This is a genomic window from Achromobacter sp. (genome assembly GCF_050285565.1).
Taxonomy (GTDB): Bacteria; Pseudomonadota; Gammaproteobacteria; order Burkholderiales; family Burkholderiaceae_B; genus Achromobacter.
Genome location: NZ_JBLZXG010000011.1, coordinates 1 through 113,828, shown reverse-complemented (window position 1 = coordinate 113,828; position 113,828 = coordinate 1). Strand labels below are relative to the sequence as shown.

The window sequence follows — 113,828 nt, the reverse complement described above, 5'->3', positions numbered from 1 at the left end:
CGGCAAAAGGCCTGCTTCAGCAATGAAGAATGGCACGGGCCGGCGCCAGCCCCGACACTGGCGGCTCATCCATCCGGAACCGCACGCAATGACCGCAACCGACCCACGCGCCACCGAGGGCGCCGAGGCGCAATACCGCCAGGCGCTCGACCAGGGGCGCTTCCAGATCCAGCACTGCGACGCCTGCGACCGCGCCGTGTTCTATCCCCGCATGCTCTGCCCCCATTGCGGTGCGGATCAGTTGTCGTGGCGCACGCCGGACGGCCGCGGCACGGTCTATTCCACCACCATCGTGCGGCGCAAGCCCGAGGCGGGCGGCGACTACAACGTGGCGCTGATCGACCTGGCCGAAGGGGTTCGCCTGATGAGCCGGGTCGAAGGCGTGGCGCCCGAGGCCGTGCGCATCGGCATGGCGGTGCGGGCGCAGGTGGCCGTGAAGGAAGGCCGCGGCCTGCTGGTGTTCGTGCCGAACAAGGAGGCGCAATGATACTGAACGATCTGCGCGGCGCCGTCGCGGTGGCGGGCGTCGGCCATGCCGGCCTGGGCCAGGCCCAAGGCTTCACCGAAATGGAAATCCTGGTGCAGGCGGCGCAGCGCGCCGTGGCCGACGCCGGCCTGTCGATGCGCGACATCGACGGCCTCTGCACCGCCAGCGTGGCCGCGCCCATGTGGGCGATGCCCGTCATCGAGCACCTGGGCATCCGCCCCAGCTTCATCGACAGCACCATGCTGGGCGGCTCCAGCTTCGTGGCGCACCTGCTGCCGGCGCTGCACGCGCTGGCCTCGGGCCAATGCAACGCCGTGCTGGTCTGCTACGGCAGCACGCAGCGCACCTCGACGCTGAGCCGCGCCGAGATCGGCCGCGTGCGCAAGCAGTTCGACCCGCAGCCCTACGAGACGCCGTATGACCCCTTGAGCCCGCTGTCTTCCTATGCGCTGGCCGCGGCGCGCCACATGCACCAGTACGGCACCCGCCGCGAACACCTGGCGCAGGTCGCGCTGGCCGCCAACCAGTGGGCCCAGCTCAACCCCGAGGCCCAACTGCGCGACCCGGCCACGCTGGAACAGATCCTGGCCGCGCGCATGGTGTCCGACCCCCTGAGCGTGCGCGACTGCTGCCTGGTCACCGACGGCGCCGGCGCCTACGTGCTGGTGCGCGCCGACCGCGCCCGCGATCTGCCGCGCCCGCCGGTCTACGTGCTGGGCAACGCCACCGCGGTCTGGAACCGCCAGATCTCGTCGATGGAGGACCTGACCGTGACCGCCGCCAGCGAGTCTGGCCGCCGCGCCTACGCCATGGCCGGCGTGGCGCCCAAGGACATCGACGTGGTCGAGCTGTACGACGCCTTCACCATCAACACCCTGCTGTTCCTGGAGGACCTGGGCTTCTGCGCCAAGGGCGAGAGCAAGGACTTCATCGCCGGCGGCGCCATCGCCCCCGGCGGGCGGCTGCCGGTCAACACCAATGGCGGCGGCCTGTGCTGCGTGCATCCGGGCATGTACGGCGTCTTCATCATGATCGAGGCCGTGCGGCAACTGCGCGGCGAGGCCGGCGCGCGCCAGGTGGCCGGCGCCCAACTGGCGCTGGTGCACGGCAACGGCGGCACGCTGTCCAGCCAGGCCACCGCCATCCTCGGCACCGCCGCCACGCTTTGATTCCGACCGCAGCAACCATGTCGCACGCCGAACCGCTCACCCGCATCCACCAACTGCTGGCCCGCCAGGCCGGCCGCCAGCCCGACGCCATCTGCCTGTACGAGGAAGGCGGCGGCATTCTGACCTATGCGCAACTATGGCAGCGCGCCCAGGCCGCGGCCGACTGGCTGGCGGCCGCGGGGGTAGAACCGGGCCATCGGGTGATGATGGTCGGCGAGAATTGCGCCGCCATGATCGCCACCCTGTTTGGCTGCTCCCTTGTCGGCGCCTGGCCGGTGGGCGTGAACGCGCGCCTGTCGGCGCGCGAGATCGCCGCGATCGGCGCCCACGCGCAGCCCGAGGTCACGCTCTACACCAGCGGCGTCTCATCGGCGGCCGCCGCCCACGCCGAGGCGGCCGGCGCGCAGCCCGCCGATGCCGGCGCCTGGGGCGCGGGCGTGCATGCGCGCCGCGCGGACGCGCCGACGCTCCCCGAGACCGGCGACGAGGTCGCCGAGGTCGCCACCGTGATCTACACCTCCGGCACCACCGGCGCCCCCAAGGGGGTCATGGTGCCGCATCGCGGCCTGCTGCATTTCGCCGGCGTCTCGGCCGCCTCGCGCCGCCTGACGCCGCGCGACATCGGCTACGCCGCGCTGCCGCTGTCGCACATCTTCGGCATCGCCACCGTGCTGATGGCCACGCTGCATGCCGGCGCCAGCCTGGTGCTGCGCAGCCGCTTCGATCCCGAGGACGCCTTCAAGGCGCTGGCCCATCCGGGCATCAGCATCCTGCAGGGCGTGCCGACCATGTTCCACCGCATGCTGGCGGCCGCGCCGCCGCGCGGCGAACTGCGCGCGCCGGCGCTGCGCTACCTCTACACCGGCGGCGCGGCGCTCGACCCCACGCTCAAGCGCGACGCCGAACGCTACTTCGGCGTCGCCATGCACCACGGCTATGGCATCACCGAATACGCGGGCTCCATGTTCATCACCGACATCGATGCGCCGCCGGCCGACTGCAGCGCCGGCTACGCGGTCGATGGGGTCGAACTGCGCATCGGCGGTCCCGACGCCGACACGCCGCGGCCGGGTGAACGCGGCGACATCCTGATCCGCGGCCCCGGGGTGATGCTGGGCTACTACCGCGATCCGGCGCAGACGGCGCAGGCGCTGCTGCCCGGCGGCTGGCTCAACACCGGCGACATCGGCTACCTGGACGACCGCGGCGCGCTGTATATCGCCGGCCGCTCCAAGGATCTGATCATCCGCTCCGGCTTCAACGTCTACCCGATCGAAGTCGAAGCGGTCATCAACGCCTTCCCCGGCGTGCGTCTGTCGGCGGTGGTCGGCCGCCCCACAGAGGACCACAACGAGGAAGTCATCGCCTTCGTCGAGCCCCTGGCCGGCGCGCGCCTGGACACCCGCCTGCTGATGCTGCACCTGCGCGCCCAGCTGGCGCCGTACAAGCGGCCCGCGCAGATCCACTGCATCGACACGATTCCCACCACCGTCAGCGGCAAGATCCTCAAGCAGCCGCTGAAAGAAAGGCTGGCGTAGGCGCGGCCCCGCTGTTCCGCTCCGCGACCGCCTCATTCCACAAGGAGACATGAGCGTGAACATCAAGACCCTGCTCGCCGCGGCCGCCGCCGTGGCGGCCATGGCGGCCGGCGCCAGCGCCGCCGCCGACAGCGCCTACCCCGACCGACCTATCCGCCTGCTGGTGGGCTACGCCCCTGGCGGCCCCGTGGACACCACCGCGCGCGTCTTCGCCAAGTACCTGGGCGACAAGCTGGGCCAGGCGGTCGTGGTGGAGAACCGTGCCGGCGCCAGCGGCATGATCGCCTCCGACGCCACCGCCAAGGCGCCGCCCGACGGCTACCTGCTGGGCTTTGCCGCCAGCCCCACGCTGACCATGTCGCCGCTGGTCCAGCGCAGCACCCTGTTCGACCCGCGCAAGGACTTCTCGCTGATCGGCCTGGTCGTCGACTACGCCAACGTCCTGCTGATCGGCCCGCAGGCCCCCGCCAAGAGCGTGGGCGAGCTGGTCGACTACGCCCGCGCGCACCCCGACGCCGTGTCGTTCGGCTCGGCCGGCATCGGCGCCTCCAACCACCTGTCGGCCGAACTGCTGAAGAAGCAGGCCGGCGTGCCGATGCTGCACGTGCCCTATCGCGGCAATTCGCCGGCGATGATGGACGTGGTCAGCGGCAAGATCACTTTCATGTTCGACATCACCAGCACCGCCATCCCGTTCATCAAGAGCGGCAAGGCGCGCGCGCTGGCGGTCACCTCGCGCACCCGCAACCCCGAGCTGCCCGACGTGCCCACCATGATCGAGGCGGGCATGAAGGACTACGAGGTGGTCGGCTGGTATGCGCTGGTCGGCCCGCGCAAGCTGCCCGACGCGGTGCAGGCGCGCCTGACCCGGGCGCTGTCCGAGGTCTCGCGCGACCCCGCTTTCCGCCGCGCGATGACCGACGGCGGCTACACCATCAACAGCGGCGACGCCGCCGCCCTGCAACAACGCATCGACCGCGAATACGCCTTGTGGGCCGATGTGATCCAAAGCGCCAACATCCAGGCCAACTGACCCCGACCGGAACCCGCCGATGAAGCCATCCGCATTGCGCACGCAGACCCGACTGCCCGTCATCGGCGCCCCCATGTTCCTGGTCTCCGGCCCGGACCTGGTGGCGGCGCAATGCGGCGCCGGCATCATCGGCACCTTCCCGTCGCTGAATGCAAGACCGCAGGAACAGCTACACGAGTGGATCACCCGCATCGAAGGCAGGCTGGCCCGCGCCCGCCAGGCGGCGCCGGACGCCGTTGTGGCGCCCTACGGCATCAATCTGATCGTCCACCCCAGCAACGCCCGCTGGCAGGGCGACCTGGCCATCTGCGCCGAACGCCGCGTGCCGCTGGTGATCACCTCGCTGCACCCGCCCGAAGCCGTGGTGCGCGCGGTCCACGCCTACGGCGGCCAGGTCTACCACGACGTCACCACGGTGCGTCATGCCCGCCGGGCGCTCGATGCCGGCGTCGATGGCCTGATCCTGGTCGCCGCCGGCGCCGGCGGCCATGCCGGCCAGCTCAACCCGATCGCCCTGGTCAACGAGATCCGCGCCTTTCACGACGGCCCGCTGGCCCTGTCCGGCTGTATCAGCCACGGCAAGGACATCCTCGCGGCCCAGGCCCTGGGCTGCGACTTCGCCTACATGGGGACGCGCTTCATCGCGACCCGCGAATCCCTGGCCAACGACGCCTACCGCGAAATGATCCTGCGCGCCCAGGCCGCCGACGTCACCTACACCCCCTGCTTCTCCGGCGTCCCCGCCAACTACCTGGCCGAAAGCATCCGGGCAGCCGGTCTGGACCCGAACCGGCTGCCCGAGTACGACGCGCCCCCGCCCAACCTCGACAAGAACACCCGTCCCCGGGCCTGGAAGGACATCTGGAGCGCGGGCCAGGGCGTGGGCGCGGCGCAGGAAGTGCTGACGGTGCACGAGCTGGTGAACCTGCTCGAAGCGGAATACCAGCAAGCCAAGCAAGCGCTGCTGCGCTGAACGTCAGAAGCGATAGCTCATCCTGACCGTGCCCGCCTGCGAAGACGCGCGGGACGTGTTGACCAGCGCGTCATAGGCAAGAGACACGTCCAGTTGCCGTGTCAGCGGCAAGCCGACGCTCGCGCCAAACGTCAGGAAACCGCGCGACAGATTGGCGCCAGGCGCGGCGAAGCGCGTGCCGTCCTGCGACACCACCGTCACCGCGCGATCGGTATCGAGCAGTTCCCGGGCATAGGCCACCCGGAACTGGAGGTTGACCGGCCGCTGCGCGCCATCGAACGACTTGTCGAAAGTCATGCCGACGTAAGGCTGCAGACTGCGGGCACTGTCCGAGCCGACATGCAGGTTCTGGCCCCTTGCGCCGCCTTCGTCAAAGCTGTTGGCGTGGAAATAGGCATAGCGCAGCCCCAGCCGTGGCGTCATGACCAGCCCGCCAAGCGCCAAGGGCTTGCTGACCTGCGCCGCCGCCGTGAATTCCTGCCCGATATGATCGCCCTTGGCCGTGCCGACATTCTCGAAAGGCCGCTTCTGCGACAGGAAATGCAGACCGTAGCCGATCACGCCCGTCACATCGACGGGCCCCAGGTCGCGGCTCGCGTAGGTGGCCAGGCGTACCGTGTCGCGCGTGCCGGAGCTTCCGGTATGCTCTTCCGACAGATCGGCATGGGAATAGCCCATCGCCAAGCCGAAGGTGTTGCGCTCGATCCGCTTGTCCACGCCGGCGAGAAAGCCGTATTGGTTTTCCTGGAAGCCCGGCTGCCCGCCCGAGCCGGACAGGCGGCCATGGCGCCCCGTGGCGTTCGCCCAGACCGAAACAGTGTCCGGCGCGTCGGCCGCATCCTGCGCGGAGCCGACGGCGCGCCGCGTCGCGCGCTCGAGCACCGCCGCCGTGGCCGACTGCGCGCTCATCAGGGCGGCGCTGCCGAGCGCCGTATAAATGCTGGTGCGGGTGGGCGCGATGACCACGGGCGTGTCGCCCGGGATGCCCGAGGCCGGGTCGCTCAGCAGTAACGCGACATCGTTGGCGCCATAGGCCACCGATGAACGCAGGCCGTTCAGGTCCGCGCCCGAGGCCAGCGAGCCCGTCACCGACGAGAAACGACCGCTGATGCCGTTGGCCGCGCTCACCACGTTGTAGCGCTTGGCCGAATAAGTGCCCGGCGTGTAGGTGATCGCCAGGGTCCCGTTCAATGTGGCGCTGCCCCCGACCTTGAGCAGCGATGCCTCGGTGGGGCTCACTTCAATGGCCAGGGTCGCGTTCGACGCTTGCGTATAGTTGCCGCCGACGCTCAGCGTGCCAATGGACCCGCCGGGCGACACCGTGCCGCCGTTCGTCACATTGCCGAGAATCGTGCCGTGGCCGCCCAGCGTGCCCTGCGCCCCGACCCCCACGTTGCCGCCCAGCACCGCGCCACCGTGGCCGGCATCGCCCACCTGGAGCGTGCCCTGGCCGACTGTCGTCGTTCCCGTGAATCCGCCACTGGAACCATTGAGCACGAGCATGCCGGCCCCTTGTTTGACCAGTGCGCCGCTGCCCGTGAACTCGCCGCCATAGACGCTGTCGGTGGCCGCGTTGAGCGTCAGCGTGCTGGCGCCGGCAAGCACGCGCGAGCCGGGCACCCCGTACACCCCGGCAAGCGTCTGGCCCGACGCCGCCGACAGGTCGAGCGTCGCGCCGCTGCCCATGAGCGAGATGGCCGAGGCCGCAGACAGCCGGCCGGCGCCCGATAGCACCAGCGTGCCGCCGTTGATCGTGGTCGCGCCGGTGTAGGTGCTTACCCCCGCAAGCGTCTGCGTGCCGCTGTTGAGCACCAGTCCGCCGGTGCCGTCGATAACGCCGGAAAAGACGCCCGCGGCGTTCGTCAGGGTCAGCGTGCGCCCGCCAAGGGCGACTCTTCCGCCCCCCGCCAGGCCGGCCACGGAGGCGCCGTTCGTCGTCGCCGAGATGTCCAGCGTACCGTTGCTGGTCACCCCACTGGAGGCCGCCAGGCTGCCGCCGCCACTGAGCGCGAGGGTCGCGCCGCTGTCGATGAGGGTGGCGCCGGAATAGGTGTTGATGCCCGTCAGCGTCTGGGCGCCGGCGCCCACGCGGACCGCGCCACTGCCTTCGATGACGCCATCGAAAACGCCCGAGGCGTTGGTCAGGGCCAGAGAACGCGCGCCGAGCCGCACCGTGCCGGTGCCCGACAGCGCCTGGATCGATGCGCCCGACGTCACGGCCGAGACATCCAGCACCGAGTTCACCACCACGCCCGATGACGCGGCGAGGCTGCCGCCGCCCACGAGCGCAAGCGTGCCCCCGCTGACCGTGGTCGTGCCCGTGAACGTATTGGCGCCCGACAGCGTCAAGGTGTTGGTGCCAACGACGGTCAACGATCCCGCGCCGGAGACGACCCCGGACATGGTCATCCCTGTCGTCATGGTGGAGAAGGTGACGCCCGATGCGGCATCCGTCAGGATCACATCATTGTTCAGGGTCAGTCCCGTGTGTAACGCGGCAATGGTCGCCGTCGCCCCCGCATCGAACAACAGATTGCCGACGATACTGGATCCGGTCAGCAGATTCAGCGCATTGGACGCGCCGCCGAACTGGATGGCCGCCGCCCGGGCGCCGCCCGGGCCCGTCAACGCGCCCACGATGGTGCCCTGGTTGGTGATCGTGTCCATGCCCCGCGTCACAACGCCGACGCCGCCCCCCACGCCGGCGCCGCCCGTGATCGTTCCGGCATTGGCGAGGGTATTGCGCGTACCGGCAAGATTGACACCGCTGCCGCCGGCGCCGGCACTGGCGGAACCGGACGCGCCCGCTCCCGCCACGCCGCCCGCGCCGCCCGTGATGCTGCCGATGTTGAGGATGTCGGCGTTGCCGCCGAGCACAAGCAGCCCGTCGCCACCGGCGCCGCCGCCACCGCTGAAGCCGCCGGCCCCGCCGGCGCCGCCGACGCCGCCGATGATCGTCCCGGCATTGGAGACCCTTACCTGGCTCGCGACCGCCGTCACGCCGCTGCCGCCACCGCCGCCGCCGCCGCCGTTGCCGCTTATCCCGTTGCTGGTACTGCCGCCGTTGCCCCCGGCACCGCCCGCGACTGTCACGGTATCCGAGATCCAGAGCTCCCCGCCGCTGTAATAGACGCCCGTATTGCCGCCGTTGCCACCGCTGCCGAAATTGTTGCCGTCAGGCCCGCTGGCGCCGGCCGCGCCGGTCAACCCGGCATTGATGGTTATGTTCGAGGAGGTGATCACTAGCGCCGGGGGGTTGGCGGGCGCGCTTCCCGCGTCTCCGCTGGCGCCCGTGCCACCCGTGCCGGCCACGCCCCAGCCGCCCGGATCCTGCACCGTGACGCCGTTGGTGTCGATGTGGCTGGAGCCGCCGCCCTGGCCATTGCCGGCGCCACCCGCGCCGCTACGATCCGGAAAGCCGCCGCCGCCCGGCGCCCCGCAACCGCTTGGGTCGCCGATGGAACAGGCCGCCCAGGCGGGCATCGCGGCGCCCGTCAAGGCCAAGGCAATGGCGGCGCCGCCGGCCGCCGCCAGGAATCGCGCCGCTGTTGGCGCCGGGGCCGCTCCGGACGCCGCCACGGGCGCGAAGTGAGTCTGGGAGGGCGTCAACGACGCCGCGGCGGCGCACGCTGCGCCGTGGGCTGCGAGCCTGGGTTTGCCTTGAATCACGAATATCCCTTTGCATCGCGCCGTCCGCGGCGGGCTGGCACCGGAAAAATACGGCCTCCGCCCGTGGTACGGCGATCATATGATCGCCAGCGCTCACCAGGGCCACGGTTGCGGTGGCCGAGCGCTGGAACGTTGCGCCGTCTTGCTGGCGCACTGGCCGCAAATGTAATGCAAAGTAAGAATGTGCGCTATAACGGCGTGAGCGCCGTTCGGCCGGCGGGCAGGCATCCCCCGGTGCGCCGGACTGGGCGGATGCAGGCCCCGCTGCGAGGGGGGTCACTCCAGCTTGATGCCGGCGCGGCCAATCACCTCCCGCCATTTTGCGACTTCCGCCTGCACGAACGCGCCAAACGCCTGCGCGCTGCCGGGTTTGGGCTCCGCCCCCGCCGCCACCATGGCCTTCGCCGTCGCCGGGTCGGACAGGACCTTCACCATATCGGCATTGACCCGCGCCACGATTTCGGCGGGCGTCCCTTTCGGCGCCATCACCCCGCTCCACGAATACGCCTCGTAGCCCGGCAGGCCCGATTCGGCGATCGTCGGCACCTGCGGCAGCATGCTCGATCGCGACGGGTTCCCCACGCCCAGCGCCCGCACCTTGCCGCTCTTCAGGTGCGGCACCGCCGACGGGCCATCCGCGAACATCACCTGCACTTGCCCGCCCAGCAGGTCCTGCATTGCCGGCGCGCTGCCCCGATAGGGGATGTGCTGGATCTTCACGCCCGCCATCGCGTTGAACAGTTCGCCGGCCAGGTGCGTGCCCCCACCGGTGCCTGAAGAGCCGAACGACAGCTTGCCGGGATGCGCCTTCGCGTAGGCGATCAGTTCGCTGACCGATGTCACCGGCAGCGAGGGATTGACCACCAGCACGATCGGGAACACCGCCGCCATGCCCACCGGCACGAAATCTCGGTTGATGTCGTAGGTCAGGTTGTCGCGCAGGCTGGGCAACACGGCATGGTGGATGGAGGCGAAGAAGAAGTTGTAGCCATCGGGCTCGGCCTTGGCGGCGAACTGCGCGCCGACGATGCCACCCGCGCCGGAGCGGTTGTCCACCACCGTCGGCACCGACCACAGGTGGCCCAGCGGCTGCGCGGTGAAGCGCGCGGTGGTGTCGACCGGCCCGCCCGCGGGAAACGGCACGATGAATGTCACGGCGTGGCCGGGCCAGGTGGCGGCGCGGGCGAAGGGGGTCAGCAAAGTCGAGGCGCACGCGGCGCCCAGCCCCGCGATGACGCGGCGGCGTTGATGGTCTGGCATGGCAGTCTCCTGGGTCTCGTTCTTGTCGATGGCGCGCCGGGGTTTTTTTATTATTTGCCGCGTAGCCGCTTTTGCCGCTACACATTTTCAGAAGCCCCTCTTTCGCCGCGACACCGGGTTCGCCGACCAGCCACTCTCTCGCGCCGCCACGGCGTCGCGGCGACCACTGGCGCCGCTATTGTCCGCGCGCGGCGCGCTGCACGTGTTCGATGAAGCACTCGGCGAAACTGGGCAGGTCGCGGCCGCGCTGGCGGCACAGCAGCCGGTCGCGCAGGGCCCAGGGGTCGTCAAGCTTGAGCACGTGCAATGCATCGGGCCGGCTGTAGCGCGCGGCGCAGGCGCGCGGCACCACCGCGATGCCGGCGCCGGCCTCGACCATGCGGCAAACGGCCTCGAAGCTGCCCACGTGCACGCGCTGGCAGATGCGCTTGCCCAGGCCGCTGGCGATGTCTTCCAGGAAGGTCTGGATGGCGCTGTCGGGATGGATGCCGACGAACGGATAAGCGTCGATCAGGTCGGCGAAATGGGCCGACTTCGACGCCGCCAGCGGATGATCCAGCGCCGTGACCACGGTGAGTTCATCGCGGAACAACGGCGTCACGTCCAGCCCCTCGACGTCGATGTTGCCGGCCACCAATCCCAGGTCGCCCGCGCCCGCGCGGATGGCGATGACGATGTCGCCCGAGATCTTCTCTTCGAGTTCGACGTCGACGTCCGGGTTCTCGGCCAGGAAGGTCGACAGCGCGTCGGCCAGGAACGAATTGGTGGCGGTGGTGTTGGCCAGCAGGCGCAGCCGACCCTTGAGGCCGCTGGCATAGGGCTGCAGGTCGGCATTCAGGCATTCGAGCTGGCGGAACACCGCGTTGGCATGCTTGAGCAACACCTCGCCGGCCGGCGTCAGCGCCACGCCCGTGGCCATGCGCACCAGCAACCGCGCCTTGAAGGCTTCTTCCATGTGCTTGACGCGCGCGCTGGCGGCGGGCAGCGACAGGAAAGTGCGCTCGGCCGCGCGGGTCAGGTTGAGCGTCTCTCCCACGTTCACGAAGAGCCGCAGGTCAGTCAGATCATGTCTCATGTTCCACCACACAGAAGGGGGGCATTTCTAATTTTGAATTCTTCGAATGCCGTCACGAACATACCATGGGGCAACCCCGTAAACCATACGGTTTGACGCGGAACTGTTTCCCACGCGGCGCGCGCCGCGGCATCAGGAGTAAGTCCCAATGAGCGGCATTGTTTCCGGCAAGGTAGTGGTCGTTACAGGCGCGGGCGGCGGCATCGGCCGCGGCATCGCGCTGGCCATGGCGCGGGCGGGCGCCAAGGTGGTGGTCAACGACATCGGCGTCTCGCTCTCCGGCGAAGGCGGCGGCGAAGGCCCCGCGCAGGCCGTGGTGCGTGAAATCACCACGGCCGGCGGACTGGCCGTGGCCAACACCGACAGCGTGGCGGCGTACGACAGCGCCAGCCGCGTCATCCAGACCGCCATCGATGCCTTCGGGCGCATCGACGCGGTGGTCAACAACGCCGGCAACCTGCGCGACCGCGTGTTCCACAAGATGAGCGAAGCGGAATGGCGCCAGGTGATCGACGTGCACCTGCACGGTTCGTTCTTCATGAGCCGCGCGGCGGCGCCGTATTTCCGCGAACAGGAATCGGGCGCCCTGGTGCACATGACGTCCACCTCGGGCCTGATCGGCAACTTCGGCCAGGCCAACTACGCCTCCGCCAAGCTCGGCATCGTGGCGCTGTCCAAGTCGATCGCGCTGGACATGGCGCGCTACAACGTGCGCTCGAACTGCATCGCGCCATTCGCCTGGAGCCGCATGACCAGCTCCATTCCCGCCGAGACCGACGAGGAAAAGGCGCGCGTCGAAAAGCTCAAGAAGATGGAAGCCGACAAGGTCGCGCCGCTGGCCGTGTACCTGGCCAGCGATTCGGCCAGCGCCATCACCGCGCAGGTGTTCGCGGTGCGCGCCAACGAGATCATGCTGATGAGCCAGCCGCGGCCGCTGCGCAGCGTGCATTACAGCGAAGGCTGGACGCCCGAACTGATCGGCGAGATCGCCGTGCCCGCCATGCGCAAGCACTTCTACGCGTTGGAGCGCTCGCCCGACGTGATCGACTGGGATCCCATCTGAGGCCGCCATGCCGCTCGACTATGCAACCGTGAAGCACTGGCGTTTCGACGATGTGCGCCAGCACTACGACGACAAGGACACCATGCTGTACGCGCTGGGCATCGGCCTGGGGCAGGACCCCGAGGACACCCGTCAGCTTCGTTACGTGTACGAAAAGGACCTGCGCGCCTTTCCCACCATGAGCGTGGTGCTGGGCTACCCCGGATTCTGGATGAGCGACCCGCGCGCCGGTATCGACTGGGTTCGCCTGGTGCATGGCGAACAGCGGCTGGCGGTGCACGCGCCGCTGCCCACGTCCGGCACCGTGATCGGCAGGAGCCGCGTCACCCACGTCATCGACAAGGGCGCGGACAAGGGCGCCATCGTCATCACCGAACGCACGCTGCACGACAGCGCCGGCGCGCACCTGGCGACCTTGCGGCAAAGCACCTTCTGCCGCGGCGATGGCGGCTTCGGCCGGGGCGACCCCAGTCCCGAGCCGCTGCCCGCCGCGCCGCAGGGCGAACCGGAGCGCCGCTGCGAACTGCGCATTTCGCCGCAGGCGGCGCTGCTGTACCGCCTGAACGCCGACCGCAATCCGCTGCACGCCGACCCCGAAGTCGCCCATCAGGCCGGCTATCCCAAGCCCATCCTGCATGGCCTGTGCTCCTACGGTGTTGTCGCGCACGCGCTGGTGAAGACCTGGTGCGACTACGACGCCTCGCGCCTGACCCGGCTGGATGCCCGATTCTCGGCGCCGGTCTATCCGGGCGAGACCCTGCAGTGCGATATGTGGCGCATGCCGGATGGCCAGATCCGCTTCGTCACCCGCGCGGTTGAACGCGACATCATCGTCATGAGTCACGGCGCCGCCGAGGTGCAACCATGACGCGCCCGCCCGCATTGGACGGCATCCGCGTGCTGGACCTGTCGCGCATCCTGGCCGGCCCCTGGTGCACGCAGAACCTGGCCGACCTGGGCGCCGACGTCATCAAGATCGAACGCCCCGGCGTCGGCGACGACACCCGCGCCTGGGGGCCACCGTTCCTGAAGGACGGCAATGGCATCGACACCAACGAATCCGCCTACTACCTCAGCGCCAACCGCAACAAGCGCTCGGTCGAAGCCGACATGGCCACGCCGCATGGCGCCGCGCTGATCCGCGAGCTGGCGGCGGTCAGCGACATCCTGGTCGAGAACTTCAAGGTCGGCGGACTGGCCAAGTATGGCCTGGACTACGCCAGCCTGAAGGCCATCAACCCGCGCCTGATCTACTGCTCGGTCACCGGCTTCGGCCAGGACGGGCCGTTCGCGCGGCGCCCCGGCTACGACTTCATGATCCAGGGCATGGGCGGCCTGATGAGCATCACCGGCGAACGCGACGACCTGCCCGGCGGCGGACCGCAGAAAGCGGGCGTGGCGGTGACCGACATCGTCACCGGCATGTATGCCACCGTGGCCATCCTGGCGGCCTTGCAGGAACGGCACCGCAGCGGGCTCGGGCAGCACCTGGACATCGCGCTGCTCGACAGCCACGTTGCGCTGCTGGCCAACCAGAATTCCAACTACTTCAATTCCGGCGTGGCGCCGACGCGCGCCGGCAACGCGCACCAGAACGTGGTGCCCTACCAGGTGTTCGCCGCCAGCGACGGTCACCTGATCGTGGCCACCGGCAACGAATCGCAATACCGCGCCTATTGCAAGGCCATCGGCGCGCCGGCGCTGGGCGACGATCCGCGCTTTGCCACCAACCGGCTGCGCGTGACCCACCGCGAGGAACTGGTGGCGATATTGGCCGCCATCATGCGCCAGGGCACACGGGACGACTGGATCGCCAGGCTGGAAGCGGTCGGCGTGCCCTGCGGGCCGATCAACAACATCGCCCAGGCCTTCGCCCATCCGCAGGCACAGGCGCGGCAACTGCGCCGCGACCTGCCGCATGCGGCCGGCGGTGTCGCCCCCGTCACGGCCAGTCCGCTGCGCTTTTCGGAGTCGCCGGTGGTGTACCGGCGCGCCCCGCCGCTGCTGGGCCAGCACACCGAGGAGGTGCTGCGCGAGGTGCTGGGCAAGTCGCCACAGGCCATCGCCGAATGGATGGCAACGCATCGGCGCAGTGCTGATTGACTCACGCACATATCGGACAACATAACGAATGAAGGCTCGCATCCGGCGAGGGTTTTGATTCTATGATTCGGGCCACCGATTCATTCACCGCCCATCGCGCCGAGCGAGCCTCCATGCCAGCGATCCGCCCCCTCAAGCGCCTGTTCCGTCGCGAACGCGACACCCGAAATGCCGACCTGCAAGGGCAGCTCGCAGCCATCCACAAGGCGCAGGCGATCATCGAGTTCGACCTGGACGGCCATGTGCTGACCGCCAACCGCAACTTCCTCGACCTCATGGGCTACGAGCTGGACGAACTGGTGGGCCAGCATCACCGCCTGTTCGTCGCGCCCGACCGCCGCGATTCGCCGCAGTACCAGGCCTTCTGGGACAAGCTCAAGCGCGGCGAATACGACGCCGGGCGCTACCGCCGCATCCACAGGGACGGCAGCGACGTCTGGCTGCAGGCCAGCTACAACCCGATCCTCGACCCGCACGGCCGCCCCTTCAAGGTGGTCAAGTACGCGATGGACGTCACCGAGCAACAGCGCCGCCAGGCCGACACCGAGGGCCAATTGGCGGCCATCTCCAAGGTGCAGGGCATCATCGAGTTCGAACTGGACGGCACCATCATCCGCGCCAACGACCTGTTCCTGGACGCGATGGGCTATCGCGAGGACGAACTGCGCGGCCGCCATCACAGCATGCTGGTGCTGCCCGAGGAAGTGCGCGCCCCGGCCTACCAGGACTTCTGGCGCAAGCTGCGCGGCGGCCAGTACGACACCGGCCAATACCTGCGCATCGGCAAGAACGGCCGGCGCGTCTGGATCGAGGCCAGCTACAACCCCATCTTCGACGCCGAGGGGCGGCCGTTCAAGGTGGTGAAATTCGCCACCGACATCACCAAGCGCTTCACCGCCGCGCAGACGCTGCGGGTGGCGGTGCAGGGCCTGACCGAAAACGCCGAACGCGCCAGCCAGGCCAACACCCTGGCGCGCGATGCCTGCCGCGTTGCCGAAGAGGGCGGCAAGACCGTGACCGGCGTGGTGGCCACGATGGGCGCCATCACCGACAGCTCGCGGCGCATCTCGGAAATCATCGGCGTGATGGACGGCATTGCCTTCCAGACCAACATCCTGGCGTTGAACGCCGCGGTCGAGGCCGCGCGGGCCGGCCCGCACGGCAGGGGCTTCGCGGTGGTGGCCGCGGAAGTGCGCAGCCTGGCGCAGAACAGCGCGGCCGCGGCCAAGGAAATCAAGGATCTGATCACCACCTCGGTCGAGCAGATCGGCAACGGCGCCGAACAGGTGCAGTCCGCCGGCACGACCATGGAGAACATCGTCACCTCGTCGCGCCGCGTCACCGAGATCATGGGCGAAGTGGTGGAGGTGTCGCTGGCGCAGTCGGCCAAGCTGGGCGAGGTCACCGAGGACATCACCCAGATGACGGCCGAAGCGGCCCAGGAACTGCAAAGCGTCTACGACGCGCAGGCCAGTCCCGTGAAGGCCCGGACAACGGCCGGCGCGCGGACGCCCGCGCGGCCAGCGCTGGAATACGTGCGCTACTGACCGGGCGCGATCCGGCGGACGAACCCCATGACGCCCCCACTCGGACGCGCCGGGCATCGCCAAAAAAATCGGGCGCCCTGATCGGCGCCCGATTTGCGTTGCCGCCGCCGGCTTACGCCACGGCGACCGGGATCTTGCCGATCCTGGCCTGCCATTCCTTCGGCCCCGTGGTGTGAACCGAGGTGCCCTGGGCGTCAACCGCCACGGTCACCGGCATGTCCTTCACGTCGAACTCGTAGATGGCTTCCATGCCCAGATCGGCGAAACCCAGCACCTTGGCGCCACGGATCGCCTTGGACACCAGATAGGCCGCGCCGCCCACGGCCATCAGGTAGGCCGAGCCGTGCTTCTTGATCGACTCGATGGCGACCGGGCCGCGCTCGGACTTGCCGATCATGGCGATCAGGCCGGTCTGCTCCAGCATCATGTCGGTGAACTTGTCCATGCGGGTCGCGGTGGTCGGGCCGGCCGGGCCCACCACTTCGTCGCGCACCGGGTCGACCGGACCGACGTAGTAGATGACGCGGTTGGTGAAGTCCACCGGCAGCGGCTCGCCCTTGGCCAGCATGTCCTGGATGCGCTTGTGCGCGGCGTCGCGGCCGGTCAGCATCTTGCCCGACAGCAGCAGGGTCTGGCCCGGCTTCCAGCTGGCGACTTCTTCCTTGGTCAGCGTGTTCAGGTCGACCTGCTTGGACTTGTTGTAGTCCGGCGCCCAGTGCACTTCCGGCCATTCGGACAGCGACGGCGGCTCCAGGCGCGCCGGGCCCGAGCCGTCCAGCTCGAAGTGGGCGTGGCGGGTGGCCGCGCAGTTCGGGATCATGGCCACGGGCTTGGAGGCCGCGTGCGTCGGGAAGGTGTTGATCTTGACGTCCAGCACCGTGGTCAGGCCGCCCAGGCCCTGGGCGCCGATGCCCAGCGCGTTGACCTTTTCGTACAGTTCAATGCGCAGCTCTTCGAGCTTGTTCTGCGGGCCGCGGGCCAGCAGCTCGTACATGTCGATGTCTTCCATCAGCGACTGCTTGGCCATCAGCATGGCCTTTTCGGCGGTGCCGCCGACGCCGATGCCCAGCATGCCCGGCGGGCACCAGCCGGCGCCCATGGTCGGGACGGTCTTGAGCACCCAGTCCACCAGCGAATCGCTGGGGTTGAGCATGGCGAACTTGGACTTGTTTTCCGAACCGCCGCCCTTCGAAGCCAGTTGCACGTCGACCTTGTCACCCGGGACCAGCTCGACGTGCAGGATACAGGGGGTGTTGTCGCGGGTGTTCTTGCGGGCGAACAGCGGATCGTCCAGCACCGAGGCGCGCAGGGGGTTGTCCGGGTTCAGGTAGCCGCGGCGCACGCCTTCGTCGCACAGTTCCTGCAAGGTGCGCTTGGTGTCGAAACGCACGCCCATGCCGACCTTCAGGAACACGTTGACGATGCCGGTGTCCTGGCACAGCGGGCGCTTGCCCTCGGCGCACATGCGCGAGTTGGTCAGGATCTGGGCCATCGCGTCGCGCGCGGCCGGGCTTTCCTCGCGCTCGTAGGCGCGGGCCAGGTGGCGGATGTAGTCGACGGGATGGTAATAGCTGATGAACTGGATGCCATCGGCTATCGACTGGATGAAGTCTTCTTCTTTGATGAGGACGGACATGGCGATATGCGGATTACGAAGGGAAACGTGAAAACGCGGCCGACCTACCGGCCAGCCGCGCGGGTGAAAGGATTACTTTTGCCGCCGGGCCGCCCCAAGGCAAAAAGCCCCTTGGGGGCAGCCAGCTCGCATGGCGAGCGCAGCGAGGGGGGGTATTCCCCCGCCGGGCCGCCCCAAGGCAAAAAGCCCCCTTGGGGGGCAGCTAGCTCGCGCAGCGAGCGCGGCGTGGGGGCATTCATTCATTTGCCTTGCCAGACCGGCTTGCGCTTTTCCGCGAAAGCCGTGGCGCCTTCCTTGGCATCGGCCGACGAGAAGATGTGGGCGATCAGCGGCCGCTGGCGGCTGAACATCTCTTCCTGGGTCCAGTCGCCGGACTGCGCCACGATGCTCTTGGCGGTCTGCACCGACAGCGGGCCGTTCTCGACGATGGCGCGGGCCAGCTCCAGCGCGCCGGCCAGGGCGCCGCCCGGCTCGGTCAGGCGATTCACCAGGCCAAAACCGTAGGCGCGTTCGGCGCCCAGCATGTCGCCGGTCAGGATCACTTCCATGGCGATGTGGTACGGCAGGCGGCGCGGCAGGCGCAGCATGCCGCCGGCGCCGGCCACCAGGCCGCGCTTGACCTCGGGCAGGCCGAACTTGGCGTTGCTGGCGGCCACGATCAGGTCGGAGGCCAGGGCCATCTCGCAGCCGCCGGCCAGCGCATAGCCTTCAACGGCCGCGATCAGCGGCTTTTTCGGCGGCGCTTCGTTCAGGCCGGCGAAACCGCGGCCTTCCACGTATGGGCGCTGGCCCGACTTGGCGAAGGCCTTCAGGTCCATGCCCGACGAGAAGGTGCCGCCCGCGCCCGTCAGGATGCCGATGCGCACGTCGTCGCGGCTGTCCAACTGATCGAGCGCGGCGGCCATGGCCTGGGCGGTTTCCAGGTTGATGGCGTTCTTGGCCTCGGGACGGTTGATGGTGATGATCTGGATGCCGTCGGCGACTTCCACCTTGATCAGGTCAGACATGCGGATGCTCCTTCCGGGGTGTGGGAATATTGGTTTTATATAAGACAGGGTCAACCCGGAATGATACGACCAATGGCAGGCCGCCGCAGGGCGCCGCCGGCGCAATGTCCGCCAGAAGCACGCCGCGCCGGATATGTAACCGCGAGGATGTAACGGCGAATCCCGGGGGGCGGCCCCCAGGGCCGCCCCGGGCCAGTTAAAATGCCCGGTTTCCCACGCCCACGGCAGACGTCGCCCGGCGACCGAATTCCAAGAATCCTATGCTCACCTTTCAGCAAATCATCCTTACGCTCCAGGAATACTGGGACAAGCAGGGTTGCGCCCTGCTGCAGCCCTACGACATGGAAGTCGGCGCCGGCACCTCGCACACCGCCACCTTCCTGCGGGCGATCGGCCCGGAACCCTGGCGCGCGGCCTACGTGCAGCCCTCGCGCCGTCCCAAGGACGGCCGCTACGGCGAAAACCCCAACCGCCTGCAGCACTATTACCAGTACCAGGTGGTGCTGAAACCCGCGCCCCCGGAAATCCTGGACCTGTACATCGGCTCGCTCAAGGCGCTGGGCATCGACCCCACGCAGCACGACATCCGCTTCGTCGAGGACGACTGGGAAAACCCGACGCTGGGCGCCTGGGGCCTGGGCTGGGAAGTCTGGCTCAACGGCATGGAAGTGACCCAGTTCACCTACTTCCAGCAGGTCGGCGGCCTGGATTGCACCCCGACCACGGGCGAAATCACCTACGGCCTGGAACGCCTGGCCATGTACCTGCAGGACGTGCAAAGCGTGTACGACCTGGTCTGGACCGAAGGCGCCAACGGCCGCCGCGTGCTGTACCGCGACGTGTTCCACCAGAACGAAGTGGAGCAGTCCACCTATAACTTCGAGTATTCGTCGGCCGAGATGCTGTTCGCGCACTTCAACGACTACGAGGCCGAGGCCAAGCGCCTGATGGACGTGCCGCTGGCGCTGCCCGCGTACGAAGCCACCCTGAAGGCCGCGCACACCTTCAACATGCTGGACGCGCGCGGCGCGATCAGCGTCACCGAACGCGCCGCCTACATCGGCCGCATCCGCAACCTGTCGCGCGCCGTCGCGCAGGCCTATTACGATTCCCGCGAACGACTGGGCTTTCCCATGCTGGGCCGCGACAAGGCCGCCGGGGAGGCTGCATAAATGACGACGAACATCCGCCCCCTGCTGGTCGAACTGCTGACCGAAGAACTCCCGCCCAAGGCCCTGCAGAAGCTGGGCCAGGCTTTCGCCGAAGGCGTGCGCGCCACGCTGGCGCGCCACGGACTGCTGGCCGCCGACTGCACCGTGCAGCCCTACGCCACGCCGCGCCGCCTGGCGGTGCGCCTGTCGGCCGTGCTGGCCCAAGCGCCCGACCAGGCCTACGCCGAAAAGCTGATGCCGGTGAAGATCGGCCTGACCGAAGACGGCAAGGCCACCCCGGCGCTGCAAAAGAAACTGGCCGCCAAGGGCCTGGAGAGCATCGACCTTTCCACCCTGGAACGGGAATCCGACGGCAAGCAGGACTACCTGGTGGCGCGCGGCACCGCGCCCGGCGCCGCGCTGGCGGCCGGCCTGCAGGAAGGCATCGACGCGGCCATCGACGGTCTGCCGATTCCCAAGGTCATGCGTTATCAATTGGCCGATGGCGTCACCACCGTCAAGTTCGTGCGCCCGGCGCACGGCCTGATTGCGCTGTTCGGCGCCGATGTCGTGCCCGTGACCGCCCTCGGCCTGGCCGCCGGCCGCGAAACCCTGGGCCACCGCTACATGAGCAGCGGCGCCATCGCCATCGCCGATGCCGACGCCTACGCCGCCACCCTGGCCGAGAAGGGCCGCGTGGTGGCCTCGTTCGAAGGCCGCCGCGACGAGATCCAGCGCCAGTTGCTGGAACACGCCGGCCGCCTGTCGGCCACGCTGGGCGACGACCCGGAAGTGGCCGCCCTGCTCGATGAAGTCACCGCCCTGGTCGAACACCCCACCGTCTACGTGGGCCAGTTCGAGGAACAGTTCCTGCAAGTGCCGCAGGAATGCCTGATCCTGACCATGCGCCTGAACCAGAAGTACTTCCCCTTGTTCGACCCGGCCAGCGGCCGCCTGACGCACCGCTTCCTGATCGTGAGCAACATGCACACGGACAACCCGGTCAACATCATCGAAGGCAACCAGCGCGTGGTGCGCCCGCGCCTGGCCGACGCCCAGTTCTTCTTCGAAACCGACCGCAAGACGCCGCTGGCCGCGCGCGTCGAGCAACTGGGCTCGATCGTCTACCACAACAAGTTGGGCACCCAGCTCGAACGCGTCGAACGCGTGCGCGCCATCGCCCGCGATGTGGCCGGCAAGCTGGGCGGCGATGTCGCCGCCGCCGACCGCGCCGCGCTGCTGGCCAAGGCCGACCTGGGCTCGAACATGGTGGGCGAATTCCCTGAGCTGCAAGGCATCATGGGCGCCTACTACGCCGCCGGCGACGGCGAGCCGGACAGCGTGGTGCAGGCGCTGCGCACCCAGTACCGCAACCGCTACGACACGCCGGTCGCGCAGGGCGACCTGACCGCCGCCACCCTGTTCATCGCCGAACGCGCCGAGACCCTGGTCGGGATCTGGGCCATCGGCCTGGCGCCCACCGGCGAACGCGACCCCTTCGGCCTGCGCCGCGCCGCGCTGGGCCTGATCAGCGCCTTCGAGCAACTGGCCGCAGGCGGCTGGCTCAAGCTCAACCAGGACGGCCCGCTGTCGCTGGACGGCCTGCTGGCCGCCACCGCCGCCACCTTCCCGGCTGGCAAGATCCCCGCCGACACGCTGGCGGAAGTGCGCGCCTTCATCTACGAACGCTACCGCAACCAGCTGATCGGCGAGCACGACCGCAACGCGGTCGAGGCTGTCATCGCCCTGGCGCCGCCGCTGCACCAGGTGGCCGAGCGCGTGCGCGCCGCCGCCGCCTTCGCGCAGATGCCCGAGGCGGCCAGCCTGGCCGCCGCCAACAAGCGCATCGGCAACCTGCTCAAGAAGGCCGAAGGCGAGATCGGCGCCGTCAATGCCGACGCGCTGGTCGAGCCCGCCGAAAAGGCGCTGGCCGCCGCCATCGCCGCGCTGCGTCCGCAGGCCGAGGCACAACTGGCCGCCGGCGACTTCGCCGCCAACCTGCGCACGCTGGCGCAGGCGCGCGAGCCGGTGGACGCCTTCTTCGCCGACATCATGGTCATGGCCGAGGACCCGGCGGTGCGCGCCAACCGGCTGGCGCTGCTGGGCCAGTTGCATACCCTGATGAACCAGGTCGCTGACATCTCCAGGCTGGCACAGTGAAACTCATCATCCTCGACCGCGACGGCGTCATCAACCAGGACAGCGACGCATTCGTCAAGACGCCCGACGAATGGATCGCGCTGCCCGGCAGCCTGCAGGCCATCGCCCGCCTGACGCAGGCGGACTGGACGGTGGTGGTCGCCACCAACCAGTCGGGCCTGGCCCGCGGCCTGTTCGACATGGACACGCTGACCGCCATCCACACCAAGATGCGGCGCGAGCTTGCCGCCGTGGGCGGCAGCGTCGACGCCATCTTCATGTGCCCGCACGGCCCGGACGACGACTGTACCTGCCGCAAGCCGCGTCCCGGCCTGTTCGAACAGATCGGCCACCGCTACGACGTCGACTTGGCCGGGGTGCCGGCCGTGGGCGACTCGCTGCGCGACCTGCAGGCCTCCAGCGCCGCCGGCTGCTCGCCGTGGCTGGTGCTGACCGGCAACGGCAAGAAGACGCTGGCCAAGGGCGGCCTGCCGGATAACACCCGGGTCTGCGATGACCTGTCGGCCGTGGTCGACGCCCTGCTGCAGGACAACTGATGGCCCGGCTGCGCTCATTCCTTTACTTCCTGTTCCTGGCCATCACGGTCATTCCGTACGCCTTCGCCTGTGTGCTGTGGGCGCCGCTGCCGCAGCACCTGCGCTACAAGCTCACGGTGGGCTGGCCGCGCCTGGCGATCTGGGGCGCCAAGGTCATCTGCGGCATCCGCTGGCAGGTCAAGGGTTGGGAGAATCTGCCGGACGGCCCGGCGGTGCTGCTGTCCAAGCACCAGTCGGCCTGGGAGACCCTGTTCTTCCCGGCCTACATGCCGCGCGAGGTCTGCTTCGTCTACAAGAAGGAACTGCACCTGGTGCCGTTCTTCGGCTGGGGCCTGGCGCTGCTGCGCATGATCGCCATCGACCGCGCCAGGGGCCGCGACGCCTTCGAACAGGTGGTCACGCAGGGCCAGGCCCGTCTGAACGAAGGCCGCTGGCCGCTGCTGTTTCCCGAGGGCACCCGCGTGGCGCCGGGCAAGAGCGCGCGCTTCAAGATGGGCGGCGCGCTGCTGGCCTCGCGCACCGGCGCGGTGGTGATCCCGGTGGCGCACAACGCTGGCGAATGCTGGCGCCGCAATGCCTTCGTCAAGTACCCGGGCCTGGTTACGCTGTCCATCGGACCCGCGATAGAATCGAAGGGAATCTCCCCCGACGAACTGAACCGCAAAGTCCAGGACTGGATCGAAGGGGAAATGCGGCGTCTCAATCCAGAAAGGTATGCCCAGCACTGACCAGCTCGAACTCCTGTTCGACGTGCAAGACACCGACGCGTCCACGTGCGCGTCGGCGCTGACCGCGTCCCCCGCGCCGTCGCGGCAGGCGCCGCAGGCCACGCCGCCCGCCCCGCTTTTTCCTCCCGCCGCGCCCAAGCCTGCCGGTGAACCGCTGCTGACGCTGTCGCCCAACGCCGCGGCGCGCGTGCCCACCCCCTGCCCCGATCCGCTGCCCCCCGGCGCCCGCTGGCGCGAGGTGGACACCGATCCGCAACCCATCGGCTTCGTGCTGCTGCGCTCGCGCCGCCGCAGCATTGGCTTCGTCATCACCGACGACGGCCTGCGCGTGACCGCGCCCAACTGGGTCACGCTGGCGCAGATCGACGACGCGGTGCGCGAAAAATCCCGCTGGATCGTCGCCAAGCTGCGCGAATGGCACAACCGCAAGCAGCAATTGGCCATGGCGCACACGCGCTGGCAGGCCGGCGGCGAACTGCCCTACCTGGGCAAGCGCATCGTGCTGGGCGTGGGCGGCGACAGCCGCCAGACCCGCCTGTCCGGCGACGCCGAAGCGCCGGCCGACGGCGACACGCTGTGGCTGGCCCTGCCGGCCGATGCCGACCAGGGCCGCATCCGCGACGCCGCCCAGGCCTGGCTGCAACAGCGCGCCGGCGCCTGGTTCGGCGCCCGGCTGGCGCACTTCCTGCGGGTCAGCGGCCTGAAGATCCGCCGCTGGCGCCTGTCGTCGGCGGCCACCCGCTGGGGCTCGTGCACCAGCGACGGCAACATCATGCTGAACTGGCGCCTGATCCATTTCGCGCCGGCCATCATCGACTACGTCATCGCGCACGAACTGGCGCACCTGCGCGAAATGAACCACAGCCAGGACTTCTGGCGCGAAGTCGGCCAGATCCTGCCCGACTTCGAGGAAGCGAAAAACGTGCTGCGACGCCACGATCCGGCCTCGCTGCCCCAGTTCTAGGATCGGCGCGAGACACCCTTGCCCCGCCACCGGCCCCGCCCCCACGGAGACAACCCATGCTTCTGCTGATTCCCGGCCCGGTCACCACCGATGCGCGGGTGAAGGCCGCCATGGCGCAGGACTATGCGCCCTGGGACAATGAATTCCGCGCCTTGTACCGCGAGGTCTGCGCCGGCGTGCTGCGCGCGGCCGAAGCCGACGCGGACACGCACGTGGCGCTGGCGCTGCCGGGCTGCGGCCACTTCGCGGTGGAAGCCGCGATCCGCACCCTGGTGCCAGCCGGCGGCCGCCTGCTGGTGCCGTCCACCGGCGCCTACGCCGGCCGCCTGCAAAAGCTGGCCGCCGAGGCCGGCCGCGTCGCCGTGCCGCTGTACGTGGGCCTGCGCGATCGCGTCGATCCCCAGGCCGTGGCGCAGGCGTTGGAACAGGACCCGACCCTGACGCACGTGGCGCTGGTCTATAGTGAGACCGGCAGCGGCATCTGCCACGACGTGCCCGAACTGGCCCGCATCGCCCACGCGCTGGGCCGCCGCGTCATCGTCGACGCGGTCTCGGCCTTCGGCGCGCTGCCGCTGGAAATGCGCGCCCTGTCGGCCGTGGACGCCGTGGTGCTGACCGCCAACAAGTGCCTCGAAGGCCTGCCCGGCGCCGCCTTCGTGGTGGGCCGCCGCGACAGCCTGGAAGCGGCGCGCGGCAACGCCGGCAGCTGGTCGCTGGACCTGGCGGACATCCACCAGCACACGCTGGCGCCCAATGCCGGTCCGCGCTTCACGCCGCCAGCGCCGACGCTGGCGGCGCTGGCCGTGGCCCTGTCGCTGTATCATCAGGAGGGCCGCGAAGCCCGCCTGGCGCGCTACACCGCCAACATGCGCACCCTCTACGACGGCGTGGCCGGCCTGGGACTGACCCCCTACCTGCCGCCCGCGCTGCAAGGCCCGATCGTCGTCAACGTGCACGCGCCCGACGCGCCGACCTGGAACCTGCAACTATTCGTGGACGCGCTCAAGCGGCGCGGCTTCGTGCTCAGCAATTTCACCAACACCGAACTGCCCACTTTCCGGGTCGGTTGCATCGGCGCCTTCGGGCCCGACCGGATGCGGCTTGCGGTCGACGCCATGGGCGGCGCGCTGCAAGACCTCGGCATAACGCGGGAATCCGCCGGACACGTCCACGGCTTCCCTTCACCTCTCATCGCTTAAGGAATTCCGCCATGCGTATGCTCCACACCATGCTGCGAGTCGGCAACCTCGACAAGTCCATCGACTTCTACACCAACGTGCTCGGCATGCGCGTGCTGCGCCGCAACGACTACCCCGACGGCAAGTTCACACTGGCCTTCGTCGGCTACCAGGATGAATCCGAAGGCGCCGTCATCGAGCTGACCCACAACTGGGACACCGACAAGTACGACCTGGGCAACGGCTACGGCCACATCGCCCTGGAAGTCGACAACGCCTACGAAGCCTGTGACAAGGTCAAGGAACGCGGCGGCAAGGTCACCCGCGAGGCCGGCCCGATGAAGCACGGCACCACCGTGATCGCCTTCGTGGAAGATCCGGACGGCTACAAGATCGAGTTCATCCAGAAGAAAGGACGGGTGGATTGAGGCCCCCACGCCGCGCCCACCACGTGGGCTAGCTGCCCCCCGAGGGGGCGCTTTCCCCTTGGGGCGGCCCGGCGGGGAATTAAGCCCCCACGCCGCGCCCACTACGTGGGCTAGCTGCCCCCCGAGGGGGCGCTTTCCCCTTGGGGCGGCCCGGCGGGGAATTAAGCCCCCACGCCGCGCCCACTACGTGGGCTAGCTGCCCCCCGAGGGGGCGCTTTCCCCTTGGGGCGGCCCGGCGGGGAAAGTCCCCTTCTAACGACAGACCACTTCTTTTTTCACCATTGCCATGATCCACACCATCCTCAAAATGGGCGATCCCCGGCTGCTGCGCGTCGCGCCGCCGGTCGAGCGCTTCGATACCCCCGAGCTGCACGCCCTGATCGAAGACATGTTCGAGACCATGGCGGCGGCGCAAGGGGTGGGCCTGGCCGCGCCGCAGATCGGCGTGGACCTGCAACTGGTCATCTTCGGCTTCGACCGCAACGAGCGCTATCCGGACGCGCCGGCGGTGCCGCAGACGATCCTGTGCAATCCGGTCATCACGCCGCTGTCCGACGACATGGAAGACGGCTGGGAAGGCTGCCTGTCGGTGCCGGGCCTGCGCGGCCTGGTGCCGCGCTACCGCCACATCCGCTACCAGGGCAAGGATCCGTACGGCCGCGACATCGAGCGCGAGGCCGAGGGCTTCCACGCCCGCGTGGTGCAGCACGAATGCGACCACCTGATCGGCCGGCTCTATCCTTCCCGGATCCAGGATTTCTCGAAGTTCGGCTTCACTGAAATCCTGTTCCCCGGCATGGATCCGAATCAGGACGACTGATCGTGCCGCGGCGCCGGGCGCGGCTGGCCCGCGTCCGGCGACAATGCTTCCGGCGCGAAATCATCCACCTGCAACACCCGCGCGACGATGGCCTCGGCCTCTTCGAGCTGCGCGGCTTGCGACGCCGTGATCGCACCGTGCCGGTGCGCCTCGCGCCAGTCGCGCACGCCCGACTGGCGCAGCCGGTCGCGGATCGGCTGCACTGCATCCACCAGCGCGAAGGCCCGGGTCAGCAGCGCCAGCGGATCATCGCCTTGATCGCCATCGGCAGCCGCGCGTTGCAGATCCGCCGCCAGCCGCACATGCGTGGGCGACGGCTTGAGCAGCAATTCCGCGCACTCCCGGCTGAGCGCGTCGTCCGGGCCCTTGGCCAGCCGCAGCGGCAGGATGGCGGCGCGCAATGCCCAGGCCAGCGGCCGGCCGGGCAGGTTCGACAGCACCTGGTCCATGCGCTTTTCGATCTCGGCGTAACCCTGTTCCATGCACCAGCGCACCAGCGGCAGGTCGTCGTGCTTGCGCCCGTCGTCCTCCCAGCGCTTGAGCACCGCCGACAGCAGGTAAAGCTCGGCCAGAATGTCACCCAGCCGCGCCGACAGCATTTCGCGGCGCTTCAGGCCGCCGCCCAGCCGCGCCAGCGCGGCGTCGGCCAACAGGGCGAAGCCGGCCGCATAGCGGCCCAGGCGGCGGTAATGACCGGCGGTAGGGCCGGATACCGGTGACGGCGCCAGCACGCCGCCGGTCCAGGCGCGGCCGATGGCGCGCAGCGTGTTCATGCCGGTGTGGCGCAGGTGGCGCCAGAACACGTCGTGAAACACCTCCATGCCGCGCTCTTCATCGGGATTGCCCAGCGCCAGGATCTCCGGCATCAGGTAGGGATGGGCGCGGATCGCGCCCTGGCCGAAGATGATCAGGTTGCGCGTCAGGATGTTGGCGCCCTCGACCGTGATGGCGATCGGCACCGCGCGGTACAGCGCGCCCAGGTAGTTGCTGGGCCCGTCGATCACCGCGCGGCCGGCATGCACGTCCATGGCGTGGTTGACCGACACCCGCATGCGCTCGGTAGCGTGGTATTTCATGATGCCGGACACCACCACGGGCTTAACCCCCTGGTTCAGCGCCGCGCAGGTCAGGCGCCTGGCGGCCTCCACCAGGTAGGCGTTGCCCGCCAGGCTGGCCAGCTTTTCCTGTACGCCCTCGAACTTGCCGACGGGGATGCCGAACTGTTCCCGCACCCGCGCGTACATGCCGGTGGCGTGCGCGCTCATCACGCACGCCGCCGCCGACAGCGACGGCAATGAAATGCCGCGCCCCGCCGCCAGCGCGCTCATCAGCATCTGCCAGCCATGGCCGGCGTGTTCGACGCCGCCGATCAGCGCGTCCAGCGGCACGAACACGTCGCGGCCGCGGTTGGGGCCATTCTGGAACACCTGCATCGCCGGCAGGTGGCGGCGGCCGATTTCGACGCCGGGCGCGTCGGTCGGCACCAGCGCCACCGAAATGCCGATGTCGCGCGCGCCGCCCAGAATGCCGTCGGGGTCCGACATCTTGAACGCCAGCCCCAGCACCGTGGCCACCGGCCCCAACGTGATGTAGCGCTTGTGCCAGTTCAGGCGCACGCCGATCAGTTCGCGGCCATCCACCACCTGGCGGCAGACCACGCCCGTATCCACCATGGAGGCGGCATCCGAGCCGGCCTCGGGGCTGGTCAGGCCAAAGCACGGCACCTCGCGGCCATCGGCCAGCCGCGGCAGCCAGTAGTCGCGCTGGGCCTGGGTGCCGAACTGCATCAGCAACTCGCCCGGCCCGAGCGAATTCGGCACCATGACCGTGACGCCGGCGGTGATCGAGTAGGCGGAGATGCGACGCACCACCTCGGAATGCGCATAAGGGGAAAAGCCCAGGCCGCCGTGGCGCTTGGGAATGATCATGCCGAAAAAGCGCTGGGTCTTCAGGAAGGCCCAGATTTCAGGCGGCAGGTCGCGCCGGTGCCAGGTGATGTCCCATTCGTCCAGCATGGCGCACAGTTGCGCCACCGGGCCGTCGATGAAGCGCTGTTCATCGGGCGTCAGGGCGGCCGCCGGCACGTCCAGCAGCTTGCGCCAGTCGGGGTTGCCGGTGAACAGGTCGGCTTCCCACCACGTGTCGCCAGCCTCGATGGCTTCGCGTTCGGTGGCCGAGAGCGGCGGCATCGCGTTGCGGGCCCAACGGTACGCGGGTTCGGAGATACGGCGCCGGCGCCATGCGTTGAAATCCATGTGCTCTCTCTCGTTCAATGCCACTAGGCATATCCGGGCAAAGTACCAGAATTGAGCCGCCGGGGCCAAACCGCGCCGGTCCGAGTCTGCGACAATGGGCCTCCCCCGCGCTGGGACGCAATCCAATCGCTATCCGGGCACACACCGCATGCTGAACAAACTCTGGCTGGGCTTTTTCCTGACTGCCGCCGCGGCCGCCCTCTACCGCTGGCTGGCCATCGGCGACCCGGACGTATTCCGCGCCATGGTCGCCAGCCTGTTCGACATGGCGCGGGTGTCGGTGGAGGTGATGGTGCTGCTGTTCGGCACGCTGACGCTGTGGCTGGGGTTCCTGCGCATCGCCGAGGGCGCCGGGCTGGTGGAACGGCTGGCGCGCCTGCTGGGGCCGCTGTTCGCGCGCCTGATGCCGGAGGTGCCGCGCAACCACCCCGCGATCGGCTTGATCACGCTCAACTTCGCCGCCAACGGTTTGGGCCTGGACAACGCCGCCACGCCCATCGGCCTGCGCGCCATGCGCGAACTGCAATCGCTCAATCCCAAACCCGATACCGCCAGCAATGCCCAGATCCTGTTCCTGGTGCTCAACGCCTCGTCGCTGACGCTGCTGCCGGTGACGCTGTTCATGTTCCGCGCCCAGCAGGGCGCGGCCGACCCGACGCTGGTGTTCCTGCCGATCCTGCTGGCCACCAGCGCATCGACGCTGGCGGGCTTGCTGGCGGTGGCGGCGTGCCAGCGCCTGCGCCTGATCGATCCCGTCGTGATGCTGTGGCTGGGCGGCGCGGCGCTGCTGCTGGGCGGCTTCATGGCGCTGCTGGCCGGCATGTCGGCCAGCGCCATCGCCGCGCTGTCGTCGCTGATGGGCAACCTGGCGCTGTTCGGCATCCTGCTGGCCTTCCTCATCGCCGGCGCCTGGAAGAAGGTGCCGGTCTACGAGGCCTTCATCGAGGGCGCCAAGGAGGGCTTCGACATCGCCAAGAGCCTGCTGCCCTACCTGGTGGCGATGCTGTGCGCGGTGGGCGTGCTGCGGGCCTCGGGCGCGCTCGACTTCCTGCTCGACGGCATTCGCTGGGCCGCCTCGCACGCCGGCTGGGATACGCGCTTTGTCGACGCGCTGCCGACCGCGTTGGTCAAGCCGTTCTCGGGCAGCGCGGCGCGCGCCATGATGCTCGAGACCATGACGCATTTTGGGGTGGACAGTTTCCCCGCGCTGCTGGCGGCGGTGGTGCAAGGCAGCACCGAAACCACCTTCTACGTGCTGGCGGTGTATTTCGGTTCGGTCGGCATCCTGCGCGCGCGCCACGCGGTGGGTTGCGCGCTGGCCGCCGACCTGGCCGGCGTGCTGGCGGCCATCGGCGTGTGCTACTGGTTCTTCGGCTGAATCAGTCCACCAGCAGGATCTTCATGCCGTTGGTGCCGCCGCTGTCGCGGTAGAAGTCGCCCTTGGTCAGGATGACCCAGTCGCCTTGATTCACCAGGTTGCGCTTCTTGAGTTCGTCGATGGCCGCGTTGCTGAGGTCGGCCGGTTCATAGTCCGACGGCGCGAACGGAATGGTGTAGACGCCGCGGAACATGGTCACGCGGTTCTGCGTGATGCTGTGCGGGCTGTAGCAGTAGATCGGCACGCCCGAGCGGATGCGCGACATGATCAGCGGCGTGTGGCCGCTTTCGGTCAGGGCGATGATGGCCTTGACGCCCGGGAAATGATTGGCCGCGTACATGGCCGCCAGGGCAATGGTTTCATCGCAGCGCGAGAAGGTCTCGCCCAGACGGTGGTGCGACTGGGTGCTGGTGGGGTGCTTTTCCGCGCCCAGGCAGACACGCGCCATCGCCTGCACCGTCTCGACCGGATACGCGCCCGAGGCGCTCTCGGCCGACAGCATCACGGCATCGGTGTAGTCCAGCACCGCATTGGCCACGTCCGACACTTCGGCGCGCGTCGGCATCGGGCTGGAGATCATCGACTCCATCATCTGGGTCGCGGTGATCACCACCTTGTTGAGCGTGCGGGCGTGCTGGATGATGCGCTTCTGAATGCCGACCAATTCGGCGTCGCCCACTTCCACGCCCAGGTCGCCGCGCGCCACCATCACGCCGTCGCTGGCGCGGATCAGCGCATCCAGCGCCTCGTCGTCGGCCACCGCTTCGGCGCGTTCGATCTTGGCGATGATCCAGGCCTCGCTGCCGGCGGCGCGCAGCAGTTCGCGCGCCTCGTCGATGTCGCTGCCATAGCGCGGGAACGACACCGCCACGTAGTCCAACTGCATTTCGGCGGCCAGCTTGATGTCGACCCGGTCTTTGTCGGTCAGGCTGGGGGCCGACAGGCCGCCGCCGCGCCGGTTGATGCCTTTGTTGTTGGACAGCGGACCGCCCACCGTGACGGTGGTGTGGACCTCGTCGCCCTCGACGCGATCCACCACCAGCACCACGCGGCCGTCATCGAGCAGCAGCTCGTCGCCGACGCGGCAGTCCGTCACCAGCTCGGGATAATCAATGCCGACGATGCTGGCCGTGCCCGCGTCCTTGGGATGCACCCGCGACAACGTGAACGGCTGGCCCACCTGCAACTGCACCTGCTTGTCGGTGAAACGCGCGATGCGGATCTTGGGGCCCTGCAGGTCGCCCATAATGGCCACGAAGCGGCCCTGCCGCGCGGCGCTCTCGCGCACCAGGCGGGCACGCTCGCGGTGGTCGTCGGCGCTGCCGTGCGAGAAGTTCAGCCGCGCCACGTCCAGGCCAGCCTTGATCATGGCGTCGATGCGTTCCGGCGTCGACGTCGAGGGGCCCAGGGTGGCGACAATTTTGGTGCGGCGCAATACAGGCATGGCGATCCACTCTCACATGAACAACGAAAGCGCTATGGTACGACGGCGGCGGACACGCGGGTATCATGATCGACATCCCGTCCCCAACGAACCGTGGCCGACCTCGTGAAAATCGTCATCGCACCCGATTCCTTCAAAGAAAGCGTTTCCGCGCCCGACGCGGCCGCGGCCATCGCGCGCGGCGTCAAGGCCGCCTGTCCCGGCGCGCACACGGTCTGCATCCCGATGGCGGACGGGGGCGAAGGCACGGTCGAGGCAGTGTTGGCGGCGGCGCGGGGCCAGGCGCGCCAACGCACCGTCAACGACGCGCTCGGCCACAAGGTCGATGCCGTGTGGGGCCTGCTCGAAGATGGCACCGCCGTCATTGAAATGGCCGCGGCCGCCGGCCTCGAACTGATCGCGCCGGCCAAGCGCGACCCGATGCGCGCCAGCAGCCACGGCGTAGGCGAACTGATCCTGGCGGCGCTGGATGCCGGCGCCGAACGCATCATCCTCGGCCTGGGCGGCTCGGCCACCAACGACGGCGGCGCCGGCATGCTGACCGCGCTGGGCCTGCGCCTGCTGGACCGCGACGGCCGCAGCCTGCCGCCGGGCGGCGGCGCGCTGGGCCAGCTGGCCAGCATCGACCTGCGCGGATTCGACGCGCGGCTGGCCAATACGCCCATCGTCATTGCGTCCGACGTCGACAATCCGCTGTGCGGCCCGCAAGGCGCCTCGCATATCTTCGGGCCGCAGAAAGGCGCCACGCCCGATCAGGTGCTGACGCTGGACGCCATGCTCGGCCACTTCGCCGATATCTGCGCGCGCCAGCTTGGCGCCGACCGCCGCCACGATGCCGGCGCCGGCGCGGCCGGCGGTTTGGGCTTCGCCGCCAAGACCTTCCTGGACGCGCAATTCCGCCCGGGCGTGGAAATCGTCGCCGAACTCGGTGGGCTGGCGCAGGCAATGGAAGGCGCCGCGCTCGCCTTTACCGGCGAGGGCCGCATGGATGCGCAGACCCTGCGCGGCAAGACACCGGCGGGCGTGGCCCGCCTTGCGCACCAGGCCGGCGTGCCGGTGGTGGCGCTGGCCGGCTCGCTGGGTGAAGGCTACGAGGCCCTGCATGCCGTGGGCATCAGCGCCGCCTTCAGCCTGGCGCCCGGCCCGATCACATTGCAACAGGCCCTGGCCGACGCCGAACGCCTGCTGCATGATCGCGCGCGCGACGTAATGCAGCTGTGGCTGGCGGCGCAGAAACGCATGCTGTAGCGGCGACGCTCCAGGCCGCCACGAAAAAAAGCCCGCTCGCGCGGGCTTTTGTCTGGACGGCGGCGCGCCGTCAGCCGCCCGGCAGCACGCCGGCCTCGACCAACGCGTCCGACAGACGGATGTAGCGATCCACCGAGATATCCTCGGCGCGCGCGGTGGGCGCGATATCCAGCGCTTCCCAGGGCACCTGCGGCGCCCAATCGGCCAGCACCCGGCGCAGCATCTTGCGGCGCTGCGAGAAGGCACGGGCCACCACGGTCTCGAAGGCGCGCGCACTGACCGGACGCAGGCGCTCGGGCGGCAACGGCACCATGCGCACGATGGCCGACACCACCTTCGGCGGCGGGTCGAACGCTTCGGGCGGCACGTCGAACAGCTTGTGCATGCGGTAGCGCGATTGCAGCATCACCGACAGGCGGCTGAAATCACCGCTGCCGGGCTGCGCCACCATGCGGTCGATCACTTCGCGCTGCAGCATGAAATGCTGATCGCGGACGTGGTCGGCCCAGGTCATCAGATGGAACAGCAGCGGGCTGGAGATGTTGTACGGCAGGTTGCCGACCACCCGCAGCCCCGCGCCGAACTGCGAAAAATCCACCGTCAGCGCATCGGCCTCGACCACGGTCAGGCGGCCTTGCTCGAACTGCTTGCGCAGGCGCGCCGCCAGGTCGCGGTCGATCTCGACCGCGGTCAGGTGATCGAGCCGCTCTAGCAGCGGCCGGGTCAGCGCCGACAAGCCGGGCCCGATCTCGACCACGGTATCGCCGCGGGCGGGATTGACCGCCCGCACGATCGACTCGACCACGCTCTCGTCGGTCAGGAAATTCTGGCCAAAGCGCTTGCGCGCCTGGTGTTGAGACATGAAGGACCCGGGCTGCGATCAGCGGTTGTTCTGGTTGATACGGTCCTGCTTTTCCAGCCGGTTGTCGATGTACGCCTGGGCGCGCAACTGATCCAGCCAGTCTTCGAAAGCGGGTTGGGCGCGACGCTCGAACAGGGTCTGGCGCGCCCGCATGCGGGCCAGGTCATCGGTGGCGTCATGTTGGCGGCGCTCTTCGACCTGGATCAGGTGCCAACCGAACGGCGTCTGGATGGGCTGGCTGATCTCGCCGGGCTTGAGCGCATTCATCGCGGCCTCGAAGGGCGGCACGGTCTCGCCCGGGTTGAGCCAACCCAGGTCGCCGCCTTGCGGCGCGGTCGCGTCCTGCGAATACTGGCGCGCCATGTCGGCGAACTTGGCATCGCCGGCCACCAGGCGCTGGCGCACCTGCTCCAGCCGTTGGCGGGCCTGTTCGTCGCTCATCACGGTCGAGGTCTTGATCAGGATGTGCCGCGCATGCGTCTGCATCACTTCCACGGGGCCTTGCGGGGCCTGCGCCTGCGGTTGCGGCCGCGGTTGCGGCGCTTGCGCCGGCGCCGGGGCGCGCGCCGTGCGGCTGGGCGCCGGCGCGGCGGTGCCGCGATCCATCACCTTGAGAATGTGGAAACCGTTGCCGCTCTGCAGCAGGCCGCTGACCTGGCCCTTCTGCAGGTTGGCGATGGCCTTGGCGAACAGGTCGGGCCAGCCGTCCAGCGGGCGCACACCCATGACGCCTCCCTGCAAGGCTTCGGGGCCGTCGGAATTGGCGGCGGCGAGGCTGGCGAAGTCATCGCCACGCTTGACCCGCGCCAGCAGATCCTCGGCTTTCCTGCGCAGCGCGGCCAACTGCTCGGACGACGAGCCTTCCGGCACGCGCACCAGGATCTGGGCCACGGCGTAGAGCATCGGGCCGGCGGGCGCGGCGGCCTGCTCGGGCGCGGCCTCCGGTTGCGGCTGCGGCTGGGCCTGAGGCTGGGTCGCGGCGGCGAATGCGGGGTTGCGGCGCTGGTCCTTGAGGAAAGCGTCGACCTCGGCATCGGAAATGACGATGTTGGCGTCCACCGCGCGCTGGCGCAGGCGATCCGAGCGGATCTCGTCCTTGAGCGACTTGCGGTAGCTGTCCCAGCTGACGCCGGACTTCTCGATTTCCTGGCGCAGTTGCGCCACGCTGATCTTGTTGCGCCCGGCAATGGTGCTGATGGCCTGGTCGACCTGGGCGTCGTCGACGCGGATGCCGAGGCGGTCGGCCTCATGGCGCTGCACGCGCTCCATGATCAGGCGCTGCAGCACCTGGTGCTGCAAGGTCTTGTCATCGGGCACCTGGATACCGCGCGCCTTCAGTTCGCCGGCGATGCGCAGCGACGCGTCGCGCAGTTCGCGCAAGGTGATCACGTCTTTGTCGACCACCGCCGCGATGCCGTCGACGAACTGTTCTCCGGCGGGCGCCGGCGCGTTTTTCTGCGTGGTGGGCGCGTTCTTGGCGCCCTTGCCGTTCGGCTCCGCCGCATGCGCGGTGGAGAACGCGGCGCAAACGGCCAGCAACAGCGCGTTGCCAGTGAAGCGGCGCAAAGAGTGCAACCTACGCATCATTCATACCTTTCAAATGTGGTCCCGGTGGGCGCGGGCGGGGTAATGCGCGAGTAACCGGGGATACTTCTGTTCAGCAGGTTCATCGGATCGGTTCCCAGGGAACCCAGACCGGTCAACTCCAGCTGGAAAAACAAGGCGGTGTTGGCGTCGGTGGCGGACACCGCGTAGCGCTGGAACACCATCCGGCCGACCCAGCAGCAATCGCCCTTGTATTCGAGGCCGGCGATGGCCTGCGTGATACGTGGGGAATCGGTGGTGCCGCTGACCGTGCTGGACGGGCCATTGCGCAGCGAATAATCGACCCGGCCCACGCCATACCAGCGCTTGGTGAAAGGCCATTGCACGGCCAGGCTGATCTGGTTCTGACCCAGCGGCTGGTAGGCCACGCCGGGCTGCGGATCGCGCTGGTAACGATACGCCAGCGCCACTGTCGTCAGGCGCTGGGGCGACCAGCGGCCGCTCAACAGTGCGCGCGACCAGCGGTTGTCGTAAGGGTTGTACTGCGCCGCCACGTCCGTGCTTAACGTATCGGTTAGCGCGGCGCTAGCACCCACCAAGAAGTCGGAACGCACATTTTCGCGCGGCGTCTCTCCAGGCAAGGTCACCTGCTGGTCGGCGAAGTACAAGCGTTGCGCCACACCCAGCGACATGCGTTCGAAGCCGGTGGAAGCATCCAGCCAACGCGTGGTCAGCGCGGCGGTAAGCTGGTTGGCGTTTGAAATGCGATCCCAGCCGCCGACATAAATGTTCTCTTCGAACGCCTGCGAAAAGCTGAAGTCGGACAACGACGTGTCGTAGACCGGGATCTTGGATTGGTCACGATACGGCACGCGCAGGTAGTAAAGGCGCGGCTCCAGGGTCTGGGTCGAAGCCTTGCCGAACAAAGAGGTATCGCGTTCGAAGATCAGGCCAGTGTCCAACGACATGATAGGAACCGTGCGCGATTGCGAGCGCGGGTAGCCGAACGATGTGCCAGCATTGGCGGTCCCCGAATTCAGGTTGAGCCAGTCGCTGTTGTACCAACTGGTCTGGTACTGGGTGTAGTTAACACCCACCTTGGGAATCACAAACCAGCCCGGACGAACGATCGGGTACGACACCGTCGGGTAAGTCTGCAGGCGATCACCATTGGGGCCATTGCGATTGCCCAATAGCAGCGGCTTGCTGAAACGCACTGCGGTCGAAGTCCAGTCCAGATCAAAACCGCCCCAGTCATACCGGGCACCACGCAAATACAGCTCCGGCTCCTTGTCATAGGGCGGCGACAGCAGGGCGTCCGGATCCTGCAGAGTCTGGAACTTGTAGACCTGGGCATACGCGCTCCAGTACGTCGACGACCAGCCCACCCGCGCGCGTTGCGGCAGGTAGGTGGTGGACGCCTGGTTCAGGCCGAGCTGGGAAATATCGCGGAAGTAATCGTCATCCGAAACCTTGGCCACGTCCCAGTCGGCATAGAAGCCATTGCCCAGCAGTTGCTGATGGCGCCACCAGTACATCCAGCGGTCATTGCCGGTGACATTGTCATTAGGCAGGTAGGCGCCATAAATGCTGCCGGCGTAGCTCGCCCCCAGATAGCGGAATTCACCGCCCAGTTGCAGGCCACGCTTGGAAAAGTAGCGCGGCTGCAGCGTGGCATCGTAGTTCGGCGCGATGTTCAGATAGTACGGCAACGAGAAATCGAAACCACCCTTGCTGGTGGTGCCGTAGGTCGGCATCAGGAAACCCGACTTGCGCTCTTTCTTGACCGGAAAGGTCATGTAGGGCGACGCCAGGATCGGCACGTCCTTGAAATACAGCACACCGTTGCGGGCCACGCCTTCGTTCTCATCGAAGTCGACGTCGACCGTATTGGCCTTGATGTACCACGACGGCGTCTCGCACGAGCAGCCGCTATAGGTGACCGTGTGCAACCGCATCTGCGACTTGCTGAAGATGTCGGCCTTGTCGGCCACGGCGAAGCCGCCGGTAGCGCCCAGCCAGAAGCTCGGCTGCTCGACTTCGCCGGAATACTTGTCGACGTTGAACTTGGCGCTGGGGCCGGTGACCAGGGTGCCGTCGCGCATCATGCGCGCATTGCCCTGCACATCGACCTCGCCGGTGTCCTTGCGGTAGTTGATGCGATCGCCCTTGATCACGCCGTCGATGCGGCGCACCTGGGCCGCGCCGGTCAGGGTCAGGTCGGAATCCGGGTCACCCTCGATGGTGTCCGCTTCCATATAGGCGGGGATGTTGCCGTCCGGCAGGCGGTGCACCCGCAGACCCGGAGACGTGCGCAGCTCGGGAGCCGCGGTGATCGACGTCGATGAGGGAGCCGAACCCTGGCTGCCCTGGGCCTGAACGGCCCCGGCGACGCTGATAGCAGATAGGATCAACCACCGAACCTTGCGCACGAGTGAAAACAGCCCTTTTTGACGATGGGGGAACCCGGCAAAGGCGCCCGCAAAGGGCCAATGCTAACGGAAACGAGCCGGTATTATAGAGAAGCCGCGCCAGACGCCCAGCCTTATGTGCGCGCCACCCATTTTTCCGCAATGTTGCCCTTCTGACACGGATCTTCCTTGAAAAACGATCACGACCCCCGCCTGGAGCAGATCCGCGCCTGGCTGCAGGGCCTGCCCGCCGCCCTGGGCCTGGCCGTGGACACGCTGCGTCCCGCCTCCGCCGACGCCAGTTTCCGCCGCTATTTCCGCCTGGACGCCGCCGGACGCACCCTGATTGTGATGGACGCCCCGCCCCAGCACGAGGATTGCCGCCCCTTCCTGCACGTGGATCAACTACTGCGCGACGCCGGCCTGAACGTGCCCGCCGTCATCGCGCAGGACCTGGACCAGGGCATGCTGCTGCTGTCCGACCTGGGCGAACAGACCTATTACCAGCGCATCCAGGACGGCGTGGACGACACCCGCCTGCAAGCCATGTACCGCGACGCGCTGGCGGCGCTGGTGCGCCTGCAACAGGCCAAGACCACCGGCCTGGCCCCCTACGACTGCGCCCGCCTGGCCGACGAACTCAAACTGTTCCCCGAGTGGTATGTGCGCAAGCACCACGGCGCCACGCTCGACGACAAGACCGCGCAGGCGCTGGAAAAGATCTTCGCCCTGCTCTCGACCAGCAACGGCAGCCAGCCCACCGTGCTGGTGCACCGCGACTACCACTCGCCCAACCTGATGGTCTGCGACCAGCCGCAGTACGGCCCCAATCCCGGCGTCATCGATTTCCAGGACGCCCTGGCCGGCCCCATCACCTATGATCTGGCGTCGCTGGTCACCGACGCCCGCACCACCTGGGAAGAACCACAGCAATTGGACTGGGCCATCCGCTACTGGGAAATGGCGCGCGCGGCCGGCCTGCCGGTCGACGCCGATTTCGCCGAATTCCACCGCGCCTATGAATGGATGGGCCTGCAACGCAATCTGCGCATCCTGGGCGTGTTCGCGCGCCTGAACCACCGCGACGGCAAGGCCCACTACCTGGCCCACATGCCCCGGGTGAACGGCTACGTGCGCCAGGTGGCGCAGCGCTACGGCGTCTTCACGCCCCTGCTGCGGCTGCTGGACAAGCTCGACGACCGCCAGGTCAGCGTCGGATACACCTTCTGATGCGCGCCATGATCCTCGCCGCGGGCCGCGGCGAACGCATGCGCCCACTGACCGACCGCCTGCCCAAGCCGCTGCTGCCGGTCGGCGGCAAGCCGCTGATCGTCTGGCATCTCGAACGGCTGGCCGCTGCCGGCTTCCAGGACGTGGTCATCAACCATGCCTGGCTCGGCCACGAGATCGAACGCGCCCTGGGCGACGGCGCCGCCTTCGGCCTGCGAATCCGCTATTCCCCGGAAGGCACGGCGCTGGAGACCGCCGGCGGCATCGCCCAGGCGCTGCCGCTGCTGGGGCCGGATCCGTTCCTGGTGCTCAACGGCGACATCTGGTGCGACTGGCAGCCGGCGGCCGCCCGCGCGCGGGCGGCCGCGCTGCCCGCAGGCGGCGCCTGGCTGCTGCTGGTCGACAACCCGCCGCAGCATCCGGCCGGCGATTTCGCGCTGGACCACGACGGCCGCGTCCACGACCACGGCGACGCCCGTTTGACCTTCTCGGGCATCGGCGTCTACCATCCCATGCTGTTCGCGGACGTGACGCGCGGCACGTCCGCGCGGCTGGCGCCCCTGCTACGGCAGGCCATGGCGCGGGATCGCGTCCAAGGCGCGCGCCACGCCGGTCGCTGGGTCGATGTCGGCACTCCCCAACGGCTCGCCGATCTCGACGCCGAGCTGGGTTTGGGCCGGGTCTGAGACCCGCTCGGCACCCACATATTTCACAATATCAAGGTGCGCAACCAGGCTTGTCCGCGCGCCCATCGCACCCGCTTAACCGGGTATTCTCTGACGCTTTGGCCAGTGCGCGCGGCGCGCGGCCAGGCAACACACAGGACGTTTTCTAGGAATGGGGATGTTTGGAAGATCGCAACGGGCCGTATTCAAGCCCTCCGTTTACCAACCGGGCCAACGCACGCGCCGCATGCCGCGCTGGCTGGTCCTGCTGCTGGTGGGCATCGCCCTGGGCGCGGGCGGCGTGCTCTTCCTGCAGACCAACTATGGCCCGCAACGGCTGACGGTCGAGCAATCCGAACAGTTGCACAGCGAACTGAGCGCCGCCAAACTGGAAAGCCAGCGCCTGCAAAGCCAGCTCGAAGAGGCCACACAGCAACGCGACGCCAACAAGACCGGCCATGAAAAGCTCACCGCCGACCTGGCCGACGCCCGTGCCAGACTGGACACCCTGAACAAGGAACTGGTGCTGTTCCAGGACGCCATGCCGCCCGATCCCCGCGGCGGCAACCTGGGCATCCGCTCGGCCACCTTCAAGCGCCAGCCCGGCCTGCTCGACTACCAGGTGCTGGTGATGCGAGAAGAGCGCACCGGCGCGCCGTTCAAGGGCACCCTGACCTTCTCGATCGACGGCAGCTACCCCAACGGCCGCGCCGCCACCGTCACGCCCGAAGGCCCGTCCCTGAATGTCGACCGCTACGACTACGCCCTCGGCCAACTCAAACTGCCCGATGGCTTCACCCCCAAGGTCGTGGTGCTGCGCGTCATGGACGGCAACCAGAAACAGCAGGCCATGCGCATCTACTACGTGCGCAACTGACCCCGGCCTTGCCCTCCCGACCCGCCCCTGCCGGCGGGTTTTTTTTGCCTGCGCGAAATGGTTGCGCACTCAACCAATCAAACTTATAGTTGCGCAAACAACTATTTTCGGAGACACCATGGCACCGCCTTCCCGCGTGCCCGTCCTGATCGTCGGCGGCGGTCCGGTCGGGCTCACCCTGGCCGCGCTGCTGGCGCATTACGGCATCGCCTCGCTCACGCTCGAGGCCGACGCCAGCTATTGCAGCGGCAGCCGCGCCATCTGCATTTCGCGCCGCTCGCAGGAAATCCTGGGCTGGGCCGGCGCCGACGCCGCCATCACCGCCACCGGGCTGCCCTGGACGGGCGGCCGCAGCTACTACCGCGACCGCGAAGTGCTGCGCTTCGACATGCCGCACGACCCGCAACAGCGATTCGCGCCGATGGTCAACATCCAGCAGTACTTCGTCGAGGAATACGCCCACCAGGCCATGCAGCGCCACCCCGGAAGGGCGGCGCTGCAATGGTCCGCCCGCGCGGTCGCGATCCGGCCGCAGACCGACGGTGTGCGGGTCGAGGCGGACATCGACGGACAACGCCAGGCGATCCAGGCCGACTGGCTGGTGGCCTGCGATGGCGGCCGCAGCAGTGTGCGCGAAGCGCTGGGCCTGAAACTCGAAGGCATGCAGTACGAAGGCCGCTATGTCATCGTCGACATCGAACAGGCCTCCAGCCGGCCGGTCGAACGCCTGGCCTGGTTCGACCCGCCCTCCAACCCGGGCTCCACCCTGCTGATGCACCGCCAGCCCGGCAACGTCTGGCGGGTCGACTACCAGATCCGCGACGACGAGGACGCGGACGAGGCGGTCAAACCCGAGAACGTGTTGCCACGGGTGCAGAGCCACCTGGACATGATCGGCGAGACCGCGCCCTGGAAGCCGCTCTGGATCTCGCTCTACAACGCCAAATGCCTGACGCTGGCGCGTTATCGTCACGGCCGGGTACTGTTCGCCGGCGACGCCGCTCATCTGGTGCCGATCTTCGGCGTGCGCGGCTTGAACTCGGGGCTCGACGACGCCGGCAATCTGGCCTGGAAACTGGCCTGGGTGCTGCGCGGCCAGGCATCCGACAAGCTGCTCGACAGCTACAGCGACGAGCGCGTCCATGCCAGCCGCCAGAACCTGGCCTACGGCGCCAAGAGCACCGAATTCATGGCGCCGCCGGATTCCGGCTTCCGCCTGATGCGCGAGGCCGCCTTGCGGCTGGCGCTGACCGACGAGCGGGTGCGGCCGCTGATCAACCCGCGCCAATCGGCGCCGATCGCCTACCACGGCTCGCCCCTGAACCTGGCCGATGGCGCCCCGTCCCAAGCCAGCAGCGCCGCGCCCGGCCAGCCGGCGCCCGACCTGCTGCTGGCCGATGCCGACGCGGCGCCACACTATCTCAGCGCCTGCTTCGGCCAGGGCTTCGTGCTGCTGGCATGCGACCCAGACGCCGCCGCCGAGGCGCGCCTGCAGGCACTCGCGGCCGCCACCCGGACGGCGCGCGATCCCCTGCGGGTCGTGCCCGTCGGAGGACCGGCGGCGCGCGCCTGGCGCGATCCGCATGGCCATTTGCGCGACCGCTACGGCGCGCAACCCGGCACCGTGCACTTGCTACGGCCCGACGGCTACGTGCTGGGCCGCTGGGACGCCCCCGACGATGCCGCGCTGCGCGCCGCCCTGGCGCCCTATTACCCGATGATCCCCGCCATCCCGCAGGAGCCGCGCGCATGAGCAACGACGAACTGGATCAGGTCTACACCTTGATGGCGCAGGCCTTGACCCGCCTCGGACCGGCGCAGGCGCCGCTGTTCCTGGCGATCCTGGGATTGTCCGCGCTGGCCCGGCTGCCGGATGCCGGCGCCGCCACCGCCCTGCTGGCACAGGCCGAGGCGGCCTGCGTCGAGCCTGTGGCACACTATCTCGCCGCCACCGCCGACCGTCCGACGTGACCACGCCCGCCCTCGAACGATTCCTGACCTACCGCCTGCACGCGATCAACAAGATCACCGACCGGGACACGAATCGCGCCTATCTGGAAGACTGCGGCATTCCGCTGGGCGAGGCGCGCTGCCTCGCGGCCATTGGCCGCTATGCGCCGCTGTCGGTCAACGACTTGGCGCGGGCCGCCAACCTGAACAAAGGCCAGGCGAGCCGCTCGGCGCAGGCGCTGGCCGAGCGTGGCTTGATCGAGAAGAAGGATTCGGCCGCCGACGGCCGCGGCGTCGTGCTGGCGCCGACCGCCGCCGGCCAGGCGCAGTATCGGCGCATCATCGACCTGATCGCGCGCCGCAACGAAGAGATCTTCGGCTGCCTGACCGCCGAGGAGCAGCGCCTGCTGGGCGGCATGCTCGACCGGCTGCTCGCGCACCTGCGCGACCGTCCCGGCGCGCCGCAAGACTGACGCGCCCCCCCGGCCCGCCGCGAGGTGCACGCTATTGCGCTGCCTTCGGCGCGGTCGCGCCCAGTTGCGCGGCGGCTTCATCCATGAACTGCGCCATGCGCACATCCAGCTCGGTGACGCCGCCGGCGTCGTGTGTGGTCAGCATCACATCGACCCGGTTGTAGACGTTGGTCCACTCCGGGTGGTGATTCAGCTTTTCGGCGAACATCGCCACCCGTGCCATGAAGCCGAACGCGGCATTGAAATTGGCGAAACGGAAGCGCTTTTCGATGGCGTCGCGCATCGCGACAGCCTGCCAGCCGGTCAGGGCCGCGACCGCGATGTCGGTACCGATACGGGCAGGGGGAAACATACTCATGGCGAACTCCAGGACGGGCCGAGGGAACAAAGCGCCGCGCGCGCACCGCCCGCCTCGGCGTGGACGGCGCGGCGCCCGGCGCTATGGCTTGACCGCGTACAGGTAGATTTCGACGCGGCGGTTCAAGGCGCGGCCTGCCGCGGTCGCATTGTCGCCGATCGGATCGTTGGGCCCGCGGCCTTCGATCGACAAGCGCGTCGCGGCCACGCCTTGGCGCGCCAGGTAATCGGTCACGCTGCGCGCGCGGTTCACCGACAGGGTCTGGTTGTGCGCCAGCGCCCCCGTGCTGTCGGTATGGCCGACCACCTTGGCGCGCAGCTCGGGATGCTGATTGAGCGAACGTGCCACGCTGTCCAGCACCGGCAGCAGCGCCGGCTTGAGATCGGTCTTGTCGGTATCGAAGGACACATTGCTGGGGATGTTGACCTTCAGGCTGCCATCGGGCATCTCAACCACGTCGATGCCCAGCGAGGTCGCGCCCGAGCGCTGCACGTCCTCCTTCACCACCTTCCAGTTGTAACCAATCAGGCCGCCCGCCACCGCGCCAATACCGGCGCCGACCGCCGCGCCAGTGCCATGGCCGATCAGGGCGCCGAGGCCCGCCCCCACGGCCGCGCCCGCTCCCGTCCCCACGGCGGTATTGGTCTGCTGCTGGGTGGCGCAGCCCACCACCATGGCCCCCGATGCCGCGACTACAGCGATACGCTTGAGTATTGTGCTTGTATCCATGACAACCTCCACGATCCTGTCGGTGCGCCGGCCCAATGCCGGCAGGGTCATGTTAAGCCCAGCCTCGCCCGCCGCGGCAGCCGGCGACGCGCAACAGTTTGTACCGCGGCGCCTACCGCGCGCCCGCGCCGCCTGCCGTGCCGAACCCGGCCAGCCACGGCAACGCCGCCTCCAAGCGCGGCGACTGGATCGCGGGCGCCGGCGCCCCAGCCGGCAACGCCAGGCCCACGCGATTGTGCCAGTAGGTGCGCAGCCCGACGCGGCCGGTGCCGAACAGGTCGTACCCCGACCCCGCCACGAACGCCGCCTGCGAGGCCGGGGTTTCCAGGCGCGCCAACGCCAATTGGTACGGCCGCGGATCGGGCTTGTAGTAACCGGCTTCCTCCGAGGTCACCACCACGTCCCAGTCCACGCCCAGCAAGGCGGCCGCGCGATGCCCCAGGCGCCGCGAACAGTTGGTCACCACGCCCAGCCGGCAATGTGGCCGCAGCGCCCGCAGCAGTTCGCGCGCGCCGTCCCAGGCGGGCAACCCGTCCCAACCGGCCTCCAACGCCGCCGGCGCGCTGGCGGGCAGTCCCACCGCCGCGGCCGCCGCCTCCACCAGTTGCTCATAGGGCTGGTAGGCGCCGCAGCCGTACGTCAGACGCAGGTATTCGGCGCGCCACGCCCGGCCCGGCGCTTCCGATCCCGCCGCGGCATTCCACACCGTCCAGGAATCCAGCAGTGCGGTCAGCAGGTCGAACAGCACGACACGAGGATAAGCGGCGGATGGGGCGGCGGCGGACATGGCGGTACTCCTTGGATTCGATGCCGTCACTATAGAGAGGCCCGGGCCCGCCGTGATTCAGCCTGTGTGCAACCACCATTAAGGCTGACCTTAATCGCGGCGGCGGCGAATCCGCCTTGCCATTGCGTCGCGGCACGATACAATCGCCGCACTAAATAATTGCAATTGCAATCGTTAACGCAACCACGGCGGCGATACGTCTCGAATCGCTCACCGCCTTTTCCGGATCTCGCTCATGCGCATTCTCAACATCGTGTCCTCGCCCCGCGGCGCCCGCTCCGTCTCGAACGCCATCGCCGACACCTTTCTCGCCGCCTGCCGCGCCACGCATCCCACCCTGGAAATCGACACGTTGAACGTCTGGGACGAGCACCTGCCCGACTTCGACAGCCAGGCCATCGGCGCGAAATACAAAGGCGTTGCCGGCGAGCCGATGAACCCCGCCGAAGCCGCCACCTGGGCGCGGATCGCCGCCCTGGCGCAACGCTTCCAGCGCGCGGACCGCATCGTCATCGGTGTGCCGATGTGGAATTTCGGCTATCCCTACAAACTCAAGCAGTTGATCGATCTGGTCAGTCAGCGCAACCTGCTGTTCACCTTCGACGGCCAGGCTTACGGACCGCTGTTGAAGATCGCGCGGGCCCTGGTGATCCACGTGCGCGGACAAAGCCACGACAAGGCGGCGGGCGGCGACAGCCCCGGATTCAGCCATCAGGCGGATTACCTCGATTTCTGGCTGACCTTCATCGGCGTCGGCGAGGTCCGCCGCATCCTGGTGGAACACACCTGGGACGCCCTGGCCCCCGCCACCCTCGAGCAAGGCAAGGCCGAGGCAATCGCGCTGGCGCGCGATTTCTAGCCGGTAACCTGACCGAAGGCCGCCAAGCCGGCGCCGTGATACCGCGCGCCGGTGCAAGTGGCAAGCGGCACCAGCACCGGCACGCCATCCCCGGGCCGCGACCCGCAACGGCGCTTATCAGCGCGCCCCGTTTGCTCATGGCACGCCTTGGCCTGGCGCTTTGGGTCTGGCGCTTTGGGTCTGGCGCTTTGGGTCTCTCGCTTTGGGTCTTTCGCTTTGGGCCTGGCGTTTCGCTTTATTGCCGGCGCATTATCGAGCGCGCAATGAAAAACGCCACCCCAACGAAAAACGCCACCCGTTTGGGTGGCGTCTTTGAAATTCTGGTGGGCTGTGAGTGGCTCGAACACTCGACCTACGGATTAAGAGTCCGCTGCTCTACCAACTGAGCTAACAGCCCTGCATGCTCAATCACAACCGCTTGGCCTGCCGGCCCGATGACGCTGCTTTCGCGTTGCCATCGCTGCGTTTCGTTGTGTTTGATCAGCGAAGAAGCGAGATTATAGAGAGCTTTTTTTAAACGTGCAAGTCGCTCGCGCATCGCTCAACAAAAAATCGCCGAACCCACCGCCGCCGCCCGGCGTCCCGGCTCCTTCAGGCCGCGTAGCCGCCATCCACGGCCAGGCTCGCGCCCGTCACATAGCGGCCATCGGGCCCCGCCAGAAAGGCCACCATGCCGGCGATGTCGCGCACCTCGCCGTAGTGCGGTAGCGACAGCACCGCCACCAGCTCACCCGCGCGCTCGCCTGCGGCCGGGTTCATGTCGGTGTCGATCGGACCGGGGTGCACCACGTTGGCGGTGATGCCGCGCGCGCCCAGGTCGCGCGCCAGACCGCGGGTCATGCCCAGCAGCGCCGACTTGCTGGCCGAGTACAGCGTCACGCCGGCGCGACCCGAGCGTTCGGCCAGGCAACTGCCGATATTGATGATGCGTCCACCCTCGGGCATGGTGGCCTGCGCCGCCTGGATGGCGACGAAAGGCGCGCGCACGTTGATGGCCATGGTGCGTTCGTAGTCCTCCAGCGTGACCTCGTCCAACGAGCCGGCCAGGAAGATGCCGGCGTTATTCACCAGCACGTTCACCGGCCCTAGTTCGGCAATGGTCTGCTCGACGGCACGCCGCAGCTGCGCCGGGTCGGCCGCATCGGCCTGAATGGCTCGCGCGCGGCGGCCGCCGGCTTCGAGCTCACGCGCCAGCGCCGCGGCGGCGTCGCGTGACGACGCGCTGACGTAGGTGAAGGCAACGTCGGCGCCATCGGCCGCCAGGCGCCGCACGATCGCCGCGCCGATGCCACGGCTGCCGCCCGTCACGAAAGCCACTTTTCCATCCAGATTCCGCATGGTCAACCTCTATTTGTAGTGATCAGTACAAATATGATCCAACGCCGCGGCGCGGACGTCAATGATTTTCTTATCGATCAACACAAAATACCCGTCGCGGGTAAAATTGCCGTCTATGGCAGAACGTGGGCGCCCCCGGAACTTCGACCGAGCCCAGGCCTTGCGCAAGGCCATGGAGGTCTTCTGGTCGAAGGGATATGAAGGAGCATCGCTAACCGATCTGACGGCCGCGATGGGCATCAACTCGCCCAGTCTCTATGGCGCATTCGGCTCGAAAGAAGCACTGTTCCGCGAAGCCGTGCAGTTGTACCGCGACACCGACGGCGCCGCCTCGCGCCAAGCGCTGGCCGCCGGCGCCACCGCCCGCGAAGGGGTGTGCGGCATGTTGCTGGCGGCGGCCGAACGCTTCACCACCCCCGGCGCCCCGCCCGGGTGCCTGATCGTGCTGGGCGCCCCCTCGGGCGCCGAGAGCCACGATGGCGTGGGCACCTTCCTGGGCGACAACCGCCGCGAGATGCAAAACCGCATCCTGGCGCGCCTGAGCGCCGCCGCGGCCGCTGGCGAGCTGCCCCCCGGCACCGACCTGAAAGGGCTGGCCGCGTTCTACACCACGATCCTGCACGGAATGTCGATCCAGGCGCGCGATGGCGCCAGCCGCAAGACCCTGCAAGCCGTGGCGCGCCAGGCGATGTGCGCCTGGGACGCGCTCACCGCTGGCACGCCCCCCTCCGGCCAGCCCCCGGACCGCCCGCACGCCTGACGGATCCTGCCATGTTCCGCATCGACCTACGGCGCCTCATCCTCTGGATAAGCCTGCTGTCGATCTTCCTGGTGCTGGCGGCGGGATTGCACGCCAGCTACCTGGTGCAGCGCGACCTGCTGCTGCACAACGCCCTCGAAAGCAACCGCGTCTATGCCGCCAAGCTGGCCGCCACCACGGAATACTTCCTGGCGGATCTGCGGCGCCACCTGGCCTATAGCGCCGACGTGCTGGCCGACATGCAGGCCCAGCCGCAACTGATGGCCTCGGAAGCCCGCCGCCAGGAGGAACAGCTGGGTCACTTCAATTCCAGCTTCGTCGTCTCCGCCCAAGGCAAGGTACTGGCGGTGTCGACCTCGTATCCGCAGTTGCTGGGCCAGCAGATGACCAGCGAGGCCGCCAGGATCGCGCTGACCACTCGGCGTCCCTTCATCAGCGAACCCTTCCGGGCCAGCAACGGCCGCTGGCTGATCCTGTACACCCATCCGATCTTTTCGCGCGACTATCGCTACCTTGGCTACATCGCCGGCACCCTCTACCTGCACGAAGACAACGTGCTCGACCGGCTGCTGGGCAAGCACTTCAACCGCGACGATTCCCTGCTGTACGTGCTGTCCCGAGATGGCACCCTGATCTATCACCCGGACCGCAGCCGGCTCGGACACACCTCCGCCGACAAAGAGGCGCTGGCCGCCGCGCTGCGCGGCGAGACCGGCGAGATCCGCTTCACCGACGCCACGGGCACCGCCCTGCTCGCGGGCTACGCGCCGGTCCCCAGCACCGGCTGGACCCTCATCGCGCAGCGGCCGGTGGCCAGCACGCTGCTGCCGCTGAACGACCTGCTGATGACGACCGCGCGCAATACGCTGCCCTTGCTGCTGATATCGATCGCGCTGATCTGGCTGCTGTCGCGCTGGATCGCGCGTCCGCTGGGCGAATTGGCCGGCATCGCCAAGCGCATGCAAGACCCCGATTCGGCCGAACGCATCCGCAAGGTGCGCTCGTGGTACTTCGAGGCCTCGCAGCTCAAGCGCGCCCTGCTGATGGGGCTGACGTCGATCCAGCACAAGATCCGCGACCTGCGCCGCGCCTCCACCACCGACACGCTCACCGGCCTGCTGAACCGCCGCGGCCTGAACGAGGCGATGGCGTTGCTGGAGACGGCCGGCACGCCGCTGGCCATCGTCGCGCTGGACATCGACCACTTCAAGAACATCAACGACCGCTACGGCCACGCCGCCGGCGACCAGGCCTTGCGGGTGCTGGCGGCGCTGCTGACCGAAGGCTCGCGCCGGGGCGATACCGTGGCCCGCAGTGGCGGCGAGGAATTCGTCATGCTGATGCCAGGCGCGCCGCTGGCGGCGGCGGTGGCCAGCGCCGAACGCCTGCGCCAGAAGCTGGCGCGGCTGGGCGCCGAAGACGGCCTGCCCGCGCCCGTCACGCTGTCGGCCGGCGTGGCCAGCTATCCGGAACACGGCGCAACGCTGGACGAGGTCATCCAGCGCGCCGACCGGGCGCTCTACTACGCCAAGAACCACGGCCGCAACGCCGTCTGCCTCGCCGACAACCACGCCGACGACGGCGTGCGCATGGCGCTGCCGCGCTAAAACGCCCTACTTGGCCTTGGGCGCCGGCGCCTTGGGCGGCGTGCGCATCTGCTTGAGCAGGGTCGCGCAGGAATTGTCGTCGGTGGTGCTGGGCGCGATCAGCGCCAGCAAGCCCGCCGCCGGCGTCAGGATCACGCCCAGCGCCACCATGCCCGCGCCGCGCGCGGCCAGGGGCCCCACGTGCACGCCCACGTCCGGCTTGCCGAAGGTGCCGCGCACGTACAGCGGCGAACGCAGCGAGAAGATGCGGAACCCCTTGCTGTCGGGCGTGATGTCCAGATCGAGCTTCTCGTTCTTGAAGTCGGCGGTGCCGGTGATGTTGATCAGCGCATTCTCGGTATCGAACACGAACACGCGCGGCGTCATCACCCCACTCTTCATTTCCAGGTCGGCGGCGCCGCAGTTGATCTTGACCTCGTCGTCGCCGAACAACTTGGAGACGACGTAGTTGCCGACGTTCAAGCCGGCGATCTCCATCAGGCTGCGGCTGATCACACCATCATTGACCAGCATCTTCACATCGCCGTTGGCCGATCCCAGCAACGCGGCCACGGAATTGCCCGTGCCCGACAGGGCCAGATCGCCGTTCAGCTCGCCGAGCGTCTTTTGCATCGATTCCGCGGCCGGAAAAAGTTGCTTCAAGCGCAGGCGCCGCGCATGCATTTCCGCACGGCCAGTCAGGGGCGCCTTGGAACCGTCCAGCCGCACGGTCGCGGCCATGCTGCCGCCCGCCATGCCGAAGCGCAGCGGATCGAGCGTCAACTGGCCATCCTGCAGCACCAAGTGCACCGACAGGTCGGACAGCGGCAGCTTGGCGTCGTGCACGATACGGCCGGCCTCCAGCGCCACGTCGGCATCCATGTCGCGCCAGCGGTCGGTGCGAAACGCCTGGGTCGGCAACACCTTGCCACCCGCCGGCTTGGCCGGCGCGTCCTTGGACTTGTCCTGGGCAGGCGCCGGCGCGCCCGACTGCACCCCGATCAGCGGCCCCAGGTCGACCATGCGCAATTGCTTGGAAGACAGCTTGCCGGTCAGTCTGGGACGCGGGGCGGCCAGCGAAAACGACACGTCGCCATGCAGGTCGCTGTTGCCGACACGGCCGTTGAAATCGCGATAGTCGAATACCGCGCCGCCGGCGTTGCGCAGCTTGGCCACCAGATGACCGTCGGTGGAATACGGCGGCGTGTCCGGCAGGGTCACGCCGGTCAGCGGATACAACTGCGCCATCGAACCGCCCGACAGTTTCAGGCGCAGATTCAGCGCGCCCAGGTTGGCCGGGTCGGTCAAGGTGCCGGCCACGGCCGCCTTGGTGCCGCCGATCGTCACGTCGGCCTGCACCGGAAAGGGCTGCCTGGGATCCTGCAGCGCCAGCATGCCGCCCACCTTGCCCTCGCCCTTGGTCGGCAGGCCCTTGTACTTGCCGTCGACCTTCCAGCCGAATACGTAGTCGCGCGGCGGCGCGGCGGCGGCATCCTGCGGCGCAAAGGCGGCCCCGGCCACATCGGCGAACGGCACCGGCTTGCCCAGCGGGTCGACCTGGACGGTCAGATCGGCCTGAAGGATCGCGTCGCTCAGTCCGACACTGCCCTTGTCGAAGCCGATTTCGTTGATGTCCAGCTCCCACGGCGACGGCTGGCCACTCTCGGACAGGGTGAAAACCCAATTGGCCCGGCCGTCGGCCAGGCGCTCCAGATTGGCCGCGGGCTGCGTCAACTGGATGCGCCGGATCACCACCCGCTGGCTCAACAGCGGCAACGGCGACAGGCTGAATTCGCCGCGCTTGAGCGTGGCGAACCACGGCGCCTTGGCCCAGTCCGTATTGGCGACGCTGATGTCATTGGCCACGATGTGCGGCCAGGGCACCCAGGCACGCCATCCGCCCTCGTCCGGCTGGCGCGACCATTCGACGCTGAGGTCGCCATTGATGGCGAAAGCCCGCCCGATGGCTGCGCTGACGCGCTCGTTGATCATGGGCCTGGCACGGTTCCAGTCGAACGTGGCGATCACCACCACCAGTATCGCCACCAGGAGGGCCAGTCCCCCCACGATGCCGACCGCTATTTTTGTTTTGCGCGTCATCGTTATCATCCTTGCCGTTGCCACCGGGGGCATCGATGCCCCGACCCTATTTCCCCTCAAGGGTAGCGCGCCGCGCCGGGCGGGTTAAGCTTGCCGGCTCCATAATGTGTACGGATTTTTCCGTGTCATAGAGGAACCGGTCGGCAAAAGTTACAAAGCGGCGGCGCCGGACCGGGGATTTCCCCGGCATGGCAGGAATAATCCATACCGAATTTTTGACGCCGGCCCTGTTCAAATGCGCGGGGCGATCGACCCGCCGCCGCCCCTTGGGCGCGGCACCGCGGTACTACCTGGAGGCCCGATGCGGCATTCAAGCTTGATTTTCGTGGCAGCGGCCTTTGCGCTGCTGACCCTCAGCCGCCTGGCCCTGGCCGCATGGCAATGGCAGCGCGTGCGCAACGCCGGCGGGTTGGTGCCGCTGCTGCTGGGCGGACTGCGCATCGACGCCCACCAGATCGGTGTGCTGGCGGCGCTGCCGGCGGTGCTGTCGCCATGGTTCGGCCACCTGCCCTTTGCCGCCACCGCCGCCGGCATCTGGTACCTGGTCGCCTTCCTGCTGCTGGCGTTCCTGGAAGTGGCCACGCCGCCGTTCATCCTGGAATACGACACCCGCCCCAACCGGCTCTTCGTCGAATACCTGAAACATCCGCGCGAAGTCTCCGGCATGCTGTGGCGCGGCTACAAGGGCGCGCTGCTGGGCGGTTTCGGCGCCCTGGGGCTGATCGGCTGGGGCGCCTACGCGCTGTTCGGTCACGCCGTGCCCGATGCCCCGCTAGCCTGGTGGCAGATGCCGCTGGCCAGCCTGGCGATTCTGGCCGTGGTCATCCTGGCGATCCGCGGCACGCTCGGGCACCGCCCGATCAATCCGTCGTCGGTCGCCTACAGTTCCGACGGCATGCTCAACACCCTGGCGCTGAACTCGCTGTACAACGTGTTCTACGCGGTTTACAGCATGAAGAACGAAAAGTCGGCCTCCGCCGTGTATGGCGGCATGGACGACGACGACATGCACCGCCGCGTGCTGGCGCGGGCCGGCCTGCCGTATCCGCCGGCGGACGCGGACCACCCCAGCCTGCATCGCCAGCCGGCCAGCCGCAAGACGGCGCGGCCGCTCAACCTGGTGATCATCCTCGAGGAAAGCCTGGGAGCCCAATACAGCGCCGGGCTGGGCGGCATGGATCTGACGCCCGAACTCGACGCGCTGGCGCGCCAGGCCTGGACCTTCACCCGTGCCTACGCCACCGGCACGCGCTCCGTGCGCGGCCTGGAGGCCGTCGTGACCGGTTTCCTGCCAACCCCGGCGCAGGCCGTGCTCAAGCTGCCGCGCTCGCAACGCGGCTTCTTCTCGCTGGCCGACCTGCTGGGCCGCCACGGCTACCACTCGCGCTTCATCTACGGCGGCGAGTCGCACTTCGACAACATGAAGGGATTTTTCCTGGGCAACGGCTTCAAGCAGATCGTCGACCGCGAGGACTTCGTCGACCCCGCCTTCGTCGGCACCTGGGGCGCGTCGGACGAGGACATGTTCAACCAGCTCGACCGCCTGCTGCGCGAAGACGGCGACCAGCCCACCTTCACGCTGGCCTTCAGCGTCTCGAACCATTCCCCCTGGGAGTACCCGGCCGGCCGCATCCAGACCGACGGCAATCCGGCCACCGTCGAGAACACCGTGCGCTACGCCGACTGGGCGCTGGGCCGCTTCTTCGAGCGTGCCAAGGACGCGCCCTACTGGGACAACACGGTATTCCTGATCGCCGCCGACCACGATTCGCGCGTGTTCGGCGCCAGCCTGGTGCCGGTGCGCCATTTCCATATACCCGCGGTGATCCTGGGGGCCGGCATCGAGGCGCGGCGCGATGACCGCCTGATCAGCCAGATCGACCTGGCGCCGACACTGCTGTCGCTGATCGGCGTCGACACCGAGCACCCGATGCTCGGCCACGACCTGACCCGCAGCACGCCGGGGCGCGCCATCATGCAGTACGACAACACCTACGGCTACCTGAAGGAAAACGACCTGCTGGTGCTGGCGCCGAACAAGGCGCCGGTGCAATACCGCTACACCGCGCCGGAAGACTACGTGCCGGTGCCGTTGGATCCGGAGCTGGCCGAGGAAGCGCTGGCGCACGCGCTGTGGCCCAGCTGGGCCTATCGCGAAGGCCGCTACTGCATTCCCGGCGCGGCTACCGTCATGCAAAACGCGCCGGCCCCGCTGGCGACTCCCCGCTAAGCCAGGCAGTGGCGGCGGCAGCCCCTGCGCGGCCGCGCCCGCCGGCTATGCCGGCCGCCGGAACGCCTGGCGGGCCCGCTCACTCGGGCCATGGCAATGGCAATCGGGATGATGGTCGTTGACCATGCCCACCGACTGCATGAATGCATACACGGTGGTCGGCCCCACGAATTTCCAGCCCAGCTTCTTGAGCGCCTTGGACAACGCTTCGGACTGCGCCGAAGTCGACGCCCCGCGCGTGGACGGCGCCCCCGCGGGGGCCTCGAAACGCCACAGGAACGCCCCCAGCGAGCCTTCGCGCTCGATCATCTCGAGCGCGCGCCGGGCGTTGTTGATGACGGCCTCGATCTTGCCGCGATGACGCACGATGCCGGCATCGGCCAGCAGCGCCTGGATGTGTTTTTCATCGAAACGCGCGACCCGGGCCGGCTCGAAGCCGGCAAAGCCGCGGCGAAAGGCCTCGCGCTTGTTCAGGATGGTGCGCCAGCTCAGCCCGGACTGGAATCCCTCGAGGCACAACTGCTCGAACAGGGCGCGGTCATCGCCTTGCGGAAAGCCCCATTCGGTATCGTGATACGCCATGTATTCGGCGGAAGTGTCGACCCAGCCGCAGCGGGCAAGACCATCGGAAAAATCGGCATTGGCGGTCATGGAAAGTTCCTCGCGGCGATCGGATTTCCGATGCTACCGCAGCAACGTCCCCGAAAAAAGTCGTAGCGGCCGCAGGCCGAATCCAGCTACTATTTCCAGCCCTGATCCCGCGCCGGCCGTGTCCGCGCGCCTTTCCCGGATCGGCCTGGCGGGCTTGCGGCATGCAAGCCCGTTTTGCGTCCGCGCCGGGGCCGGACGGGGCTTTCGGATCCACCGCCATGTCCCTGCTCGAGACAGCCGCCCTGACCCTTGTGTCGCCCGCCCTGCTGGCCGGCGACAACAACCCCGCCGCCAATCCGTGCCTGGACTGCGGCGCCTGCTGCTCACATTTCCGGGTGTCGTTCTATATCGGTGAACTGGCCGGCGAGAACGGCGGCCTGGTGCCGCTGGATCTGGTAACGCAGATGAGCCCGTTGCGCGCTTGCATGAAGGGCACCGAAATGGGCGGCGGCCGTTGCATCGCGCTGCGCGGCGAACTGGGCCGGCCGGGCATCCATTGCGCCATCTACGAAAACCGCCCCACGCCCTGCCGCGAATTCGACATCTGGCAGCCCGACGGCTCGCCCAACCCCGACTGCCAGCGCCTGCGGCTGGCGCTGGGACTGGCGCCGGTGGCGCCGCGCCCGGACGCGGAAAACGACCCGCAGGGCCCTTCGCACCCCAACCAGCCCGACCAGCCCGCCGCCGCCTGAACCCGCCAGGCGCCGCGCCGTCGCCGGTTGCCCGTCCTAGCGGGCAGCCAGCAGCAGTCCTTCTGCCTCGACCGGCGCCGCTTCGCCGCGACCGTGCCGGAGCGCGCCGGCACGCCGCCGCGGCCGCGCGATGCCCGGGTCCTTGCCCAGGAAAGCCAGCACGTTGCGCATCACGCGCTCGCGCTCATGATCGACGCAAATCATGTGGTAGCTGTCCCGCAGCAACACGACCGACGCGCCGGGAATCCGCGCGCCCAGCAGCCGCGCCGAACGCGGGCTGGTCAATTCGTCCTCGACCGCGTGCATCACCAGCGTCGGGCAGCGCATGTGCTCCAGCCCGCGCTTGACCATGGCGCGCAGCCGGTCGACCTGGCGCACGCAGGCCAGCGGCACCCATTGGTAGTGAAAGCCATCGCCCCGCGCGAAGCCGGCCTTGATGAAAGCCCGCACCAGCTCGCTCTTGACGCCATAGGGGTCCTCTTCCTCGACGCGGATGCGGCGCGGCACGCCCGGCACGTGATACAGCAGGTAGCGCAGCGCCCGATACCACGGCGTGCTCCAGCCGTCCAGGAACACCGGCGCCGACAACGACACCAGCGCGCCGCGGGTGTGCGCTTCGCGCTTGCACAATTCCACCGCCAGCAGCGCGCCCAGGCACATGCCGATCACATGCACCACTTCATACTGCCCGCACAGCTCACGGTAGCGGCGGGTGACCACCGCCAGCCAATCCTCGACCCGTACGTCCAGCAGATCCTCGGGGCGTCCCGCGTGGCCCGGCAGGGTCACGCCATGCGTTTCCACGCCGGCGCGCGCCAGCACCTTGTGCAGCGAGCCCATGTCGAATTCGGTGCCGCCCAGGCCGTGGATCAGCAGCGCGCCGGTGCGAGGCGCCGTCACGGCGTGCTCCCGGCCCCGGCGTCGAGTTGCCAGGCGCGGCGCGTGGCCGCCAGCAGGCGCGCCAGAATGGGGGCAAAGACGATGACCGGGGCGCACGCCGCGGCGCCGCCGGCGCTCCCGGCCGGCGGGAGAACGAGGAAAGGTTGGCAAGTCATGGAACACCCTTGAGGCATGGCGGGCGGGACGAGAAGACCTGTCCTACCCTGGCGCCATGGTAGGCAAGGGTCGCGCGGGAACATCCGCAAATCTGTCGGGAAAAAGTGAAGATCCGTAAAGGCTGGATGGGGCGGCCGAAAGCACCGTGCAGGGGGGCGAGCGCGGAAGCTGCCGATGAACGCGCGGGTGCTTTCATAGCCCCCCCGACAGCGCCGCTTCGGTCACCGAACCGCCGCAGAGCACTTCCAGCGCGCGCAACAGCCGCGCCTGCTGGCGCCAGTGCCCCAGCGTAACGCCGGTTTCCTGGCGGTGGCCACGCCCCACGAAGCGGTGCAATGCGCGCATGAACTGCTGGGCCAGGCCGGCCCCGGCGGCTTCGTGGCGGACTGAGCCGGGCCCGCTATTGCCCGCCGCTGCTTCCAAGCGGATCAGCTCAGGCCTTCGGGCTTTAGCTGACCATCCAACTTCTGGGGGTCAGTTCACCCGGCGCGCTTTCTTTTTTGCGCAAGGGCCGCGCCCGTGCGTGGCGCCCGATTGCCGAAATTAGAATGCAATATTGATAAATTTGCGATTGTGGCAAAAGGTGTTGCTGGAATAAATTCCACCACTGGCCCATGGCCCGTCCCGCACGCCCGGGGCGGGTATGCCGGCGCACCGCCCCCTTCGGAGGGCACTCCCGTCCCGCCTGCGGCGCAACCCGCCCTCGCTTCCGTGGCCCGACGCCGTTGGCCACGGCGTCCACGAGACGCCACGGCGCGCGGCCGCCCCCGGGCCGCCGCCTCCCGCGCGGTTCGCGGCGGTTGCCAGCCGCCCTGACTCGACACTGCGATTTACGGCACTCATACCAATGAAGCGATTCCAATTCGACAGCACCGCGCTTCGTTACTTTCTCACCGTCGTCGACACAGGATCCGTCAATCGCGCCGCCGCGCGTCTCAACGTCGTCAGCTCCGCGGTCAGCAGGCAGATCGCGGGCCTGGAACAGCGCCTGCAAAACCAATTGTTCGAACGCCATCCCAAGGGCATGCGCGTGACCGAGGTCGGCCGCATCCTGGCCGATCACGCGCGCCGCGTCGAAGCCGACGCCGCCCGCACCTACGCCGAGATCAATGGCCAGAACGGCCGCTACACCCAGACCGTGAAAATCGCCGGCGCCCCCGGCTTCGCCGCCTACGCGCTGCCCCGCAAGTTCGCCGCCTTTCAGGCCGAACATCCCTCGGTCCGCTTCTGCCTGCACATCCTCGACGCCGGCCTGGTCACCGAACGCGTCCGCTCGGCACAGGCCGATATCGGCGTGACCTACAGCCACACCGCCGAAAAGGACATCGCGGTGATCCATTCGCATCCCGCCGAGATCGTCGCCGTGATGCGCCCGGGCCACCCGCTCGCCGCCTTCGAATCCCTGCACCTCACTCAGTTGCCGGCCTATCCGCTGGCGCTGCCCGATGGCGGCAGCGCCTTGCGGCAGGTGCTGGACATGGCCTGCAGCCTGTACAACATCACGCTGTCGCCGGCCTTCACCTCGAATCAGCCGGACGCCGCATACCACTACGTCCTCACCGGCGATGCGATCACCCTGTGCGCCCGCCTGACCGTCGCCGACCAGCTCGAGACCGGCCGGCTGATCTGCCGGCCGCTCAACGACGCGCTGCTCAACGCCGGCCAGCTCCAGTTCCAGACCCACGCCTCGCGTCCGCTGTCGGACGCCGCCCACCGCTTCCTGCGCTTCATGCGCAGCGACACGCCACAGCTGTTCTAGAGGGCAAGGGCATTGCCGAAACCAGAATGCCCTGGTGAAAAATGATCAATTGTTAAATATGTAATCTAAATTTACATTCCACCGGAGTTTCCGAGACCACGCTTTGCCGGGTCCCCCAAGACACGCACAGGAGCCCCCACCATGCTGAAGAACCTGAAGATACGCACCGGCCTGCTCGCCGTCCTGACCATCTTCGTCCTGGCGCTGGCAATCGCCACCGGCATGGGCTGGCTGTACGCCAAGGACGCCGACATCGCGGTGGACGACCTCAACGCGGTCGCCACCGAACAGACGCGGCCGCTGTACGAGACGCAGACGCTGCTGCTGCGCAGCCGCCTGACCCTGGTGGCCGCCTACCTGGACATCGTATCCGGCAAGGGCAGCCAGGCCCAGGGCAGCATCGACCAGGCCAACCAGTTCCTGCAGGAAGCGCGCAAACGCTTCGCCGTGTACCTGCGCGTGCCCAAGAACACCGAGGCCGGCCTGAAACTGGCCAACGAGCTGGACACGGTCTTCTCCAGCTACGTACGCAGCATCGAGGCGCTGGAACAGGCGCTGCAAAAGCAGTCCGCCGAGGGCTACGCCGCCGCCGTGGTCGACACCCGTGGCGCCGACGCCCGCTTCGCCGAACGCGTGGCCGCCTTCCTCGCCCACACCGAGGGCCGCAGCGCCGCCATCAATAGCGACTCCGACCTGCGCTACGAACGGGCCGAGCTGTCCACGATCATCATGCTGGCGCTGGCGGCCGTGCTGGCGTTGGGCTGCTGGCGCTTCATCGGGCGCCAGGTGCTGCAACCGCTCAAGGACGCGGCGGTGCATTTCGACCGTATCGCCTCCGGCGACCTGACCCAGCGCGTCACGGTCAATTCCGACAACGAGATCGGGGTGCTGTTCGCGGCGCTCAAGCGCATGCAGGAAAGCCTCACCCGCACCGTCAGCGAAGTGCGCCGCAGCGTCACCGAGATCAACACCGGCGCCGCCGAGATCGCCTCGGGCAACACCAACCTGTCGGCGCGCACCGAGGAACAGGCCGCCTCGCTGGAACAAACCGCCGCGTCCATGGAAGAACTGGCCACGGCGGTCAAGCAGAACACCGAACATGCGCACCAGGCCAATACCCTGGCGGCCGAAAGCCGCGGCGTCGCCCTGCGCGGCGGCGAGGCCGTCGGCCAGGTGGTGCAGACCATGGCCCGTATCTCGGAAAGCTCGCGCCGCATCTCGGAGATCGTCGCGGTGATCGACGGCATCGCCTTCCAGACCAACATCCTGGCTCTGAACGCGGCGGTCGAGGCCGCCCGCGCCGGTGAACAAGGCAAAGGCTTTGCGGTGGTGGCCGGCGAGGTGCGCACCCTGGCGCAGCGCAGCGCCCAGGCCGCCCGCGAAGTGAAAGACCTGATCGAACAGTCCGCCAGCAATGTCGAGAGCGGCGCCGAACAGGTCCGCGCCGCCGGCGACACCATGCAGGAAATCGTGGCCTCGGTGCAGCGCGTCACGCAGATCATGGCGGAAATCACCGAGGCCTCGACCGAGCAGTCCGTCGGCATCGACCAGATCAACGGCGCCGTGACCCAGATGGACGACGTCACCCAGCAGAACGCCGCCCTGGTCGAACAAGCCGCCGCCGCCGCCTCGTCGCTGGAAGACCAGGCCAAACGCCTGGCGGCCACCGCCGCGTTCTTCAAGCTGCCGCTGGAAACGGTGATCGACGTCACCCCGCAAGCCATCGCCGCGCCGCTGCGCACGGCCTATGTGAACTGAAATGGCGCGAGCGCCGGCCCGGACGGATTTAAGACTGCGCGCCAGCAGCCGTTGTCCTGAAGGTCAGGTCCCGTGGCACCGCCGCGGCCGGCCTTCACCCGACCACGAGCCCACCACGCATGAGCCGCGCCCTCGCCTGTCATTTCTGCCTTTCGACGCTGGCCCAAGGCGCCCCGCTGCTGGAACGCAACGGCACCGCCATCTGCAAGGCCTGTGTCGACGCCTTCTCGGCCGAATTCGCCGAGCGGGCCTGGGCCATGGCATCGTCGCTGGACGAACAGCTCGACGTGCTGCTGATCGAAAGCAAACGGGCGCTGGAACAAAGCGCCACCCTGGCCGAACGCGCGCGCGGCTGCGGCCTGAGCCTGGCCGATCTGTCGGCCATGCCGCCGCGCACCCTGTCCTGATCCGTCGGTGCGGCCGGCATCAGATGACGCCGGCCGTCGCCTTGACCTCAACCGCGCTTGAGGTCTGATACTGGAGCTCCTTCAATACCGTCCTCTCCGGAGCCCCGTATGTCGTCCCGCATCACCCCCGCCCTGCCCTCGCTCGCCTTCATCAATCCGCCCGGCCTGTACGATCCCCGTCCCAATGGTTATTCGCACGTGGCCGTGGCCGACACGCCCGCCCGGCTGGTGTTCGCCGCCGGCCAGGGCGGTGAAAACTCCCGGGGCGAGCTGTCGCCCGATTTCCTCGCGCAAGTGCGCCAGGCCCTGGACAACGTCCAGACCGCCCTGCAGGCGGCCGGCGCCACCCTGTTCGACGTGGCCAAGCTGACGGTGCTGGTGGTCGACCACAGCCAGGCGCGCCTGGCGCTGTTCTCCAACGAGGTCAAGTCGCGCTGGGGCATCCACCTGGCGCCGGCCTGCACCTTGATTCCAGTGCCGCGGCTGGCGCTCGATGGGATGCTGGTGGAGATCGAGGCAACCGCGCTGCTGCCGCTTTGATGGCGCACGGCCACTTTGATGGCGCATGTTGGCGGCGGCAAATCCCAAGATGGGCGTGCGTGGGGCCTGAGGATCCGCCGCCGCAAACAAAAAGCCCCTGGTCATGAAACCAGGGGCTTTGGCACGGCGGTTGATCCAGCAAGCGCTGAACCAGAATATATGTGGTGGGCTGAGCGAGACTCGAACTCGCGACCAACGGATTAAAAGTCCGCTGCTCTACCGACTGAGCTATCAGCCCGACCGAAGCCCGAAATTATGGCTGATTTCGCCGGCCTTGTCAAAAAATGACGGCGCGCTTACCGCTGCCCCAACGAAAAACGGCCGCTCGCGCGGCCGTCCGTGCCTCGGCGTGACGAACCTGGCTTACCAGGCCGCCACCACCGCGCCCTTGAACTTGGTCTCGATGAACTGTTTCACGGCCGGGCTGTGATAGATGCTGACCAGCTTGGCGAACTCGGGCCGGTCCTTGTCCTTTTCACGCACCACCAGCACGTTGGCGTACGGCGAGTTGGGCGATTCCTGGGCAATGGCGTCGGTGGCCGGGTTCAGGCCCGCTTCCAGCGCGAAGTTGGTGTTCACGGCCGAGGCGTCGGTGTCGTCCAGCGACCGCGGCAGCTGGGCGGCGTCAAGTTCGATGAAGCGCAGCTTCTTCGGGTTCTCGACGACGTCGATCGGGGTGGCCTTCAGGCCGGCTTCCGGACGCAGCTTGATCAGGCCGTTGGCCTGCAGCAGCAACAGCGCGCGGCCGCCGTTGGTGGGATCGTTCGGCAGCGCGATGCGGGCGCCTTCCTTCAGCTCGGCCAGCGACTTGATCTTCTTGCTGTAGATGCCGATCGGGAAAATCACGGTCTTGGCGATGCTGACCAGTTTGTAGCCGCGGTCGGCGTTGGCGTTGTCCAGGTAGGGCTGGTGCTGGTAGCTGTTCAGATCCAGGTCGCCCGAGGCCAGCGCGACGTTGGGCTGCACGTAGTCGGTGAACTCGATCACCTGGATGTTCAGCCCCTGCTTGGCGGCTTCCTGCTTGACCACGTCGAAGATCTGGGCGTGCGGACCGGCGGTGACGCCCACCTTCAGCGGCTTGTCCTGGGCCAGCGCGGGCTGGGCGAATACGGCGGCGCCGAGGGCGAAGGCGGCCAGCGACTTCAAAAGCTTGATGCTCATGTTGCGAATTTCCCGAATGTCGGAAGGAGAAGAAGAATGTTGGGCCGGCTCAGCGGTGCGAGATGCGGCGCACGTAGCGGTCGCCCAGGCTCTGGATCAGTTGCACCAGCACGATCAGCACGATGACCACGGCGGCCATCACGTCGGACTGGAAGCGCTGGTAGCCGTAGCGGATCGCCAGGTCGCCCAGGCCGCCGCCGCCGATGGCGCCGGCCATGGCCGAGTAGCCGATCAGGCTGACCACGGTGACGATCGTGGCGGCGATCAGGCCGGGCAGCGCCTCGGGCAGCAGCACCTTCATGATGATCTGCATCGGCGAGGCGCCCATGGCGCGCGCGGCGGTGATCAGGCCCGGATCGACTTCGCGCATGGCGTTCTCAGCGATGCGCGCCATGAACGGAATCGCGGCCACCGACAGCGGCACGATGGCCGCGGTGGTGCCGATCGAGGTCTGCGCCACCAGGCGCGTGAACGGAATGATGGCGACCATCAGGATCACGAACGGCACCGAGCGGGTGGCGTTGATGACCGCGCCCAGCGCGTGGTTGACGGCCTGATTCTCCAGCATGTTGCCGCGCGCGGTCACGGTCAGGATCACGCCCAGCGGAATGCCGACCAGCACCGCGATGGCGCTGGCCACCCCCACCATCAGCAGGGTATCAAGCAGCGACGTAATAAGCAGGTCGATCAGTTGCGGGCTCATGAGCGATTTCTTCAACGGTGATGTCACGGGCGGTCAACGCGGCGATGGCGTCCTTGACCGCGGCGGGCGCGCCTTGGGCCAGCACGAACATCGTGCCCACGGCCACGCCCTGGATGTCTTCGACGCGCGCCTGCACCAGGCCCACGTCCAGCGAATACTGTGTCGACAGGTCGGACAGGAACGAACCCGACGCATCGGTGCCGGTCAGCGAAAGACGCAGCAGGCGCACGGCCTGGCCCGGCTTGGCGGCGGCCAGCGTCTCGATGCGCTGCTTGACGGCGGCCAGCGTGGCGTCGGTCAGGTCGGACGCGGTCGCGGCCGACACCATGGCGCGGGTCACTTCGTGGCGCGGCTGCGCAAACACTTCGCGCGTGCTGCCCATCTCGACCACTTCGCCCTGCGACAGCACGGCCACCCGGTCGCAGACCTCGCGCACCACTTCCATCTGGTGCGTGATCATGACCACGGTGACGCCGGTCTTGCGGTTGATGTCGCGCAGCAGCGCCAGGATGTTGTGGGTGGTCTCGGGATCGAGCGCGGACGTGGCCTCGTCGCTGAGCAGCACATCCGGATTGTTGGCCAGCGCGCGCGCGATGCCGACGCGCTGCTTCTGGCCGCCGCTGATCTGGCTGGGATAACGGTCGCGCAGGTGCTCCAGGCCCACCAGCGCCAGCAGGCGCTCGACGCGGGCCGGGATCTCGCTCTTGGCGACGCCGGCGATTTCCAGCGGCAGCGCGACGTTGCCGTACACCGTGCGGCGCGACAACAGGTTAAAGCCCTGGAACACCATGCCGATGCGGCGGCGCTGGGCGCGCAGTTGCGCCTCGCTCAGCCCGGTCAGGGCCTGGCCGCCGATGGCGATGGAACCTTCGTTGGGGCGCTCCAGCAGGTTGATGCACTGGACCAGCGTGCTTTTACCGGCCCCGCTGGGGCCGATGATGCCGAAGACCTCGCCCTGCTGGATGTGCAGGTTGATGCCACGCAGCGCCTGGAACTGGCCGTGCGGCGTGGCGTAGGTCTTGGATAGGTTCTCGATCTGAATCATGGCAAGCGATTTTGTATCTTTTCTCTTCTAAAGAGAACGACCGTATTTTCCACTTTTAATAACTAACAGTAATATAGAATATGTCCGCGCAAAGACGTAAAGGGCAGTCGGGAAGGAAAGCCTTCCTGACTGCCCTTTCTGCATCGGTGGCCGGCACGCCGGCCCGCCTGGCTCAGCGCGCGCGCGAAATACGGACTTCCGCCCCGCGGCGCTTGACCTCCAGCCCCTCGGACGGCGAAATGCGCAGGCCTTCCAGCCCCTTGATGTAGCTGGAGCCCTGCATCTGCATGACGCGGATCTTGTTGCGCATGACCACCGGGTTGTGCACCGGCATGCCGAACATCCAGACTTCGTCCAGGATGCGGGCCGAGTTGAATTCGCCGGTGTGCTGCGCCGCCGGGCCGAGACAGAGCATGTGCCCTTCGCGGCCGAACACCGGGAACTGGCCCAGATCGCAATCGATGGTCCAGGTGGTGCCGCCTTCGTAACGATGGCCGGTGTTCAGATCCCACCAGGCCTCGCCCTTGGGCAGGTACACCCGCACCTGCCTGCCCGGCGCGGTGATCGGCGCCACCAGCAGGGCCGGGCCCAGCAGGTATTGCAGATCCCATTCGTGGGCGTGCGTATCGTTCGGGAACGACAGCGCCATGGAACGTTGCACCGGCAGGCCGGTGCGGGCGGCGTCCTCGATGGCACCCAGCACATACGGCACCAGACGATAGCGCCATTGCATCCAGGTCTTGACGTGCGCCAGGGTGTCGTCGCCGAAATCCCACGGCAGCAGGCCGTTCACGCCCTGGAAGGAGAAATTCGCCGAGAACACGCCGGCCGTCAGCCAGCGCAGGTACAGCTCGGGCGTCATGTCGGCGATGGCGCGCGACCCGGTGCCGATGCCATGCACCTGCACCGGCAGGCCCGAGGCGCCAATCGACAGGGCGGTGCGCAGGGTGTGGCGCAGGCCTTCCCAGGTGTTGTCCACCTGCGGCCCCACCTGCCAAGGCAGGCGTTGCGCGGCCGGGAACAGGTCGGTGCTGGGCACCACGCCTTCGGGCGGCACCTTCAGGCCGGCGACCGCGTCGAACAGCGCGCGGCGCACCAGCAGCGGATACATGCTGCGCAGCGCCGGGCCGGTCTCGCCGTTGCGCGCGGTCACGCCATCGGGGATCGCGATCTGGGCGTCGCAGGCCGGCGCGTCCAGGCCGTCTTCGACCAGTTGGCGATGACGCTCGACCCACAGGTTGTAGATGTCGCGATAGGTCAGGTCCAGCAGGCCGTAGGGCTGGCCGGAGGTGGCGGCGTTGCCGTCGAACACCTGGGCCGAGCCGTCTTCCTTGGTCAGCAGCCAGCCGCGGTCTTCGAGCTCCTCGAACAGCGGGCTGGTCTTGATGACGCCGGGAAAGCCCGAGGCCGCCACATGCACATTGTGCTTGTGGAACAGCGCCAGCATCTGCTTGGCGTCGGGGAAGCGCTGGGCATCCCATTCGAACACGGTCTTGTCGGCCTGGAAGCCCCAGGCCGCCGGCTGCGCCAGCGTCACGGCGTCGACCGGGATCTGGTGCTCGCGCATGCGGCCCACCAGCGCCACGGTCTGCGTCGGCATTTCGCCGCTGGCCTGCTGCAGCCAGGCGCCCATGGCCCACAGCACCGGCTGGCCGGCGCGGCCGGTCAACGCGGTGTACTGGTTCAGGATTTCGGCGGGTTCGCCGGCGAACAGGAACACGTCCAGCACCACGTCGTCGACACTGACGATGTAGGCCGAGTCGGCCGGCGCCACACCGACCGAGTGCTCGACCCGGCGCATCGTGTTGACGTACAGCCCCCAGCCGCGCGGGCTCCATGCCAGCGGCAGGGCGCGGTGCTCGGGATCGTCGGACACGACGGATTCCTCGCGGCGGTTCAGGTCGCCCGGGGTTTCGCCCAGGCCGTAGACGCGCTCGTGGGGCTGCAGGGCAAAGCCCGCCGTCCAGACCGCGTCGTCGGCCTGCTCCAGCGCGTTGTGCCCAAATGCGGGCGTATGCGCGGAAACCTCGGACTCGAATACACGCTCTTCATTGCGCAAGAGCGCGAAGCGCACGGGATTGGACTGAACCTCCAGGGCCACGTCGCCCTGGGTGATGCGCCAACCGTCCCCGCCTTCGCGCGGCGCGATGGCGGCCTCCCCCACCGCCTCCTGGCGCGCGAGCAACATCTCGGCCACGGCGCGCGCGCGCGCGCCGGGCTTGTCATCGGTAAGGTGGTTCGCCTCGCCGCAGCGCAGGCGGAACACACCAGGCGCATGCGCCTCGACTACCAGGTGCAACCCATCGCCCGCGTCGAAATCGATGCGACTGGGGCGGGACGTCAGCAGCTCGACGTTATCGAGCTGGGTAGTATGGGCAAAGTCGAACTTGGGCGGCACAGAGCATCCCCCGGCTTAAGCCAAAAACCATCAAAAGACGCTATTTTGACGGATTTGAGCTTTGAAATAAACTCGGTCCCTCTTTTGGACGGCGATATCGTCCAAAAAAAGGGGTCGCAAAGCCCCGGCCGGCCGGTATCCGGCGCCCTGCCGGCGCACCGCCGCAACGCCAAGTTTGTCCCAAACGCGGGGCTATTTGGCGCCAAATCCTGGCATTTGTCCCCATTCTACGCCACGCCGCCGCGCCCTTTCGGGGCCGCCGAAGTTTTTTTCAACGCGGCGCAATCAGTTGGGACAGATCGGCTTCAAGCGGTGACGGCTCGCCGCAAAGCCGGGCCGCGATCAGATCGCCCATCAATGCCGACCAGGACAGCCCGCGCGAGGCATAGCCAGCGGCCAGCCACAAGCCCGGCGCATGCGACAGTTCTCCCACCGCCGGCAGGCGCCCTGGCAACACCGCCCGCCATCCCGCCCAGCCCGGCAAGCTGCCCGGCACCAGCGCATGGAACGCCGGGAAGTCCTCGCCCAACAGGCCGGCCGCTTTGTCCAAGGTGACGCGCTGGCCATCTGCGCCGATCCGCGCTTCGCGGGCGCCGTGCACGTAGGTGCTGCCGGCCACGCAGCCGGGACCCGTGTCCGGCAGCAGATAACCCTCGCCCCCCACGACGCAACGCGGCCCCCCGCCCAGCGCGGCCGCTGGCACCAGCGTGACTTCGCCCGCCAACGCATGCATCTGCGCCACCCGTGGCAACGGCGCCAGCAGCTCACTGGCGGCCAGCACCTGCTGCGCGCCGAAGGCATTGGCGAGGATCACGTGACCGGCCCGCGCCAGGGGCACCCCGGCCGCGTCCAGCGCGTGCCAGCCGTCGGCCGCGCGTGCCACCCGCGCGACGATGGCCGGCACCACCTCCACGCCGGGCGTGGCCAGCAAGGCGGGAATCAATTCGCTGGGCTGAATCAACATGCCCTGGCCAAAGAACACCCCGCCACGCGCCAACGGCAGGCCGGCCAGCCCGCTGGCCTCGTCGCGGCTCACCGCGCGCACCCAGCCGGCGGGAAACGCCAGCGTTGCCAAGGTGTCCGCCAGCGCCGCCGCGCGGCCCGCATCGCGATCCAGTTGCACGGTGCCGCAAACGCGCGGCGCGGCGCCGCCGGGCAAGCCGGACCAGCGCGCCAAGGCGCGGCCGCTCCCGGCGCGCGACAGCCGCGCGCGGGCGTTGTCGTCGCGCGCCAGCACCGGCGTCAACGCCGCCGCGACATGGCCGGCATGCGCCGCCACGCCGCGCGCCAGCCCCGCATCCAGCACAGTCACGCGCCAACCGCGCAGGGCCAGCCCTTGCGCGATGCCGGCGCCGGCCAGGCCGGCCCCCACCACCACGGCATGGCGCGCGCCCTCGGCCACCGCCCCGGGCGCGGCGGCCGAGCCCGGCGCCGCCGTGCCCACCGTCATATGCCATTTGCCGCCGTAGCCCGGGGCGCGGCGAGCCGCGAAACCCGCCTCCTGCAAGGCCCGCCGCAACGCGCCGGTGCAGGCCCAGGTGGCCACGGTGGCGCCCGGCGCGGCCAGGCGCGCCAGGTCCTTGAGCAACGGCGCCTCCCACATGCGCGGATTGCGCTCGGGCGCGAAGCCGTCCAGGAAAAACGCGTCCACGCGCCCCGCCAATCGCGGCGCCAGCGCCTGCGCGTCGCCGAACCCGAGTGTCAGCGTCACCGCGCCGTCCTCGAATTCGAGCCGGTGCAGGCCTGGCAGCAAAGGCGGCCATTGCGCCGCCAACTGCGTCGCCAGGGCCGCCAGCGGCTCGGGCGCATGCCGCGCCAACAGCGCGGCCAGGTCCTCGCGGCTGAACGGGTGCGCCTCCAGCGACAGCATGTGCAGGCGGCGCGCGCGGCGCGGATCGTCGCGCCAGGCGCGCCACAGCGCCAGGAAATTCAGGCCCAGCCCGAAACCGGTCTCGCAGACCGTGAATGCATCGCGGCCGCGCCAGCGCTGCGGCAGGCCGTTGCCGCGCAGGAACACGTGTTCGGCCTGACCCAGCGCTCCCGAGGGCGAGTGATAGACGTCGCCGTAGGCCGGGCTGTAGAGCCGGCCTTGCGCATCGAAGCCGGCGACGGCGGGAGTCAGGGGCACATAGGACGAAGACATGAAAAACGGCGCTTCAAGGAAATATCGGGGAAAGTCGGGAATATCGCGAAAGCGGGATTATCGGCCGGCGCCGCCGCCCGCGTGGGATAGCTGCGTTGGATACGCACCACGCGCGGCGTGGCTTTTGCCCTGCCGCAACGGCTTTGACGCATACCAGGGCTTACACTGGTTTCATGGAAACCTATGATCCGCCCCGCTCGCTGACCTCGCCCATCGACCTGTGCGCGGCGCTCGACGCCGCGGTCACAGCGGCGCATGCCGGCGCGGCCATCCTGCAATCCTACGCGCATCACCGCGCCGATCTGGTGATCGATCGCAAGGCGCGCAATGATCTGGTGTCGCAGGCCGACCGCGAGGCCGAAGCCGCCATCATCGACGAACTGCAGACGCGCACCCCGAAGTTCGGCATCGTCGCCGAGGAAACCGGCGGCCAGGCGCAGGGCGCCGCCACCTGGTACATCGACCCGCTGGACGGCACCACCAATTTCCTGCACGACATCCCCCACTATGCGGTGTCGATCGCGCTGATCGCGCATGCCGGCACCGCCATCTCGGCCACCGAACGCCTGGCGCGGGACATGCCGGTGGCCGGCGTGGTCTACGATCCCTGCCGCGAGGAGCTGTTCACCGCGGTGCATGGCCTGGGCGCCTGGCTCAATGGCCGCCGCATCACCTGCTCGCGCACCCGCACGCTCGAAGACTCGGTGCTGGCCACCGGCTTCCCGTTCCGCGATTTCTCCTTCGCCAGCCAGTACATGCCGATGCTGCACGACGCCATCAATCGGGCGCGCGGCGTGCGGCGCATGGGCGCGGCCGCGCTCGATCTGGCCTGGACCGCCTGCGGCCGCTACGACGGCTATTGGGAAATGGGCCTGGCGCCCTGGGACGTGGCCGCCGGCACGCTGATCGTGCGCGAGGCCGGCGGTGCCTGCAGCGACATGCACCGGCAGGATTCCTGGCCCATCGGCGGACGCGTGGTGGCCGGCAATCCGGACATCGAACGCGCCCTGCACGACATGATCGCGCCGCACCTGGATCAGCCGGGCTGAAGCCCGGCAGCCGCGCCGATTCAGGCCGTCTGGCCCTGCGGCGCGGCGGCCTCGGCGTCCGGACGCAACTCGCGCCGCAAAATCTTGCCGACGTTGCTCTTGGGCAGTTCGTCACGGAACTCCACAAAGCGCGGCCGCTTGTAGCCGGTCAGCTTGTCCTTGCACCACTGCTGCACCTGGGCCTCGGTCAGCGCGGGATCCTTCTTCACCACGAACACCTTGACCGCCTCGCCCGAATGCTCGTCGGGAACGCCGATCGCGGCGCATTCCAGCACGCCCGGCATCTGCGACACCGCCGCCTCGACCTCGTTCGGATAGACCTTGAAACCGGACACGGTGATCATGTCCTTCTTGCGGTCGACGATGCGCGTGTAGCCCTGGGCGTCCATGATGCCGATATCGCCGGTGCGGAAGTAACCGTTGGCCGTCATGACGTGGCGGGTTTCCTCGGGCTTGCGCCAATAGCCGGCCATCACCTGCGGCCCGCGGATGCTGACCTCGCCGCGCTCGCCCAGCGGCACCTCGTTGCCCGCGTCATCCAGGATGGCGACATACGTGGATGGCAGCGGCAGGCCGATGGAGCCGGAATACGCCGTGGCGTCGCACGGGTTGACCGTGGCCACCGGCGAGGTCTCCGACAGGCCATAGCCTTCGATCAGGGGCCGTCCGGTGATCTTCAGCCAACGCTCGGCCACCGCCCGCTGCACCGCCATGCCGCCGCCCAGCGCCAGCCGCAGCCCGGAGAAGTCCAGCTTGGCGAAATCGTCGTTGTGCACCAGCGCGTTGAACAGCGTATTGACGCCCGGAAAGACGTTGATGGGCGTCTTGCGCCAGGCGTTGATCAGCGAGGGCTGGTCGCGCGGGTTGATGATCAGCACGTTGCGCATGCCCGCGTACATGCCGTACAGGCCGCAGACCGTCATGGCGAACACATGGTAGAGCGGCAACGCGCTCAGCACCGTGATCTGGCGATCGGTCATGTCGCGCAGCGCCGGCGCCGCCACCGCCTCCATCTGCTTGACGTTGGCGGTCAGGTTGCGGTGCGTCAGCATGGCGCCCTTGGGCACGCCGGTGGTGCCGCCGGTGTATTGCAGTACCGCCAGGTCATCCATCGAGATGGCCGGCGCGCTGAACGGCAGGCCGGCGCCCCTGGCCAGCACCTTCGGCAGCATCAGCGCGCCGTCGATATGCCAGGCGGGCACCATCTTCTTGATATAGCGGGCAGCCAGATTCACCAGCGGCGCCTTCAGACCGCCCAGCAAGTCGCCCGGGCCGGTCACCACGACGTGTTTGAGCTGGCCGCGGTCGGACACGCTCTGCAAGGTGTGGGCGAAGTTCTCGAGGATGACGATGACCGCCGCGCCGCTGTCGAGCAACTGCCGCTGCAATTCCTCGGCGGTATACAGCGGATTGACGTTGACCACCGCGTGACCGGCGCGCAAGGTGCCCAGCAGCGCCACCAGGTAGGCCGGCACGTTCGGCATCATCAGCGCGACGCGCGAACCCTTGGGCAGTCCCAGGCTTTGCAGCCAGCCGGCGAAGCCACGGGCGAGCGCGTCGAGTTGCGCATAGGTGATATCGCTGCCCATGGCCGTGCAGGCGACCCGCCCCGCGTATTGCTTGCATGCCCGGTCCAGCAGATCGGTCAGCGATGTGTAGCCGTCGATGGAGATGTCGGCCGGAACCCCTTGCGGGTAATGGGCAAGCCACGGGCGAGTCATGGTGTTTGTCTCCATTAAATTGGTTTTTGATTGATGATAACCTTGTTGCGTTCCCAAATTCCGCCCGATCCCTCCCATGAAACTGCTCGATCCCATCGTCGCCTGGCAAGACGATATCTCCCAGATCCGGCGCGACATCCACGCGCATCCCGAATTGGCGTTCGAGGAATTCCGCACCGCCGACGTGGTCGCGGCCAAGCTCGAGGAATGGGGCATTGAAATCCATCGCGGCCTCGGCGGCACCGGCGTGGTCGGCATCATCCGCGGCAACCTGCCCGGCGAGCGCGCCGTCGGCCTGCGCGCCGACATGGACGCCCTGCCCATGCAGGAAGCCAACACCTTCGCCCACGCCAGCAAGCACAATGGCAAGATGCACGCCTGCGGCCATGACGGCCATACCGCCATGCTGCTGGCCGCCGCGCGCTACCTGGCGCAGCACCGCGACTTCGCCGGCACGGTCTACGTCATCTTCCAACCCGCCGAGGAAGGCGGCGGCGGCGCCAAGCGCATGATCGACGATGGTCTGTTCAAGCGCTTCCCGATGGAAGCCGTGTTCGGCATGCACAATTGGCCCGGCATGGCGCCCGGCCACTTCGGCGTGACCGCCGGCCCCATCATGGCCTCCAGCAACGAGTTCTCCATCGTCGTCAGGGGCAAGGGCACCCATGCCGGCATGCCCAACCTGGGCATCGACCCGGTCATGGCGGCGGTGCAACTGGCGCAATCGCTGCAGACCATCATCACGCGCAACCGCAATCCGCTCGACGCCGCGGTGCTCAGCATCACCCAGATCCACGCCGGCAGCGCCGATAACGTGGTGCCCAACCACGCCGAACTGCGCGGCACGGTACGCACCTTCACGCTGGAAGTGCTGGATCTGATCGAACGCCGCATGCAAGAGATCGCGCGCCACACCTGCGCGGCAATGGACTGCGAAGTGGAATTCACCTTCCAGCGCAATTACCCGCCCACCATCAACCATCCGGAAGAAGCGGCCTTCTGTGCCGAGGTCATGCGCGACATCGTCGGCGCCGACAAGGTCAACGACCACGTGCAGCCCACCATGGGCGCCGAGGACTTCGCCTTCATGCTGCAGGAACTGCCGGGTTGCTACGTCTGGATCGGCAATGGCGTCGGCGACCACCGCGCCGCCGGACATGGCCTGGGCCCATGCATGCTGCACAACGGCAGCTACGACTTCAACGACGAGCTGCTGCCGCTGGGCGGCACCTACTGGGTGCAACTGGCGCTCAAGCGCCTGGCCAAGCCCTGACGCCTCAGCCAGGGCCGGCCGGCGCTCAGGCCGGGCCGGACAGGCCTTCGCCCGCTCCCGTCCGCACCGCCTGACACATCGCCAGGAAGCGCCGGGCGGCGCGGGCGGCCGCGTCGGCGTGCGGCACCAGGATGCTCAAGGTGCGGGTCAAGGGCCGCGGCAGCAGCCGCAGCGACGCCAGCGCGCCATCCTCGTGCCGCATCGACATGGCCGACACAAAGCCCACCCCCAGGCCGGCGCGAACCGCTTGCTTGACCCCTTCCACCCCGGCCAGTTCCAGGCCGATCGACGGCGCCAGGCCGGCATCGGCAAAGGCCCGCTCGACCAGCCGCCGCACGCCCGAACCGGGTTCGCGCATCACCAGCGCCGAGGCCGCCAGATCCCGCAGCGTTACCGCCCCCTTGCCGGCCAGGGCATGGTCGGCGCGCACGATCGCCACCACCTCGTCCTGCCGCCAGGCGTGCACGGCGGTGTCGGCCGGCAGGCCGGCGGGCACGTCGCCTTCGATGAAGGCCAGGTCCAGCGCCGGCAGACGCTCGACGATTTCACGGGTGTTGCCGTCCGACAGGTGCAGGCTGACGGCAGGAAAGGCATGACGGAAGTCCGCCACCAGCCCGGGCAGCAGATAGCTGGCCGGGGTCGTGCTGGCGCCCAGGCGCAGCACACCGGTTTCCAGGCCGCGCCATGATTCCCGCACCGCCTGCGCCTGACGGTACACCTGGCGCAGTTGGCGCGCCTGCTCGGCCAGGCGCTCGCCCGCCTCGGTCAAGACGATACCGTGGCCGCTGCGGCGATACAGCGGTTCGCCGAACCATTCCTGCAGGGCCCGCAACTGGCCCGACACCGCCGGCTGCGACAGATGCAGCTGCTGCGCGGCGCGGCTGATATTGCCAGCATCGGCCACGGTGGCGAAGGTGAGCAACTGGTCGGGGGTCATGGGCGGGAGAGGACGCCATCCATGCGGTGGCGAAATTATCAGAATTCCTGATATTTCATATCAAAAATGAAAATTTTCCAAATAACGCCAGCAAAATTAATATTTCGACTAGTTATTTAGATATGCAGAAAGGCCTGCCATGAGTACCGCCAGCACCACCGCCCCCCCACACGCCGCGCCCGCCACGCCTGCCGCCGCGGCCGCCACCCCCTGGCGCGACAAGCTCAACGGGGTTCTGTTCGTCGGCCTCATGTCGGCCGCGGTCATGCAGTTGGCGGATCTGCCCGCCATCCGCCAGCTGGGCTTCTCGCCGCTGGTGGTGGGCATCGTCTGCGGCATGCTGTACGGCAACTTCCTGCGCGGCACCATGCCGGTCGACTGGGGCGTGGGCGTCAACTTCACCGCCCGCCGCCTGCTGCGCATCGCCGTGGCCTTCTACGGCCTGAACATCAGCATCCAGCAGATCGCCGCCGTGGGCCTGCCGGGGCTGGCGGTGTCGGTGGCGGTGGTGGTCGGCACGCTGTTGCTGGGCACCTGGGTCGGCCAGCGCCTCCTGGGGCTGGACCGCGACACCGCCATGCTGACCGCCGCCGGCAGCGCCATCTGTGGCGCCGCCGCCGTGCTGGCCTTCGAACCGACCCTGCGGGCGCAACCGCACAAGAGCGCCGTGGCCGTGGCCACCGTGGTGCTGTTCGGCACGCTGTCGATGTTCCTGTATCCGGTGCTGTACCACGCTGGCTGGCTGCCCTTCGACACCCAGGCGCTGGGCATCTACATCGGCGGCACCATTCATGAAGTCGCGCAGGTGGTCGGCGCCGCCAGCAACATCGACCCCGCCACCACGGAAGTCGCCACCATCGTCAAGATGACCCGCGTCGCCCTGCTGGTGCCGGTGCTGCTGATCCTCGGGCTGTACCTGCGTAACGCCGCCAGCCACGCCAGCGGCGGCGCCAAGGGCGCCAAGCTGCCGATCCCCTGGTTCGCGGTCGGCTTCCTGGCCCTGGCCATCGTCAATTCGCTCAACATCATCCCTGCCGACGCCGTCGCCGCCATCCGCCGCCTGGACGTCTTCGCCCTGACCATGGCCATGACCGCACTGGGCATCGAAACCCGCTTCGCCAACATCCGCAAGGCCGGTCCGCGCGTGATGGCGCTGGGCCTGATCCTGTACGTCTGGCTGCTGGTCGGCGGCTACGGCATCGTCAAGCTGGCATCCTGATCCGCGCCCGCTTCGATAATGCGTCCCGACGGGGCGCCGGCCCGCGCCGGCGCCCCGTTTTTCCTGCATAATCGGCTGGTTGCCTTGCATTGGAGCCGGCCGCATGACCTCCAGCACCAAAACTCCCTTCACGACCTTGCCCGCCAATCGCGACGCCGTATTACGCGTCATGCCGATGCCGGCGGACGCCAATATCCACGGGGACGTTTTCGGCGGCTGGATCATGTCCCAGGTCGACATCGCCGGTTCGATTCCCGCCGCCCGCCGCGCCGCCGGACGCGTGGCCACCGTCGCCGTCAACGCCTTCCAGTTCAAGCAGCCCGTTTTCGTGGGCGATCTGCTCAGTTTCTACGCATCCATCGTCAAGACCGGCAAGACCTCCATCACCGTGTCGGTCGAGGTCTACGCGGAACGCCAGCGGCTGGACGCCGAAGTCGTCAAGGTCACCGAAGCCACGCTGACCTACGTCGCCACCGACGAAGCGCGGCGCAGCCGCCCCCTCCCCATTCTTTGAGTCGTAACGCATGACGCAGTCCGCCGCCGCGCACAAACCGCCCGCGACGCCCCGCCGCCTCGACCCGGAAGACGCGCAGCACGCCCTGGCCGAAGTCCAGGAACGCCTGCGCCGCCAACAACTGGTCGCCGATCTGGTGCATCGCCAGGAAGAAGGCGACGCCAAGGCCAACCTGGTCGAAGACCTGGTTCACCGCCAGCACGAAGCGGAACTCAAGACCCTGCTGGACGGCCTGCATCCCGCGGACATCGCCTTCATCCTGGAGTCGCTGCCCAAGGACGAGCGCCAGGCCATCTGGAAACTGGTCAGCCCCGAGCATGACGCCGACGTGCTGCTCGAGGTCGAAGACTGGGTGCGCGAATCGCTGATCGAAGCGATGGACCGCCAGGACCTGGTGGCCGCCACCGGCAACATGGACGCGGACGAGCTGGCCGACCTGGCGCCGGACCTGCCGCCGGACGTGGTGGCCGAGGTGCAGAAGGGCCTGACCGAAGAAGAACGGGCGCAACTGCTGGAGGCCATGGGCTATCCGGAAGACAGCGTCGGCGCCATCATGGACTTCGAGATGGTGCGGGTGCGCGAGGACGTCACGCTCGAAGTGGTGCTGCGCTACCTGCGCCGCCTGCACGAACTGCCCGACCACACCGACCAGATCTTCGTGGTCGACCGCCAGGACAAGCTGCAAGGCATCCTGCCGCTGTCGCGCCTCTTGGTCAGCGAACCCGAAACCGAAGTGCGCGCCGTCATGAACTCCGATTTCCTGACGCTCAATCCGCTCGATTCCGACGCCGACGCGGCTGGCGCATTCGAGCGCTACGATCTCGTATCGGCGCCCGTGATGGACGACCAGGGCCGCCTGATCGGCCGCGTCACCATCGCCGATGTGGTCGACGTGATGCGCGAAGACTCGCAGGAACAGGCGCTGTCGCGCGCCGGCCTGCAGGAAGAAGACATCTTCGCCCCGGTCAGCACGGCGCTGCGCAACCGCGCCCCGTGGCTGCTGTTCAACCTCTGTACCGCCGCCACGGCCTCGTTCGTGGCCTCGCAATTCGAGGGCACGGTCAGCCAGATCGTGATCCTGGCGTTCCTGATGTCCATCGTCGCCGGTATCGGCGGCAACTCCGGCAACCAGACCATGACGCTGATCATCCGCGCCCTGGCCATGGGCCGGATCACCGGCCGCAACCTGTGGCAGTTGGTCAAGCGCGAACTGTTCGTGACCCTGATGGTGGGCCTGTGCGGCAGCCTGGTGGCGGCCCTGTTCGCCTGGGCCATTTCGCACTCGATCTCGATCGCGCTGGTGATGATGGCAGCCATGGTCTGCAACATGCTGGTCGGCGCTTCGGTCGGCGTGCTGGTGCCAATGGTGCGGGCGCGCTTCGGCAAGGATCCCGCCATGGGCTCGTCGGTACTGCTGACCTTCGCCACCGACTCGCTGGGCTTTTTCATCTTCCTGGGACTGGCGACCATTTTCCTGCTGTAGCGCGTCCACAACGGACTCGCACAGGATTGTTTCACCAGGTCTCTGTGGGGCCGATTTGACAGCGGCATGACAGTAAAGATGATGGCCGCTCCGTTACAGTAACGGGGTTGTCATCATTCTCTGTTTCTACAATGACCGCCAGAATCCGGGCAGCGCTGTTCTGCCTGCTGCTCTCGACCTTCGGTGCCACCGCGCACGCCTGTGACAGCCTGCCCTCATGGGCCCAATCCGCCTGTCAACGCCTCGACCAGATCTGGACCGAAGGCGGCAACGACCTCTATTTCAGTGGCTACGCCTGGCACAACCGCGCCATGTACAGCCGCGACAAGATCAACAGCTTCAACGAACTCGCCTGGGGCGGCGGCTATGGCCGCAGCCTCTACGATGAAGACGGCGACTGGCAGGGCCTGTATGCCATGGCCTTCCTGGACTCGCACAGCAAGGTCGAGCCGATCGCCGGCTACGGCTTCCTGAAGATCGGGCGGGTCAGCGAGAATTTCCGCCTGGGCGCCGGCTACACGGTGTTCCTGACGGCACGCCACGACATCATGAGCTACGTGCCCTTCCCCGGCGTGCTGCCGCTGGTCTCGGCCGGCTACAAGGACACCATGCTGTACGCCACCTACATTCCCGGCTCGCGCGGCGCGGGCAACGTGCTGTTCATGTTCGGCCGCTGGGCGTTCTGACGGCCCGGCCACGGCCCGCCCCCGGTGGCGGACCGCGCGATCAGCAGGGCTGCATGCCCAATCGACGCACCAGTTCGCCCAGGCGCCAATCGTCGATGCCGTGGGCGCGCAGCGCCTTTTCGGTTTCCACCACGTAATCCAGGCATGGGCCCGAATGCCCGACCGCGTTGCGTACCGAGGCCAGCAGGCGGTCGTCGCTCAGGTCGGCGGCGTATTCCTGGCAGGCGCGATTGAGCAGGAACACCAGGCCGCGCACCGGCGCCTGATCGGTATGGCAGGTCAGCCAGCGCGGCGTGTAGGCACCGGTGACCATCTCGCGGCGCCACAACGCGTGGAACACCGAGGGGACATCGGCGGCGGCGATCTGGAAGGCCACGCCGCGGCAGCAGCCGCCACGGTCAAGGCCGAACACCAGCCCGGGATTGTCGGGCGAACCGCGATGGTCATGCGACCACAGGCAGAGCGAACGGTGATAGCCGCGCACCGTGGCCAGGCGGCGTTCGCGCCAGGCGAACCCGGGATGCCAGATCAGCGAACCGTAAGCGAACACCCACAGGTCGTCGGTGCCATTCCATCCAACCAAAAGATCTTCCACCGACGCGGGTTGCGTCTTCGCCAATCCGGCGCAGCCGGCGGGTACTGCCAACGACATAGGGGCCTCTGATATCCCGGGTTCCTTCCCATGGCGGGAATGACGGATATGCTACGCCGCCTGCCGCGCAAAAGAATTGCGAGATGGGCCACGCGCAACAGGCCGAAAGAAATTTGTATTCTCTGAAAGCCCGCGCCAGGAAAAAAAATTGCGCCCGCGCGCGCCACCCGCCATCCCCGGCCCGGCGGGGCGGCCGCGCCGTCGTGACGGGCCGGGCCGCGGCTGCCGCTAGACCGCGTCCAGCGGCAGCTCCGTGGTGCTCTTGATGACTTCCATCGAGAAGCTGGCGCTGACATCCAGCAGGTCGACCGCCCCGATCAGGCGGCGGTAGAAGCGGTCATAGGCCGCCATGTCCTCGACCACCACCTTGAGCAGATAGTCGATGTCGCCCGCCATGCGATGGAACTCGACCACGTTCGGTAGCGCCATGACCGCATTGATCAGGCTCTGCGTCCATTTTTCATTGTGCTGGCTGGTCTTGATGGACACGAACACGGTCAGGTTCAGGCCCAGCGCGCGCGGATCCAGCAGAATGGCGTTGCGGGCGATGACGCCGTCATCCTTGAGCTTCTGGATGCGGCGCCAGCACGGCGTGACAGACAGGTTGACCTGTTCGGCGATCTCGGCGACCGAGCAGGTGGCGTCCTTTTGCAGCAACGCCAGGATCTTGATGTCCGTCTGGTCCATGGAGGTTCCTCAAGCGATATCGCCGCAATGTTGCCCTGTCACCCCGGCCGCGTCCAGCCGCGGAACACCCTAAGCGGCCCGTGGCGCGAGGTCAGTACGTGCCGGGGTAGCCGCCGCCATCGAGCAGGATATTCTGCGCCGTCATGTAGCCCGCCTGCGCCGAACAGACATAGGCGCACAACGCCCCCAGCTCCTCGGGTTGGCCATAGCGGCCGGCGGGGCTGGCGCGGCCGCGCTCGTCCCACAGCTGCTCGAAACTCTTGCCGCCCTCCTGCAGCATGCCGCGGATGTGGCGCGCCTGCGCATCGGTGGCGAAGGCCCCCGGCAACAGGTTGTTGATGGTGACGTTGTGGCGCACGGTCTGCCGCGCCAGGCCGCTGACAAAGCCGATCAGCCCGGCGCGCGCGCCATTGGACAGGCCCAGTTCGGCATGCGGCGCCTTGACGCTGCGCGACACGATATTGACGATGCGGCCGAAGCGCCGCTCGATCATGCCGTCAACCACGCGCCGGATCATGTCGATGGGGCCCAGCATCATCGCGTCCAGCGCCGCGATCCAGTCGTCGTGCGACCAGTCGCGAAAGTCGCCCGGCATGGGGCCGTCGGCATTGTTGACCAGAATGTCGGGGTGCGGACAGGCCGCCAGCGCGGCGTCGCGTCCCTCGGGCCGGGTCAGGTCGGCCGAGACCCAGCCGACGCCGATGCCGGTCGCGCGCGAGATCTCGGTCGCGGCCTGCTCCAGCGTCTGCGGATTGCGCGCCGCGATCGTCACCGCCACGCCCTCGCGCGCCAATTGCAGGGCGCAGGCGCGGCCCATGCCGCGGCTGCCGCCGAATACCAATGCCGTCTTGCCGCTGATCCCGAGATCCATGCCCGACCCTCCAGAGTGGTGCCACGAAGCGGATCAGTATAGGAGCGCGGGCGCCTGGTGGGGGTGGAATTTTTTTCTAAACATCCGCTCCGCGCGGGCCGATTTGGCAAAGGCATTCCAGCACGATTGCCTAAGATGAAAGCTCGTCATTCAGGCGTTCCGCCATGCCCAACCCGCCACTCGCCACCGCCGACCTGCGCTCGCTGTGCGAATCGGTACAGACCGCCCAGATGAGCGCGGCCCGCGCCTTCCTGCGCGAACTGGCCGCCAGCGTCGCCAGTGCCGGCGACATGCTGCACGCCCTGCCGCCGGAACTGCGCGCCGGCCGTCCCGACCGCTACACTCGCCACATCGCCTACGCCGACCCGCATGGCGCCTTCACCGTCGCCTACCTGATCTGGCGCCCGGAGCAATTCAGCCCGGTGCACGGCCACAAGACCTGGTGCACCTACCAAGTCCTGCAAGGCGAACTGACCGAAACCCATTACCGCTGGGATCCCGCCGCCGGCACCGCCCAGCCCTGCGGTCAAGCCAGGCGTCGCCCGGGCGACATCATCACCGCCCCCCAGGGACTGCACCACATCCACCGGCTTGGCAACGGCGGCCCGGGTGTCGCCGTGTCGCTGCACATCTACGGGGTCGACCAGGCCGATCTCTGCACCGGCGTCAACCATCTGGTGCCCACGCCCGCACCACACTGAACGCGCACCACGGCGCCTGCCGGACGGCATCGACTCCATGAAAAAAGCGGGGCCAATCCTGGCCCCGCTTCGCATTCCCTTGCCCGGGTCGTCAACCCATCCACTGGCTGACCGGCGCCGCCGCATCCTGCAGCGGCTGCGCCACCACGTCGATCAGCGCCGGGCCATCGTGCTCCATGGCGGCCTTGATCGCCGCGTCGAGCTTGGCCGGGTCTTCCACGCGCCACGCCTTCACCCCATAGGCCTCGGCGATGCGGGCATGATCGGTACGGTCGAAGTCCACGCTGTAGTAGCGCTTGTCGTAGCCGGCCTTCTGGCTCGCCTTGATCCAGCCATAGACTGAATTCGAAAACACGACCATCAGCAACGGCGCTTTGTGGCGCACGATGGTCTCCAGCTCGCCGACCGTGAAGCCGAAGCTGCCGTCGCCCATCACCGAGACGCACTTGGCGTTCGGCCGGCCGACCCAGGCGCCCAGGGCCGCCGACATCGAAAAGCCCAGTGCGCCATGGGCACGGTTGGTGATGAAGTGGCGACCGGGCCGCGAGACGTCGTAATAGGCCGAGAAATACGGGCACGGCGTGCCGGGATCGGCGCACACCACCGCGTCGTCGGGCAGCAGGCGATTGAGCGACTGCACCACGCGCTCGGGACGAATCGGCGCCTCCAGACTGCCGGCCAGCGGCTCCAGTTGCGCGCGCCGCGCGGCCTTGGCCCGGCCCGCCAGCACGGCGCCGTCGGCCGCGTCATGGGGCCGGTGCGCCAGGCGCGCTTGCACTTCGGCGCCCAGCGCCTGCAGGGCCAGCTTGGCGTCGCCCACCATGCCGACCTCGGTCAGATAGTTGGCGCCGATCACCATCGGGTCGATGTCGATGTGCAGGATCGGCACGTCGCGGTTCGGGAAGCGCCAGTGCTCGGTCGAGGTCGACCCGGCGCGGCAGCCCACGAACAACACCACGTCGGCCGCGGCCACCACGTCACGCGTGGCCATCACCCCGCCATTCGAGCCCACCACGCCGGCGTTCAGCGGATGCGTGTCGGCCAGACTGCCCTGGCCGCTGACGGTCACGCAGACCGCGGCCTTCAGGCTCTCGGCCAGTTCTTGCAGCGCGCCACTGGCGCCGGCGATGACGACGCCGCCGCCGCAGATGATGACCGGCGAGCGCGCGCCGACCAGCCGCTGCGCCGCGCGCGCCACGTCGGCCGGATCCGGCGCGTAGCGCAACGAGGGAAACTGCGCATGTTCGGGTTGGGCCCAGACATCGGCGGCATCGACCTGCTGCTTCATGACGTCATAGGGGAAACACAGGTGCGCCGAACCGGGCTTGCCGGTGGTCATGGCGCGGAATGCCGCGCGCACCATGCCGGGGATCTGGTCGGCGCGGTCGATGGTGCGGTTCCACTTGGTCAGCGGCCGGTACAGCGCCTCCTGGTCCAGTTCCGTCAGCGGGTACTTGCCGCGCGAGCCCACCGCCACGTCGGACGTGATACCCAGCACCGGGATAGACGACTCATTGGCCTCCACCAGCCCCGGCAGCAGATAGGTCGCGCCGCCGCCGCTCGGCCCTTCGCACACGCCGACCTTGCCGGTCACGCGGGCATAGGCGTCGGCCATGTAGCCGGCGCTGCGCTCGTCCCGGGTCAGGATGTGACGCATGCCGTGATCCAGCCGGTAGAGCGCGTCGTAGAACGGCAGGCTGGTGTCGCCGCACAGGCCGAAAATATGTTTGACGCCGTTGTGTTGCAGCATCCGCACCATTGCTTCGGCGCCAGTCAAGGTATCCATGTCTTCTCCACGCGATGCGCGGACCGGGCGGGACGCAAGCGCGCCCCGCCGCCGGCCGCTCAGTTATCCAGATTGATGTTGCTGCTCTTGATGAACTTGCTCCAGCGGTCGTATTCCGCCTTCACGTAGGCATCCAGCGCCGGGCCGTTCGACGCCACGATCTCGAAGCCGGCTTCCTCCAGCTTTTTCTTGACGTCGGGATCGGCCAGCACCGTGTTGAACGCCTGCGTCAGCTTCTTGACGGTCGCCTCCGGCGTGCCCTTGGGCGCGAACATGCCGCTCCACGAATAGGCGACGAACCCCGGGAAACCGGACTCGGCCACCGTGGGCACGTTCGGCAGATCCGGCAGGCGCTTCTCGCCCGCCACCGCCAGCGGCTTGATCTTGCCGGCCTGGATCTGGCCGCGCAGCGCGGCGAAGCTCAGCCAGGTCATGTTGGCCTGTCCGCCCACCACGGCCTGGATGGCCGGGCCGCCGCCGCCATACGGCACGTGCAGCAGCTCCACCTTCGACAGGCGCTTGAGTTCTTCGGGCGCCAGGTGGTTCAGCGAGCCGACGCCGGTGGAGGCGTAGTTGAATTTGTTGGGCGGCTGCTTGGCCGCGGCCGCCAGGAATTCCTTCAGGTTGTCGCCCGGCACGGCGGGGTTGGCGCCCAGCACCAGCGGAAAACGCACCGTCTGCGTGATGGCGACGAAGTCCTTGAAGGTGTCGTACGGCAGCTTGGGTTTCACCGCCGGATTGATGCCGTGGTTATCGAAGCTCACCAGCAGCGTGCTGCCGTCGGGCTCGGCCCGCGCCACGAAGGCGGTAGCGATCTGGCTGGCGGCGCCCGGGCGGTTTTCCACCACCACGGCGCGGCCGCCCAGTTCCTTGGACAGCCGCGGCTGCAGGATGCGGGCCAGGATGTCGGTGCTGCCGCCCGGCGGATACGGCACCACCAGGATCAGCGGCTTTTCCTCCGCCCGGGCGGGCGCGGCGGCCAATCCGCCTCCCAGCGCGGCAAGCGCGCAAACGGCCGCCAAGGCGCGCCGCATCGTTGTATAGGTCATGTGTTTTCCCCTGCTGTTGTGGTGTTGGCCGGCGCTGCCGCGGCGGGTTCGGCCTGGTCCCGCATGTAAATCGTGGAAAAGCCGGTGCGGATGACATCGGTGATCTGGTCCAGCCGCCGGCCGATATGGCTGCGCATCATGTCCGGCAGGGCCTCGATATCGCGCCGCTCCAGCGCCTGGACGATGCGCATGTGCTCGCCCTGGGTGTGGCTGCGGCGGCCCTGCTGCATGTCGATCCAGCGCACGAAATGGATGCGGGCATTGACGCTTTCCAGCGCCCGCACGAATTCCTCGTTGCGCGAATAGCGCGCCAGCGTCAGGTGGAACGCCTCGTCCAGCTCCAGCAGGCGCGTCGCATCGCTGTCTTCAGGCTCGTCGCGCGAGCGCTCGACGAATGCGCGCAAGGCCGCCAGTTCCGCGTCGGTGGCGCGCTCACAGGCCGCGTGCACGATGCCCGCTTCGAGCACCGCGCGGTATTCGTAGAGGCTGTGGATCTGCTTGGCGTCCAGCAGCCGCGCGATGAAACCGCGGTTCACCGAACGGGTCAGGAAACCTTCCACCATCAACTGGTTGAGCACCTCGCGCAGCGGTGTGCGGCTGACGTTCAGGCGGCGGGCCAGTTCGACTTCGTTGATGCGTTCGCCCGGCTTGAACTCGAAGCTCACCGCCATCGCCTTGACGGCGTTGTACAGCTCGGCCTGGCCGGCCATGGTGCGGGCTGTGGGTCGGGATGGCGTCATGAGGATGTCGGCCGCCTGGGCGCTCCGGGTGGAATGAAGTGCATACTAAAGTGCATACACTTTGCCTCGCAACCCGGGTTTGCCCGCAAGGCACGCGACAACACGCCGTCCCCCCAAAAACTGGGGAACGGCGAAATCAATCAGGGGAAAGGTCCGCGCGGCGACCGCGCGCGGGAGGAAGGATCAGACGCCGGTATCGAGCGTGTAATGGGCGCCGTCGCGGTTTTCCAGCGTCAGCGTGGACAGCACCGGGGTCACCGCCGAGGCATCCTCGCGCACGTGGATGCGCAGGTTGGCTAACGGCACGTCCCATCCGCCGGCCACGGCTTCAGCCGTGACGCCCGCCACCAGGGCCAGGCGTTCGGCCACCTCGCGCGGCCGGGCGGCGCGGGCGTCGATCCGCAACAGGCGGCGGGCGCCATTGGGATGCGCCATCAGTTCGGGCGACCAGACGCATTCGGGCGTCAAGTGGCGGCAGAAGTACATGCGGATGCCGGGCAAGGGTTGCTCGGCGAAACGCACCGTATGGAAACGGGCCTGCACTTCCTGGCCGTCCAGCATGGCGGGACGCGACAATTCCTGCATCGGATTGACCGCGAAGCCGGCGGCGAGCAGGCGCTCGCGCGTGGCCTCGGCGTCGTAGGTGCGGAACACCAACGCCTCGAGCCCGAAGGGCGATTCGGCGATTTCCTGGCGCGCCGGCGGCGCGCCAGGCGGCCAGCCCAGCAGTTCGACGTAGGTGCCTTCGAGCACGATCAGGCGATTGCACGACCCGAGGTTGTGCACCGCCTTGTCGCTCAGGTGAAAGCCCTGGCGCTCGAAGTGCGGCGCCAGCGCATCCAGCCGGTCGCGCACCATGACCACGGCGTGATCGAACTCGGTCTGGCCGACGGCATGCAGCATGGCGTTATCCGTTCAGACCAGCTTGCCGTGGCACTGCTTGTACTTCTTGCCACTGCCGCACGGGCACGGATCGTTGCGGCCCACCTTGGGCAGCACGTTGCGCACCGGCTGGGCGCCCGCGTCGTCGGCCGACTGGGCCAGGGCCTCGGCGTAGTCGGAATGGTGGTACTGCACGTTCTGCACGTGCGACTGGGCCGCTTCGGCCTCGGCCTGTTCGACCTGCTCGGACGACTGCACGCGCACCGTCATCAGCACGCGCACCACGTCGTCGCGGATGCGGTCCAGCATGCCCGAGAACAGCTCGAAGGCCTCGCGCTTGTATTCCTGCTTGGGATTCTTCTGCGCATAGCCGCGCAGGTGGATGCCCTGGCGCAGGTAGTCGAGCGCCGACAGGTGCTCGCGCCAATGCGTGTCGATCGCCTGCAGCATGATCGAACGCTCGAACTGCGACCACGATTCCGTGCCGACCTGGTCGACCTTGCCCTGGTAGACGTCACGCGCCGCCGCGACCACGCGCTCGCGCAGGTCTTCGTCGGTCAGGTTGGATTCCTTCTCGAGCATCTCGACCAGCGGCAGATGCACCTGCCAGTCGGCTTCCAACGCCTTCTGCAGCGCCGGGATGTCCCATTGCTCTTCCACCGATTCCGGCGGCACATAGGTGTTGAACAGTTCCACCACCGCGGCGTCGCGCAGATTCTCGATCGTGGCACTGACGCTGGCCGCTTCCAGCACTTCATTGCGCTGCGCGTACAACACCTTGCGCTGGTCGTTGGCGACGTCGTCGTATTCCAGCAATTGCTTGCGGATGTCGAAGTTGCGGCCTTCCACCTTGCGCTGCGCGGTCTCGATCGAACGCGTGACCATGCCGGCCTCGATGGGCTCGCCCTCGGGCAACTTCAGGCGTTCCATGATGGCGCGCACGCGGTCGCCCGCGAAGATGCGCATCAGCGAATCTTCCAGCGACAGGTAGAAGCGCGACGAACCCGGGTCACCCTGGCGGCCGGCACGGCCGCGCAGCTGGTTGTCGATACGGCGCGATTCGTGGCGCTCGGTGCCGATGATGCGCAGGCCGCCAGCGGCCTTGACCTGCTCGTTGAGCGGCTTCCAGTCGGCGCGCACCTTCTCGATGCGGGCGGTCTTCTCGGCTTCGGACAGCGATTCGTCGGCGCGGATCAGGTCGACCTGCTTGTCGACGCTGCCGCCCAGCACGATGTCGGTGCCGCGGCCGGCCATGTTGGTGGCGATGGTGATGTGGCCCGGCTTGCCGGCTTCGGCGACGATCTCGGCTTCGCGGGCGTGCTGCTTGGCGTTCAGCACTTCGTGCGGCAGCTTGGCCTTTTTCAGCAGGCCCGACAGCAGCTCGGAGTTTTCGATGCTGGTGGTGCCCACCAGCACCGGCTGGCCGCGTTCGTGGCAGTCGCGGATGTCTTCGAGGATGGCGTTGTACTTTTCCGCGTCCGTCTTGAAGACCTGATCATTCTGGTCCTTGCGGATCATGGGCTTGTTGGTCGGGATGATGACCGTTTCGAGCCCGTAGATTTCCTGGAATTCGTACGCTTCCGTGTCGGCCGTGCCGGTCATGCCGGACAGCTTCTCGTACATGCGGAAGTAGTTCTGGAAGGTGATCGACGCCAGCGTCTGGTTCTCGTGCTGGATCTTCACCCCTTCCTTGGCCTCGACCGCCTGGTGCAGGCCATCGGACCAGCGGCGGCCCACCATCAGGCGGCCGGTGAATTCGTCGACGATGATGACTTCGCCATCCTGTACCACGTACTGCTGGTCGCGGAAGAACAGCGTGTTGGCGCGCAGCGCCACCATCAGGTGATGCATCAGCGCGATGTGGCGCGGGTCGTACAGCGACTCGCCCTCGGGCAGGATGCCCAGCCGCGCCAGGATGCCTTCGGCGTTGACGTGGCCCGCTTCCGACAAATAGACCTGCTGGCTCTTCTCGTCGACCCAGTAATCGCCGTCGGGTTCCGGTTCCTGCGGCTTGGGCTCGCTGGCCATGCGGGTCAGCAGCGGCGGCACCGCGTTCATGCGGATGTAGAGCTCGGTGTGGTCTTCGGCCTGGCCCGAGATGATCAGCGGCGTGCGCGCCTCGTCGATCAGGATCGAGTCCACTTCGTCGACGATGGCGTAGAACAGGCCGCGCTGGCGGCGGTCCTCAACACGGTATTCCATGTTGTCGCGCAGGTAGTCGAAACCGAATTCGTTGTTGGTGCCGTAGGTGATGTCGGCGGCGTAGGCGGCCTTCTTCTCCTCGTTCGGCTGCTGCGGCACCACCACGCCTGTGGTCAGGCCCAGGAAATGGTACAGGCGCCCCATCCATTCGGCGTCGCGGCGGGCCAGGTAGTCGTTCACCGTGACCACGTGCACGCCCTTGCCGGCGATCGCGTTCAGGTACACCGGCAGCGTGGCCATCAGCGTCTTGCCTTCACCCGTGCGCATTTCGGCGATCTTGCCGCTGTGCAGGGCGATGCCGCCCAGCAACTGCGCATCGAAGTGGCGCATGCCGAACACCCGCTTGCCCGCTTCGCGCACGACGGCGAAGGCTTCGGGCAGCAGGTCGTCGAGCGACGTGCCCTGGGCGTGGCGGGAACGGAACTCCGCGGTCTTGGCCGCCAGCTCCGCATCGGAGAGCGCGGAGATCTTGGGCTCCAGCCCATTGATCTGGGTTACCAGCTTGCGATACTGCTTAAGCAGCCGGTCGTTGCGGCTGCCTATGAGTTTTTTGAGCAGAGAAACCATGCGTATGTCGGCCGCACGAGCCCCGCCGCGCCCGCGATGGGCAAGGGACGGCGTCGCCCGTGACTTGATGTTATTGGTTGAGCGGGGATCCGCTGGGAAACGAACCAGTTTAACGCACCTGGCGCGTAATAGCCTGGCCCTATGGCCAGGTGGCACTGTAGCCCGGATCGGGCGTCAGCGCGCGGCGCCGTCGGCACCGGCTTGCGCCACCGCTGGCGGCGCGTGCTGTTGCGGCCCCAGGAACAGGCGCGGATCCAGCGGCTGTCCGGCCAGCCGCACCTCGAAGTGCAGGTGCGGCCCGGTGGATCGGCCGGAAGAGCCGACCCGCGCCACCTGCTGCCCCCGTTCGACCAGTTGCCCCTGCTTGACCATCAGGGACGAGGCGTGGGCATAGCGGGTAATCAGACCATCGCCATGGTCGATTTCGACCATGTTCCCGTAACCGGGATGGAACTTGGCTTCCAGCACTACCCCGCCCGAGGCCGCCAGGATCGGCGTGCCCGGCGGCGCGGCGAAGTCCAGCCCCTCGTGCATGGCCGAACGCCCGGTGACCGGATTGCGCCGCCAGCCGTAGGAGGAACTGAGATAGGGATAATCGGTGATCGGCATCGCCGTCGGCATGCGCGCCTGGTCGGCCGAACGCCGGGTGAGCGCGGCGTCCAGCAGCTTGAGATTGTCGGTCTGCAGGGCCAGCCGCTCCTGGATCTCGTCAAGTTGGCGGCCCAGGGCTTCGGCCGAGGCGGCGCTGGGCGGCGTGCCCTCGGTGAACAGGTCGTCCATGACTTGCGTGGCCTGCGGCGCGTGCGGCATCTCGTCCGGCGCCGAGGCCAATTGTTTGGCCACTTCGGGATCGGTGTAGGCCACGCCCGCCACCTTCGCCACCCGCTGGCCCAGGCCGTCGATGCTGGCCAGCTTGGCCTGCAACGCGCCCACCTTGGCCGCCAGCAGATTCATGTTGCCGCGCAGGAAGTCGGCATCGCGCCCGGGCTGTTCGGACAGCGGCCAGCCGACCGTGTGTACGGCGGGCAGGATAGGAGTAATGTAGCGCTGAAGGGCGGCGCCGAAGATGGCGGCCGTCATCAGCGCGCCCCCCAGAAACAACGCCAAGCGCGCGCCTCCCAGGGTGAAATGCCCGTCCTGCCCGTCGCGGGCGTGCATAATCACGATTTTCAAGGTTTGCTTCCTAATTCTCAGAGCCGGGATGAATAGACCCACTTCATACCGTCAACGTTCCAGTTCCAGCCGGCGAGGGGAAAATACCGCCCTGGGATGGCTGGGTCATGACATGCGGGGCGCCGGGGTACTGGCGACCGCCCGCAAGCACTTGCAAATCCAATATGCGGTGGCGGCGATCCTGCCCGCCCCGCTGGGCTCCGTCTGCCAGGTAGGCAAGCTGGAAAACCAGCGCCTTCAACTGGTGGTGCCCAGTGCCGCGCACGCGGCGAAGATGCGTCAATTGGCCCCGCGCATCGCGCAGGCCTTGACGGACCGAGGCTGGAACCTTAACGAAATTGCCGTGAAGGTACAAGCCGGCCTGCCCAAGCCCGGCGCCCGCAAGCCGCTGCCGCCGAAAGAGGCGCAACCGCTGGGGGATGCCGCGCTGGGCGCGTTCGAAACCCTGCACGGCAACCTGCGACCCGGCCCGCTGGCCGACGCGGTCGCCAAACTATTGAAGCACCACAAGAGTAGCTGAGATAGCCGGACTTGTCCGGATGCCCGCCTTTCGGCTGGCCACAATGGCCACATTGCCGGACGGGATGACGCCGCGGTTTACGCCCGAAGCGCGTTGGCGGGCGGACGGGTGACACCCCTTGGATGCCATCCCAAATGAAAATGGCCGGTTGCCCGCCGGGGACAGTCCCCGGAGACACCGGCCATCAGCGGCAGACCGGCCTCAGGCCAGTTGCCATTCGTGCCGGAACGCCTGCGGCGCCTCGGCTTGCGATTCGTAGGTCACCAGTTCCCAGGCGTCGCGCTGCGCCAGCAGCGCGCGCGCCAACTGATTGTTCAGGCCATGGCCCGACTTGCACGCCACGTAGCGCGCCACCAGCGGCTTGCCCAACAGATACAGGTCGCCGATGGCGTCCAGGATCTTGTGCTTCACGAATTCGTCGTCGTAGCGCAGGCCGTCGCTGTTGAGCACCCGGTACTCGTCCATCACGATGGCGTTGTCCAGGCTGCCGCCGCGGGCCAGGCCCATCGACCGCAGCGCTTCGACTTCGTTGACGAAGCCGAAGGTGCGGGCACGGGCGATCTCGCGCACGTACGAATGGGTGGCGAAATCGATTTCAGCGAAATTCGCGGTCGAGTCGATGGCGGGGTGGCGGAAGTCGATCGAGAAGGCCAGCGCGTACCCTTCATGGGGTTCGAGCCGGGCCCACTTCTCGTTGCGGCCTTCGCCCTCGCGCACTTCCACCGTCTTCAACACACGGATGAACTGCTTCGGCGCGTTCTGCTCGACGATGCCGGCCGAGCGCAACAGGTACACGAAGGTTGCCGCACTGCCGTCCATGATGGGGACTTCTTCGGCAGTGAGGTCGATATGCAGGTTGTCGATGCCCAGGCCGGCCAGCGCCGACATGAGATGTTCCACCGTGGACACGCGGACATTGCCCTGCTGCAGCACGGACGCCATGCGCGTATCGCCCACCCCGGTGGCCTGCGCCGGCAGGTCGACGACCTCGGGCAGATCGACGCGATGGAACACGATGCCCGTGTTGGGCGCCGCCGGGCGCAGGGTGAGCTCGACCCGCCGTCCGGAGTGGACGCCGACGCCTGTCGTGCGGACGAGATTCTGAATGCTGCGCTGTCGGAACATGAGACTAAGGTATTTTGAGCCAGGAAGCCGGCAAGATGACCAGAGATTGCCGGCGTAACTGACGTATTGTAACTCTGTCCGGTTCTTGACGCCATCAAAGCATCATGACCGACCAATAAAACCGTCCCCGATTCACGCCTTACAAAGAAAACACGGACCGCTCCGCCTCCGGCTTGCCCGCGGGGACAGGCAAGCCGGAGATGAGGGAGTGCATAGGAGCCTGAAATCAGGCTCCAGGTTCAATCCGCCTGCTTGCGCAGGAACGCCGGGATGTCGAAATGATCCATGCCCGAGCTTTCCAGCGCCCGCACCTGGGCCGACGCCTGGCTGCGCGGGTTGCGCATGACAGACGGCATGTCCAGATTGCGGTAGTCGCCCTGACCGACGGCCGGCATCGCGCCCATGGGCAGGTTGTCGGTGCCGGTGCGCAGCGCCTCGGCGGTGTTCTGCACCAGTTGCGGACGCGCCTGCGCACGGCCCAGGCCGGTCGCAACCACGGTCACACGCAGGTTTTCACCCATCGATTCGTCGTAGGCGGTGCCGAAGATCACGGTCGCGTCGTCCGAAGCGTAGCTGCGGATCGTTTCCATGATTTCGCGCGTTTCGCGCATCTTCAGCGAGCGGCTGGCGGTGATGTTGACCAGCACGCCGCGAGCGCCGTTCAGATCCACGCCTTCCAGCAGCGGGCAAGCGATGGCGTGCTCGGCGGCGACGCGGGCGCGGTCAGCGCCCGAGGCCGATGCCGTGCCCATCATGGCCTGGCCCTGCTCGCCCATGATCGTCTTGACGTCTTCGAAGTCGACGTTGACGTTGCCTTCGACGTTGATGATTTCGGCGATACCCGCGCACGCGTTGTGCAGGATGTCGTCGGCCGAACGGAAGCAGTCTTCCTGCGTCGCGTCCTCGTCCATCAGTTCATACAGGTTCTCGTTGAGCACCACGATGAGCGAATGCACGTGCTTGGCCAGCTCGGAAATACCATCCTCGGCCATCTTCATGCGCTTGTTGCCTTCGAACGAGAAGGGCTTGGTGACCACGCCCACCGTCAGAATGCCCAGCTCCTTGGCGACTTCGGCCACGACCGGACCCGCGCCCGTGCCGGTGCCGCCGCCCATGCCCGCGGTGATGAAGACCATGTGCGCGCCGTTCAGGGCGGCACGGATCTCTTCACGCGCGGTTTCGGCCGACGCGCGGCCTTGCTCGGGCTTGGCGCCCGCGCCCAGGCCGGTGCGGCCCAGGCGGATCTGCACCGGCGCGTTGGTCGCCGCCAGTGCCTGCGCATCGGTGTTGGCGCAGATGAAATCCACGCCGTGCACGCCGCTGCGAATCATGTGCGCCACGGCATTGCCGCCCGCACCGCCCACACCAACGACCTTGATTACGGTCCCTTTGGTGTTGTTCTCAAGCATCTCAAAGTTCATCATGATGACTCCCTCACAAGTCCGATTTTGCAAATCACAAAAATTCCCCAACAACCTATATTTTGTGAATCGCCTCAAAGCCGAAGCCGACTGCCTTGGTCCGCAACGGGTTTGAGACGCCTCCCCTTTCTGGCCCGGCCCGCCCTACCGCCGCGGATCGTGCCAAGGAGCAGGCCCCAACCTGCCCCCCTCTTCAATTCATGAACCATTCCTTCATGCGCGCCAGCAGGCTCTTGAAATTGCCGGTCTGCGCGGCGACCTTGCGGCCGCGCACGCGCTGCATGCGCGCTTCCTGCAGCAGCCCCATCACGGTCGAGAAGCGCGGATTGCGCATCACATCGGCCAGGCTGCCTTCGTATTCGGGCACCGCCACGCGCACCGGCTTGAGGAACACGTCCTCGGCCAGTTCGATCATGCCGGGCAATTGCGCCGAGCCGCCGGTCAGCACCACGCCGGAAGCCAGCAGATCCTCGTAGCCGGAGTCGCGCACCACCTGCTGCACCAGCGTGAACAGCTCTTCCACGCGCGGTTCGATCACCGCGCCCAGCGCCTGGCGCTTGACCTGGCGCGGACCACGGTCGCCCAGCCCCGGCACTTCCACCGATTCGTCGGGACTGGCCAGCACCTGCTTGGCCACGCCGTAGCGCAGCTTGATTTCCTCGGCATCGGGCGTGGGCGTGCGCAGCATGGCCGCGATGTCATTGGTGATCTGGTCGCCGGCGATCGGCAGCACGGCGGTGTGACGGATCGCGCCGCCAGTGAAGATCGCCACATCGGTGGTGCCGCCGCCGATGTCCACCAGCACCACGCCCAGTTCCTTTTCATCGGCGGTCAGCACGGCCAGGCTGGAAGCCAGCGGTTGCAGGATCAGATCCTGTACTTCCAGGCCGCAGCGGCGCACGCACTTGACGATGTTCTGCGCGGCGCTGACCGCGCCGGTCACGATGTGCACGCGCACTTCCAGGCGCAGGCCGCTCATGCCGATGGGCTCGCGGATGTCTTCCTGGCCGTCGACGATGAACTCCTGCGTCAGCACGTGCAGCACCTGCTGGTCGGTCGGGATGTTCACCGCCTTGGCGGTCTCGATGACGCGGGCGACGTCGGTGGCGGTGACTTCCTTGTCCTTGACGGCGACCATGCCGCTGGAATTGAAGCTGCGGATATGGCTGCCGGCGATGCCGGTGTAGACGTCTCGAATCTTGCAATCTGCCATCAGCTCGGCTTCTTCAAGCGCGCGCTGAATGGAATTCACAGTGGTCTCGATGTTGACGACCACGCCCTTACGCATGCCGCGCGATTCGTGCTGGCCCAGGCCTAGCACCTCGAAGCGGCCTTCAGGCAGGATTTCAGCCACCACAGCCACCACCTTGCTGGTGCCGATATCGAGGGCGACGATAAGGTCCTTGATGTCACGGGTCATGGCGTTAGCGTTTCTTGGGAGGTTTCGGTGTGGATTTGGATTTGGTTTCCGACGCAGGCAAGGGGGCCAGCGCCAGCGCGAAACCATTGGGATAGCGCAGGTCGGCCTGCGTGATGGTGCGCCCTTCCAGGCGCCCCGCCACGGCGGGCCACGCCTGCACAAAACGTTGAATGCGCGCCGCGAAAGGCAGCGCGCCGGGAAGGCCATGCGGGTCCGGCGCATCGGCGCCCGGATCGCGGCCCAGGTCCAGCAACATGCCGTTGGACAGCACCACGCGCCAGGCGTAGCGCGGACTCAGCTCCAGCTGCTTGACATGCATATCGAGCGGCGCGAACCAGCGCGCCAGTTCGGCGTAGCGTTGCACCACCAGCGATTCGGTGCCCTCGGGTCCGGAGAACTGCGGCAACACCGTCTCGTCGTCCACCTCGCCCGTGTTGGCCGTGAACGCCTCGCCCCAGGTGTTGATCATCTGGTTCTCGTTCCACAGCGCCAGCGGCTGCTGTTCCTCGATGCGCACGCGCAGCACATTGGGCCAGATCCGCCGCACGGTGGCGTGGCGCACCCAAGGCACCGACTCGAAGATCGCGCGCGCGTCGTCCAGGTCCACCGTGAAGAAGTTGCCCTTGAAACGTCCGGCGATCGCAGCACGCACCGCGCCCGGCGACACATAGTGCAGCTCGGTGTCCGGCGTGGACTCCAGCTCGATGGCCGACAGCGTGAAATACGGACGCTGCGCCACCCACACCACGCCCGCGACGAGCATGGCGCAGACCGCCAGCACGGCAAGCGTGTTGGCGATCAGGTTGGTAGTGCGAGCGTCGTTCCACACAGAATGTCCGGGTCAAGTATTGCGGGCGGCGCTGTGCAACTTGCACGAGGCGTCGGCCAGAATCGCCACGCACAGCTCGGCATAGCTCATGCCGGTGGCGCGGGCCGCCATCGGCACCAGCGAATGGCTGGTCATGCCGGGCGAGGTATTCATTTCAAGCAGCCAGGGGCGGTTATCGGCGTCCAGCATGAAGTCGGCGCGGCCCCAGCCTTCGCAGCCCAGCGCGCGATAGGCGCGCACCGCGATCTCGGCGACTTCCTCGGCCACGGCCGGCGGCAGCGCCGCCGGGCAGAAGTACTGCGTGTCGTCGGAGAAGTACTTGTGCTCGTAGTCGTAGTTGCCGCCAGGCGCGGCGATCTCGATCACCGGCAGGGCGCGCGCGCTCTTGCCGCCGCCGAGAATGGCCACGGTCAGTTCGCGGCCCTGGATGAACTGCTCGGCCAGCACCTCGGCATCGAACTTGGCGGCCAGGGCGTAGGCTTCTTTCATGTCGGAATAGCCCACCACCTTGGTGATGCCCACGGTAGACCCCTCGTGCGGCGGCTTGATGATCAGCGGCAGGCTCAGGCGGTCGGGCACCAGGCGCAACTCGGTATCGGCATCCAGCAATTCGAATTCCGGCGTGGGCAGGCCATGCTGCAGCCAGACCCGCTTGGTCATGGTCTTGTCCATGGCCAGGGCTGAAGCCAGCGGGCCGCTGCCGGTATAGGGAATGCCCAGCAGTTCCAATGCGCCCTGGATCGAACCATCTTCACCAAAACGGCCGTGCAGCGCGATGAACACCCGCTCGAAACCCTCGGCGGCCAGCTCGGCGAGGCTGCGTTCGCCGGTGTCGAACAGGTGCGCGTCGACGCCGGCGCTCAACAGCGCCTGGTGCACGCCGGCGCCGGACATCAGGGACACTTCACGTTCGGCGGAACGGCCGCCATACAACACCCCCACTTTGCCGAATTTCGCGCTCATGCCAATTCTCCAATCTGGGCCGGGACCTTGCTGATCGAGCCGGCCCCCATAACGATCACCACGTCGCCATCGCGCACGAAATCGACCACCGCCTGCGGCAGGTCGGCCACATCCTCGACGAACACCGGCTCGACCTTGCCGGCCACACGCAGGGCGCGCGACAGGGCGCGGCCGTCGGCGGCTACTAGCGGCGGCTCGCCGGCCGAATAGACCTCGGTCAGCAGGACCGCGTCGGCCGTCCCCAGCACGCGCACGAAATCCTCGAAACAATCGCGGGTGCGCGTGTAACGGTGCGGTTGGAACGCCAGCACGATGCGGCGCTCCGGCCAGGCGCCGCGCGCGGCGGCCAGCGTCGCGGCCATCTCCACCGGATGGTGGCCGTAGTCGTCGATCACCGTGAAGGTGCCGCCGCCATGCGCGGCCGGCACCGGGAATTCGCCCGTCTGCGTGAAACGGCGGCCCACGCCCTTGAACGACGCCAGCGCGTCGCGGATCGCGTCATCGGACACGCCCAGCTCGGTCGCCACCGCGATCGCCGCCAGCGCATTGCGCACGTTGTGCAGGCCCGGCAGGTTCAGTTCCACCTGCAGCGGCGGCAACAGCGTATCGCCCTGGCTGCGCTGCACGTTGAAGCGCATGCGCGTGCCGTCGGCCTGCACTTCGTAGCCGCGCACCATGGCCTCTTCGTTCAGGCCGTAGGTGGTGATGGGGCGCGACACGAACGGCATGATCTCGCGCACATTGGCGTCGTCGCTGCACAGCACCGCGCTGCCGTAGAACGGCAGGCGCTGGGTGAATTCGATGAAGGCGCTCTTGAGGCGGGCCACGTCGTGGCCATAGGTGTCCATGTGGTCCGCGTCGATGTTGGTCACGATGGCCATCACCGGCAGCAGATTCAGGAATGAGGCGTCGGATTCGTCGGCCTCGACCACGATGTAGTCGCCCTGGCCCAGACGCGCGTTGGCGCCGGCGGAATTCAGGCGCCCACCGATCACGAAGGTCGGATCCAGGTCGCCGGCGGCCAGAATGCTGGCCACCAGGCTGGTGGTGGTGGTCTTGCCGTGGGTGCCGGCCACCGCGATGCCGCGCTTCAGGCGCATCAACTCGGCCAGCATGATGGCACGCGGCACCACCGGAATACGCGCGGCACGGGCCGCGATGACCTCGGGGTTGTCCCCCGCCACCGCGGTCGAGGTGACGATGGCACCGGCGCCGGTGACGTTGCTGGCGACGTGGCCGATGGCGATCTTCACGCCCAGGCCGGCCAGGCGGCGCGTCACCGCCGACTCGTTCAGGTCGGAACCGCTGATGGTATAGCCCAGGTTGAGCAACACCTCGGCGATGCCGCTCATGCCGGAGCCGCCAATGCCTACGAAATGGATATGTTGGATTCTGTGTTTCATGATGAACGCCCCGCTGCCTGTTCACAGACGTCGGCGATGTGTGCCGCCGCTTCCGGGTGCGCGTGCGCGCGGGCCCGTTCGGCGACGGCTTGCAGTTCTTGTCGATTGCGCTGGCCCAGCCAGTGCGCCAGCCACTCGGGGTTCAAGGCGCTCTGCGGCTGCAGCCAGGCGGCCTGCGCGTCGCTCAGGAAGCGCGCGTTGGCGGTTTGGTGGTCATCGATGGCATGCGGGAACGGCACGAACAACGCCGCCACGCCCGCCGCGGCCACCTCGGACACCGTCATGGCGCCCGCGCGGCAGATCAGCAGATCGGCGTCACCCATGGCGCCGGCCATGTCGTCAATGAAGGCGCGGCAGTCGGCCGCCACGCCCGCCTCGGCATAGGCTTGTTGCAGCGCAGGCAGATGTTGCTCGCCCGCCTGGTGCACCACCCGCGGACGCTGCTCGAGCGGCAACCGCGCCAGCGCCTGCGGCACGGCGGTGTTCAGGGCCTGGGCCCCCAGGCTGCCGCCCACCACCAGCAGCCGCAGCGGACCGCCGCGGCCAGCGTAGCGTTGTGCCGGATCGGGCAAGGCGCACAGGTCGGCGCGCACCGGATTGCCCATCGCCTCGCCCTTGGGCAGCACGCCGGGAAAGCCGCTCAACACGCGGCGCGCCATGCGGGCCAGCCATTTGTTGGCGGTGCCGGCCACGGCGTTCTGCTCGTGCACTACCAGCGGCGTGCCGCGCAGCGCCGCGATGACGCCGCCCGGAAAGGCGACATAGCCGCCCATGCCGAGCACCACGTCCGGACGCACCGAAGACAAGCGCGACCAGGCTTGCGCGAAAGCGCGCACCAGCAGGAACGGCAGTTTGAGCAGCGCCGCCGCCCCCTTGCCGCGCACACCGGCGAAACGCAACGGCACCAGCTCGATGCCGCGCGGCGGCACCAGCTTGCCTTCCATCTTGTCGGGATTGCCCAGCCACAGCACGCGCCAGCCCCGCTGGCGCAGCACATCGGCCACGGCCAGGCCGGGCATGATGTGTCCGCCGGTGCCGCCGGCCATGATCAGGATGGTGCGCGAGGCGGCGGTCATACCCGTCCTCCGCGCATCATGATGCGGCTTTCCACATCCACCCGGATCAGCATGGCCAACGCGCACAGGTTCATCACCACGCCCGAACCGCCATAGCTCATCAGCGGCAGCGTCAGGCCCTTGGTCGGCAGCAGCCCCAGGCACACGCCCATGTTGATGAAGGCCTGCACCCCGAACCACATCGCCACGCCATGCGCCACCAGGCCCGCGAAGGTGCGTTCCATGGCGATGGCCTGGCGGCCGATGTCGAAGCCGCGGTAGACGATGATGGCGAACAGCGAGATCACCAGCATCACGCCAGCGAAACCGAGTTCCTCGCCCACCACCGCCATCAGGAAGTCGGTATGGGCTTCGGGCAGGTAGTGCAGCTTCTCGACGCTGGCGCCCAGGCCCACGCCCAGCCACTCACCGCGCCCCAGCGCGATCAGCGAGTGCGACAACTGATAGGCGCTGCCGTAGGCGTTGTCCTCGTTCCAGGGATCCAGGTAGGCGAACAGGCGCGCGCGGCGCCACGGCGACAGCCAGATCAACATCAGGAAAGTGCTGACCAGCACCGCCAGCAGGCTGCTGAAATACTTGCCGTTGATGCCGCCCAGAAACAGGATGCCAATGGCAATCGCCACGATCACCATGAACGCGCCCAGGTCGGGCTCGAGCAGCAACAGCATGCCAACGCCGGCCAGCGCGAACGCCATCGGCAGGAAACCGCGGGCGAAGGCCTGCATGTGTTCCTGCTTGCGCACGGTGTAATCGGCGGCGTAGAGCAGCGCCGCCAACTTCATCAGTTCGGAGGGCTGGAAGTTCAGCGGACCCAGCGGGATCCAGCGATGCGCACCGTTGACCTCGCGGCCGATTCCCGGAATCAGCACCGCCACCAGCAGCACCATCGCCACCACGAACATCGGCACCGCCAGGCGCTGCCAGACACGGATAGGCACCGCCAGCACGACCGCGCCCGCCACCAGGCCAGCGCTGATGAACAGGCCGTGGCGGATCACGAAATAGTAGCGGCCATAGGAGGCATAACGCGGGCCATCGGCCAGCGCGATCGACGCCGAATACACCATCAGCAGGCCAAGCAGCAACAAGGTCGACGCCGCAATCGCGAGCGGCATGTCGAAATTGCGCATGCGGGTACGGCCGGGCCGTACGGCATTGACGCTGGCGGTGAGATCGGCGATCAGACTCATGCCACCTCTCCCCGGTCGCGGGCCAGGTCTTCGACCTCGTCCACGAACACTTGCCCGCGATGCGGGTAATTACGGAACATGTCCAGGCTGGCGCAGGCGGGAGACAACAGCACCACATCACCGGCCTGTGCCAGCTCGGCGGCGCGGCGCACCGCGTCGCGCAACGACGCCACGGCGATGCAGTCGACGCCGCTGGCGGCCAGCACCCGGCCGATCTCGGGGCCGTCCTGGCCAAGCAGCAACACGGCGCGCGCGTGGCGCGACACGACCGGAACCAGCGGCGAGAAGTCCTGGCCCTTGCCCTGGCCGCCGGCGATCAGCACCACTGGCTGGCCCATGCCTTCGAGCGCGGCCACGGTGGCGCCAACGTTGGTGCCCTTGCTGTCGTTGATGTAGTCCACGCCGCCGATATTGCGCACGAAGGCGGCGCGATGCGGTTCGCCGGCATACTCGCGCAAGGCGCGCAGCATGGGGCCCCACCCCAGATCGAGGCAGCGCGCCAACTGCAATGCCGCCAGCGCGTTCAAGGCATTGTGAATGCCGCGGATGCGCAAGGCATCGACCGGCATCAGGCGGCTCATGCGGCCTTTGGCGCGCACCGGCTCCGGCGCGTCCTTCTTGCGGCGCACCGGTGCCACCGGCTCGTCGAAATCGACCGGCTCGGCCGCCACCAGCCAAGCCACGCCCTGGCCCAATTCCAGACCCATGTCGCCGACCAGCTCAGGCACGTCGCGGCCAAAGCTGCGCACCCGCATGGCGTCCAGCGACGGCACCATGTCCACGGTATACGGATCATCGCGGTTGACGAGGGCGATGCGCGTCATCGTCAGCAGCCGCGCCTTGGCCCGCGCATAGGCATCCATGCCGCCGTGCCAGTCCAGGTGATCCTGCGTCACGTTGAGAACGACCGCCGCATCCGCCATCAGCGTATGCGTGGTCTCGAGCTGGAAACTGGACAACTCCAGCACCCACACCTGCGGCAGATCGTCGGCCTCCAGCGCCTGCATCAGCGCGGTCAGCGCAGCCGGGCCGATGTTGCCGGCGGCCCGCACCGACAGGCCGCTGGCCGCGACCAGATCGCGCGTCAGCGCGGTAACCGTGGTCTTGCCGTTGGTGCCGGTCACGGCCAGCACGCGCGGGCGGTATTCACGGGCCTCGGCCAGTTCGGCCAACGCCCGCGCAAACAACTCGATCTCGCCGATGACTTCGATGCCGCGGGCCTTGGCCTCGCGCAGCAGATCGCCGGCCGGCGCGCCTTCGGGCGCGAGCCCCGGGCTGACGACCACCTGGTCCACGCCGTCCAGCAGCGCCAAGTCGAAAGACGTATCGCAACCCAGGCGGTATTCGACCTCGGCCTGCGCCAGCGCGTCGCGCAATGCGGCCAACCCGCCCGGCTCCGCGCGCGTATCGGCCACCCGCAGGCGAGCGCCCTGGCGGGCGCTCCAGCGTGCGGCGGCGACACCCGACTCACCCAATCCAAGGATCAGGACGAGCGGCGCATCGGCGCGGGAGGTTTCCATCGTATTCATCGCAACTTCAGCGTAGAGAGGCCAATCAGCACCAGCATCATGCTGATGATCCAGAAACGCACGACCACCTGGGTTTCCTTCCAGCCGCCCACTTCAAAGTGATGATGCAGCGGCGCCATGCGGAATATGCGTCGACCTGTTCCATAACGTCGCTTGGTGTACTTGAACCACGTCACCTGGATCATCACCGACAGGGTCTCGACCACGAACACGCCGCCCATGATGAACAGCACGATCTCCTGGCGCACGATGACCGCGATGGTGCCCAGCGCGCCGCCCAATGCCAGCGCGCCGACGTCACCCATGAAGACCTGTGCCGGATACGCGTTGAACCACAAAAATGCCAACCCGGCGCCCCCGATGGCCGCGCACAGCACCATCAATTCCGAGGCCCCGGGGATATACGGGAACAACAGGTATTTCGAATAGTCGACGCGGCCGACCACGTAGGCGAAGATGCCGAGCGCGCTGCCCACCATCACGGTGGGCATGATGGCCAGGCCGTCCAGGCCATCGGTCAGGTTGACGGCGTTGCTGGTGCCGACAATCACCGCCCAGGTCAGCGCCACGAAGCCGAGCACGCCAAGCGGATAGCTGACGGTCTTGAAAAACGGCACGATCAGGTCGGCGCGCGTCGGCAGCGACATCGTGAAGCCGCTGCCCACCCAGGCCTTGAACAACGGCCACAGTTCGGTGTTGGCCGGCGCCGACACCGCAAACGCCAGGTAAACCGCCGCCACCAGCCCGATCGTCGCCTGCCAGAAGAACTTCTGGCGCGCCGGCATGCCTTCCGGATCGCGATAGACCACCTTGCGGTAATCGTCCATCCAGCCGATCCAGCCGAAGCCGAAGGTCACCAGCAGCACCACCCACACAAAGCGGTTGGTCCAATCGGCCCACAACAGCGTGCTGATGGCGATGGAGATCAGGATCAACACGCCGCCCATGGTCGGCGTGCCGGTCTTGACCAGGTGCGACTCCGGGCCGTAGGTACGCACCGCCTGGCCGATCTTCATCTCGGTCAGCTTGCGGATCACGCGCGGGCCGGCCACCAGGCCGATCAGCAGCGCGGTGGCACACGCCAGCACCGCGCGCAGCGTGATGTATTCGAACACGCCCAGGGCGCGCACATCGTCGGAAAGCAGACGGGCGATCTCAAGCAGCATGGTGGTCTCCCTGCCCCATGGACGCCTGTCCGTCATTCGAAGTCAAAGCCGTCACTACCCGCTCCATGCGCATAAAGCGCGATCCCTTTATCAATACGCAGGACGCGCGCAGGCCGCGCAATGCGGCAACGACTTCGTCTACCGATGCGCAGGCGTGCGCGCCCGTGCCGTAGGCGGCCGCGGCCGCCCGGCTGGCATCGCCTAGCGTGATGAGCGCGTCGAGGCCAAGCTCGCGCGCGTAGTTGCCCACCTCTTCATGCATGGCGGGGCCGTTGTCCCCGACCTCGCCCATGTCGCCCAGCACCAGGACACGGATGCCGGCGATGCGCGCCAGCACGTCGATGGCGGCGCGAACCGAGTCGGGATTGGCATTGTAGGTGTCATCGATGAGCAACGTTCCGTCACTCAATTTTTTGTACTGCATGCGGCCCGCCACCGGGCTGAAGCCGGCCAGCGCCCGCACCGCCACGTCCAACGGCACCCCCGCGGCGATACCGCTGGCGATCGCCGCCAGCGCATTGCGCAGGTTGTGCACGCCGGGCACGGGCAGCGTCAGATCGGCATTGCCCACCGGCGTCACCACGCGGCAGCGCGTCGAATCGACATCCGCCAGAATCTGCTCGGCATACACGTCCAGACCGGGCTGCAGGCCAAAACGCAGCGCGCGGCGCGGCGCGGCCAGTTGGCCCCAGATGGCCGCGTAGGGCTCGTCGCCGGGATAAACGGCCACGCCGTCGGCGGGCAGCGCCGCGATGGCGGCACCGTTTTCCAACGCCACCGCTTCCACGGTGTGCATGAACTCCTGGTGCTCGCGCTGGGCGTTGGTGACCAGCGCCACGCTCGGCGCCGCGATGGCGGCCAGTTGGGCGATCTCGCCCGGGTGGTTCATGCCCAGTTCGAAGACGGCGGCGCGATGCTCCGGCCGCAGGCGCAGCACGGTCAGCGGCACGCCGATATCGTTGTTCAGGTTGCCCGCCGTCGCCAGGCGTCCGGCCTCGCCCTGCCAGCCGGCCAGCATCGCGGAGATCATTTCCTTGGTGGTGGTCTTGCCGTTGCTGCCCGTCACCGCCACCACCGGCAGCGTGAAACGCGCTCGCCAGGCCGCGCCGATGCGCATCAGCGCTACGCGGGTGTCACCCAGCACCAGTTGCGGCAGGCTCGATTCCGGCACCGCATGCGCCACCACGGCGGCGCAGGCTCCCCGCTCGGCGGCCTGATCCAGGTAGTTGTGGGCGTCGAAGTTCTCGCCGACCAACGCCACGAACAATTCGCCGGCGCCGATGCGCCGGGTGTCCGTGGACACGCCCTTGACCAGCGGCAGCAACAGCGCCAGCCGGGCCCATTCACGATCATCGAACGGCAGCTTTTCGCCACCGATATCCTGGTAGGTCTCATGGCCCTTGCCGGCCAACAGCACCACGTCTTCGGGCGCGCTGGCCCAGACGGTCTGCATGATGGCGCGGGCGCGGTCGACCTGAACTTCGGCACCTGCCTCGGCCGGAATGCCCGTCAGGATCTGCGCCACGATGGCTTCGGGCGACTCGGTGCGTGGGTTGTCGCTCGACACCACCACATGATCGGCCAATTCGGCGGCGATGCGGCCCATCTCCGGCCGCTTGCCGGGATCGCGCTCTCCGCCGCAGCCGAACACGCACACCAGGCGGCCGGCACGCGCCTGCGCCACCGGACGCAACGCGGCCAGCGCGCGCGCCAGCGCATCGGGCGTATGAGCGTAGTCGACCACCACCAGGGCGCCGCGGCCACCGTTGACCTGGGTGCTGGTTGCCACGGGTTCCACGGTCTGCAGGCGGCCGTCGACCGGATCGGTCGCGGCCAGCTCGCGTGCGATCTGCGCGAACGGCAGGCCCAGCTTGTACAGTACCCCGGCCACCAGCAGCAGGTTCGACACGTTATGCGCCCCCAGCAGGCGCGTCACGATCTGCGCCTCGCCATGCGGCGACACCAGCGTGAAGATCTGCCCCTGCGCGGTGGCCTGCAGGTCGCGCGCGCGCATCGCGGCGGGAATCGCGGCATCCGCACTCAGGCTGTAGCCCATCACGGACACCTCCGACGGCAGCGCGGCGATCAGGCGGCGCCCGGCAGCGTCGTCGGCGTTGATCACCGCGGCGTTCAGGCCCGGCCAGCGGAACAGGCGCGCCTTGGCGGCCTCGTAGCGTTCCATGGTGCCGTGATAGTCGAGGTGATCGCGGGTCAGGTTGGTGTAGGCGGCCAGCGCCACCCGCACGCCATCCATGCGGCCCTGCTCGATGCCGATCGACGACGCCTCCATCGCCACCGCCTTGGCGCCGGCGTCGCGCATGGCGGCCAGCAGGCGGTGCACGGTCAGAACGTCCGGCGTCGTCAGGCTGCCCCCCAGCGTCTGCCCGTCGGGCAGCACGGCGCCCAGCGTGCCGATGGTGCCGCAGGGCTTGTCGTTGCGGCCCAGCGCATGGGCGATCCATTGCACCGACGAGGTCTTGCCGTTGGTGCCGGTCACGGCCACCACGGCCAGAGCCGCCGACGGCCGGCCATACCAGGTGTCGCCCAGCTCACCCAGCAGGGCGCGCAGGCCGATCACCGGCAGTATCGGCGTCGCGCCAGCGGCGGCGGCCTCGATGGCCTCGGTCGCGGGCGCCTCGAACAACACCGCGCTGGCGCCCAGCGCCAACGCTTTCTCTATATATAGACGGCCATCGCTGGACAGCCCCGGGCAGGCGACGAACACGTCGCCCGGCTCGATCTCGCGGGAGTCCAGCTTCAGGTGCGCGGTCAACGACACGCGCGAATGCAACCACGCCACGGCTTGTTCGACCGTGGCGACAGAGGATGAGAGGAAGCCCTTGGCGCTCATCTGCCTGGCTCCTTGATACCAGCAACAATTGTCGATTCGAAGGGCGCATCCGGCCGCACCCCCATCAGCCGCAGACTCCCACCGACGATGTGAGAGAACACGGGCGCGGCGATCGCGCCGCCGTAATAACCGCCCACGGTGGGCTCGTCGATCGAGACGGCCACCACGATCTTGGGATCGGATACCGGCGCAAAGCCGACGTACGAACTGCGATAGCGCTGCATGCTGTACTTGCCGTCGACGATCTTGCGCGCGGTGCCGCTCTTGCCGGCCACCCGGTAGCCCTGCACCTGCGCCGCCTTGGTGCCATCCGGCCCCGTGGCGGCTTCCAGCATGCCGCGCACCAACGCGGTGGTCTTGGGCGTGTAGATCTTGACGCTGGTCGGGTCGCTGTCGCGCTTGACCAGCGTCAGCGACACCATATCGCCATTGCGGGCAAACACGGTATAGGCGCGCGCCACCTGCAGCAGCGACACCGACAGGCCGTAGCCATAGGCCATGGTGGCCTTCTCGATCAGGCGCCAGCGATCCCACGGACGCAGGCGGCCGGGCGCCGCGCCGGGAAAGCCCACCTGGGGCGCCTGGCCCAGGCCCAATTCAGTGAAACGATCCCACATCTCGCGGGACTCCAGCTTCTCGGAGATCATCGTCATGCCGATGTTGCTGGACTTGCGCAACACGCCGGCCACGTCCAGCGTGCCGTTGCGGCTGACGTCGCTGATGGTGCTGCCTTGATAGCTGAAGCGGCCGTTGCCGGTCTCGAACAGGGTCGAGGTGGTGATGCGGCCCAGGTCCAGCGCCAGCGCGGCGGTGAACGGCTTCATGATCGAGCCGGGCTCGAACGTGTCGGTAATGGCCTGGTTACGCAGATTGGCGCCGTGGAAGGTCTCGCGCTTGTTGGGATCGAAGGTCGGCACATTGGCCAGCGCCAGGATCTCGCCCGTATGCACGTCGACAACCACCGCGGTCGCACCCTTGGCCTGGTGCTTGTCCATGGCGTCCTTCAGTTCCTTGAACACCAGGTATTGCAAGCGGGTATCGATCGACAGGCGCAGGTCGCGGCCGTCCACCGGCAGCGTCACGGCCTGCACGTCCTCGATGACACGGCCCAGCCGGTCCTTGATGACGCGCCGGCTGCCCGGACGGCCCGACAACTGCTGATTGAAGGTCAGTTCGACACCTTCCTGGCCCTGGTCCTCGACGCTGTTGAAACCCACCACATGGGCCATCACGTCGCCGTCCGGGTAATAGCGGCGGGTCTCGGGCTGCTGGTGCACACCCGGCAGGCCAAGCTGTTTGATCTTGTCAGCCACGTCCATCGAGACCTGGCGCTTCAGATAGACGAAATTCTTGTCTTCCTCGACCCGGCGGCGCAGGTCGGCGATCGGCGTTTCCAGCAGCTTGGCCAACGAATCAAGCTGGCTGGGCGTCGCCTGTTTCAGGTCTTCGGGAATCGCCCAGATGGCGCGCGCCGGCACACTCGAGGCCAGCACCGCGCCATTGCGATCCATGATCTTGCCGCGGGTGGCGGCCAGCGTCAGGGTGCGCTCGTAGCGGCGCTCGCCCTGCTGCTGCAGGAATTCGGTGGACAATCCTTGCAGGAACAGCGCGCGACCGGCCAGCACGGTGAAACCGCCGAACAGCAGGATCAGCACCAGACGGGCGCGCCAGGTCGGCAGTTGCCCGCGCAGCACCGGATTGTCGAAGAACGGGACGCGCTTCATTGGGCACCTCCGCTGGTCGGCACCGGCGCCTGATTCAGATACAGCGTGCGGTCGGGCACGATCGGGATCATCTTCAGGCTATCGCGCGCGATCACGTCGACCCGCGCATTGCGCGCCAGCTCGGCACGCTCGAGCTGCAGACGCCGCCAGTTGGTCTCCAGGTCGCGCGCCTGCGCCTGATCGCGGCCCAGCTCGACAAACAGCTGGCGCGACTGATACCGGCTGGTGACCAGGGAAATGGCCGACAGCATCAGCAAAGCCGCAACGATCAGGTTGACGCGACCCATCAGCGACGCCCTCCCTTGCCGCCCCGGCGAGGCGGCGGAGCCAGATCGCTGCCGGGCAGCGAACCGATTTTCACGAAGGCCATGCCGCCCTCGGCAGGCAAGGGCGTGGCGGTGCGTTCAGCGACGCGCAGCACCGCCGAACGGGCGCGCGCATTGGCCGAGACCTCGTCGTCTTCGGCCAGCACGCGCCCCAGGGAACGCAGCACCGGCTGGGGCATTTCGCTTTCGCGCAGGGGCAGGCGCGCATGCGCGGCGGCCGGACGCGCCGCCGCCGCGATGCACTGCTTGACCATGCGGTCTTCAAGCGAATGAAAGCTGATCACCGCCAACCTCCCCCCCGGGGCAAGCAGGTCTAGAGCTGACGCGAGGGTGCGCGCGAGCTCTTCGAGTTCCCGATTGATGTAAATCCGTAAAGCTTGAAAGGTGCGTGTGGCCGGATGCTGCCCCTTTTCGCGCGTGCGGACGGCGCTGGCGACGCACTCGGCAAGCTCGAGCGTGGTGCGCAGCGGCCTTGTTGCGCGGCGAGCAGCAATCGCCTTTGCAACCTGAAAAGCAAACCGTTCTTCGCCATAATCCGCTATGACCTCCCGCATCTCATCCACACTGGCTTGCGCCAGCCAATCCGCCACCGTGGGGCCACGAGTGGTGTCCATCCGCATGTCGAGCGGGCCATCCCGCATGAACGAGAAACCGCGCTCGGCATCATCGATCTGAGGCGACGACACGCCCAGATCCAGCATCACGCCATCGACCTTGTCGATGCCGAGCTGCCGCAATTCTTCGGCCATGGTGGCAAAGCCGCCATGCACCACCGACACCCGGGAATCCGCCGCCGCCAATGCATTGGCCACCGCGATCGCCTCGGGATCCTTGTCGAACACCACCAAGCGGGCAGCCGGGCCAAGGCGGCCGAGCAACTCACGGCTGTGGCCGCCGCGACCGAAGGTGCCATCCACGAAGACACCCCGTTCCGCGCGGGTAGCCGCGGCCGGCTCGTCCTGGGCGACCGACCGGGCCGCGCCCTTGCCGCCGAAATCGGCCAGCAACAGCGCGTCCACCGTCGGCTCCAGCAGGACGGGCCGATGTTCGAATTCCATAACTCTTGTCAGAACGAAAACTGATTCAACACATCCGGCATACCCTTGGCCAGGTCCTCAGCCTCGCGGCTCGCCAGGGTAGCGGCATCCCACAGCTCAAAGTGCGCGCCCATTCCGAGCAGCATCACCTCGCGCGTCATACCGGAAGCGTTGCGCAGTTCAGGCGCGATCAGGACGCGGCCGGAGCCGTCCAGTTCCACGTCCTGAGCGTTGCCCAGCAACAGCCGCTGCAACGCGCGCGCCGTCATGGGAAAGGCGGCAATCTGCTCGCGCTTCTTTTCCCACTCGGGCCGCGGATACACCAGCAGGCAGCCGTCTGGATGGCGGGTCAGGGTCAGGCGGCCTTCGGCCTGCGCCATCAGCGCGTCACGATGCCGGGTCGGAATCGAAATCCGTCCCTTGGCATCCAGCGTGAGCGCGCTGCTTCCCTGAAACACCACTTTCACCCCACTTAATTGCACAATTTCCTACTATTTCCCACTCTACGGTATGGCAATGGGGCGGTCAAGCGCACGGTTGCAATTTTTTCAATCACAACAAGGACTTAGAGCAACTTGTAAATACGCAAAAAGAAAAACCTCCCAATAAATCAGGAGGTTGCGTCACTATCTAAAAGTGCTTGTTAAGAAGTGGCGGCTAACAATGCCTTTGCATTGTTTTACCCAGCCCGCTTTGCCGAAGATTGGCGGGGGGCGCGGGCCAGCAGAAAACCAATGCAAGGCGGGTCTATAGGCCGGATTCTGTACACCAGGTTTCCCTGGCGGACGATCATTCCTCTGCGCGGATCATTGCTGAGCCGCTGTAGCCATCTACCCGCATACTCGGACGGAGCCGCCCTTCGCGGCCCGAAAGCCGCACGCATGCCTATTTGATGTTGCTCCGGGTAGAGGTTGCCGCGTTTCACCCTGCGATGCCGCCGGCCGTTACCGGCCGGCACGATACGGAGATGGCCGTATCGGTGCGCGACTGGCGCGCCCGCCCCGCAGACTCGTCTCTGTGGCCCTATTCCTCGACCGCGCCCGAAGACGCGACCGGACGGCCGTTAGCCGCTACCCTGCCCTATGGAGTCCGGACCTTCCTCGATGGATTCGCATCCACCGCGATCGCCCGACCCGCCCTGCGGTGCGTATTCTAGTACAGGTCACGGCTCCGTCCCCGACCGCCTGCCCGGGTTCCTGCGACAATACGGCTTGATCCGCTTATCCCCCGCCGCAAGAACGACTCGCTACATGGCCCTCGCAACGCTCATCACCCTGACCGACATCCAGCTGGCCTACGGCCACCATCCGCTGCTGGACCACGCCGACTTCGCCATCCAGGCCGGCGAGCGCATCGGCCTCATCGGCCGCAACGGCGCCGGCAAGTCCTCGCTGCTGCGGCTGCTCGATGGCCGTACCGTGCCGGACGACGGCGACATCGCCCGCAGCTCCGGCCTGCGCGTGGCCACCGTCGAACAGGAACCGGAACTGGACGAAAACGCCACCGTCTTCGACGTGGTTTGCAACGTCGAAGGCGATCACGAAGACTGGCAACGCCCCTCGCGCGTGCGCGCCATGCTGGAAAAGCTTGGCCTGCCCGCGGACGCCCAGATCGCCGGCCTGTCCGGCGGCACGCGCAAGCGTGTCGCGCTGGCCCGCGCCCTGGTCGAGGAACCCGACCTGCTGCTGCTGGACGAGCCCACCAACCACCTGGACTTCGACGGCATCGCCTGGCTCGAAGAGATGCTGCGCGGTTGGAAGGGCGCCGCGGTCATCATTACCCACGACCGCCGCTTCCTCGATGCGGTGGCCACCCGCATCGTCGAACTCGATCGCGGAAGGCTGCTCAGCTTCCCCGGCAACTTCTCGCAGTGGCAGGAGCGCAAGGCGCAGTGGCTGGAATCCGAGCGCCTCGAACAAGCCCGCTTCGACAAACTCCTGGCCCAGGAGGAAGTCTGGATCCGCAAGGGCGTGGAAGCCCGCCGCACCCGCAACGAAGGCCGCGTGCGGCGCCTGGAACGGCTGCGCGTCGAGCGGGCCGAACGCCGCGAACGCGTCGGCGATGTGTCGCTGGCACTGGCCGAGGGCCAACGCTCCGGCAAGCTGGTGGCCGAACTCGACCACGTCGGCAAGCGCTTCGGCGCCAAGGTCGTAGTGGACGACTACTCCACCACCATCCTGCGCGGCGACCGCATCGGCATCGTCGGCCCCAACGGCGCCGGCAAGACCACGCTGCTCAAGCTGATCCTGGGCGAAATGCAACCCGACAGCGGCCACACCCGCATCGGCACCAACGTCTCGGTGGCCTACTTCGACCAGATGCGCGCCCAGCTCGACGAAAACGCGACGCTGGTGGACATCATCAGCCCGGGCAGCGAATGGGTCGAAATCGGCGGCACCCGCAAGCACGTCATGAGCTACCTGGGCGACTTCCTGTTCTCGCCCGCTCGCGCCGGCTCGCCAGTGCGCAGTTTGTCGGGCGGCGAACGCGCCCGCCTGCTGCTGGCGCGCCTGTTCGCGCGCCCCGCCAACGTGCTGGTGCTGGACGAGCCCACCAACGACCTCGACATCGAAACACTGGAACTGCTCGAGGAACTGCTGCAGGAATATTCCGGCACGGTGCTGCTGGTCAGCCACGACCGCGCGTTCCTGAACAACGTCGTCACCCAGACCATCGCCTATGAAGGCAACGGCCACTGGCGTGACTACGTCGGTGGCTACGACGAGTGGGTGGCCCAGCGTCCCGCGCAGGCAGCGGCCGCGGCAACGGAAGACGATGCGGCCAAAGCACGCGCCGCCGATGAAGCCGCGGCCCGCGCCAAGGCCGCCAAGCCCAAGCCCAAGCCGGCGCGCGCGGCCAAGATGAATTCATGGGAATTGCGCGAGCTCGAAGGCCTGCCCGACGCCATCGCCGCGCTCGAGGCGCGGCAGACGGAGCTGGCCGGCAAACTGGCGGACGGCAGCCTCTATCGCGATGCGCCCGCCGAAGTCGAACGCATCAACAGCGAACTGTCCCAGCTCGAGCGCGAGCTCGAGGAAAAATTCGCGCGCTGGGAATTGCTTGAGGCGCGCCGCGAAGGCGCCCTCTGAGATCCCGCCCGCTATATCTATATATAGTGGGCGCTAGCCCCCCCCCCCACAATCAGAGGTTCGCGCGCCAGGTCAGCGTTTCCCCCGCGGCCAACGGCACCAGCGCGGTATTGCCGAACGGCAGTTCTTCCGGAATCTGGAAGCTTTCGCGCACCAGCGTCAGCGTGCCCGTATTGCGCGGCAGGCCGTAGAAATCCGGGCCGTGGAAGCTGGCGAAGCCCTCCAACTTGTCCAGCTTGCCAACGGCATCGAACGCCGTGGCATACAACTCCATCGCATGCAACGCGGTATAGCAGCCCGCACAGCCGCAGGCGTGCTCCTTCAGCCCGCGGGCATGCGGCGCGCTATCCGTGCCCAGGAAGAAGCGCGGACTGCCAGAGGTCGCCGCCTCCACCAGCGCCAACCGATGGGTTTCGCGCTTGAGGATCGGCAGGCAATACCAGTGCGGCCGCACGCCACCCTGAAAAATCGCATTGCGGTTGTACAGCATGTGCTGCGGCGTGATCGTGGCCGCGATCGGGCCTTCGGCATCGCGCACGTATTCGGCGCCTTCCTTGGTCGTGATGTGTTCGAACACCACCTTCAGCGCCGGAAACGCGCGGCGCAACGGCTTCATCACCCGCTCCACGAAGATCGCCTCGCGGTCGAACACGTCTATCGACGGATCGGTCACTTCGCCGTGCACCAGCAGCGGCATGCCGCATTTTTCCAGCGCTTCCAGCGCCTTGGTGCATTTGCCCAGCAGATCTGTCACGCCGGCATCGGAGTTGGTGGTGGCGCCGGCGGGATACAGCTTGACCGCATAGACCTGGCCCGACTCATGCGCCCGGAAGATCTCTTCCGCCGAGGTATTGTCCGTCAGGTACAGCGTCATCAGCGGCGTGAAGGCGTCGGTGTTGCCGCCGGCCTTGGCCAACGCCGCCAGGATGCGGGCGCGATAGGCCAATGCGTGCTCGGTGGTCGTCACCGGCGGCTTCAGGTTGGGCATGATGATGGCGCGGGCAAACTGCCGTGCCGTATCCGCCACCACCGCTTCCAGCGCCGCACCGTCGCGCAAGTGAAGGTGCCAGTCGTCGGGGCGGGTGATGGTCAGTTGAGTCGTATTTTGCGTAGACATGTGAAAGCTTCTTAAGCTGCCAGCGGCATGCCCCGTTCGGCCAGCGCGCAGAACATCGCGCTGCCCAGGGGAATGACGGCATCGTTGAAATCGAAATGCGAGTTGTGCAGCACGCAGCCAGACTCGGCGCCGCCCTGCCCCAGACGGAAGTAGGCGCCGGGCTTGCTTTGCAGCATGAAGGAGAAATCCTCCGACCCCATCGACGGCACCAGGTCGCGCACCACGTTCTCCTTGCCGATCATCTCGGTAGCGATGTCCGCAACCAGGTTGGCATGCTGCGGCGTATTCAGCGTCGCGGGGTAGATGCGCTCATAGGTCAGCTCGGCAGTGCCGCCGAACGCGCCAGCGATGGCAGTGACCAACTCGCGCATACGCGTCTCGACCATCTCCTGCACCGATTTGCGAAAGGTGCGCACCGTGCCCACCAGCCGCGCTTCGCGCGGAATCACGCTCATCGCGCCGGGATGGCCCGCCTGCAGCGAGCCAATCGACACCACCGCCGAATCCAGCGGATTGACGTTGCGCGACACGATGGTCTGCAACGCCGTGATCACCTGACCGGCAATCGTCACCGGGTCGATCGTCTGATAAGGATGTGCGCCATGGCCGCCACGGCCGGTGATCAGAATCTCGAAGCGGTCGGCCGCCGCCATCATCGGCCCCGGATTGATGCCGATGGTTCCGGGTCTCAATCCCGGCCAGTTGTGCAAGGCGTAGATGGCGTCACAGGGAAAGGTATCGAACAACCCATCCTCGATCATTGCCTTGGCGCCGCCACGCCCTTCCTCCGCCGGCTGGAAGATAAGCACCGCAGTGCCATCGAAATTGCGTGTCTGCGCCAGATATTTGGCCGCCCCGACGAGTACCGCCGTGTGGCCGTCATGGCCGCAGCCATGCATCAGGCCAGGCTTGGTGGACTTGTGGCCGAAGTCGTTGTCCTCCGTCATGGGCAACGCATCCATGTCGGCGCGCAGGCCGATCATGCGGCCGCTGTCGCAGCGTTTGCCGCGGATCACGCCTACCACGCCAGTCTTGCCGATGCCCCGATGCACCTCGATGCCCAGCGCCTCCAACGCACCGGCGACGATCCCGGAGGTCCGGACTTCTTCGAAACCGAGTTCCGGATGGGCATGCAAGTCGCGCCGCAGCGCCGTCAATTCGTCATGAAACAGCCGAATTGATTCCAAAGGAGAACGTGCGTACATAGGAGGTTACAGAATGGCGTGATAGGGGGGACAGTGGGGATATTTTAGTTGCTACAGAGGATAAATGCCTTTGTCTTTACGGGAGAGACACGTTATGCTCCGGCCGCAGGACAATTTTTCCAACAGCCAGAGAAGGAGCGCCGCATTATGGCCACAACCTCCAAACCCGCGACCGCGCGCAAGCCGAACGCTGCATTCATGAAGCCCCTGACTCCCAGCGCCGAACTGGCCGCTGTGATCGGTTCGGAAGCCGTGCCGCGCACCGAGGTCACCAAAAAGATCTGGGAATACATCAAGAAGCACAACCTGCAAGATGCGAGCAACAAGCGCAACATCAACGCCGACGCCAAGCTGCGGCCGATCTTCGGCAAGGATCAGGTCACGATGTTCGAACTGACCAAGCTGGTCAACGCACATCTGAAGTAAGTAGGCAAAGGGCGTACCCCGTACGTCCCTGCCTCGATACTGTCGCGACGCCCTGGCTTGAATGCCGGGCGGATCCGACTTGCGGTACCCCCACATGTGGTACCCCCGCATGCGGCAAGCCGATCTACGGCATCCACCACCCCGCACTTGCGCAAGCTTCCGGCCAGCGCCGCCCGCCCCATACCCGCGATGGGCAAGGCACTTTCACACAATACCTTTTCCCATCACCTCGATCGATAGCGACGCGCGATCCATGCGCTTGGTCGTGCCCGCCATGCGCCCAACACGACGCGCCGCCCCCGCACCCGCCGCAGCCCGCAAAGCCGCACCGCGCCTGGTTCTCGAGGCTTCACCTAATTGGAAAACAAACGCGACTTGCGCGCCGCTCTGCGCAGACACGCACGACACATCATGCGCCTCAGGCCACGACACGGCAGCGCGCAACGGCGAACCGTTCTTTCGTCTCTCGGACAGGCCGTGTGCCCTGCGCCCTGCGGCAACAAAAAAGGCCGGCGCAATGAACTGACCCCCGAAAGTTGGATCTACGTCCAACTTTCGGGGGTCAGAGGTCACAAGGCCGGCCCCTTCTGTTGTACTGGAGTGTCCCGCTATCAGGCGTACGAAGTGGGCGCAGTGCCTTCCAGCAGCGACAGCCAGCCTTTGATCAGGCGATACAGGCCCCAGACGATCGTCGCGATCACGCCAATCCACCCGATATAGATCAACACCGCCAGGCTGCTGATGGCCAGCCACAGCAGCGCCCACCAGAAGGTGCGCAACAGCCAGTCGAAATGGGCCGCATAGACGGTGCCGGCAACGTCCGAACGCTTCAGGTACATCAACACGACAGCCGCCAGGGTGGCGATGCCCAGGAAACCACTGGTCAGAAAGCCCAAGGCAAACAAGCCATAGGCCACATGGGTCAGCGTGCGCAGGTCTAATGCCGTACCGGGCGCGGGGGTCTGGGTATCACTCACGATTACGCTCCAACAATTGACTCGATCAATCTTACCGCACAAAGCCAGCCGGCCCACGAGCGTTGTTATTTGGGCACATTCAATGCTGGCGCGGCTTGCCGGCTTGCTGAGAGCGCTTTCCGCGATCCATTTTCAGACTGGAACATCGCCCTGGCCATGCTGGTAGCACGTGGTCGGCACCCGCAGCACTGAGCCACACATCGAAAGCAAAACCCCCCGTGCGGCGCCAGCCGCACGGGGGGTTGTTTATAGGGGGTATTCCGCGCCACCAAATACAAAACCCCACAGGCGTGAGCCTGCGGGGTTCTGAGCAATAAAA

Annotated in this window: 95 protein-coding genes, 2 tRNA genes, 1 other RNA gene and 1 pseudogene; 44 read left to right on the top strand and 55 right to left on the bottom strand. The window is 67.6% G+C overall.

Annotated features, from left to right (window positions below):
- Positions 1-88: 88 nt before the first annotated feature.
- From ACN6O8_RS22210 to ACN6O8_RS22190, 5 genes are read left to right on the top strand one after another with little or no spacing between them, the layout of a single operon-like run.
- On the top strand, positions 89-487 hold the full coding sequence (locus ACN6O8_RS22210) for a Zn-ribbon domain-containing OB-fold protein (RefSeq protein WP_427993148.1): 399 nt from the start codon (positions 89-91) through the stop codon (positions 485-487).
- Entirely contained in the window at positions 484-1,656 is a 1,173-nt protein-coding gene (locus tag ACN6O8_RS22205; protein ID WP_427993147.1) for a thiolase, read from the top strand. The genes ACN6O8_RS22210 and ACN6O8_RS22205 overlap by 4 nt, the downstream gene beginning before the upstream one ends.
- A 17-nt stretch (positions 1,657-1,673) precedes the next feature.
- Positions 1,674-3,194: a class I adenylate-forming enzyme family protein gene (locus ACN6O8_RS22200; RefSeq protein ID WP_427993146.1), complete on the top strand. Its 1,521-nt coding sequence runs from the start codon at positions 1,674-1,676 to the stop codon at positions 3,192-3,194.
- 55 nt (positions 3,195-3,249) lie between these two features.
- Positions 3,250-4,227: a Bug family tripartite tricarboxylate transporter substrate binding protein gene (locus tag ACN6O8_RS22195; protein ID WP_427993145.1), complete on the top strand. Its 978-nt coding sequence runs from the start codon at positions 3,250-3,252 to the stop codon at positions 4,225-4,227.
- A 19-nt stretch (positions 4,228-4,246) separates the two neighbouring features.
- Complete coding sequence (locus ACN6O8_RS22190; RefSeq protein ID WP_427993144.1) at positions 4,247-5,200, top strand: NAD(P)H-dependent flavin oxidoreductase; 954 nt, start codon at positions 4,247-4,249, stop codon at positions 5,198-5,200.
- Between the two features lie 3 nt (positions 5,201-5,203).
- On the opposite strand, the gene ACN6O8_RS22185 is transcribed toward ACN6O8_RS22190, so the two are convergent.
- The 3 genes from ACN6O8_RS22185 to ACN6O8_RS22175 form a co-directional block, all read right to left on the bottom strand.
- Entirely contained in the window at positions 5,204-8,869 is a 3,666-nt protein-coding gene (locus ACN6O8_RS22185; RefSeq protein ID WP_427993143.1) for an autotransporter outer membrane beta-barrel domain-containing protein, read from the bottom strand.
- Positions 8,870-9,145: 276 nt separating this feature from the next.
- A complete protein-coding gene (locus tag ACN6O8_RS22180; RefSeq protein WP_427993142.1) occupies positions 9,146-10,129 on the bottom strand; it encodes a Bug family tripartite tricarboxylate transporter substrate binding protein in 984 nt (327 codons plus the stop codon).
- Positions 10,130-10,304: 175 nt separating this feature from the next.
- Positions 10,305-11,204 (bottom strand): LysR family transcriptional regulator, encoded by a 900-nt coding sequence (locus tag ACN6O8_RS22175; protein WP_427993141.1) that lies wholly within the window; start codon positions 11,202-11,204, stop codon positions 10,305-10,307.
- A 148-nt stretch (positions 11,205-11,352) separates the two neighbouring features.
- On the opposite strand from ACN6O8_RS22175, the gene ACN6O8_RS22170 reads away from it, so the two are divergent.
- The 4 genes from ACN6O8_RS22170 (at position 11,353) to ACN6O8_RS22155 (ending at position 15,917) form a co-directional block, all read left to right on the top strand.
- Positions 11,353-12,267 carry an SDR family NAD(P)-dependent oxidoreductase gene (locus ACN6O8_RS22170; RefSeq protein WP_427993140.1) on the top strand — a complete coding sequence of 305 codons (915 nt, stop codon included), beginning with the start codon at positions 11,353-11,355 and terminating at the stop codon, positions 12,265-12,267.
- A 7-nt stretch (positions 12,268-12,274) separates the two neighbouring features.
- The gene (locus ACN6O8_RS22165) at positions 12,275-13,135 is read left to right on the top strand and encodes a MaoC/PaaZ C-terminal domain-containing protein (RefSeq protein WP_427993139.1); all 861 of its coding nucleotides are present in this window, start codon (positions 12,275-12,277) and stop codon (positions 13,133-13,135) included.
- The gene (locus ACN6O8_RS22160; RefSeq protein ID WP_427993138.1) at positions 13,132-14,370 is read left to right on the top strand and encodes a CaiB/BaiF CoA transferase family protein; all 1,239 of its coding nucleotides are present in this window, start codon (positions 13,132-13,134) and stop codon (positions 14,368-14,370) included. The genes ACN6O8_RS22165 and ACN6O8_RS22160 overlap by 4 nt, the downstream gene beginning before the upstream one ends.
- Before the next feature lie 113 nt (positions 14,371-14,483).
- Positions 14,484-15,917, top strand: a complete 1,434-nt coding sequence (locus tag ACN6O8_RS22155; protein WP_427993137.1) for a methyl-accepting chemotaxis protein — start codon at positions 14,484-14,486, stop codon at positions 15,915-15,917.
- A 112-nt stretch (positions 15,918-16,029) separates the two neighbouring features.
- Here the strand turns inward: ACN6O8_RS22155 and ACN6O8_RS22150 are convergent, their stop codons facing one another.
- Together ACN6O8_RS22150 and ACN6O8_RS22145 are read right to left on the bottom strand one after the other, a co-directional pair.
- Complete coding sequence (locus tag ACN6O8_RS22150; RefSeq protein WP_427993136.1) at positions 16,030-17,553, bottom strand: fumarate hydratase; 1,524 nt, start codon at positions 17,551-17,553, stop codon at positions 16,030-16,032.
- A gap of 239 nt (positions 17,554-17,792) precedes the next feature.
- Positions 17,793-18,560 carry a crotonase/enoyl-CoA hydratase family protein gene (locus tag ACN6O8_RS22145; RefSeq protein ID WP_054416447.1) on the bottom strand — a complete coding sequence of 256 codons (768 nt, stop codon included), beginning with the start codon at positions 18,558-18,560 and terminating at the stop codon, positions 17,793-17,795.
- Between the two features lie 260 nt (positions 18,561-18,820).
- Here ACN6O8_RS22145 and glyQ point away from each other — a divergent pair, with 260 nt between their 5' ends.
- From glyQ to def, 8 genes are all read left to right on the top strand, one after another.
- Positions 18,821-19,732 (top strand): glycine--tRNA ligase subunit alpha, encoded by a 912-nt coding sequence (gene glyQ / locus ACN6O8_RS22140; protein WP_006388861.1) that lies wholly within the window; start codon positions 18,821-18,823, stop codon positions 19,730-19,732.
- Positions 19,733-21,871 carry a glycine--tRNA ligase subunit beta gene (gene glyS / locus ACN6O8_RS22135; RefSeq protein ID WP_427993135.1) on the top strand — a complete coding sequence of 713 codons (2,139 nt, stop codon included), beginning with the start codon at positions 19,733-19,735 and terminating at the stop codon, positions 21,869-21,871. It abuts the gene before it with no gap.
- On the top strand, positions 21,868-22,407 hold the full coding sequence (gene gmhB / locus ACN6O8_RS22130) for a D-glycero-beta-D-manno-heptose 1,7-bisphosphate 7-phosphatase (protein ID WP_427993134.1): 540 nt from the start codon (positions 21,868-21,870) through the stop codon (positions 22,405-22,407). The genes glyS and gmhB overlap by 4 nt, the downstream gene beginning before the upstream one ends.
- Entirely contained in the window at positions 22,407-23,135 is a 729-nt protein-coding gene (locus ACN6O8_RS22125; RefSeq protein ID WP_427993133.1) for a lysophospholipid acyltransferase family protein, read from the top strand. Before gmhB ends, ACN6O8_RS22125 begins: the two co-directional genes overlap by 1 nt.
- Positions 23,122-24,099 (top strand): M48 family metallopeptidase, encoded by a 978-nt coding sequence (locus tag ACN6O8_RS22120; protein ID WP_427993132.1) that lies wholly within the window; start codon positions 23,122-23,124, stop codon positions 24,097-24,099. Before ACN6O8_RS22125 ends, ACN6O8_RS22120 begins: the two co-directional genes overlap by 14 nt.
- 56 nt (positions 24,100-24,155) lie before the next feature.
- Positions 24,156-25,298 (top strand): 2-aminoethylphosphonate--pyruvate transaminase, encoded by a 1,143-nt coding sequence (locus tag ACN6O8_RS22115; RefSeq protein ID WP_427993131.1) that lies wholly within the window; start codon positions 24,156-24,158, stop codon positions 25,296-25,298.
- A gap of 11 nt (positions 25,299-25,309) precedes the next feature.
- Positions 25,310-25,705 (top strand): lactoylglutathione lyase, encoded by a 396-nt coding sequence (gene gloA, locus ACN6O8_RS22110; protein WP_049071490.1) that lies wholly within the window; start codon positions 25,310-25,312, stop codon positions 25,703-25,705.
- 286 nt (positions 25,706-25,991) lie between these two features.
- Positions 25,992-26,525, top strand: coding sequence for a peptide deformylase (gene def, locus ACN6O8_RS22105; protein ID WP_175131131.1), 534 nt, complete (start codon positions 25,992-25,994; stop codon positions 26,523-26,525).
- On the opposite strand, the gene ACN6O8_RS22100 is transcribed toward def, so the two are convergent.
- Complete coding sequence (locus tag ACN6O8_RS22100) at positions 26,513-28,780, bottom strand: acyl-CoA dehydrogenase (protein ID WP_427993130.1); 2,268 nt, start codon at positions 28,778-28,780, stop codon at positions 26,513-26,515. The genes def and ACN6O8_RS22100 overlap by 13 nt on opposite strands.
- A gap of 148 nt (positions 28,781-28,928) precedes the next feature.
- On the opposite strand from ACN6O8_RS22100, the gene ACN6O8_RS22095 reads away from it, so the two are divergent.
- Positions 28,929-30,158: a nucleoside recognition domain-containing protein gene (locus tag ACN6O8_RS22095; RefSeq protein WP_427993129.1), complete on the top strand. Its 1,230-nt coding sequence runs from the start codon at positions 28,929-28,931 to the stop codon at positions 30,156-30,158.
- 1 nt (position 30,159) lies between these two features.
- Here ACN6O8_RS22095 and pyk read toward each other — a convergent pair whose 3' ends face one another.
- The gene (gene pyk / locus ACN6O8_RS22090; protein WP_427993128.1) at positions 30,160-31,602 is read right to left on the bottom strand and encodes a pyruvate kinase; all 1,443 of its coding nucleotides are present in this window, start codon (positions 31,600-31,602) and stop codon (positions 30,160-30,162) included.
- A 105-nt stretch (positions 31,603-31,707) separates the two neighbouring features.
- Here pyk and ACN6O8_RS22085 point away from each other — a divergent pair, with 105 nt between their 5' ends.
- Positions 31,708-32,850, top strand: a complete 1,143-nt coding sequence (locus tag ACN6O8_RS22085; RefSeq protein WP_427993127.1) for a glycerate kinase — start codon at positions 31,708-31,710, stop codon at positions 32,848-32,850.
- A 70-nt stretch (positions 32,851-32,920) separates the two neighbouring features.
- Here ACN6O8_RS22085 and rsmA read toward each other — a convergent pair whose 3' ends face one another.
- From rsmA to ACN6O8_RS22070, 3 genes are read right to left on the bottom strand one after another with little or no spacing between them, the layout of a single operon-like run.
- A complete protein-coding gene (rsmA, locus tag ACN6O8_RS22080) occupies positions 32,921-33,712 on the bottom strand; it encodes a 16S rRNA (adenine(1518)-N(6)/adenine(1519)-N(6))-dimethyltransferase RsmA (protein WP_427993126.1) in 792 nt (263 codons plus the stop codon).
- A gap of 18 nt (positions 33,713-33,730) precedes the next feature.
- Positions 33,731-35,299 carry a peptidylprolyl isomerase gene (locus tag ACN6O8_RS22075; protein WP_427993125.1) on the bottom strand — a complete coding sequence of 523 codons (1,569 nt, stop codon included), beginning with the start codon at positions 35,297-35,299 and terminating at the stop codon, positions 33,731-33,733.
- Entirely contained in the window at positions 35,296-37,689 is a 2,394-nt protein-coding gene (locus ACN6O8_RS22070; protein WP_427993124.1) for an LPS-assembly protein LptD, read from the bottom strand. The genes ACN6O8_RS22075 and ACN6O8_RS22070 overlap by 4 nt, the downstream gene beginning before the upstream one ends.
- A 168-nt stretch (positions 37,690-37,857) precedes the next feature.
- Between ACN6O8_RS22070 and ACN6O8_RS22065 the strand changes: the two genes are divergently transcribed.
- The 6 genes from ACN6O8_RS22065 (at position 37,858) to ACN6O8_RS22040 (ending at position 42,863) form a co-directional block, all read left to right on the top strand.
- Positions 37,858-38,898, top strand: a complete 1,041-nt coding sequence (locus ACN6O8_RS22065; RefSeq protein WP_427993123.1) for an aminoglycoside phosphotransferase family protein — start codon at positions 37,858-37,860, stop codon at positions 38,896-38,898.
- The gene (murU, locus tag ACN6O8_RS22060) at positions 38,898-39,584 is read left to right on the top strand and encodes an N-acetylmuramate alpha-1-phosphate uridylyltransferase MurU (protein WP_427993122.1); all 687 of its coding nucleotides are present in this window, start codon (positions 38,898-38,900) and stop codon (positions 39,582-39,584) included. Before ACN6O8_RS22065 ends, murU begins: the two co-directional genes overlap by 1 nt.
- A 157-nt stretch (positions 39,585-39,741) precedes the next feature.
- Positions 39,742-40,440 (top strand): DUF6776 family protein, encoded by a 699-nt coding sequence (locus ACN6O8_RS22055; RefSeq protein ID WP_427993121.1) that lies wholly within the window; start codon positions 39,742-39,744, stop codon positions 40,438-40,440.
- 118 nt (positions 40,441-40,558) lie between these two features.
- Complete coding sequence (locus ACN6O8_RS22050) at positions 40,559-42,193, top strand: FAD-dependent monooxygenase (RefSeq protein ID WP_427993120.1); 1,635 nt, start codon at positions 40,559-40,561, stop codon at positions 42,191-42,193.
- Entirely contained in the window at positions 42,190-42,411 is a 222-nt protein-coding gene (locus ACN6O8_RS22045) for a hypothetical protein (RefSeq protein WP_427993119.1), read from the top strand. The genes ACN6O8_RS22050 and ACN6O8_RS22045 overlap by 4 nt, the downstream gene beginning before the upstream one ends.
- The gene (locus ACN6O8_RS22040; protein WP_427993118.1) at positions 42,408-42,863 is read left to right on the top strand and encodes a MarR family winged helix-turn-helix transcriptional regulator; all 456 of its coding nucleotides are present in this window, start codon (positions 42,408-42,410) and stop codon (positions 42,861-42,863) included. Before ACN6O8_RS22045 ends, ACN6O8_RS22040 begins: the two co-directional genes overlap by 4 nt.
- 31 nt (positions 42,864-42,894) lie before the next feature.
- On the opposite strand, the gene ACN6O8_RS22035 is transcribed toward ACN6O8_RS22040, so the two are convergent.
- The 3 genes from ACN6O8_RS22035 to ACN6O8_RS22025 all read right to left on the bottom strand — a co-directional run bounded on the left by ACN6O8_RS22035 (position 42,895) and on the right by ACN6O8_RS22025 (position 44,737).
- Entirely contained in the window at positions 42,895-43,221 is a 327-nt protein-coding gene (locus ACN6O8_RS22035; RefSeq protein ID WP_427993117.1) for a 4a-hydroxytetrahydrobiopterin dehydratase, read from the bottom strand.
- Between the two features lie 81 nt (positions 43,222-43,302).
- Entirely contained in the window at positions 43,303-43,950 is a 648-nt protein-coding gene (locus ACN6O8_RS22030; RefSeq protein ID WP_427993116.1) for an OmpA family protein, read from the bottom strand.
- A gap of 112 nt (positions 43,951-44,062) precedes the next feature.
- On the bottom strand, positions 44,063-44,737 hold the full coding sequence (locus ACN6O8_RS22025; RefSeq protein ID WP_427993115.1) for an HAD family hydrolase: 675 nt from the start codon (positions 44,735-44,737) through the stop codon (positions 44,063-44,065).
- A 235-nt stretch (positions 44,738-44,972) separates the two neighbouring features.
- Here ACN6O8_RS22025 and ACN6O8_RS22020 point away from each other — a divergent pair, with 235 nt between their 5' ends.
- Positions 44,973-45,596 carry an FMN-dependent NADH-azoreductase gene (locus ACN6O8_RS22020; RefSeq protein ID WP_427993114.1) on the top strand — a complete coding sequence of 208 codons (624 nt, stop codon included), beginning with the start codon at positions 44,973-44,975 and terminating at the stop codon, positions 45,594-45,596.
- Between the two features lie 321 nt (positions 45,597-45,917).
- On the opposite strand, the gene ACN6O8_RS22015 is transcribed toward ACN6O8_RS22020, so the two are convergent.
- Together ACN6O8_RS22015 and ACN6O8_RS22010 are read right to left on the bottom strand one after the other, a co-directional pair.
- Positions 45,918-45,993, bottom strand: a tRNA-Lys gene (locus ACN6O8_RS22015).
- Positions 45,994-46,187: 194 nt separating this feature from the next.
- Positions 46,188-46,934, bottom strand: coding sequence for an SDR family oxidoreductase (locus ACN6O8_RS22010; protein ID WP_427993113.1), 747 nt, complete (start codon positions 46,932-46,934; stop codon positions 46,188-46,190).
- Between the two features lie 115 nt (positions 46,935-47,049).
- On the opposite strand from ACN6O8_RS22010, the gene ACN6O8_RS22005 reads away from it, so the two are divergent.
- Together ACN6O8_RS22005 and ACN6O8_RS22000 are read left to right on the top strand one after the other, a co-directional pair.
- A complete protein-coding gene (locus ACN6O8_RS22005) occupies positions 47,050-47,694 on the top strand; it encodes a TetR/AcrR family transcriptional regulator (protein WP_427993112.1) in 645 nt (214 codons plus the stop codon).
- Positions 47,695-47,705: 11 nt separating this feature from the next.
- Positions 47,706-49,301: a diguanylate cyclase gene (locus tag ACN6O8_RS22000; protein WP_427993111.1), complete on the top strand. Its 1,596-nt coding sequence runs from the start codon at positions 47,706-47,708 to the stop codon at positions 49,299-49,301.
- A 6-nt stretch (positions 49,302-49,307) separates the two neighbouring features.
- Here ACN6O8_RS22000 and ACN6O8_RS21995 read toward each other — a convergent pair whose 3' ends face one another.
- Complete coding sequence (locus ACN6O8_RS21995; RefSeq protein ID WP_427993110.1) at positions 49,308-51,380, bottom strand: AsmA family protein; 2,073 nt, start codon at positions 51,378-51,380, stop codon at positions 49,308-49,310.
- 301 nt (positions 51,381-51,681) lie between these two features.
- Between ACN6O8_RS21995 and ACN6O8_RS21990 the strand changes: the two genes are divergently transcribed.
- The gene (locus ACN6O8_RS21990) at positions 51,682-53,610 is read left to right on the top strand and encodes an LTA synthase family protein (RefSeq protein WP_427993109.1); all 1,929 of its coding nucleotides are present in this window, start codon (positions 51,682-51,684) and stop codon (positions 53,608-53,610) included.
- Between the two features lie 45 nt (positions 53,611-53,655).
- Here the strand turns inward: ACN6O8_RS21990 and ACN6O8_RS21985 are convergent, their stop codons facing one another.
- On the bottom strand, positions 53,656-54,261 hold the full coding sequence (locus ACN6O8_RS21985; RefSeq protein ID WP_427993108.1) for a DNA-3-methyladenine glycosylase I: 606 nt from the start codon (positions 54,259-54,261) through the stop codon (positions 53,656-53,658).
- Positions 54,262-54,479: 218 nt separating this feature from the next.
- On the opposite strand from ACN6O8_RS21985, the gene ACN6O8_RS21980 reads away from it, so the two are divergent.
- Positions 54,480-54,953, top strand: a complete 474-nt coding sequence (locus ACN6O8_RS21980) for a YkgJ family cysteine cluster protein (protein WP_427993107.1) — start codon at positions 54,480-54,482, stop codon at positions 54,951-54,953.
- A gap of 36 nt (positions 54,954-54,989) precedes the next feature.
- Here the strand turns inward: ACN6O8_RS21980 and ACN6O8_RS21975 are convergent, their stop codons facing one another.
- The gene (locus ACN6O8_RS21975; RefSeq protein ID WP_427993106.1) at positions 54,990-55,853 is read right to left on the bottom strand and encodes an alpha/beta hydrolase; all 864 of its coding nucleotides are present in this window, start codon (positions 55,851-55,853) and stop codon (positions 54,990-54,992) included.
- Between the two features lie 314 nt (positions 55,854-56,167).
- Positions 56,168-56,327: pseudogene (locus ACN6O8_RS21970) on the bottom strand (helix-turn-helix domain-containing protein); the annotation flags it as partial.
- A gap of 529 nt (positions 56,328-56,856) precedes the next feature.
- Here ACN6O8_RS21970 and ACN6O8_RS21965 point away from each other — a divergent pair.
- The 4 genes from ACN6O8_RS21965 (at position 56,857) to ACN6O8_RS21950 (ending at position 60,473) form a co-directional block, all read left to right on the top strand.
- On the top strand, positions 56,857-57,768 hold the full coding sequence (locus tag ACN6O8_RS21965; protein ID WP_427993105.1) for a LysR family transcriptional regulator: 912 nt from the start codon (positions 56,857-56,859) through the stop codon (positions 57,766-57,768).
- A 141-nt stretch (positions 57,769-57,909) separates the two neighbouring features.
- Entirely contained in the window at positions 57,910-59,526 is a 1,617-nt protein-coding gene (locus ACN6O8_RS21960; protein ID WP_427993104.1) for a methyl-accepting chemotaxis protein, read from the top strand.
- 119 nt (positions 59,527-59,645) lie between these two features.
- Positions 59,646-59,933 carry an MSHA biogenesis protein MshH gene (locus ACN6O8_RS21955; protein WP_427993103.1) on the top strand — a complete coding sequence of 96 codons (288 nt, stop codon included), beginning with the start codon at positions 59,646-59,648 and terminating at the stop codon, positions 59,931-59,933.
- Between the two features lie 108 nt (positions 59,934-60,041).
- Positions 60,042-60,473 carry a RidA family protein gene (locus ACN6O8_RS21950; RefSeq protein ID WP_427993102.1) on the top strand — a complete coding sequence of 144 codons (432 nt, stop codon included), beginning with the start codon at positions 60,042-60,044 and terminating at the stop codon, positions 60,471-60,473.
- A gap of 162 nt (positions 60,474-60,635) precedes the next feature.
- On the opposite strand, the gene ACN6O8_RS21945 is transcribed toward ACN6O8_RS21950, so the two are convergent.
- From ACN6O8_RS21945 to mnmD, 6 genes are all read right to left on the bottom strand, one after another.
- Positions 60,636-60,711: transfer RNA gene (locus tag ACN6O8_RS21945), tRNA-Lys, on the bottom strand.
- A 125-nt stretch (positions 60,712-60,836) separates the two neighbouring features.
- Entirely contained in the window at positions 60,837-61,634 is a 798-nt protein-coding gene (locus ACN6O8_RS21940; RefSeq protein WP_427993101.1) for a MetQ/NlpA family ABC transporter substrate-binding protein, read from the bottom strand.
- Between the two features lie 49 nt (positions 61,635-61,683).
- Positions 61,684-62,337: a methionine ABC transporter permease gene (locus tag ACN6O8_RS21935; RefSeq protein ID WP_006388812.1), complete on the bottom strand. Its 654-nt coding sequence runs from the start codon at positions 62,335-62,337 to the stop codon at positions 61,684-61,686.
- Positions 62,294-63,382, bottom strand: coding sequence for a methionine ABC transporter ATP-binding protein (locus ACN6O8_RS21930; protein WP_049071432.1), 1,089 nt, complete (start codon positions 63,380-63,382; stop codon positions 62,294-62,296). The genes ACN6O8_RS21935 and ACN6O8_RS21930 overlap by 44 nt, the downstream gene beginning before the upstream one ends.
- A gap of 172 nt (positions 63,383-63,554) precedes the next feature.
- Complete coding sequence (locus ACN6O8_RS21925; protein WP_427993100.1) at positions 63,555-65,780, bottom strand: glycoside hydrolase family 31 protein; 2,226 nt, start codon at positions 65,778-65,780, stop codon at positions 63,555-63,557.
- Between the two features lie 271 nt (positions 65,781-66,051).
- Positions 66,052-67,923: a tRNA (5-methylaminomethyl-2-thiouridine)(34)-methyltransferase MnmD gene (mnmD, locus tag ACN6O8_RS21920; protein ID WP_427993099.1), complete on the bottom strand. Its 1,872-nt coding sequence runs from the start codon at positions 67,921-67,923 to the stop codon at positions 66,052-66,054.
- Positions 67,924-68,096: 173 nt separating this feature from the next.
- Here mnmD and ACN6O8_RS21915 point away from each other — a divergent pair, with 173 nt between their 5' ends.
- Positions 68,097-68,972 (top strand): inositol monophosphatase family protein, encoded by an 876-nt coding sequence (locus ACN6O8_RS21915; RefSeq protein WP_427993098.1) that lies wholly within the window; start codon positions 68,097-68,099, stop codon positions 68,970-68,972.
- 20 nt (positions 68,973-68,992) lie between these two features.
- Here ACN6O8_RS21915 and ACN6O8_RS21910 read toward each other — a convergent pair whose 3' ends face one another.
- Entirely contained in the window at positions 68,993-70,693 is a 1,701-nt protein-coding gene (locus ACN6O8_RS21910; protein WP_427993097.1) for an AMP-binding protein, read from the bottom strand.
- A 76-nt stretch (positions 70,694-70,769) separates the two neighbouring features.
- Here ACN6O8_RS21910 and ACN6O8_RS21905 point away from each other — a divergent pair, with 76 nt between their 5' ends.
- On the top strand, positions 70,770-71,966 hold the full coding sequence (locus tag ACN6O8_RS21905) for a M20 aminoacylase family protein (RefSeq protein ID WP_427993096.1): 1,197 nt from the start codon (positions 70,770-70,772) through the stop codon (positions 71,964-71,966).
- Positions 71,967-71,991: 25 nt separating this feature from the next.
- Here ACN6O8_RS21905 and ACN6O8_RS21900 read toward each other — a convergent pair whose 3' ends face one another.
- A complete protein-coding gene (locus tag ACN6O8_RS21900) occupies positions 71,992-72,903 on the bottom strand; it encodes a LysR family transcriptional regulator (RefSeq protein ID WP_427993095.1) in 912 nt (303 codons plus the stop codon).
- Between the two features lie 139 nt (positions 72,904-73,042).
- On the opposite strand from ACN6O8_RS21900, the gene ACN6O8_RS21895 reads away from it, so the two are divergent.
- From ACN6O8_RS21895 to pagP, 4 genes are all read left to right on the top strand, one after another.
- Positions 73,043-74,122, top strand: a complete 1,080-nt coding sequence (locus ACN6O8_RS21895) for a YeiH family protein (RefSeq protein WP_427993094.1) — start codon at positions 73,043-73,045, stop codon at positions 74,120-74,122.
- Positions 74,123-74,225: 103 nt separating this feature from the next.
- Positions 74,226-74,636 (top strand): acyl-CoA thioesterase, encoded by a 411-nt coding sequence (locus ACN6O8_RS21890; RefSeq protein ID WP_006388802.1) that lies wholly within the window; start codon positions 74,226-74,228, stop codon positions 74,634-74,636.
- Positions 74,637-74,646: 10 nt separating this feature from the next.
- A complete protein-coding gene (mgtE, locus tag ACN6O8_RS21885; protein ID WP_427993093.1) occupies positions 74,647-76,119 on the top strand; it encodes a magnesium transporter in 1,473 nt (490 codons plus the stop codon).
- Between the two features lie 131 nt (positions 76,120-76,250).
- Positions 76,251-76,805 carry a lipid IV(A) palmitoyltransferase PagP gene (gene pagP, locus ACN6O8_RS21880; RefSeq protein ID WP_427993092.1) on the top strand — a complete coding sequence of 185 codons (555 nt, stop codon included), beginning with the start codon at positions 76,251-76,253 and terminating at the stop codon, positions 76,803-76,805.
- A 40-nt stretch (positions 76,806-76,845) separates the two neighbouring features.
- Here pagP and ACN6O8_RS21875 read toward each other — a convergent pair whose 3' ends face one another.
- The 3 genes from ACN6O8_RS21875 to ACN6O8_RS21865 form a co-directional block, all read right to left on the bottom strand.
- A complete protein-coding gene (locus ACN6O8_RS21875) occupies positions 76,846-77,457 on the bottom strand; it encodes a gamma-glutamylcyclotransferase (protein ID WP_427993091.1) in 612 nt (203 codons plus the stop codon).
- Between the two features lie 228 nt (positions 77,458-77,685).
- On the bottom strand, positions 77,686-78,144 hold the full coding sequence (locus ACN6O8_RS21870) for an Lrp/AsnC family transcriptional regulator (protein ID WP_105555509.1): 459 nt from the start codon (positions 78,142-78,144) through the stop codon (positions 77,686-77,688).
- Between the two features lie 91 nt (positions 78,145-78,235).
- Entirely contained in the window at positions 78,236-79,015 is a 780-nt protein-coding gene (locus tag ACN6O8_RS21865) for an SDR family oxidoreductase (protein WP_427993090.1), read from the bottom strand.
- Positions 79,016-79,179: 164 nt separating this feature from the next.
- Between ACN6O8_RS21865 and ACN6O8_RS21860 the strand changes: the two genes are divergently transcribed.
- Positions 79,180-79,716: a cysteine dioxygenase gene (locus ACN6O8_RS21860; protein WP_427993089.1), complete on the top strand. Its 537-nt coding sequence runs from the start codon at positions 79,180-79,182 to the stop codon at positions 79,714-79,716.
- 91 nt (positions 79,717-79,807) lie between these two features.
- Here ACN6O8_RS21860 and ACN6O8_RS21855 read toward each other — a convergent pair whose 3' ends face one another.
- The 6 genes from ACN6O8_RS21855 to ACN6O8_RS21830 all read right to left on the bottom strand — a co-directional run bounded on the left by ACN6O8_RS21855 (position 79,808) and on the right by ACN6O8_RS21830 (position 88,100).
- Complete coding sequence (locus tag ACN6O8_RS21855) at positions 79,808-81,502, bottom strand: thiamine pyrophosphate-binding protein (protein ID WP_427993088.1); 1,695 nt, start codon at positions 81,500-81,502, stop codon at positions 79,808-79,810.
- 59 nt (positions 81,503-81,561) lie between these two features.
- The gene (locus tag ACN6O8_RS21850) at positions 81,562-82,551 is read right to left on the bottom strand and encodes a tripartite tricarboxylate transporter substrate binding protein (RefSeq protein ID WP_427993087.1); all 990 of its coding nucleotides are present in this window, start codon (positions 82,549-82,551) and stop codon (positions 81,562-81,564) included.
- Positions 82,548-83,261: a GntR family transcriptional regulator gene (locus tag ACN6O8_RS21845; protein ID WP_427993229.1), complete on the bottom strand. Its 714-nt coding sequence runs from the start codon at positions 83,259-83,261 to the stop codon at positions 82,548-82,550. Before ACN6O8_RS21845 ends, ACN6O8_RS21850 begins: the two co-directional genes overlap by 4 nt.
- 213 nt (positions 83,262-83,474) lie before the next feature.
- Positions 83,475-84,194 (bottom strand): VOC family protein, encoded by a 720-nt coding sequence (locus ACN6O8_RS21840; RefSeq protein ID WP_427993086.1) that lies wholly within the window; start codon positions 84,192-84,194, stop codon positions 83,475-83,477.
- 12 nt (positions 84,195-84,206) lie between these two features.
- A complete protein-coding gene (gene secA / locus ACN6O8_RS21835; RefSeq protein ID WP_427993085.1) occupies positions 84,207-86,942 on the bottom strand; it encodes a preprotein translocase subunit SecA in 2,736 nt (911 codons plus the stop codon).
- 174 nt (positions 86,943-87,116) lie between these two features.
- The gene (locus tag ACN6O8_RS21830) at positions 87,117-88,100 is read right to left on the bottom strand and encodes a M23 family metallopeptidase (protein ID WP_427993228.1); all 984 of its coding nucleotides are present in this window, start codon (positions 88,098-88,100) and stop codon (positions 87,117-87,119) included.
- A 127-nt stretch (positions 88,101-88,227) separates the two neighbouring features.
- On the opposite strand from ACN6O8_RS21830, the gene ACN6O8_RS21825 reads away from it, so the two are divergent.
- Positions 88,228-88,635 (top strand): DciA family protein, encoded by a 408-nt coding sequence (locus ACN6O8_RS21825; RefSeq protein WP_427993227.1) that lies wholly within the window; start codon positions 88,228-88,230, stop codon positions 88,633-88,635.
- Between the two features lie 201 nt (positions 88,636-88,836).
- Here the strand turns inward: ACN6O8_RS21825 and lpxC are convergent, their stop codons facing one another.
- The 16 genes from lpxC to rnpB form a co-directional block, all read right to left on the bottom strand.
- Positions 88,837-89,760, bottom strand: coding sequence for a UDP-3-O-acyl-N-acetylglucosamine deacetylase (lpxC, locus tag ACN6O8_RS21820; protein WP_054433506.1), 924 nt, complete (start codon positions 89,758-89,760; stop codon positions 88,837-88,839).
- A gap of 239 nt (positions 89,761-89,999) precedes the next feature.
- Positions 90,000-91,184, bottom strand: coding sequence for a cell division protein FtsZ (gene ftsZ / locus ACN6O8_RS21815; protein ID WP_427993084.1), 1,185 nt, complete (start codon positions 91,182-91,184; stop codon positions 90,000-90,002).
- Positions 91,185-91,374: 190 nt separating this feature from the next.
- Positions 91,375-92,601: a cell division protein FtsA gene (gene ftsA, locus ACN6O8_RS21810; protein WP_006217473.1), complete on the bottom strand. Its 1,227-nt coding sequence runs from the start codon at positions 92,599-92,601 to the stop codon at positions 91,375-91,377.
- A gap of 4 nt (positions 92,602-92,605) precedes the next feature.
- Positions 92,606-93,430 (bottom strand): cell division protein FtsQ/DivIB, encoded by an 825-nt coding sequence (locus tag ACN6O8_RS21805; protein WP_427993083.1) that lies wholly within the window; start codon positions 93,428-93,430, stop codon positions 92,606-92,608.
- Positions 93,431-93,442: 12 nt separating this feature from the next.
- Positions 93,443-94,393, bottom strand: coding sequence for a D-alanine--D-alanine ligase (locus tag ACN6O8_RS21800; RefSeq protein ID WP_427993082.1), 951 nt, complete (start codon positions 94,391-94,393; stop codon positions 93,443-93,445).
- Positions 94,390-95,796: a UDP-N-acetylmuramate--L-alanine ligase gene (gene murC, locus ACN6O8_RS21795; protein WP_427993081.1), complete on the bottom strand. Its 1,407-nt coding sequence runs from the start codon at positions 95,794-95,796 to the stop codon at positions 94,390-94,392. The genes ACN6O8_RS21800 and murC overlap by 4 nt, the downstream gene beginning before the upstream one ends.
- On the bottom strand, positions 95,793-96,872 hold the full coding sequence (murG, locus tag ACN6O8_RS21790) for an undecaprenyldiphospho-muramoylpentapeptide beta-N-acetylglucosaminyltransferase (RefSeq protein WP_427993080.1): 1,080 nt from the start codon (positions 96,870-96,872) through the stop codon (positions 95,793-95,795). Before murG ends, murC begins: the two co-directional genes overlap by 4 nt.
- On the bottom strand, positions 96,869-98,062 hold the full coding sequence (ftsW, locus tag ACN6O8_RS21785; protein ID WP_427993079.1) for a putative lipid II flippase FtsW: 1,194 nt from the start codon (positions 98,060-98,062) through the stop codon (positions 96,869-96,871). The genes murG and ftsW overlap by 4 nt, the downstream gene beginning before the upstream one ends.
- The gene (gene murD / locus ACN6O8_RS21780; protein WP_427993078.1) at positions 98,059-99,591 is read right to left on the bottom strand and encodes a UDP-N-acetylmuramoyl-L-alanine--D-glutamate ligase; all 1,533 of its coding nucleotides are present in this window, start codon (positions 99,589-99,591) and stop codon (positions 98,059-98,061) included. Before murD ends, ftsW begins: the two co-directional genes overlap by 4 nt.
- On the bottom strand, positions 99,588-100,757 hold the full coding sequence (gene mraY / locus ACN6O8_RS21775) for a phospho-N-acetylmuramoyl-pentapeptide-transferase (RefSeq protein WP_427993077.1): 1,170 nt from the start codon (positions 100,755-100,757) through the stop codon (positions 99,588-99,590). The genes murD and mraY overlap by 4 nt, the downstream gene beginning before the upstream one ends.
- Entirely contained in the window at positions 100,747-103,608 is a 2,862-nt protein-coding gene (gene murF / locus ACN6O8_RS21770; RefSeq protein ID WP_427993076.1) for a bifunctional UDP-N-acetylmuramoyl-L-alanyl-D-glutamate--2,6-diaminopimelate ligase MurE/UDP-N-acetylmuramoyl-tripeptide--D-alanyl-D-alanine ligase MurF, read from the bottom strand. The genes mraY and murF overlap by 11 nt, the downstream gene beginning before the upstream one ends.
- Positions 103,605-105,332 carry a peptidoglycan D,D-transpeptidase FtsI family protein gene (locus ACN6O8_RS21765; RefSeq protein ID WP_427993075.1) on the bottom strand — a complete coding sequence of 576 codons (1,728 nt, stop codon included), beginning with the start codon at positions 105,330-105,332 and terminating at the stop codon, positions 103,605-103,607. The genes murF and ACN6O8_RS21765 overlap by 4 nt, the downstream gene beginning before the upstream one ends.
- Positions 105,329-105,619, bottom strand: coding sequence for a cell division protein FtsL (gene ftsL, locus ACN6O8_RS21760; RefSeq protein ID WP_427993074.1), 291 nt, complete (start codon positions 105,617-105,619; stop codon positions 105,329-105,331). Before ftsL ends, ACN6O8_RS21765 begins: the two co-directional genes overlap by 4 nt.
- Positions 105,619-106,716 (bottom strand): 16S rRNA (cytosine(1402)-N(4))-methyltransferase RsmH, encoded by a 1,098-nt coding sequence (gene rsmH, locus ACN6O8_RS21755; RefSeq protein WP_427993073.1) that lies wholly within the window; start codon positions 106,714-106,716, stop codon positions 105,619-105,621. The genes ftsL and rsmH overlap by 1 nt, the downstream gene beginning before the upstream one ends.
- Positions 106,717-106,724: 8 nt before the next feature.
- A complete protein-coding gene (gene mraZ, locus ACN6O8_RS21750) occupies positions 106,725-107,153 on the bottom strand; it encodes a division/cell wall cluster transcriptional repressor MraZ (RefSeq protein WP_427993226.1) in 429 nt (142 codons plus the stop codon).
- 276 nt (positions 107,154-107,429) lie between these two features.
- An RNA gene (rnpB, locus tag ACN6O8_RS21745) (RNase P RNA component class A) lies at positions 107,430-107,835 on the bottom strand.
- A 110-nt stretch (positions 107,836-107,945) separates the two neighbouring features.
- On the opposite strand from rnpB, the gene ACN6O8_RS21740 reads away from it, so the two are divergent.
- Positions 107,946-109,784 (top strand): ATP-binding cassette domain-containing protein, encoded by a 1,839-nt coding sequence (locus tag ACN6O8_RS21740; RefSeq protein WP_427993072.1) that lies wholly within the window; start codon positions 107,946-107,948, stop codon positions 109,782-109,784.
- Positions 109,785-109,836: 52 nt separating this feature from the next.
- Here the strand turns inward: ACN6O8_RS21740 and pyrC are convergent, their stop codons facing one another.
- Positions 109,837-110,901 (bottom strand): dihydroorotase, encoded by a 1,065-nt coding sequence (pyrC, locus tag ACN6O8_RS21735; protein WP_427993071.1) that lies wholly within the window; start codon positions 110,899-110,901, stop codon positions 109,837-109,839.
- Positions 110,902-110,912: 11 nt separating this feature from the next.
- Entirely contained in the window at positions 110,913-112,106 is a 1,194-nt protein-coding gene (locus tag ACN6O8_RS21730) for a M20 aminoacylase family protein (protein WP_427993070.1), read from the bottom strand.
- A gap of 147 nt (positions 112,107-112,253) precedes the next feature.
- On the opposite strand from ACN6O8_RS21730, the gene ACN6O8_RS21725 reads away from it, so the two are divergent.
- Positions 112,254-112,532 (top strand): SWIB/MDM2 domain-containing protein, encoded by a 279-nt coding sequence (locus ACN6O8_RS21725; RefSeq protein WP_006217453.1) that lies wholly within the window; start codon positions 112,254-112,256, stop codon positions 112,530-112,532.
- A gap of 611 nt (positions 112,533-113,143) precedes the next feature.
- Here the strand turns inward: ACN6O8_RS21725 and ACN6O8_RS21720 are convergent.
- Positions 113,144-113,509, bottom strand: a complete 366-nt coding sequence (locus ACN6O8_RS21720) for a DUF4870 family protein (RefSeq protein WP_427993069.1) — start codon at positions 113,507-113,509, stop codon at positions 113,144-113,146.
- Positions 113,510-113,828 lie beyond the last annotated feature (319 nt).

What these genes read in the sequence shown, in the direction of transcription:
- ACN6O8_RS21940 (WP_427993101.1), bottom strand. Translation starts at nt 61,634, where the DNA reads ATGAGCATCAAGCTTTTGAAGTCGCTGGCCGCCTTCGCCCTCGGCGCC.
- murU (WP_427993122.1), top strand. Translation starts at nt 38,898, where the DNA reads ATGCGCGCCATGATCCTCGCCGCGGGCCGCGGCGAACGCATGCGCCCA.
- ACN6O8_RS22115 (WP_427993131.1), top strand. Translation starts at nt 24,156, where the DNA reads ATGCTTCTGCTGATTCCCGGCCCGGTCACCACCGATGCGCGGGTGAAG.
- ACN6O8_RS21830 (WP_427993228.1), bottom strand. Translation starts at nt 88,100, where the DNA reads ATGCACGCCCGCGACGGGCAGGACGGGCATTTCACCCTGGGAGGCGCG.
- ACN6O8_RS21845 (WP_427993229.1), bottom strand. Translation starts at nt 83,261, where the DNA reads ATGGCCGGCCAGGCCGAGCTGTACAACGCCGTCAAGGCGATGGCGGTG.
- ACN6O8_RS22150 (WP_427993136.1), bottom strand. Translation starts at nt 17,553, where the DNA reads ATGTCCGTCCTCATCAAAGAAGAAGACTTCATCCAGTCGATAGCCGAT.
- ACN6O8_RS21765 (WP_427993075.1), bottom strand. Translation starts at nt 105,332, where the DNA reads ATGAAGCGCGTCCCGTTCTTCGACAATCCGGTGCTGCGCGGGCAACTG.
- ACN6O8_RS21960 (WP_427993104.1), top strand. Translation starts at nt 57,910, where the DNA reads ATGCTGAAGAACCTGAAGATACGCACCGGCCTGCTCGCCGTCCTGACC.
- ACN6O8_RS22210 (WP_427993148.1), top strand. Translation starts at nt 89, where the DNA reads ATGACCGCAACCGACCCACGCGCCACCGAGGGCGCCGAGGCGCAATAC.
- ACN6O8_RS22000 (WP_427993111.1), top strand. Translation starts at nt 47,706, where the DNA reads ATGTTCCGCATCGACCTACGGCGCCTCATCCTCTGGATAAGCCTGCTG.
- mraY (WP_427993077.1), bottom strand. Translation starts at nt 100,757, where the DNA reads ATGCTGCTTGAGATCGCCCGTCTGCTTTCCGACGATGTGCGCGCCCTG.
- murG (WP_427993080.1), bottom strand. Translation starts at nt 96,872, where the DNA reads ATGACCGCCGCCTCGCGCACCATCCTGATCATGGCCGGCGGCACCGGC.
- ACN6O8_RS22055 (WP_427993121.1), top strand. Translation starts at nt 39,742, where the DNA reads ATGTTTGGAAGATCGCAACGGGCCGTATTCAAGCCCTCCGTTTACCAA.
- def (WP_175131131.1), top strand. Translation starts at nt 25,992, where the DNA reads ATGATCCACACCATCCTCAAAATGGGCGATCCCCGGCTGCTGCGCGTC.
- ACN6O8_RS21725 (WP_006217453.1), top strand. Translation starts at nt 112,254, where the DNA reads ATGGCCACAACCTCCAAACCCGCGACCGCGCGCAAGCCGAACGCTGCA.
- ACN6O8_RS22045 (WP_427993119.1), top strand. Translation starts at nt 42,190, where the DNA reads ATGAGCAACGACGAACTGGATCAGGTCTACACCTTGATGGCGCAGGCC.
- ACN6O8_RS21955 (WP_427993103.1), top strand. Translation starts at nt 59,646, where the DNA reads ATGAGCCGCGCCCTCGCCTGTCATTTCTGCCTTTCGACGCTGGCCCAA.
- ACN6O8_RS21860 (WP_427993089.1), top strand. Translation starts at nt 79,180, where the DNA reads ATGCCCAACCCGCCACTCGCCACCGCCGACCTGCGCTCGCTGTGCGAA.
- ftsL (WP_427993074.1), bottom strand. Translation starts at nt 105,619, where the DNA reads ATGGGTCGCGTCAACCTGATCGTTGCGGCTTTGCTGATGCTGTCGGCC.
- ACN6O8_RS22205 (WP_427993147.1), top strand. Translation starts at nt 484, where the DNA reads ATGATACTGAACGATCTGCGCGGCGCCGTCGCGGTGGCGGGCGTCGGC.
- ACN6O8_RS22180 (WP_427993142.1), bottom strand. Translation starts at nt 10,129, where the DNA reads ATGCCAGACCATCAACGCCGCCGCGTCATCGCGGGGCTGGGCGCCGCG.
- ACN6O8_RS22020 (WP_427993114.1), top strand. Translation starts at nt 44,973, where the DNA reads ATGCGCATTCTCAACATCGTGTCCTCGCCCCGCGGCGCCCGCTCCGTC.
- ACN6O8_RS22095 (WP_427993129.1), top strand. Translation starts at nt 28,929, where the DNA reads ATGCTGAACAAACTCTGGCTGGGCTTTTTCCTGACTGCCGCCGCGGCC.
- pyrC (WP_427993071.1), bottom strand. Translation starts at nt 110,901, where the DNA reads ATGTCTACGCAAAATACGACTCAACTGACCATCACCCGCCCCGACGAC.
- ACN6O8_RS22030 (WP_427993116.1), bottom strand. Translation starts at nt 43,950, where the DNA reads ATGGATACAAGCACAATACTCAAGCGTATCGCTGTAGTCGCGGCATCG.
- ACN6O8_RS22170 (WP_427993140.1), top strand. Translation starts at nt 11,353, where the DNA reads ATGAGCGGCATTGTTTCCGGCAAGGTAGTGGTCGTTACAGGCGCGGGC.
- ACN6O8_RS21985 (WP_427993108.1), bottom strand. Translation starts at nt 54,261, where the DNA reads ATGACCGCCAATGCCGATTTTTCCGATGGTCTTGCCCGCTGCGGCTGG.
- ACN6O8_RS21875 (WP_427993091.1), bottom strand. Translation starts at nt 77,457, where the DNA reads ATGTCGTTGGCAGTACCCGCCGGCTGCGCCGGATTGGCGAAGACGCAA.
- ACN6O8_RS21995 (WP_427993110.1), bottom strand. Translation starts at nt 51,380, where the DNA reads ATGACGCGCAAAACAAAAATAGCGGTCGGCATCGTGGGGGGACTGGCC.
- murF (WP_427993076.1), bottom strand. Translation starts at nt 103,608, where the DNA reads ATGAGCGCCAAGGGCTTCCTCTCATCCTCTGTCGCCACGGTCGAACAA.
- ACN6O8_RS22035 (WP_427993117.1), bottom strand. Translation starts at nt 43,221, where the DNA reads ATGAGTATGTTTCCCCCTGCCCGTATCGGTACCGACATCGCGGTCGCG.
- gloA (WP_049071490.1), top strand. Translation starts at nt 25,310, where the DNA reads ATGCGTATGCTCCACACCATGCTGCGAGTCGGCAACCTCGACAAGTCC.
- pagP (WP_427993092.1), top strand. Translation starts at nt 76,251, where the DNA reads ATGACCGCCAGAATCCGGGCAGCGCTGTTCTGCCTGCTGCTCTCGACC.
- ftsA (WP_006217473.1), bottom strand. Translation starts at nt 92,601, where the DNA reads ATGACCCGTGACATCAAGGACCTTATCGTCGCCCTCGATATCGGCACC.
- ACN6O8_RS21840 (WP_427993086.1), bottom strand. Translation starts at nt 84,194, where the DNA reads ATGCTGCATGCCGTCGGCCAGACCGAGTTCGATCACGCCGTGGTCATG.
- ACN6O8_RS21915 (WP_427993098.1), top strand. Translation starts at nt 68,097, where the DNA reads ATGGAAACCTATGATCCGCCCCGCTCGCTGACCTCGCCCATCGACCTG.
- rsmA (WP_427993126.1), bottom strand. Translation starts at nt 33,712, where the DNA reads ATGTCTCAACACCAGGCGCGCAAGCGCTTTGGCCAGAATTTCCTGACC.
- ACN6O8_RS22100 (WP_427993130.1), bottom strand. Translation starts at nt 28,780, where the DNA reads ATGGATTTCAACGCATGGCGCCGGCGCCGTATCTCCGAACCCGCGTAC.
- ACN6O8_RS21980 (WP_427993107.1), top strand. Translation starts at nt 54,480, where the DNA reads ATGTCCCTGCTCGAGACAGCCGCCCTGACCCTTGTGTCGCCCGCCCTG.
- mgtE (WP_427993093.1), top strand. Translation starts at nt 74,647, where the DNA reads ATGACGCAGTCCGCCGCCGCGCACAAACCGCCCGCGACGCCCCGCCGC.
- ACN6O8_RS21865 (WP_427993090.1), bottom strand. Translation starts at nt 79,015, where the DNA reads ATGGATCTCGGGATCAGCGGCAAGACGGCATTGGTATTCGGCGGCAGC.
- ACN6O8_RS22025 (WP_427993115.1), bottom strand. Translation starts at nt 44,737, where the DNA reads ATGTCCGCCGCCGCCCCATCCGCCGCTTATCCTCGTGTCGTGCTGTTC.
- ACN6O8_RS21870 (WP_105555509.1), bottom strand. Translation starts at nt 78,144, where the DNA reads ATGGACCAGACGGACATCAAGATCCTGGCGTTGCTGCAAAAGGACGCC.
- ACN6O8_RS21905 (WP_427993096.1), top strand. Translation starts at nt 70,770, where the DNA reads ATGAAACTGCTCGATCCCATCGTCGCCTGGCAAGACGATATCTCCCAG.
- ACN6O8_RS22165 (WP_427993139.1), top strand. Translation starts at nt 12,275, where the DNA reads ATGCCGCTCGACTATGCAACCGTGAAGCACTGGCGTTTCGACGATGTG.
- glyQ (WP_006388861.1), top strand. Translation starts at nt 18,821, where the DNA reads ATGCTCACCTTTCAGCAAATCATCCTTACGCTCCAGGAATACTGGGAC.
- lpxC (WP_054433506.1), bottom strand. Translation starts at nt 89,760, where the DNA reads ATGTTCCGACAGCGCAGCATTCAGAATCTCGTCCGCACGACAGGCGTC.
- ACN6O8_RS22175 (WP_427993141.1), bottom strand. Translation starts at nt 11,204, where the DNA reads ATGAGACATGATCTGACTGACCTGCGGCTCTTCGTGAACGTGGGAGAG.
- ACN6O8_RS22190 (WP_427993144.1), top strand. Translation starts at nt 4,247, where the DNA reads ATGAAGCCATCCGCATTGCGCACGCAGACCCGACTGCCCGTCATCGGC.
- ACN6O8_RS22125 (WP_427993133.1), top strand. Translation starts at nt 22,407, where the DNA reads ATGGCCCGGCTGCGCTCATTCCTTTACTTCCTGTTCCTGGCCATCACG.
- ACN6O8_RS21850 (WP_427993087.1), bottom strand. Translation starts at nt 82,551, where the DNA reads ATGACCTATACAACGATGCGGCGCGCCTTGGCGGCCGTTTGCGCGCTT.
- ACN6O8_RS21740 (WP_427993072.1), top strand. Translation starts at nt 107,946, where the DNA reads ATGGCCCTCGCAACGCTCATCACCCTGACCGACATCCAGCTGGCCTAC.
- rsmH (WP_427993073.1), bottom strand. Translation starts at nt 106,716, where the DNA reads ATGGAATTCGAACATCGGCCCGTCCTGCTGGAGCCGACGGTGGACGCG.
- ftsW (WP_427993079.1), bottom strand. Translation starts at nt 98,062, where the DNA reads ATGAGTCTGATCGCCGATCTCACCGCCAGCGTCAATGCCGTACGGCCC.
- murC (WP_427993081.1), bottom strand. Translation starts at nt 95,796, where the DNA reads ATGAAACACAGAATCCAACATATCCATTTCGTAGGCATTGGCGGCTCC.
- ACN6O8_RS22005 (WP_427993112.1), top strand. Translation starts at nt 47,050, where the DNA reads ATGGCAGAACGTGGGCGCCCCCGGAACTTCGACCGAGCCCAGGCCTTG.
- pyk (WP_427993128.1), bottom strand. Translation starts at nt 31,602, where the DNA reads ATGCCTGTATTGCGCCGCACCAAAATTGTCGCCACCCTGGGCCCCTCG.
- ACN6O8_RS21825 (WP_427993227.1), top strand. Translation starts at nt 88,228, where the DNA reads ATGCGGGGCGCCGGGGTACTGGCGACCGCCCGCAAGCACTTGCAAATC.
- ftsZ (WP_427993084.1), bottom strand. Translation starts at nt 91,184, where the DNA reads ATGATGAACTTTGAGATGCTTGAGAACAACACCAAAGGGACCGTAATC.
- ACN6O8_RS21930 (WP_049071432.1), bottom strand. Translation starts at nt 63,382, where the DNA reads ATGATTCAGATCGAGAACCTATCCAAGACCTACGCCACGCCGCACGGC.
- ACN6O8_RS21990 (WP_427993109.1), top strand. Translation starts at nt 51,682, where the DNA reads ATGCGGCATTCAAGCTTGATTTTCGTGGCAGCGGCCTTTGCGCTGCTG.
- ACN6O8_RS22200 (WP_427993146.1), top strand. Translation starts at nt 1,674, where the DNA reads ATGTCGCACGCCGAACCGCTCACCCGCATCCACCAACTGCTGGCCCGC.
- ACN6O8_RS22120 (WP_427993132.1), top strand. Translation starts at nt 23,122, where the DNA reads ATGCCCAGCACTGACCAGCTCGAACTCCTGTTCGACGTGCAAGACACC.
- ACN6O8_RS22010 (WP_427993113.1), bottom strand. Translation starts at nt 46,934, where the DNA reads ATGCGGAATCTGGATGGAAAAGTGGCTTTCGTGACGGGCGGCAGCCGT.
- ACN6O8_RS21910 (WP_427993097.1), bottom strand. Translation starts at nt 70,693, where the DNA reads ATGACTCGCCCGTGGCTTGCCCATTACCCGCAAGGGGTTCCGGCCGAC.
- ACN6O8_RS22160 (WP_427993138.1), top strand. Translation starts at nt 13,132, where the DNA reads ATGACGCGCCCGCCCGCATTGGACGGCATCCGCGTGCTGGACCTGTCG.
- mnmD (WP_427993099.1), bottom strand. Translation starts at nt 67,923, where the DNA reads ATGTCTTCGTCCTATGTGCCCCTGACTCCCGCCGTCGCCGGCTTCGAT.
- ACN6O8_RS22050 (WP_427993120.1), top strand. Translation starts at nt 40,559, where the DNA reads ATGGCACCGCCTTCCCGCGTGCCCGTCCTGATCGTCGGCGGCGGTCCG.
- ACN6O8_RS21730 (WP_427993070.1), bottom strand. Translation starts at nt 112,106, where the DNA reads ATGTACGCACGTTCTCCTTTGGAATCAATTCGGCTGTTTCATGACGAA.
- ACN6O8_RS21900 (WP_427993095.1), bottom strand. Translation starts at nt 72,903, where the DNA reads ATGACCCCCGACCAGTTGCTCACCTTCGCCACCGTGGCCGATGCTGGC.
- ACN6O8_RS22075 (WP_427993125.1), bottom strand. Translation starts at nt 35,299, where the DNA reads ATGATGCGTAGGTTGCACTCTTTGCGCCGCTTCACTGGCAACGCGCTG.
- secA (WP_427993085.1), bottom strand. Translation starts at nt 86,942, where the DNA reads ATGGTTTCTCTGCTCAAAAAACTCATAGGCAGCCGCAACGACCGGCTG.
- glyS (WP_427993135.1), top strand. Translation starts at nt 19,733, where the DNA reads ATGACGACGAACATCCGCCCCCTGCTGGTCGAACTGCTGACCGAAGAA.
- murD (WP_427993078.1), bottom strand. Translation starts at nt 99,591, where the DNA reads ATGAATACGATGGAAACCTCCCGCGCCGATGCGCCGCTCGTCCTGATC.
- ACN6O8_RS21855 (WP_427993088.1), bottom strand. Translation starts at nt 81,502, where the DNA reads ATGGATACCTTGACTGGCGCCGAAGCAATGGTGCGGATGCTGCAACAC.
- ACN6O8_RS21800 (WP_427993082.1), bottom strand. Translation starts at nt 94,393, where the DNA reads ATGAGCGCGAAATTCGGCAAAGTGGGGGTGTTGTATGGCGGCCGTTCC.
- ACN6O8_RS21950 (WP_427993102.1), top strand. Translation starts at nt 60,042, where the DNA reads ATGTCGTCCCGCATCACCCCCGCCCTGCCCTCGCTCGCCTTCATCAAT.
- ACN6O8_RS21935 (WP_006388812.1), bottom strand. Translation starts at nt 62,337, where the DNA reads ATGAGCCCGCAACTGATCGACCTGCTTATTACGTCGCTGCTTGATACC.
- ACN6O8_RS21965 (WP_427993105.1), top strand. Translation starts at nt 56,857, where the DNA reads ATGAAGCGATTCCAATTCGACAGCACCGCGCTTCGTTACTTTCTCACC.
- ACN6O8_RS21890 (WP_006388802.1), top strand. Translation starts at nt 74,226, where the DNA reads ATGACCTCCAGCACCAAAACTCCCTTCACGACCTTGCCCGCCAATCGC.
- ACN6O8_RS22145 (WP_054416447.1), bottom strand. Translation starts at nt 18,560, where the DNA reads ATGTCTGACCTGATCAAGGTGGAAGTCGCCGACGGCATCCAGATCATC.
- ACN6O8_RS21895 (WP_427993094.1), top strand. Translation starts at nt 73,043, where the DNA reads ATGAGTACCGCCAGCACCACCGCCCCCCCACACGCCGCGCCCGCCACG.
- ACN6O8_RS22155 (WP_427993137.1), top strand. Translation starts at nt 14,484, where the DNA reads ATGCCAGCGATCCGCCCCCTCAAGCGCCTGTTCCGTCGCGAACGCGAC.